The sequence below is a fragment of the Pseudonocardia sp. genome (genome assembly GCF_050250275.1).
In the GTDB taxonomy this organism is placed as follows: Bacteria; Actinomycetota; Actinomycetes; order Mycobacteriales; family Pseudonocardiaceae; genus Pseudonocardia.
Genome location: NZ_JBFWOY010000019.1, coordinates 54,643 through 139,548, shown reverse-complemented (window position 1 = coordinate 139,548; position 84,906 = coordinate 54,643). Strand labels below are relative to the sequence as shown.

The following is an 84,906-nucleotide window of genomic DNA, read 5'->3' as shown; positions in this document are numbered from 1 at the left end:
CAGAACGCGCACGCCGCAAGGCGCTGCCAGCATGGCTGCACCACTACAACCATCACCGGCCTCACACCGCGCTCGGTAACCAGCCCCCGATCACCCGCTGCACCAACGTCACCGAGCAGTACAACTACCTGCTGCCGACGGTCTTCCACTCGGTGCAGTCCGACGAGTCGCGGCACATCTCCAACGGCTACGCCACCCTGCTCATGGCGCTGTCGGACGAGGACAACCGCCAGCTGCTCGAGCGCGACCTGCGCTACGCGTGGTGGAACAACCACCGCGTCGTCGACGCCGCCATCGGTACCTTCATCGAGTACGGCACGAAGGACCGCCGCAAGGACCGCGAGTCCTACGCGGAGATGTGGCGCCGCTGGATCTACGACGACTACTACCGTGCGTACCTGATCCCGCTCGAGAAGTACGGCCTGGTCATCCCGCACGACTTGATCGAAGAGTCGTGGAAGCAGATCTGGGAGAAGGGCTACGTCCACGAGGTCGCGCAGTTCTTCGCCACCGGTTGGCTCGCCAACTACTGGCGTATCGACGGCATGACCGACGAGGACTTCGAGTGGTTCGAGTACAAGTACCCGGGCTGGTACGACAAGTACGGCAAGTGGTGGGAGAACTACAACCGCCTCGCCGTTCCGAACGGGCACAACCCGATCGTCTTCGAGGACGTGGACTACGTCTACCCGGCCCGCTGCTGGACCTGCATGGTCCCGTGTCTGGTCCGTGAGGACATGGTCATGGCCGACGTCGACGGGGTCACCCGTACGTACTGCCACGAGGTCTGCCGCTGGACGGACGTCGAGGCCTTCCGCCCGACGTACCAGGGGCGCGAGACCCCGAACATGGGTCGCCTGGTCGGCCACCGCGAGTGGGAGACCCTGTACCACGGCTGGAACTGGGCCGATGTCGTTTCCGACATGGGCTTCGTTCGGGACGACGGCAAGACGATGACGGCCCAGCCGCATCTGAACCTCGACCCCAGCAAGATGTGGACTCTGGACCACATGCGTCGTTGTCCTCCGCTGGGCAGCCCGAACGTGCTGCTCAACGAGATGGACGACGCCGGTAAGGCGGCGTTCCACGCCGACTACATCCGTCAGGGCCCCGCCGGACGACCGGCACCTGAGAACGCCTGAGCGCGGGTCAGGTGAGGGGGAAGGGCCGGCGGCGCCACCGTCGGCCCTTCCTCTGCCAGGCCGTGTTCAGTACATGTAGCTGGTCGACCGGTAAAGGAAGTCATGGGTAACAAGCACATCGTGCGGTTCGAGCCGGTGGGCATCGAGATCGAGGTCGACGAGGACCAGAACATCCTTCGTGCCGCCGCCGAGCAGGGCGTCCAGCTCATGCACGGCTGCAAGGAAGGTCAGTGCGCCGCCTGCAAGTCCTTCGTGCTCGAGGGCGAGGACATCGACTACGACTCGTACTCGACGTTCGCGCTCCCGGACTACGAGAAGGAGGAGGGCCAGACCCTCCTGTGCCGGGCCCACGCGTACGAGGATCTGGTGATCGAGCTCCTCAACTACGACGAGGAGATCATCCGGAGTGGACTGCCGCTGAAGAAGGGCGTCGCGGAGGTGGTCTCCAACGAGGCCGTCACCCACGACATGCGGCATCTCGTGCTCAAGCTCATCGAGCCCGAGGAGATCAAGTTCTTCCCCGGGCAGTACCTCGACATCATGGTGCCCGGTACCGAGGAGAGCCGCTCGTTCTCCATGGCCAACGTTCCGGGCCGCGAGGGACACTTCGAGTTCGTCATCAAGATCTACCCCGACGGGCTGTTCTCGGAGTTCCTCGCAACAAAGGTCTCGGTCGGCGACCGGCTCGACGTCGAGGGTCCCTTCGGGACCTTCACGTTGCGCGAAAGCCGCTCCTCGCCGCTGATCTTCGTCGGTGGCGGGGCGGGGCTGGCTCCGGTTCTGGGTCTGCTGCGTTCGATGGCGGATCGTGGGGTCGAGCGTGAGGCCGTCTTCTACTACGGGGCTCGTGGGCAGCGGGACCTGTGTTTCGAGAAGGATCTTCGGGAGCTCGAGGACCGACTCCCGAACTTCCGGTACGTCCCAGCCTTGTCGGAGCCGGCGGACGGCGACGACTGGAACGGCGAGGTCGGGCTGATCACCGATGTGGTGAAGCGGCTCGAGTCGAGCCTGTCCGGGCGGGACGCCTATGTCTGTGGACCGCCGCCGATGGTGGACGCGGCGATCCCGGTGCTCGAGGCACTCGGCGTGCCCGAGCAGAACATCTTCTACGACAAGTTCACCACCACCGGTGAACAAGGAGGCGAGGACGGCCAATGACGACCACTCAACGTCCGGAACGCAGTGTTCCGAAGCCTACTTTCACCGACGCCGAGGCCGGCGCTCAGGAATTCCCCGACTCCAGCGCGAGCGCGCGTCGCTACAACTACTACAAGCCTGCGAAGCGCAAGCAGACGCACTACGAGGACGTCACTGTTGACGTCCAGCCGGACCCGCGGCACTACCTCTCCCAGGGGTGGATCTACGGGTTCGCTGACGGCTCCCGCGGCTACCCGCTGACCTGGACGAAGCTGAAGGCCTGGGGCGTCGACGAGCCGGAGCCCGAGCGCGGCCCTGGCTCCGGCGGGCGTCACGTCGCGGACTGGCCGGCCCACGGCTGGCACGAGTTCCGTGACCCCAACGAAGAATGGGAGATGACGTTCTACCGTTACAACGCGAACGTCGTCCGCCAGGTCAACCAGAACATCGAGAACGCCCGGGTCGCCAAGGCGTTCGACCAGTGGACCCCCAACTGGGTCCAGTTCGTCGAGCGCAACGTCGGCGCGTGGATGCACGTCGAGCACATCCTCGGTCTGTACGTGTTCGCTGCGTGCAACCGGTCGGCGCCGACCAACATGCACAACACCGCCATCGCGGTGAACAGCATGCACAAGATCCGGTTCGCCCAGGACCTCGCGCTCTACAACCTGACCCTGAGCGAGGAGGTCGAGGGCTTCGACGGCACCGCGCACCTCGACGCCTGGAACAACGACGAGGCGTGGCAGGGCGTCCGCAAGGTGACCGAGGCGCTCACGGCTGTCGACGACGACTGGGGCGAGATGATGTTCGCCGCGAACGTCGTCTTCGAGCCGCTGCTCGGTGAGCTGTTCCGGTCGAACCTGGTCATGCAGGCTGCGGCCGGCAATGGCGACTTCGTGACCCCGACGGTGATGGGTGCCGCCGAGTACGACTTCGCCCAGCGCGACCTGCGCTGGACCCAGGCCTGCTTCGGTCCGCTCACGCAGGACCGTGAGTTCGCCGACCACAACAAGGCGCTCATGCAGGGCTGGCTGTCGCACTGGGTGCCGCAGGCGCTCGAGGCGGCTCGCACCCTGCAGCCGATCTGGTCGCTGCCCGACGCCAAGCCCCCGCGTTTCGAGGACAGCCTCGACCGCGCCAAGAACCGGTTCGCCGGAATCGTCTCCGACCTCGGACTGGAAGCCCCGAAGGAGCTGAACCTGTGACCAGTTTCAAGACCGCAGAAAGCCCGTTCAAGGCCGACAACACCGCGTCCGGTAAGGCCGGCGTCACCCTGATGAACAACCAGGTCGGGGTCGTCGTCGCGGACGTCATGTCGAAGCAGGAGAACGTCACCGTGACGCAGCTCCCTTCGATGATCCGGGTCGACTGCGTGGGCCGGATGGACTTCGTCTACGACGAGATCTCCGAGGCGCTCGGCGAGGAGCCCGGCTTCTACGACGCCGCCGAGTTCGAAGAGAACATGTCCACGCACTACGGCAAGATGATCCACATGGATGACCGGACCGTCATGTTCGGCAACCTGGAGGAAGCGGCCGAGTTCATCGGCGACATGCTCCCGCCCGAGGTCTCGCGCTAGTCGCGAATCGGGACCTCTCCCCGTCCCCGGGTCGCCGACCGCGCACGCCGGTGCGGCCGGCGACCCGGGCCGCGTCACCCCGCTCTACCCACCCGCGCAGCTGTAGAGATTTTGAGTCCAGGAGGGCCTCGTGGCCAAGGAACTGAAGTTCGGACAGGAAGCTCGCGACCTGCTGAAGGCAGGCGTCGACCAACTCGCCGAGGCCGTGAAGTCCACGTTGGGTCCCAAGGGTCGCAACGTCATTCTGGAGAAGATCACCGGGACGCCCGAGGTCACCAACGACGGTGTGACCATTGCGCGCGAGATCTACCTGCGTGACCCGTTCGAGAACATGGGCGCGCAGATCCTCAAGGAAGCCGCGATCAAGACCAACGACATCGTCGGCGACGGTACGACGACGGCGACGGTCATGGCGCAGGCCATCGTCCGCGAGGGCATGAAGGCTATCACCGCGGGTGGTAACCCCGTGCTGGTCAAGCGCGGCATCGACATGGCCGTCGCGGCGATCGTGGAGCACCTGGCGCGGGTCGCGCACCCGGTCGACAGCCTCGAGCACCTGTCGCGCGTCGCGGCCATCTCCGCCAACGACGACGACTCGATCGGCACGGTCATCGCGAAGACGCTCTACACCGTCGGCGACGACGGCGTGATCTCGGTCGACGACGGCAATGTCCTCGGCCTGGAGGTCAACTTCGTCGAGGACTTCGAGTTCGACAACGGCTACATCTCGCCGTACCTGGTGACCAACCCGGGTGAGATGCTCGCCGTCCTCGACGACCCGTACATCCTGCTGTCGGCGGAGAAGATCACCGACGTCCGCCAGCTGATGCCGATGCTCGAGCGCGTCATGCGCGACCCGAAGCCGCTGGTCATCGTGGCCGAGAAGGTCGAGGGCACGGCCCTCCAGATGCTGGTGCACAACCACGTCAACGGCCACCTCAAGGTCACCGCCATCCAGGCCCCCGGCTTCGGTGAGAAGCGCGTGCACCTGCTGGAGGACATGGCCGCGCTGACCGGCGCGAAGGTCCACTCCAAGGCGTCGTCGTTCTCGCTCGAGCAGATCGGCCTGGAGCACCTCGGCCGTGCCACGCAGGTCCGCGCCGACAACGAGAACACCGCGATCATCGGCGGCCAGGGCGCCAAGGAGTCGGTCGAGCGCCGGCTCTCGCAGCTGCGCGCCGAGCTGTCGCGCGCCACGATCGGCACCGACGAGGACTGGCTGTCCGACCGCATCGCCCGGCTGTCCGGCAAGGCGGCGATCATCTCCGTCGGCGCGCCGACGAACGCCGAGCTCAAGGAGATCCGCCACCGCGTCGACGACTCGCTGCAGGCCACGCGGGCCGCGATGGCCGAGGGCATCGTCGCGGGCGGTGGGTCGGCGCTGCTGCACTCCGAGTCCGTCCTCGACGGCCTGTCGGTGACCGGTGACTACCAGATCGGTGTCGAGATCGTGCGGCGCGCGCTCACCGAGCCGGTGCACCTCATCGCCACGAACGCCGGCTACGAGGGTGCCGACGTCGTCAAGCAGGTCACCGACCTCGGGGTCGACGAGGGCTTCGACGCACTCGAGGGCCGCTACGGCAACATGATCGAGATGGGCATCATCGACCCGCTCCGGGTCGTGCGCTCGGCGCTGCAGAACGGCGCCTCGGTCGCGGGCCTGATCCTCACCACCAACTCCCTGGTGGCCGAGGAGCAGACGCCGTGGAACAAGGCGCTGATGACCGAGTACGGCCCCCTCGACGACGGCATCCCGCAGCCCTCGCCCGACTCCAGCACCCCGCAGTCCCTGGGCCTCGGTCCGTCGATGGGCTGACGCCTGATGCGCTGACCCGCCCCGATCCGCCCCGGTGCCCGGCACCGGGGCGGAAGGGGCGCGAGGTGAGAACCGAGCGGCGGGGAGGAGACCACACGATGTACCGCAGCGCGACCGCCGACTTCATGGTCGTCGACGCCCAGGTGCACGCGTGGGACGGGAGCCCCTCCAACCAGGCGGGTCCCTCCGGGGAGGCCTATGTCGCCGAGCTCTACCGGCGGCACCGGCTCCTCGACCGCCAGCCCAACGCCGTCGATGCCGACGAGTTCGCCCGCGTCACCAGCGACGGCCTGCGTGCCGACGTCATCGGCGGGCACGTCGACCGGGCGGTGCTGCAACCGCTCACGCTCGACGACCTGTTCGTCCTCGGGTTCAGCCCGACGGCCTGGCACGCCGAGCTCGCCGAGGAGTTCCCGGGGCGGTTCGTGCTCGCAGGCGAGGTCGACCCGGCGCTGGGTTCGGCGGGCGCGCGGGGCCTCGCGGCCCGGGTCCGCAACGCCGACCTGCGCGGCCTGCACCTCGCACCCGCCCACCGCCCCGGCGCGCGGATCCCGTTGGGGGAGCCGTGGCTGCGCCGGGTCCTGGCGCGCGCCGAGCAGTCGGGCGCGACCGTCGTCCACCTCGGGGTCGGCCCGTCGACACCGTCCTGGCCGGGGGTGCCCGGCTGGGCCATCCCGCGACGCGCCGACGTCGCCGCCGCGGCCGCCCGCCCGCGCCGCTGGCCCGACTGGGCCCACCCCGTCCGCGCCGGGTCGGCGCTGCCGGTTCGTTCGCCCGACCGGTCGGCGGGCCAGGGCGGGTTCGATCCCACCCAGCTGCGCGACCTGGCCGCCGCACTGCCACGGGTGCAGTTCGTCCTCGGTGCCGCGTGCATGCCGACGGCGAGCCTGTGCCGGCTGGCGCGGCTGCCCAACGTGCACGTCCTGCTCACCGAGCTGCTCGCGGGACTGCGGCTGCACCGGGTGGAGGCCGCCCGCGCGTTCGGTTCGCTGCTGGAGGCGTTCGGGGTGCACCGCATGCTGTTCGGCAGCGGGTATCCGCTGATCCGGCCCGCCCGGCTGGTGCGCGAGCTCGTCGAGTTCCGGTTCCCCGCCGAGCTGTGTGACCGGTACGCCGATCTCGACGACATGGGCCGCCACGCCATCCTCGGTGGCAACGCCGCCCGCCTCTACCGGATCCCGTTGCCCGCGGGTGCCGTGGCGGCCGCGCCGGCCGCGTTGCGCCCCGGCGCCGGTTCCTGACGGACTTCTTCCCGATCGGACGTGTGGGCCGGGGCCGAACGGGGTAGCCCTCCGCGGTGCCGCTCGGCCGAGTGGCGTCCGGCCGTCGAACAGGTCCGGCTCCGTCGCCCCGTGGCGCCCCGGTCTGCTCCCGGTTGCGGGTGACAGTCGCCGTCCGTCGGTGGCTCTCGGGAGGTGGGGCATGACCACGACCGGCGCGCAGCAGACGCAGGACGGTCCCGAACACAGCGAGATACCGGAGGCGACCGTCCGCAAGGCGGTCGGCGCCGCGGCGATGGGCAACCTCGTCGAGTGGTTCGACTACGGCATCTACAGCTATGTGACCGTCTACATCGCGGCGAGCATCCTCGGCGGCGACGACAGCTCCAACGTCGGTCTCGTACTGGCCCTGTTCGCGGTGGCCTACCTGGTCCGCCCGTTCGGCGGGATCGTGCTCGGCCCCCTCGGCGACCGCATCGGGCGCAAGAAGGTCCTGGCGATGACGATCGTCACGATGTCGGGCGCCAGCTTCCTGCTCGGCTGCCTGCCGACGTTCTCCGTCGCCGGGTGGGGCGCGCCCGTCCTGCTGATCCTGATCCGGCTGGTCCAGGGGTTCGCGACAGGCGGTGAGTACGGCGGGGCCGCCGCGTTCATCGCGGAGTACGCCCCCGACAAGAAGCGCGGCTTCTACTGCAGCTTCCTGGAGTTCGGCACCACCGGCGGGTTCGTCCTGGCCGCCGGGATGGTCACGATCCTCGAGGTGACGCTGTCCGACGCCGCGATGCACGCCTGGGGCTGGCGCATCCCGTTCCTGGTGGCCGGCCCGCTCGGCCTGATCGGGCTGTGGCTGCGGTCGAAGCTGGAGGACACCCCGGCGTTCAGGGCGCTGGAGGCGAAGGCCGAGGTCTCGGACTCGCCGCTCAAGGACGTGCTCACCAAGCACTGGCGCCCGATCATGGTGTGCATCGGCCTGGTGCTGTTCTACAACGTCGCCGTCTACACGGTGCTGTTCTACATGCCCACCTACCTGCAGACGACGCTGGAGCTCGAGGCGACGCCCGCCCTGCTCTACGTGCTCGGCATGATGCTGGTGATCATGTTCGTGATCATCCCGGTCGGTGCGCTGTCCGACCGGATCGGCCGGAAGCCGCTGATCGTGACGTCGTGCATCGGGTTCATCCTGCTGTCGTACCCGGCGTTCCTGCTGCTGGACTCGTCGACCGTGTGGGGCACGGTCCTCGGCCTCGTGATCCTCGCGCTGCTGCTGGTGATGCTGCTCGGCACCATGTCGGCCACGCTGCCCGCGCTGTTCGACACCGAGGTGCGCTACGGCGGCTTCTCCATCGGCTACAACATCTCGACGTCGATCTTCGGTGGTACGGCGCCCGCGATCCTCGCCTGGCTCGTGACCGCGACCGGGAACAACGCCTTCCCCGGGGTCTACCTCGCGGTGGCGTCGGTGATCTCGCTGGCGGCGGTGTTCGTCGTCAAGGAGAGCGCGGGCAAGCCGCTGCCCGGTGCGGTCCAGACGTCGGTGTCGTCGACCGTCTGACCCCGCCCACGAGGGATGCGCGCGTCGCCCGTGAGGGTGCGGGCGACCTCCTGGGGGACGTCGGCGCAGCGGACCATCGCGCCGTCGACGAGCAGCGGGCGGCGCGCCGGGGTGTTGCCCACGTAGGCGTGGACCTCGGGTACCAGGGTGCCGTCCTCGGTACGGACCTCGCCCGTGCCGAGCCGGGCCAGCCGGTAGCGGCCGTCGCCGTCGGGGGAGGCGCCCTCGCACACGTCGAGGACCGCGACCTGCGCGCGGGTCGCCAGCCACACCACGTGCTCCTCGACGACGCCCGGTGCGGCGGCCAGCACCGCCGGCCGCGCCCCGTCGCGGGCGCGCAGCCCGTGCGCCCACACCGCGGCCAGCCCGGTCGTGCGTACCCGCAGCACGACGACCGGCTCGGGGCCGAGGCCCAGCGCCGACCGCAGCCAGCTGATCTTCGACGGGTTCCGGTTCGACCCGTAGGCCAGCACCGGTGTCCGTACCGACGACGGCGGCGCACCGCGTGCGACGAGCCAGCTGTCGAGCGGCTCGCCCCGGACCAGGCCCCCGACCAGCCAGAAGCCAGTCCGCTCGACGTGCACGAACGACGTCGGTGGGACGGCCCCGGGGTAGGGGTCGGCGGGAAATCTCTCGTCTGCGAAATCGCCGCCCATCACCGGGAGCCTAGGCTGTTCCGGTGTTGCCCCCCACGATCTCCTGGGCGGACGGCCGGATCGAGATGCTCGACCAGACCGCTCTGCCACGCCTGCGCACCGTCTCGGTGACGACGGTCGACGAGCTGGTCGACGCCATCCGGCGCCTCGTCGTCCGCGGCGCCCCTGCGCTGGGGGTGGCGGGCGCGCTGGGGGTGGCGCTCGCCGCGCGCACCCTCGACGGCGACGCCCTCGCCGACGCCGCGGCCCGCATCGGCGGTGCGCGGCCCACCGCGGTCAACCTGTCGGTCGGCGTCCGCCGCGCGCTCGCCGTCGCCGACCAGGGCCCGGACGCCGTCCTCGCCGAGGCCGTCGCCGTCCGCGACGAGGACATCGCCGCGTGCCACGCCATCGGTGACCGCGGCGCGACGCTGCTGCGCGAACTGTGTGGGGCCGAGCCGCTGCGGCTGCACACCCATTGCAACGCAGGGGCTCTGGCCTGCGTGGAGTGGGGCACCGCCCTCGGTGTGGTCCGGTCGTTGCACGCCGACGGCCGCGTCGCCCACGTCGTCGCCGACGAGACCCGCCCGCTGCTGCAGGGCGCCCGCATCACCGCCGTCGAGCTGTCCTCGATCGGGGTCGCGCACCGGATCGTCGTCGACGGGGCGGGTCCGTCGATCATCGCCCGCGGGCTCGTCGACGCCGTCGTCGTCGGTGCGGACCGCATCGCCGCCAACGGTGACGTCGCCAACAAGATCGGCACGTACCCGCTCGCGCTGGCCGCCGCCCGCGCCGGGATCCCGTTCGTCGTCGCGGCGCCGGAGTCGACCGTCGACGCCGCGACGCCGGACGGTGACGCCATCGAGATCGAGGAGCGCGACCCCGCCGAGGTGCTCGGCACCGGGACCGTCCTGAAGTCGACGCAGGCCTGGAACCCGGCGTTCGACGTCACCCCGCACGACCTCGTCACCGCCGTCGTCACCGAGCAACGAACCTGGCGGCCCGCCCCGTGAGGACGGGACTGCACAGCGTCACGTTCTGGCTGCTGCTCGTCGCGACGGTGCTGGCGTTCGGCGGCTACTCGCTGCTGCTGCCGATCGTCCCGCTGTGGGTGACCGAGGGCGGTTCGGGCCCGTTCGGTGCGGGCGTCACGACCGGTGTGCTCATGGCCGTCACCGTCGCGACCCAGTTCGCCGTCCCGTGGATGCTGCGCCGGATCGGGCACCGCTGGGTGCTGGTCGTCGGCATGGTGTTCATGGGGGCGCCGGCGCCGCTGCTCGCGCTGTCGTCCGAGCTGGCGCCGGTGCTCGCCGTGACGACGTTGCGGGGTGTCGGGTTCGGGATGGTCACCGTGGCGGGCAGTGCCCTCGTCGCCGAGCTCCTCGACCCTGCCGAGCACAGCCGCGGCGCGAGCCGGTTCGGGCTGGCCGTCGGCCTGCCCCTGCTGGTCCTGCTGCCGACGGGGGTCGCGGTCGTCGAGTGGATCGGGTTCACCGCGGTGTTCGTCGGCGGCACGATCCCGCTGTTCGGCGCCGTGCTGATGCTCGTCCTGCGCCTCGACCGGCCGGGGCGGGCCGTCGCGGTGGCCGATCCCGACGTGGCGACCGCCGGCATCGTCGCCACCGGGTCCGCGACGGTGCCCGACTCGCCGGGGTGGCGCGGGGAGCGCGGCCCGCTGCTGGCGATGCTCGCCTGCGCGACCGCCCAGGGCGGGCTCATCACGTTCCTGCCGGTCACCGGTTCCGCGGCGGCCGCGACCGCGGCCCTGTTCGCAACGGCCGCCGGTTCACTCGGCGGACGATTCCTGGCCGGCGAGCTGGTGGTCCGTCACGACGTCGGCGGCCGGTTGCTGGTCCCCGGGGTGCTCATCGCTGCGGCCGGGATGGCGGCCGAGGTCGTCGCGTCGCTGCTGACCGCCGGGGGCGCGGCGGCGCTGGTCGTGGGTGCGCTGCTCGTGGGGTTCGGGTTCGGCATGGTGCAGAACGACTCGCTGGTGCAGCTGTTCGCCCTCGGCGGCCGGGCGCGGTACGGCCGGGCGAGCGCCCTGTGGAACGCCGCGTTCGACTCCGGGTTCGGCGTCGGCGCCGTGGGGCTCGGCGCGATCGCCGGCCCGTTCGGCTTCGCCGCCGCCCATGGCGCCGGTGCCGCGTTCCTCCTGATCGTCGCGCCGTTCACCCGTCGGCTCCGGTCGGGGGTCGCTCGTCAGGGTGGATGACGGGCGACGGAGCCTCGACCTGGGCTTTCGCTTCGTACCGTGATCACGTGACTCCACGTGACCTGGCTTCGGCGCTCGCCGCCCGGCTCGACGACGTCGTCCCCGCCGGGCTGCACGTACGCGCTGACGGTGCGCGGGTCGTGGTGCTGCGCGGCGATGCGGTCATCGGCGGGTCGGCCGCACCGCGGCTGCTCGACGGTGACCCGGGCGACCGGCAGGTCGCCACGGCGGCCTACGCGACGATCACCGTCGTGCAGGAGGTCGTGGCGCACAGCCTGGCGTCGCCGTGGCCGGCCCGCACGGGCGACCGCCCGGTCCCGCAGGCGCGGCTCGACGGCCGCTTGCTGCGCGCCTGGTACGGCCCGACCGAGCGACCGGTCCTGGCCCTCGACCCCGTCCCGGTGCGCTGACGGGCGCGAACCGGTCGGCGGTCACGACGGCGTCGGGATCGTCGCGCGGCCGCGAGAAGAAGGACGTGGGGTCAGGGTCGTGAGTGGCGATGGCCGCGACAGCGACCATCGCCACCCGCCGGGTCAGTGACCCCGGCTGATCCACTCCTCGAGGTGCGGCAGCTCGGCGCCGATCGTCGTCGAGTCGCCGTGCCCGGTGCGCACCACCGTGTCGCCGGGCAGCGTCAGCAGCCGGCCGCGGATCGAGTCGATGATCGTGTCGAACGACGAGAACGACCGTCCCGTCGCCCCCGGGCCGCCGCTGAACAGGGTGTCGCCGGTGAACAGCGTGCCGAGGTCCTCGGCGTAGAGGCACGTCGAGCCGGGGGAGTGGCCCGGCGTCGTGATCGCCCGCAGGCTCACCCCACCCGCCTCGATGACGTCGCCGTCGTGCAGCTCGCGGTCGGGTTTGCGGTCCGGCCACGTCATGTCCCACAACGGCGCCTCGGCCGGGGCCAGCAGGATCGGCGCGTCGAACCGGTCGGCGAGGTGGGGCGCCTGGTTGACGTGGTCGTCGTGGGCGTGCGTGCACACCACGGCGACGACGCGGCGGCCCGCGACCGCCTCCGCGATCTTCTCCAGGTCGTGCGCCGCGTCGACGACGATCACCTCGTTCTCGTCGCCCACCACCCAGACGTTGTTGTCGACCTCCCACGTACCCCCGTCGAGGGAGAACGTGCCGGAGGTGACGACGTGGTCGACCGGGCCCGACGGCGGCATCAGAGGACCACCACCGAGCGGAGGACCTCGCCGCGTTCCATGCGGTGGAAGGCCTCCTCGACGGCGTCGAGGCCGATCTCCTCGGAGACGAACTTGTCCAGCGGGAGCCGGCCCTGCAGGTACAGGTCGATGAGCATGGGGAAGTCGCGGGAGGGCAGGCAGTCGCCGTACCAGGAGGACTTGGTGGCGCCACCGCGGCCGAAGATCTCGATCATCGGGATGTCGAAGGTCATGTCGGGGGTGGGGACGCCGACGAGGACGGCGGTGCCGGCGAGGTCGCGGGCGAAGAACGCCTGCTTCAACGTTTCGGGGCGCCCGACGGCGTCGACGACGACGTCGGCGCCGTTGCCCCCGGTGAGTTCCTTGATGGCCTCGACGGCGTCGACGTCGCGGGAGTTGACGGTGTGGGTGGCGCCGAAGCCCTTGGCCCATTCCAGCTTGGTGGGGTCGACGTCGACGGCGATGATGGTGGTGGCGCCGACGAGGTGGGCGCCGGCGATGGCGGCGTTGCCGACGCCGCCGCAGCCGATGACGGCGATGGAGTCGCCGCGGCCGACGCCGCCGGTGTTGATGGCGGCGCCGATGCCGGCCATGACGCCGCAGCCGAGCAGCCCGGCGGCGGCGGGGCGGGCGGAGGGGTCGACCTTGGTGCACTGGCCGGCGGCGACGAGGGTTTTCTCGGCGAAGGCGCCGATGCCCAGGGCGGGGGAGAGTTCGGTGCCGTCGGCGAGGGTCATCTTCTGGGTGGCGTTGTGGGTGTTGAAGCAGTACTGCGGTTTGCCCTTGCGGCAGGAGCGGCACTGGCCGCAGACGGCGCGCCAGTTGAGGATGACGAAGTCGCCGGGGGCGAGGTCGGTGACGCCGTCGCCGACGGACTCGACGATGCCGGCGGCTTCGTGGCCGAGCAGGAAGGGGAAGTCGTCGTTGATGCCGCCTTCGCGGTAGTGCAGGTCGGTGTGGCAGACCCCGCAGGCCTGGATCGTGACGACGGCTTCGCCGGGGCCGGGGTCGGGGACGGTGATCGTCTCGATGGTGACGGGGGCGCCCTTGCTGTGGGCGACGACCGCGCGGACCTGTTGCGACATGGCTTCTGCTCCCTGGGCTCGGCGTCGAGGGCGGGGCCTACCCGCGATTCGTGCAGAGCCTTTCATGTCCGGCGCGGCACCCGCGGGTTAGGTTCCGGAGGTGATCGAACGAGTCGACGACGACGGGATCGCGATCCTGACCATGGCCCACGGGCCGGTCAACGCGATGGACATCGAACTGTGCGAGGGCATCGCGGAGACCTTCCGCGGGCTCGTGAGCGACCCTGCCCGAGCCGTGGTGCTCACCGCGGGCGGCAGCTCGTTCTCCGCGGGTGTGGACCTCAAGCGGTTCCTCGACGGCGGGGCGGCGTACGTCGAACGTTTCCTGCCCGCCCTCGCCGGCTGCTTCCGCGCCGTGTTCGACCTGCCCAAGCCGGTCGTCGTCGCCGTCAACGGGCACGCCATCGCCGGCGGATGCGTCCTCGCCGCGTGCGCCGACGTCGTCCTCATGGCCGAGGGCAAGGGCCGCATCGGTGTCCCCGAGCTGAAGGTCGGCGTGCCGTTCCCGCGGATCGCGCTGGAGGCCATGCGGATCGCGGTCGGTGAGGTGGGGGCCCGGCGGATGGTGCTGGGCGCAGCCACCTACCGACCCGCCGAGGCCCACGCCCTCGGTCTGGTCGACGAGGTCGTCGAGCCGGATGCGTTGCGCGCCGAGGCGGTCACCGCGGCCCGGGGGCTGGCGGCCGACGTCCCGCCCGACACGTTCGCCGCCACCAAGGCCGCGTTGCGCCGGGAGGCCGCCGACCGCGCCGACCGGTACTCCGCCGACGACGAGGTCGCCGTCCGGCTCTGGAGCCGTCGCGCCACCGACGGCTGGGTCGCCGACTACCTGGAGCGCGTCACCAAGCGCTGACCCGGGGCCGTGCCGCACGCACCCACGCGGACACCCGGGTGTGAATGCAGGCGGCCGCTTCAGCGATCATCGCCCATCCGGTGGGCCCGGGCCGCTAGCGTCTGGAGGCATGGGATCACCGGCGGTCGGGACGGGGCTCGCGCTCGGGGCGGTGGCCGGTACGGGAAGGCCCGGGCCGTCGCGGATCGCCGCGCCCACCCCGGCAGGCCTGCTCGACGTCGGAGCCCTCGCCGCCACCGAGAACGTCGCCTTCGCCGAGACGCTCGGCCACCCCACCCTCGACGCGCTGCTCGCCGCGGGGCGGCCCGTGTGGGTGGACGTCGTCGGCTGGCTGGCGGAGCGGCTGGCCGATCCCGGGCGGATCGCGCCGTACCTGCTGCCGCGGGGCGGCGTCGTGCCGATCCTGCCGTTCACGGTCGCCGACTACGTCGACTTCTACGCCTGCGAACAGCACGCGATCAACGGCGCGCAGATCCTGCGACCCGGCAGCTCGACGACCGCGCCGAACTGGCGGCACCTGCCCGTCGGCTACCACGGGCGGGCCGGGACGGTCGTCGTCAGCGGGACGCCGGTCACGAGGCCGTGGGGGCAGCGCGCGGCAGGCGACTACGGCCCCACCCGGGAGCTCGACGTCGAGGCCGAACTGGGTTTCGTCTGCGGCGGACCGGCGCGGGGCCGGGTGTCCATGGACGACGCGCTCGACCATGTCTTCGGCGTCGTCGTCCTCAACGACTGGTCGGCGCGCGACGTCCAGTCGTTCGAGTCCCGGCCGCTCGGGCCGATGCTGGGCAAGTCGTTCGCCACGGCGGTGTCCGCCTGGGTCACGCCACTGGACGTGCTCGGGGGGGCCTGGGTCGATCCGCCCCCGCGCGACCCCGAGCCGCTGCCCCACCTGCGTGGCGGGGCCGACCGCGGCCTCGACGTCACGCTGGAGATCCGGCTCGGTGACGAGCTCGTGTCGTCGCCGCCCGCCGCCGACCTCTACTGGACGCCCGCGCAGCTCGTCACGCACATGACGTCGAACGGCGCGCCGGTGCGACCCGGCGACCTGCTCGGATCCGGCACGGTGTCGGGGGCCCGGCGGGAGCAGTGGGGCAGCTTCCTGGAACTGTCGTGGGGCGGCGCCGACCCGGTCGCGCTGCCCGGCGGCGAGACCCGGACCTATCTCGAGGACGGCGACGAGGTCGTCATCTCCGCGACGTTCCCGGGCCCCGACGGCACCCGCCTCGCCCTGCCCGAGGTCCGCAACCGGGTGGCCCCGGCGGGCTGAGCGGCGCGCTACAGGGGACGCAGCGGGGTGGGCGGGCCGAGGGCGTCGGCGAGCATCGGCGGGATCGCGCGTTTGCCCGAGCCGTCGGTCCCGATCACGACGTACGTCGTCCGGCCGGCGCAGGTGATCTCCTCGCCGCGACGGACGTCGAAGTCGAGGACGAAGCTGGTGCGCCCCAGGCGTGCCGTCGACACGGCGACGACGACGTCGTCGCCCCACCCGACGCCGGAGCGCCAGTCGATCTCCGAGCGGACGAGCTGCACGTCGTGCCCGGCGTCGAGCATCCGCTTGTACGGCAGGCCGCGGTCGGCGAGGAACGCTGCCATCGCCTCGTCGAACCATGCGAGGTACCAGGCGTTGAAGACGACGTTCTGGGCGTCGACCTCGAGGTAGCGGACCGTGACGGGGAACAGGAACGTGTCAGCCACGCGCGCCCTCCGGCGGCGAGAACACGACGATGATCGACAGGTCCTCGCTGACGTCGACGAACTGATGGGGCTCACCGGCCGGCACGTAGACGACGCTGCCCGGCCCGATCCGGTGCTCGCGGTCCTCGCAGCGCAGCGTCGCCCGGCCGCGCGCGACCACGTAGACCTCGTCCTCGGCGTGCGGGTGCTGACCGTCCTTGCCGCCCACCGGGATGCAGTAGGTGCCGACGGACAGGTCGGGGGACCGGACGTGCTCGCGATACTGGTTTGGTTCGCCGTCGCGGACGGCGAACACGCCGGCAGCTCGAAGGACCTCCACAGGGTGAACGTATCCGACGCCGATTGCGCCGTGCCTACACCGTTCGGGCATTGCCGGGTCGGGGACACGCGTGTGAACATGTGTTCGAGTCGATATCGGGGGAGTGTCGTGGCGACGGAGATCCTGCGGATGCACTGCTGCGGCGTCGAATGGGTGGGCGCCGACCGCGCGCACTGCTGCCGGCGCACGGGTGGCTGCGGGGCGCTGTTCGACGACGCGACGCTGTGGGACGCGCACCGCAGCCGCGGACGGTGCCACGACCCGCGGCAGCTGGGTCTCGTTCAGACGCGCAACGGCATCTGGCTACGCCCTGCAGCCTGACCCCGTGGCGTGCGGCGGGGCCGGGGAGCCGGTTCGGCGCGTCATCCGACGCGGTCACGGATCGTGCGGTTCACGGCGCGGCCGAATGCGGCGACCACGCCCTGGACGGTGATCGGCTTGAGCCGGGCGAGGGTCTCGGCGAGTCGGGCCCGTTGCGCGGCAGGGCGTCCGGCGTCGCGGTAGGGCTGCAGGATCTGCCGTTGGAACAGGGCCATCAGGTCCTCGGCGAGTGCCGACGTGTGCTTGGCGATCAGCTCCTGCGAGTCGCGCAGCAGCTCGGGGGGTAGGCCGGAGTCGAGCATGTCCAGGCCCGGCCCGAGTGCTCCGTGCAGGCGGACGGTCCCGTCGTCGAGGACCTCGACGACGCCGAGGGCCTCCAGGTCGGCGACGGCGGCGTCGTCGAGGGCGCGCCCGGCGCGGCGGTCGAGCTCGGCGCGGTCGACGTCCTCCAGGTGCTCGGGCACCCACGGCGCGAGCAGTGCCCGCTGCAGGGCGAGGTCCTCGGGGCCGGTGTCGTGCGGGACCCGTTCGAGGTGGCGTTCGATGGCGGCCAGGGTGAAGCCGAGTGCGGACATCTCGCCGATGAGGTCGAGGCGGGCGACGTGTGCGGGTCCGTAGAGCCCGGTGCGGCCGCGCAGCCGGGGTGGCCCGACGAGCCCGCGCCCGGCGTAGAACCGGATCGTCCGGACGCTGATCCCGGTGCGTTCGGCGAGCTGGTCGATCGTGAGCTCAGCCTGCTCCTTCGGGGGGACTGCCATGTGAGGAGGCTACGACGACCTTGACCTATGTGACAGTGCTGCTGTAACAAAGATGGTGCCGACAGTGCCGTCCTGCTGACGAGAGGTCCGCATGAGCCAGATTCCCGAGGCCTACATCTACGACGCGATCCGGACACCGCGTGGCCGGGGCAAGGCCTCCGGCTCGCTGCACGAGGTCAAACCGATCTCGCTGGTCGTGGGCCTGATCCACGAGCTCCGCGAGCGATTCCCCGGGCTCGACCCCGCCACGGTCGACGACGTCGTCCTCGGGGTCGTGTCCCCGATCGGCGACCAGGGCGGCGACATCGCCAAGGCCGCCGCCATCGCCGCCGGACTGCCGCACACCGTCGCCGGCGTGCAGCTCAACCGCTTCTGCGCCTCCGGCCTGGAGGCCGTGAACACCGCCGCGCAGAAGGTGCGTTCCGGCATGGAGGAGATGGTCCTCGCCGGTGGCGTCGAGGCCATGTCACGGGTCCCGATGGGCTCCGACGGCGGCGCATGGGCCATGGACCCCGAGACCGCCTACGACACCGGCTTCGTGCCCCAGGGCATCGGTGCCGACCTCATCGCGACGCTGGAGGGCTTCTCGCGCACCGACGTCGACACCTTCGCCGTCGAGTCGCAGACACGTGCGGCCAAGGCGTGGGCGAACGGGTACTTCGCCCGGTCGGTCGTCCCGGTGCGAGACCGCAACGGCCTGCCCGTCCTGGAGCGCGACGAGCACGTCCGCGCCGGCACCACGCTCGACAACCTCGCCGGGCTCAAGCCGTCGTTCGAGATGATGGGCGCCGACGGCGGGTTCGACGCCGTCGCCCTGCAGCGCTACCACTGGGTCGAGAAGATCGACCACGTGCACCACGCCGGCAACTCGTCCGGCATCGTCGACGGCGCCGCCCTGACCCTGATCGGCACGGAGGCCGCCGGGAAGGCCGCGGGCATGACGCCGCGGGCCCGGATCGTCGCCACCGCACTCTCGGGCGCCGACCCGACGATCATGCTCACCGGCCCCGCCCCCGCCAGCCGCAAGGCGCTGGCCAAGGCCGGGCTCACCGTCGACGACATCGACCTCTTCGAGATCAACGAGGCCTTCGCCGCCGTCGCCCTGCGCTTCATGCGCGACATGGGGATCTCCCACGAGATCACCAACGTCAACGGCGGCGCCATCGCCATGGGTCACCCCCTCGGCGCGACCGGCGCGATGATCATCGGAACCCTCGTCGACGAACTGGAACGCCGGGACCTGCGCCGCGGCCTCGCCACGCTCTGCGTCGGCGGCGGCATGGGCATCGCGACGATCGTGGAGCGTGTCTGAGATGACCTCTGTGGAGAACAGCGAGCGGCAGGCCGTCCGCTGGGAGAAGGGCACCGACGGGATCGCCGTCGTCACCCTCGACGACCCCGGCAAGAGCGCCAACACCATGAACGACCGCTACAAGGCCGCCATGGGCACCGTCGTCGACGAGCTCGTCGCGGCGAAGGACGACCTCGTCGGCGTGATCATCACGTCCGCCAAGAAGACGTTCTTCGCCGGTGGCGACCTCGATGCCCTCTCCTCGGCGCAGCCTTCCGACGCGGGCGCCGTGATGGAGAACGTCACCGAGATCAAGGCCCAGCTGCGCAAGCTGGAGACGCTCGGACGACCCGTCGTCGCCGCCATGAACGGCACCGCGCTCGGCGGCGGCCTGGAGATCGGGCTCGCCTGCCACCACCGCATCGGCCTCGACGCACCCGGCGTGATCTACGGGCTGCCCGAGGTGACGCTGGGTCTGCTGCCCGGCGGCGGTGGCGTCACCCGCGTCACCCGCATGCTCGGGATCATGAACGGGTTCATGCAGGTCCTGGCCCAGGGGCAGCGGCACAAGCCCGCCGCGGCCCTGCAGATCGGGATCGTCGACGAGCTCGCGTCCTCGCCCGAGGAGATGCTGGAGAAGGCGAAGGCCTGGATCGCCGCCAACCCCGACGCCGCGCAACCCTGGGACAAGCCCGGCTTCAAGGTCCCCGGCGGCACCCCGGCGCAGCCGAAGCTCGCCGCGATCCTGCCCGCGTTCCCGGCCAACCTGCGCAAGCAGCTCAAGGGTGCCCCCATGCCCGCCCCGCGCAACATCCTCGCCGCGGCCGTCGAGGGCACCCAGGTCGACTTCGACACCGCGCTGCGCATCGAGTCGCGCTACTTCGTCGAGCTCGTCGTCGGCCAGGTCTCGAAGAACATGACCAAGGCATTCTTCTTCGACCTGCAGGCCATCAACGGCGGCCGCTCCCGCCCCGACGGCTTCGAGAAGTGGCGCCCGCGCAAGGTCGCCGTCCTCGGCGCCGGGATGATGGGCGCCGGCATCGCCTACACCTGCGCGCTCTCGGGCTGGGACGTCGTGCTCAAGGACGTCTCCCTGGAGGCCGCCGAGAAGGGGAAGGCCTACTCGGAGGGGCTGGTCGCCAAGGGTGTGAAGCGCGGCAGGACCACGCTGGAGAAGGGCGAGGCGCTGCTGCAGCGCATCACCCCCACCGACGACTACAACGACCTCGCCGGCTGCGACATCGTCATCGAGGCCGTCTTCGAGTCGGTGGCGCTCAAGCAGGAGGTCTTCCGCGAGGCGATGAAGGTGGTCGAGCCGGACGCGCTGCTCTGCTCGAACACCTCGACCCTGCCCATCACCGAGCTCGCCGCCGGCCTCGACCGCCACGGCGACTTCATCGGGCTGCACTTCTTCTCGCCCGTCGACAAGATGCCGCTCGTCGAGATCATCCGCGGCGAGCGGACCTCCGACGAGACCGTCGCCAAGGCCTTCGACGTCACGCTCGGGATGCGCAAGACCCCGATCGTCGTCAACGACAGCCGCGGCTTCTTCACCAGCCGGGTCATCGGGACGTTCATCAACGAGGGCGTCGCGATGCTGGCCGAGGGCATCGACCCGCAGACGGTCGAGCAGGCCTCCTCGCAGGCCGGCTATCCCGCGCCGGTGCTGCAGCTGCTCGACGAGCTGACACTCACCCTCCCGCAGAAGATCCGCAAGGAGTCGCAGGCCGCGGCCGGCGACGCGTGGGTGGCCCACCCCGCCGACGCGATCGTCGACAAGCTGGTGGAGCTCGGCCGCCCCGGGAAGTCCGGCGGCGCCGGGTTCTACGAGTACGTCGACGGCAGGCGGGCCGGGCTGTGGCCGGGGTTGCGCACCGAGTTCGGCGCGACGAACCACGACGTCGACCTGCACGAGCTGTCGGAACGGATGCTGGTCATCGAGGCGTTGGAGACGCAGCGCTGCATCGACGAGGGCGTCCTGACCTCGGATGCCGACGCCAACATTGGCTCGATCTTCGGCATCGGCTTCCCGGCCTGGACCGGCGGCGTCGTGCAGTACGTCGAGGGCTATCCGGGTGGCGTCGCGGGCTTCGTCGCCCGTGCCGACGAGTTCGCGACGAAGTACGGCGAGCGCTTCCGGGTGCCGGACTCGCTGCGCGCCCGCGCCTCGGGCGCTGCGGCGGCGTAGGCGCCGGGGGCTTCCCCGAACGTCAGGAACGGCACTTTCCCGCAGCTGGACTGCGGGAAAGTGCCGTTCCTGCATGTCGGGGGCCTCCATGACTCCCGGCGCGGCGTGCGCCCCCCGTTTTCTCAGGTTTGATTCAGGCAAATCGGGCACGGTGGGTGGGTGGCCGACTGGATTTTCTCGATCGTCGACCGGCTGGGCGCCGTGGGCGTGGGGCTGCTCATCCTGCTGGAGAACCTCGTCCCACCCATCCCGTCCGAGCTGATCCTGCCGCTCGCCGGGTTCCGCGCCCGCGCCGGCGCGATGGACGTCGTGCTCGTCTGGGCCTTCGCGACCACCGGCTCGCTGCTCGGCGCGGTGATCCTCTACGCCGTCGGCGCCGGGCTCGGATACGAACGGCTGCAACGACTCGCGACGAAGCGCTGGTTCGTCCTCGTCAGCGTCGCCGACCTCGAACGCGGCCACCGGCTCTTCGAGCGCTGGGGCGGCTGGATCGTCCTGCTCGGCCGCTTCGTGCCGGTGGTGCGCAGCGTCGTGTCCGTGCCCGCGGGCCTCGCGCGGCAACCGATCGGCCGCTTCATGCTGCTGACGGCGATCGGCAGCGGCATCTGGAACGCCGTCTTCATCGGCGCCGGCTGGATGATGGGCGAGCACTGGGACCAGGTCGAGGGCTGGCTGGGGCCGGCGAGCTACGTCGTCGTCGGGCTGGTGCTGGCCGGGATCGTGTGGCTGGTGATCCGCCGGCGCCGGTCGGCCTACGTGGGCGTCCACCGGCTGCGCAAGTGAGGCGCCGCCATGCGCGCGTCCCGGGCCGTTGCTCCAGATGACGCAGCACGACGCAGGCGACGGCGCTCGACCGTCCGGACACGGGTCCACCAGGAGGAACTCCTCCTCCGCGCCGACCGTGCGTACCGTCACGGGGGGTAACGTGGCTGCGTCCGTTGCCGGGCCGTGGCGGGCGGGGGATATTCGGCACGGGACGACGGGAGGTCAGGGCCGTGGCGACTGAGCAGGACTGGGCGAACGACCGGTACGCCTTCGTCGAGGGCCGCGAAGGCGCCTCCACAGGGCTGCTGGCCGGCCAGTTCGTCAGCCTCGCCGAGCGGTTGCTCGAAGCGACGACGGTCCGCGAGGTACTGCAGCGGGTCGTCGACGCAGGACGAGCCGTCGTCGCCGGCGCCGACCTGGTCAGCGTGACGATGCGGCAGCCCGGCGGCGGTTTCCACACCCCCGTCGAGACCGACGCGCTCGCCACCCACCTCGACGAGCTGCAGTACACCCTCGACGAGGGCCCGTGCGTGGAGGCGACCCGCACACCCGGGCTCGGCCTCGTCGCGAGTGCCGACCTGCGGGCGGGCGCCGAGTTCCCGCGCTGGGGCCCCGCCGCCGCGGCCGCGGGGGCGCGCAGCGTGCTCGCCGTCGGACTCTTCCCGGCGGGACGGGTCCCGCGGCTGGGGGCGCTGAACTTCTACTCGTTCGCCGTCGACGGCTTCGCGGCCGCGGATCCGGACATCGCGCTGGTGCTGGCGGCACACGCGTCGACGGCGCTGGCGGCCACGCGGGGCGCCACCGCCGCCGAGCTGGAGGTGGCCCAGCTGAAGGAGGCCCTGGCCAGCCGGGACGTGATCGGCCAGGCCAAGGGCATCCTCATGGAACGGCGGGGGATCGATGCGGCCGAGGCGTTCGACGTGCTGCGCTCGGCGTCGCAGTCGCTGAACGTCAAGCTCGCGCAGGTCGCGCAGACGATCGCGGCGCGCCGCGCAGAGCTGTGAGCCGGGCCGGAACCGCCCGGGTCGCCAGCAGGTAGCCGGCCGCCACCAGCGCCGACCAGGCCGCGGGCTCCGCGACGACGAGCAGACCCGCGTCGACGTGCGGGGCGAACCCGCGGGCGGCGAGACCGAGCATCCCGGCCGCGGCGAGCACCAGCCCGGCGTACACGGCGACGGGGGAGGCGCTGCGGCGTCCGGCCCTCGTCGAGCGCGTCTCGAGCGACCCGAACACGCGGACCAGCACCACGAGCACCACCAGCAGCCCGCCGATCCACAGCGGTGCGCCGCCCAGCCACAGCGGCCCGAACGGGTCGGGGGTGTGCGAGCCGAAGCCGAGCGTCAGCACCCCGACGCCGGCGACCAGCGCGCTCATGTGCCACAGGAACACCGTCATCGTGCGCGGGGCCAGGACGGCGAGTCCGCGTTCGACGGGCCGCCACGTCGCGAACCGGACCAGCGCCGGCTTGAGCGCGAACAGCGCACCCAGCTGGGCGATCGCCAACGTCACCAGGCAGAGGGTGGGCGGGCTCATGTTGGAGACCGGTGCGCCCGGCATCCCGATCATCGACGCGGGGTAGGGCCCGAGGCCGACGAGCGCGGCCGTCGCGGCCAGCCCGGCCACCCCGACCAGCGCGGCGCCGCGACGCCCCAGGCCGACGAAGCGACCGTCGGCGTAGGCGACTCCGACCTGGTGGACCGCGACCCACACGAGGATCGCGTTGACGTACCCGACGAGCGGGACACCGGCGAACCGCAGCGCGTCGACGGCGGCCGCGCCCAGGACGAGCGGCACGAGCACGGCGAGGCCGAAGCGGCGGTGCAGGGCGACGGTCAGTGGGGTGAGCGCCACCAGGATCAGCTGGACGACGAGGAACCACAGCAGCTGCGGCACCGTGCTCGCCGCGAGGTGCAGCGGCTGGCCCGGGACCCCGAGCGCGAGCAGCGCCACCGGCAGCGGCAACCACACGACCACCAGCGCGGCGACGGGCAGCACCAGCCGGTGCAGCCGCCCGACCAGCCAGCACGCGGCGTCGCCACCCTTCGCCCTCGTCCGCGCCCACGAGATCGCGGCCGCCGCGCCGGAGGCGAAGAACACCAGCGGCATGACCTGCCCGACCCACGTCCATGCCCAGGCGCCGGGCGCGGACAGGGCGTTGCCCGCGACGAGCGCGTCGCCGTCGCGGGTGATCACCGGCATCAGCCAGTGCTGGACGACGACGAGCGCGATCGCGCCGCTGCGGATCAGGTCGAGTACCACGTCACGGCCCCGGGGGACGCGTGCCGCGGCCGGGCCGCGGGGCGGCGTGGCGGTCGGCGTCGTCATGTGTCGAGCGTCTCGCCGGGGGCCCGCGAGGACAGCGGGGCCAGCAGGTGTAGTGGGCGTGGCTGACCCGACGCGGGAGGTGGGGCTGGCCCCACCCCACCGGTGTGGCACCGTGAGCGGCGTGATCCGAAACGTTGTGGTGGGAACCGTCAAGGACGGCGTGACGACCGAGCAGATCGAGGAGGCCCTCGCGGCGATCCGCGCGATGAAGGTCCCCGGTGTCGAGCTGAACGCGGTCACCGGCGTCGACCTGGGGCTGCGGGACGGGAACGCGGACTTCGCGATCACCGTCGACCTGGCCGACGAGGAGGCCTACAAGGTCTACGACGCCGACGACGAGCACAACCGCATCCGGCGCGAGCTGTTCGCCCCGATCAGCGCGTCGATCCAGCGGATCCAGTTCCGTCTCTGACAGCTCCGGCGCCTTTGGGCGCAGCCCAGCGGTCCGCCCGGCGCAGCGAGGGGCGTCGACCCCGGCGGGCGGGGGCACGATGACCGCGTGATGCGTCTCGAGGGGGTGCGCAAGCGGTACGGCCGGCGATCGTCGGATGTCCTCGCGGGCATCGACCTCGACCTGGAACCCGGCCGTCCCGTGGTGCTCCGGGGCGGCAACGGCTCCGGGAAGTCGACGTTGCTGCGCATCGCCGCGGGCGCGTCGTCCCCGTCGGCCGGCCGGGTCGTGGGGCGCCCGCGCGTCGTCGGCTACGTGCCCGACCGGTTCCCGGCGCAGCTGCGCATGCCCGTCGGCGTCTACCTGCGCCACCTCGCCGCCGTCCACGGGGCCGGGCCCGCGGCGGTGCGGGAGGCCACCGACCTGCTCGCCGAGATGTCGTTCTCCGCAGGGGCCGGCACCCCGATGCTGCAGCTGTCCAAGGGCAACGCGCAGAAGGTCGGCCTGGCCCAGGCGCTGACCTGCGGCGCCGGCCTGGTCGTACTCGACGAGCCCTGGTCGGGTCTCGACGCCGAGTCCTCCCCGGTGCTGTCCGCCCGCCTCGACGCGGTGGCCGTCGCGGGCGCGCTCGTCCTCGTCGCCGACCACACCGCGCACGGCCCACGGCTCGCCGCCGCGACCGTCCTGCGGGTGGAGGCGGGCACGCTGCGGCCCGAGGCGGCGCCGGCCCGGGTCGACGAGGTGACCGTCATCGAGCTGGCCGGTGACGGCGACCCCCGCCGGGCGGTGCAGTCGCTGCCGCCGGGGTCGGAGTCGCGGGTCGTGCCCGGTCCGGGGCCTGCGTCGTGGCGGCTGCGGCTGCGGGTGCCGGCCGCCGACGGTGACGCCGTGCTGGCCGCGGCGATCGGTCGCGGCGCCACGGTGCTGTCGGTGCGCCGCGAGGCCGCGGGCGTCCCGGTGCCGCCGCGGCGGCGCGTGGAGGCCCGGCCGTGAGCACGATCGCCGTCTCCCGCTTCCTGCTGTCCGACGTGTACCGCTCGCAGCGGGCCGTCGTCCCCGTCATCGTCCAGGCCGCGATCCTCGCGATCCTCTTCGGCGGCGACCCCGGGCCGCTGCCCGCGCCCTGGGCGGCGTCGGCGCTCGCGCTGTACCCGATCGCGGCGTGGCTGGGCATCGTCGTCGCCAACACCGAGGACCCGGTCCAGCGGCACGTCACCGTCGTCGCCGCGGGCGGTGTCGGGCGGGTCGTCGGCGGGGTCGTGGCGCTCGCCGTGGCCGGCGACGTTCTGCTGTCGCTGCTCTCGGTGGTATGGCCGATGGTCGCCACGCACTACCCGCACCCGCTGCCGGTCGTCGCACTCGGCTTCGGCGGGCACCTGGTCTGCGCCCTCACCGGCACGGCGGTGGGCCTGCTCTGTGCGCGGCCCGTCATCGGCAAGGTCGGGTGGTCGCTGCTGGCCGCGGGCACGGTCGTCGTCGTGACGGGGACGCAGTCGCACGTGCCGCCCGTCGGGCCGGTCGTGCGGGCGCTGACCTCGGGTGGGCCGCCGGGGTCGGGCACGGTCGTCGGCACCGGGCTCGTCGTGGCCGCCGGGCTCGTCGTCGCGGCGGCGTTCGTCTCGGCCCGGGTCGCGCTGCGGACGGACTGAACCTCAGTACTCGTAGGGGTCGTCCGGGGCCGGGACCACCGTCAGGTCGGTGACGTCGAGGGCCGGTGACCAGCGGTTGTCCTTCGCCGCCTGCGCCACCACGGTGCCACGCACCCGCACCCAGGTGTCGACGGGCAGCTCCGCCACCCCCGGCCCGCTCACCCGCACCGTGTAGGGGCGGGCGTCGGCCGCACAGCACGCGATCGTCATCCGCGCGACCACCACCTCGCCGGCGCGGTGGGCGAGGAACCCCGTCACCGTGAGGTCCCGGCCGTCGCCCAGCGAACCGTCGATCGACCGCGCCACCGCCTCGGCGACGCCCAGCTCGGCCGGCCCGGGCGGCAGCCGCGCGACGTCGGCCACCACGGCCGCGGGGGCCGGGGTGTGCCGCGCGATCGCGTCGGCCCCCAGCGCCGGCGGCGCGACCAGCGCGATCACCATCACCGGCAGCACCAGCAGCCACGGCGACGACCCCGTCCGGTGGTCGTGACCGTCGGAGGACGGGACGGCCCGGCCGCGCAGGTCCCGGACCGTCGCCACCACCGCGAGCACGACCATGACCACGCCCGCGCCGATCAACCACCACCGCTGCGCGGGACGGACGTAGCGCAGGAACGTGTCGTCGACGGCGATCCGCACCAGCGCGGCGCCGAGCAGGAACAGCACGGCGTGCTGGGTCTCGCGGCGCATCAGCGCACCCCCAGGACCAGGACGCCCGCGGCGAGGCCGCACAGGATCGCCACGACGAACGTCGCCGGGGCGAAGCGCGCCGCGAACGCCCGGCCGAACGTGCCCGCCTGCAGGGCGACGAGCTTGACGTCGACCGCCGGGCCGACCACCAGGAACACCAGCCGCGGCACCAGCGGCATCGCCGACAGCGACGCGGCCACGAACGCGTCGGCCTCGCTGCACAGCGCCAGCACCACCGCCAGCACCGCCATGACCAGCACCGCGAGCAACCACCGGTCGGCCAGCCCCGCGGTCCACGAGGCCGGGACCAGCACCGACAGACACGACGCGACCAGCGCGCCGACGACGAGCAGCCCGCCCGCCGACACCAGGTCGTGCCGGGCGGACTCCGCGAACACCCCCCACCGGTTGCCGCCCTGCTGCGCGGGCCTGCGCACCCGCGCCGCGATCCACTCCGCGCGGCCCGCCTTCTGCCACAGCCAGCCCATCACGCACGCCGTCGCCAACGACCCGGCCGCCCGCGCCACCACCATGCCCGGCTCCCCGGGGAACGCGACCGCCGTCGCCACCAGCACGACCGGGTTCACGGCCGGCGCCGCCAACAGGAACGCCAACGCCGCCGCCTCCGGCACGCCCTGCCCGATCAGCCTGCGCGCCACCGGGACCGACGCACACTCGCACCCCGGCAACGCCAGCCCGGCGAGACCCGCCACCGGCACCGCCGCACCCGTCCGGCTCGGCAGCACCCGGCGCAGCGCCGCGGGCGACACGAACGCCGCGATCGCCCCCGACACCAGGACCCCCAGCACCAGGAACGGCAACGCCTGCACGCAGATCGCGACGAACACCGTCGCCACCGTGCGCACCACCGGCGCGCCCAGCGCCTCGACGATCCACGGCCGCGCGGCGAGGGCCACCACCAGCAGCGCCGCGAACACGTAGAGCGAGTTCACCCGCGCCGGGCGCTCGGTCGTCGTCACGACCCGGATCGTGCCCCACCCGGGCGCGGACCCGGCGCGGAACCGCCGCAACCCGTCGCACGTGTCACCCCTCAGCGGTTCACGATCACGAGGTCCGCACGCTCGCGCGTGCGCTCGCGGGCGTGCCAGGCGTCCTCCTGCGCGGCCCAGCGTGCGCGGAACGGCGCGTAGCCCGGCCAGTCCGGCCGCGCCCGCAGCCGACGGTCCCTCGTCGCCGGGTCGCACTCGACCCAGACCGCGATGTCGGTGTACGGGCGCAACGCCGTCGCCCCCGCCCCACAGCCCTCCAGCAGGACCACCGGCGTCGGCGCCAGCTCCCGGGCCCCGGTCCGCGCGTTCCGCGTCCAGTCCCACGGCCACCACCGCGCCGGCCGGCCCTCGGCGAGCGGCCGCGCGATCCAGTCGACGGCCGGCGGCACCGCCGCGGCCAGCCCGTCCCACCCCGGGTAGAGCTCCTCCAGGGTGAGCACCGGCGCGACCAGCGCGAGCCCCACCGCGTCGGCGATACGCGACTTACCCGACCCGGAGAACCCGTCGACCGTGACGAGCCGGGTCCCCTGCCGGGCACTGGCGCGCACGGCGTCGATGACCAGCGCGACCTGTTCCTCCAGCTGTGCCTCCGCCACGGCTCCATCCTCCCTGGGGGCGGTTCCTGCTGCGGGGGGCCTCCACCGGAGCCGCCCGGGGCGCTCGGGCAGGGTGAACCGGTCGGCGTCGCGATCCGTCTGAGGGAGGTGACCGCGTTGCGCCGTCCGCCCGACCCGGCGGAGGAGTACCTCCGGGCGCTCTACGAGCAGCTCGGCGGTCCCCTGCACGGCTACGCGCTCAAGCTCACCGGCGACCCCGGGCGGGCGGAGGAGGTCGTGCAGGAGACCCTGGTGCGCGCCTGGCGCCGCGCCGACCTCCTCGACACCGACCCCGCCGCGTTGCGCGCCTGGATGTTCACCGTCGCCCGCAACCTCGTCACCGACCAGTGGCGCGCCGCCCGCGCCCGCCCCCGCACCGTGTCCGACGACGCCGCCCTCGACGCCACCGTCGCCCCCGGCGACGACGCTCTCGACCAGGCCGTCCAGCGCTGGACCGTCGCCGCGGCCCTCGATCGGCTGTCCCCCGAGCACCGGTCCGTCCTCGTCGAGACCTACTACGAGGGTCGCTCGGTCGCCGAGGCCGCCGCGCGGCTCGGCATCCCGCAGGGCACCGTCAAGTCGCGGACCTACTACGCGCTGCGGGCGCTGCGACTGGCACTGGAAGAACTGGGGGCGGCACGGTGACCGGGGACGATCCGATGCGGCTCGAGCTGGGGGCCTACCTGCTGGGCAGCCTCGCGCCCGCGGAACGCGCAGCGGTCGACAGCCACCTGTCGACGTGCGCGGACTGCCGCGCCGAGCTGGCGTCGCTCGCACCTCTGCCCGGGCTGTTGGGGCGGCTCGCCCCGGACGAGGCCCGGGACGGGCTCGTCGCGCCCGCCGCGGACCTGCTGCCGCGCACGTTGAGCGTCGTGGGCGCCGAGCGGCGCCGGGAGCGGCGGACCGTGCAACGGTGGCGGGTGCTGACGGCCGCATCGGCCGTCGCCGCGCTCGCCGGGCTGGGGGTCGCCGTCGTCCCGATGATGACGCCCGGCCCGGCCTCGACGCCGATGGCCGCGGTGGCGGGGGTGGCGGCCTCGGGGTCGGGAACGCTGGAGGCGCGGACCTGGGGCACGGCGCTGCAGCTCACCCTCGCCGGGCTTCCCCCCGCGGGCAGCTACCAGGCTTTGGCGACGGCACGCGACGGCCGTACGGAGGTCGTCGCGTCCTGGGGGCCGACGCCGAGCGGTCGCGCCACGGTGCAGGGGGCCACCGCCATCCAGCGCGCCGACCTCGCCGAGGTCCAGGTGCGCACCGCCGACGGCCGCCCGCTGATGACCCTGCCCTGCTGAGAACCACTCGCAGGGGCCGGACCGGGCTCAGTGCTCGTGGACGATCACGCCGCGGATGAGCTCGCCCGCGAGCATGTGCTCGTAGCCCTCGTTGATCTGGTCGAGGGTGTAGGTGCGGGTGAGCAGCTCGTCGAGCTTGAGCTGCCCGTCGCGGTAGAGCTCGAGCAGGCGGGGGATGTCGGTGGTGGGGTTGCAGTCCCCGAACAGGCTGCCGCGGATCGTCTTGCGCCACAGCACCGCCTCGGTGCCCGACAGCGTGATCGTCTTGTCGGCGAACGGGGCGAGCGCGGTGATCACGACGGTGCCGGACTTGCTGACGACCTCGAACGCCGCGTCGACGACGTTCGCGGTCACGTTGCCGACGGTGATGATCGCGGAAGCGGCACCGACACCCCGGGTGAGCTGCTTCGACAGCGCGAGGGCTTCCTCGGCGGTGGCGACGGCGTGGGTGGCGCCGAGGCTCATGGCGGTGTCGCGTTTGAGGGTCGTGGGATCGACGGCGATGACGTGGCGGGCCCCGGCCAGGTGGGCGCCCTGGACGGCGTTGATGCCGATCCCGCCGATGCCGTAGATGACGACGGTGTCGCCGGGCCGCACGTCGGCGGAGTTGACGGCCGACCCCCAGCCGGTGGGGACGCCGCACCCGACGAGGGCCGCGACCTGCAGCGGGAACTCGGGCTCGATGCGGACGGCGGAGCTCTCGTGGATGACGCCGTAGGTGGAGAAGGCGCCGACCATGCACATGGCGCCGTAGCGGCCCGCCTTGCCGGAGAGCGGCCAGTTGCCCGACGGTAGGTGCCCGCGCATCGTGTAGGCACCCATGTCGCAGAGGTTCTGCCTGCCGATGGAGCACCAGTGACAGGTGCCGCAGGTCGGGATGAAGGAGGCGACGAAGTGGTCGCCGGGCTTCACCCGGGTGACGCCGGGGCCGACCTCCTCGACGACGCCGGCGCCCTCGTGGCCGAGCACGATCGGCAGCCATGCGCCCATGTCGCCCTGCTGGATGTGCAGGTCGGAGTGGCAGAGACCGGTGTGTGTCCAGCGGACCAGGACTTCGTGGTCGCCGGGCGCGGCGAGGTCCAGCTCCTCGATCTCGAGCGGTTTGCCGACCTCGTACAGCACCGCAGCAGTTGTCTTCACGGTCGTTGACCTCCTCGTCGCGACGCGTCGATCCTGCCCCGATCATCGGCGCCTGTCCCGCGTTGCGGGTGGCCCGGTGGACGTGGGCATCGTCACCACGGCGGGCGTCGGCGTCGTAGAGTCGGGACGCCTCCGACCCCGGGAGTCGCCGTGATCCGTGTCCGTACGCCCGTCCGACGGACCGCTGCGTGAACCCGCGGACGCCGGGCCGGGGCACGCGGATCGCGGCGGGGATCGTCGTGCTGCTGGTCCTCGCCGCCGCGGTCGCGGGCGCGCTGCTGCTGCGCGGCGGCGGACCGACGACGGCGGTCGTGGGTGAGGCGCGTCCGCAGGCGGGCGGGGCGGCGGGAACCGGCGGGACCATGCCGCCTGCCGCGGGTGGGCTGCGGGCGTCGGCGACGTGCACGTCGGCCCCGAGCCGCTCCTCCGACGGGGCGCCGACGACGTTCGAGCCGGGCAATGCCGTCGACGGCCGGCCCGACACCGCGTGGCGCTGCGACGGCGACGGCACCGGGCGCCGGCTCGTCGTGCACCTGCCGGGGCGGCAGCGTGTCTCGGAGCTGACGATCGTCCCCGGCTACGCGAAGATCGACCCGGCCGACGGCTCGGACCGTTACACGCAGAACCGGCGGATCACGTCGATGACGATCGACACCGGGTCCGGCCCGGCAACGTCGGTGTCGCTGGACCCGTCGCCGACGCGCCGCGATCCGCAGACGGTGCGGTTCCCCGCGGCGGAGACGTCGACGGTGACGCTGACGATCCTGACCACGGATCCGGGACGCCCGGTGGGGACGCAGCCGGCGTCGGACCGCGTCGCGATCTCGGAGATCACGTTCCCCGGGCTGCGCTGACCCGGGTGGCTGCCGGCCGGGCCACGCAGGACCGGATCGGCGCGAGCCAGATCTTGAGCGGCCGAGCGTGACGGCCTGACCAGCCTGTGTGGACGATCCTCCGAACATCGCACACCCTGGGCGGCGATCGCGTTCCTGGCGGTCGTCGTCGTGCTCGCCGTCTCGCCGACGTGCTCGCACCGCAGTCCCCGTACGAGGGCGACCTCAGCCAACGCCTCCTGCCCCCGCTGGCTGGATGACGACGGCGCGGCCGACGCCCCCCTGCTCGGCACCGATCCGTACGGTCGCGACCTGCTCAGCAGGCTGATTCACGGCGCGCAGGTGTCGTTGATCGTGGCGGCACTGACGCGCCTCGGCAACGTCGTGCTGCTGATCTCGTTGCTGCTGTGGCCGAGGTTCGCCAGGGTCGTCCGCGGCGAGACGCTCAGCCTGCGCGAACGCGACTACGTCAAGCTCGCCCGCGTGGCCGGGTGCAGCCACCTGCGCATCGTCGTCCGGCACCTCCTGCCCAACCTCGTCCCCACCATTCTCGTGCTCACGACGTTCCAGGTCGGCTACGTCGTGGTGCTGGAGGCCACGCTGAGCTTCCTGGGGTCGGGGTGCCGCCGCCGCGTCCCTCCTGGGGCCACCGTCGACGCGGAGACCGGCATCACCGCGGGTCGGCGCCTCGGTGCGGAGCCCGGTGCGGCCCGCGGTGCCGGTTGCGCGGTGTGCTGACCGGGCCGGGGCCTCAGGTCGTCGCGCGCAGCTGCTGGACGAGCCCGGCCAGCACGATGTCGAGGCCCTCCTCGAGCTCGGCGTGGCCGTCGAAGGCGGCCAGCTCGTGGGCGAGCGCGCGGATCCTGGGGAACTCCTTGGCGGGCAGGCGGTGCAGGCCGAGGCGGAGCAGGTCGTCGGTCTCGTCGGGGTCGGCCACCTGCTCCTGGACCTCGTTGAGGACGTGCCCCTGCAGGAAGCCCATGAACAGCCGGTAGCCGTGCAGCGCACCCTTGGGGTCGAACCCGGCGCCGATCAGGAGGTCGACGATGGCCTCCAGGGGCCGCAGTGTGCCCTGCGGCCGCAATCCCAGCGGGGTGCTCAGTGGCCGTGTGACCAGCAGCGGTACCGCGTGCGGATGGGCCAGCGCCAGCTCGCGGAAGCTGTGCGCGCAGCGACGCAGCACGGCCTCCCAGTCCGACGTCGGCGCCGGCGGCGGCACCTCCAGCTCCGACAGGACCAGCTCGACGATGTCGTCGAGCAGCTCGTCCTTGCTGGCGGCGAACCGGTACAGCCGCATCGGGTCGCGGCCCAGGGCCCGCCCCAGCCGGCGCATCGACAGCGACTCGACGCCGTGCTCGTCGATCATCCGCAGCGCCTCGGTGAGGACGGTCCGCCGGTCGAGCGCTGCCCGTCGGCTGCTGCGGGTCGTGCTCGTCGCCGTCCTCTCGGCTGGCATCGGTCCCCCTCCACTCACCGTGTCGCGCCCACCGCGTCACGCGATCCGGCCTGTCTCCCCCTGGACTTGACAGCCGGACGCTACGGCGTAGCGTCTACACCGTAGCGCTACACCTGCCGACGATCGAGCCGCGCAGGCGTCCGGGGCCCCCGGACGGCTTCCGCGCACAACCGGCAGGAGGTCGGCATGGTCGACGGCACCGTCACCTGGTTCGACCCGCAACGGGGTATCGGCGTGATCGCACTGGAGGACGGCACCGAGGTCGCCGTCTCCGGATCGCAGATCGACGGCGGTGGCAACCAGGTCCTGCGCCCGCACGACAAGGTGGCGTTCGTCCTGGAGGACGGTCCTGTCGGGCCTCACGCCGTCGGCGTCTGGACCCCGTGACCGCTTCCGAATCCGAGGAGAACCCTTCACCGTGACGACTGCGACCGCGCCGGCTCCGCCCGGCAGCGGCCCCAAACCCCTGTTCGACGGACGCCGCCCTCATGGTCAGGTCGCGCTCGTGTACGTCGCCGTCCTCGTCCCGATGCTCGCCGTGGTCGTCGCCGTCCCGCTCGCCTGGGGATGGGGCCTGACCTGGACCGACATCGGACTGGCCGCGGGGTTCTACCTCGTCTCGGCGCTGGGCGTGACCGTCGGCTTCCACCGGCTGTTCACCCACCGCTCGTTCAACGCGAGCCGCCCGCTGCGGATCGCGCTCGCGGTCGCCGGCAGCCTCTCGCTCCAGGGTGACGTCCTCACCTGGGTGGCCGACCACCGCCGTCATCACGCGTTCTCCGACAAGGAGGGCGACCCGCACTCCCCGTGGCGCTTCGGAACCTCCCCCGCGGCCCTGGTCAAGGGGCTGTGGTGGTCGCACGTCGGCTGGCTGTTCGAACCGGCACGCACCAACGCCGACCGGTTCGCCCCCGACCTCGTCGCCGACCCCGACATCACCGCGATCAGTCGCCGCTTCGGGCTGCTGACCCTCGCGAGCCTCCTGGCGCCCGCGCTGCTCGGTGGCCTGATCAGCATGTCCTGGTGGGGCGCGGCCACCGCGTTCGTCTGGGCCGGGCTCGTCCGGGTTGCCGTCCTGCACCATGTGACGTGGTCGATCAACTCGATCTGCCACGTCCTGGGCGACCGTCCGTTCGTCAGTCGCGACCGTTCAGCCAATGTGTGGCCGCTCGCGATCCTGTCGATGGGCGAGTCCTGGCACAATCTGCATCACGCCGACCCTACGTGCGCCAGACACGGTGTACGCAGGGGCCAGATCGACATCTCGGCGCGCGTCATCTGGGTGTTCGAAAAACTCCGATGGGCCGACTCGGTCCGTTGGCCCACCCCGGTACGCCTGGAGCGGCTGGCACGCTCCACCGCATGACCCCGGCCCTCCCCGGAGGGCCGGAGCACGACCCGCTCGAAGTTCAGAGTTCAGGAGAAGGCAAATGGCACAGGGCACCGTGAAGTGGTTCAACGGCGAGAAGGGCTTCGGCTTCATCGCCCAGGACGGAGGCGGCGCCGACGTGTTCGTGCACTACTCCGAGATCGAGGGCAGCGGCTTCCGCAACCTCGAAGAGGGTCAGCGCGTCGAGTTCGAGATCGGCCAGGGCCAGAAGGGCCCGCAGGCCCAGGGCGTTCGCGCCCTCTGACGCTCCCTCCGCCACACCCAGGAGACCCGGCCCCGATGGGGCCGGGTCTCCTGTCGTTCAGGGGCGGTCGTCAGGTCACAGGCGCAGGCGCGAGCGGCGGCGGCCGTAGAGGCCCGACACGAGCGCGACACCCAGGGCGGCGACGAGGACCTGGACGAGCAGTTCCAGCCAGTCGATCCCTGACGTCTCCGTCGGGATGCCGAGCGCGCGGGCCAGCGCGGTGCCGACGAGCGCGGCCACGATGCCGACGAGGATCGTCAGCCAGATCGGGATGCGCTGCTTGCCGGGCAGCACCAGACGGCCGAGCGCACCGAGATCAGACCGATCACGATGGCCGTCAGGATTCCGGTGATGGTCATGCCGTCCTCCAGGGTCAGTGGCCACCGCGCTCGGGTGACCGGCGCCACGGACTACCCGAAAGGTGAGGGTGTCAACCGGGGACGGGTTCGTCGCTGCGGCGCCGGGCGAGTGAGTCGCGGCGCCGGGAGAGATGTGCCCGCTCGATCGTGTTGCCGGTGCGGGCGATCGCGGCGTCGTACGCGGCGGTCGCCTCCGCGGTCCGGCCGAGGCGCCCCAGCAGGTCGGCCCGGACCGCGTGCAGGACGTGGTGCGCGTCGAGGCCCTCGATGGCCTCGACCTCGGCGAGCGCGGCGCCCGGCCCGTCGACCTCGGCGACGGCCACGGCCCGGTTCAGGGCCACGACGGGGCTCGCCACGATCGTCGACAACTGGTCGTAGAGGGCGACGATCTGCGGCCAGTCCGTTGCGGCCGCCGACGCCGCGTCGGAGTGGACGGCGTTGATCGCCGCCTGCAGCTGGTACGGCCCGGGCGCATTGCGGCGCAGGCAGCGCCGCACCAGTTCCTGGCCCTCCGCGACCAGCGCGCCGTCCCATCGTGCGCGGTCCTGCTCGGGCAGTGGGACCAGCTCACCCGCCGGGCCGGTACGCGCCGGGCGTCGCGACCCGACGAGCAACATCAACGCCAGCAGGCCTGTGACCTCGGGCTCGTCGGGCATCAGCTCGGCCAGGACGCGGCCCAGCCGGACGGCCTCGGCGCACAGGTCGTCGCGCACCAGCGCGTCGCCCGACGTCGCCGTGTGCCCCTCGGTGAAGACGAGGTAGACGACTGCGAGCACCGCGCGCAGCCGGTCGGGGAGCTCCGCCTCGCTCGGGACTCGGTACGGGATGTGCGCGTCGCGGATCTTCGCCTTGGCGCGCACCAGCCGTTGCGCCATCGTCGGCTCCGGGACGAGGAAGGCGCGCGCGATCTCCGCGGTGGTGAGCCCGCCGAGCAGCCGCAGGGTGAGCGCCACCTGCGCGGCCCGGTTCAGCGCGGGATGGCAGCACGTGAAGATCAGCCGTAGCCGGTCGTCGCCCACGGGTTCCTCCTCGGTCTCACCGGTCCCTCCCGGCGCCGCCGCCGCGTCCGGGCCGGCAGGGTCCAGCCGCGCGGCGGCCGCGTCGCGGGCCTCCCGCGCGCTGTCGCGGCGGTACCTGTCGACGGCGCGCCGTCGCGCCGTCGTGATGATCCAGCCCGCCGGGGCGGGCGGCAGACCGTCGGCGGGCCAGCGGCGGACGGCCTCGGCGAAGGCGTCCTGGACCGCGTCCTCGGCGAGGTCGATGTCGCCGAGGACGCGGATGAGGACGGACACCGCCCGGCCGTACTCGCGGGCGAAGACGGCCGCGACGTCGGCCGGGGCCGTCATGCCCGGCTACCCGCCACGGGGCGCACCTCGACCGGCAGTGTCAGCACCCGCGCGGCACGCCCCGCCCAGTGCAGCGCGACGTCGAGATCCGGTGCGTCGATCACCCAGAAACCGCCGACATGCTCCTTGCCCTCGACGTACGGGCCGTCGGTGACCAGCACCTCGTCGCCCTTCGCGGCGACGACGGTCGCCGACGAGGGAGGGGTGAGACCGGCCGTGAAGACCCACACCCCTGCAGTGCGCATGTCGTCGTTGACCTGCGCCAACGCGGCCATGATCGGGTCGAGGACCTCCGGCGGCGGCGGTGGGCCGTCGGGCTGCTGGATCGAGAGCAGGTACTGGGCCATCGTCGGCTCCTTCGTCTCGCGTGGTGCGCTGTCACCGTTCACACGCGGCACCCCGGCCCGGATCGACACCGTCAGCGACGATTCTCCCGGGAACCTCCGTGCCCGTCGGCGACGGCGGGCAGCTCGGCCGCCGGCCGGGCCCGGGTGAGGACCACACCGGCCAGGATCAGCGCTCCGCCCGCGAGCTGCCACGGCCCCGGCAGCTCGCCCAGCAGCAGCCACGTCATCAGCGCGGAGGCGACGACCTCGAGCAGCGCGACCAGCGACCCGCGGGTGGCGCCGATCCGCGACACGGCGCCGACGCCCGCCCCGTAGGCCAGCAGCGCGCAGACCAGCGCGAGCACCGCGGCCGGCAGGACCCAGCCGACGTCGGCGCCCGCGAGCACGACGGGTGCGTCCGGCGGGACGGCGACGACGACGGGGAGGAGCCCGACGAGGCCGCACAGGGCCACGACGAGGGTCCCGATCACCATGCCCACGCCGACCAGCACCAGCGGCGGCGTCCGCGCCCCGGCCCGGTCGACGACCAGGAAGTACGACGCCCAGCACACCGCGCCGAACAGGCCCCACGCGACGCCGCGCCAGTCGAGCGCGCCCGCCGACCACACCTGCAGCACCATCAGCAGCCCGGCGACGGCCAGGGCCGCGCCGACCACCGTCATGCGGCTCGGCGGCCGCCGGCGCACCAGCCACACCCAGACGATCACCAGGACCGGCCCGAGGTACTCCAGCAGCAGCGCGACGGCGACCGGCACGTACTGCATCGCCGAGAAGTACCCGACCTGCACGCCCGCGACGGCCAGCGCTCCGTAGAGCAGCAGCGCCGGACCGTCGGCGCGCAGCGCCGCGAGCACGCCGGGCCGGGCGACCGCGAGCACGACCAGCAGCACGACGGCCGCGCCGCCGATGCGCACCAGCACCGCGCCGCCCGCCGACCAGCCCGCGTCGATCAGGGCCTTCGCGACGGGGCCCGCCACCCCGAACGACGCCGCCGAGACGACCCCAAGGGCGAGGCCCGTCGTCGTCCGGCTGCGCCCCGGGCTCCCCACGCGGCGCAGCGAGCTCATCCGGGGGTCCGCTCGTCGCGCGGGGCGGGGTCGAGCATCGGTGGCGGGCCCGCCGGCGCGGTCGCGGTCGGGCCCGACCTGGTCAGCATGATGCCGAGCAGGATCAGCAGCCCGCCGGCGAGCTGCGACGGACCGGGCAGCTGGTCCAGCAGCAGCCACGACGCGACCGTCGACACCACGACCTCGAGCAGCGCCACCAGTGATCCGCGTGCCGCGCCGATCCGCTCGATGGCGGCGACCCCGGTGAGGTAGGCGACGACCGTCGACACCAGGACGAGCAACGCCGCCGCGACCGGCCACCCGACCTCGGCGCCCGCCAGCAGCACCGGTGCCTCCGGCGGTGCGGTCACGACGATCGGCAGCACACCGGCCAGCCCGAGCACGACGACGACGGCCGTCCCGATCGTCATCCCGACACCCGCGAGCACCATCGGCGGCGTCTCGGTCGCCCGGTCGGCCAGCAGGAAGTACGAGGCCTGGCACGCCGCCGCGGCCAGCCCCCACGCGATCCCCGCCGGGTCGAGCGCACCGCCCGACCACACCTGCACGACCAGCAGCAGCCCGATGATCGCGACGAGCCCACCCAGGACCGTGCGGCGCCCCGGCGGCTGCCGGCGAACCAGCCACACCCAGGCGACCACGAGGACCGGACCCAGGTACTCCAGCAACAGGGCCACGCTCACCGGCAGGTAGCGGATGGCGTTGAAGAACGCGACCTGCACACCCGCGACCGCCAGCGCGCCGTAGACGACCAGTGCCGGCCCGTCGGCGCGCAGCGCCCGGAGCACCCCGGGCCGGGTCACCGCGAGCAGCACCAGCAGCACCGCGGCGGCGCCACCGATGCGCACCAGCACCGCGCCCGCCGACGACCAGCCCGCGTCGATCAGCGACTTGGCGAACGGCCCGGACAGCCCGAACGCGATGGCGGACGCCACGGCGAGGCCCAGCCCGGCGGAGGTGCGGGTGTTCACGTGCGGGACACGGCAGGAGACGTCATGACCCGACGAGCCTGCCATCCAGGACCGACGGATGTCCGCCGGACAGGTCCGACGTCTCAGCGCTCCCCGGCCAGGACGGGTTTGACGTCGAGGACCGGGGTCCCGTCGACGGCTTCGAGGTCGCGGACGCGGATGCGGCCGGGTTCGACGGCGGTGATCGTGACGCGGTGCACGCCGATGGGGTTGGGCCGGTCCGCGGAGCGGGTGGCGAAGACGCCGCGCAGGGGCGCGGCGGGGTCGTCGCGGGGGTGGACGACGAGGGTGTCGCGGTCGGCGCGGTGCAGCCAGGTCAGCAGCAGCACCTCGGCGCCGGTCGTCAGGTCCCGGGCGGCGGCCCGGTAGGTGTCCCCGAACGTGATCCAGGCGTCGGCGCCGCCCTCGTCGCCCTGCTTCGGAGCGGCGCCCGGGTCGGTGAGCGGCGACGAGACGTGCCCCACGGGAACGACGTACGGGCCTGCGGTCATCGGCCGACCCTAGGCGAGCGCGCCACGAACGGATGGGTGTCGCGACACGCCACACGATCGAGGGGCCTGCGGTGACGCGCACCACGCCGACCTCGTTGGACCGTCATGGGGAATCCGGAGGACATGCGGGGGACCGTCGCCGGTGGCGCGCACATCCCGATCAGCTCGAGGCCTGGAACGGGTGAGGCGGTCGATCTGGGCTGCCGCTGCCCGGTACTCGTGAACGGACCGGCGACGCCGTCGGCGGACCTGCTGGTCGCGCCCGACTGCAGGATGCACGCGGCGGTCTGACCCGAGAGGGTGGCCGACGGGCGCCGGGGCCGGTCGCGCGGACCCCCCGGCCGTCCGCCGGCCCCGGCGTGAGCAGATCCTCCCGACGACGTCGTGGCCGCGCGACCAGGGTCGATGGACGGTTGGGTGGCCGGTGGGCGAACGGCGGGTGACGTCGCTGCGGCCGGCGCCCACCCCGTCCGGTCAGGCCCGCGACTGCGCACGGACCGCCGGCGGTGCGGCCGGCTCCGGCGCGGCGCCGCGCCGCGTCGCGCGCAGGACCCGCACGACGAAACCCGGCCGCAGCAGCGTCTGCGGTGGGTCGACCAGCCCCGTCACCTGGAAGAACGTGCGGGCGACGTGCGGGTCGACCCCCGCGGCCCGCTGGACCCGCGCGACCCAGCGTCCGACGAGCACGGCGGCGCGTCCGCGGTCCACCTCGACGCGGGGGTCGGTGGAGTCGGCGCCGATGGCGTTGTCCCAGCCGACCGCCGTCGCCCGCAGCAGCCTGCGGTGGGTGCGACGCGGCTGCGGGTCGGTGTCGCGGGCGAGGACACGACGCAGCTCCTCCGCCTGCAGCGCGGCCATCGTCATGCCCTGGCCGTAGACGGGGTTCACCGAGCACAGCGCGTCGCCCAGGAGCAGCAGCCCCGGGGGCCCGTCGACCGTGTCGGGGCGGCGTCGCCGGTTCTCGGTGAACCGCATCGTCCGCAAGGGCTCGCGGGGCTCGGCGCCGGCGAGGGCGTCGGCGATGTCGGGGAAGGGCAGCGTGGCGGCGAAGCGGTGGAAGCCGTCCAGCTCGGTGGGGGCGTGGTCGCCGAAGGTCCCGCCGAGCGAGACGAGGTGGTCGCCGCCCTCGACGGGGAACACGGCGCCGCTGCGGCTGTTGCCCGGCACCCCGGACACGAGGACGACCTCGTCACCGTCCAAGCCGTCGTCGCGGAGCCGGAACCTCCCGCACGTGTAGGCGACCTCCACGCGCACCGAGTCCTGCGGGGGCACCGCGAACCCGAGCTCCCGCAGCCAGACGTCGGCCCGCGAGGTGCGACCGGAGGCGTCGACCACGAGGTCGGCGGCGACCGCCGGCCCGGGGTCGGTGCGGACACCGGTGACGCGTCCGTGCTCGGCGAGCAGGCCGAGCACCGTGCAACGGTCGACGATCGTCACCGTGGGCAGCGTCCGGACCGCGGCGCGGACGTGCGTCTCCAGCAGGGGCCGGCTGCACAGCAACGACCCGCCCTCGGAGAAGCGGGCGAACCGGATCCCGGCGAGCAGGAACCGGAAGCGCTCGACCGGCCCCTCGATCGCGCCGTCGCGCAGCAGGCCGTCGACGAGGTCGGGGAAGAGGTCGTCGAGGATCCGGCGGCCGCGGGGGAGCAGCGCATGCGGGAACGGGCCCTGCGGCACGCCGCGCCGGGGTTCGGCGCTCGCGCGGAGCGTGTCCCGGTCCAGGACGGTGACGTGGTCGAACGTCTCGGACAGGACGCGGGCGGCGAGCAGCCCGGCCATCCCGGCTCCGAGGACGACGGCGTGTGCGGGCACGGGGACCTCCGGTGTCGTGGGTGGCCGGACGGTCCCGCGGTGGGGTGCTCACCCACCAGGCCGGACGCTGCTCAGTTCCTGCCCACGGTGGCGAGCAGTTCGGCGACGCGGGCGGTGGCGGCGGCGAGGTGTCGTCGGTAGGTGGAGAACGGCAGGCCGAGCAGTTCGGCGGCCTTCTCCTGCGTCCCGGCGGGGCGGACGAAGGTGCGGTCGAGGACGCGGTGCAGCCGGGCGTCGCGGGGGTCGGTGCGCAGGGTGTCGATCGCGGCGAGGAGCGCGGCGCGGACCTCGTCGCCGGTCGTGCCGGCGGCCACGGCCAGCGGGGACACGGCGAGCCGGTCGGGCCGGTGCAGGTCGCGCAGGGCGGCCCGGACCGTGTCGGGGTCGACCACGGCCGTCCCCGGGGCGGGGCCGCCGACGATGTCGCTGAAGGAGTTGCTCGGCCGGGTCCGCACGTCGAGCGCGTACGTCGCGGTGTCCCGGGTGCCCTGGACGGTGTCGAGCTCCGGCACCCGGTCCAGGCCCAGGGTCAGCAGCAGGGGGCCGTTGAACGCCGGGTCGGCGGTGATGTGGATGTCGAACGCCAGGTTCGGGCGGGTGATCGTCTCGCGGATCGTCCGGACGGCGACGACGTCGTGCATCGGGGAGCGGCGCTCGCCGTGGACCCGGTGGGCGAGGAAGCGGACGGCGGTCACCTCGTGGTCGGCGCGCAGCCCCTGGGCCGTGGCCCACTCCCGGGCCCGGGCGGCGATCGGGTCGGCGGCCAGCACGCGGGGGCTCGCGTCGTGCAGCGAGACCGATACGAGCACGCCGTCGACACGTCCGTGGTCGCCGATGACGACGACGCCCTCGGGCTGTTCGTGGACCCACGCCAGCACCGCGTCGGCGTCGCGCTCCCCGACGTGCCCGACGACGAGCTCGCGCAGCGCGTCCAGCTCGTCCGGCGCGACGGGCCGGGCCCTGACCAGGCCGAACGTCGACCAGTCGTACCAGGTCGCCATGTGCGGGACGTGCCGGAACTCGAAGACGAGGTCGAGCATCGCCTGCTCCCGGCGCGCACCGCCGGCGGCTCGCGCGCGGCGGACGGTGTGCTCCCGGAGCGCGTGCCGCAGGGTCGCCGCGGCCTCGGGGTCGCGCCGGCGCAGGTCGGCGACCAGCACGTCGCGGACGAGGTCGTGCGGCACGAGGCCACGCTCGCCGTTCTCGACCCAGGCGCGGGTGCGCAGCCAGTCGAACAGCTCGGCGGGGCCCGGCCCGTCGCCGTCGCCCGGGACGAGCTCGCGCAGCAGTGCCTCGGTGGTGGTGCGGGCGCACGAGCACACCCGCAGCGCGTCCCGGTGCCGCGGTGTCGGGGCGGTGTCGACCAGGCGCGGGACGAGCGTCTCCAGCAGGGCGGGGCCGACGGCCCGGTCCTGGTCACCAGGGCGGGTGGCCAGCTCGGCGGCGACCGTGAGGGCCAGCGGATGGCCCCGGGCGAGCGTGAGCACCTCGGTGTGGACCTCGGTGGGGAGCTCGGCTGCGGCGAGCAGGTCGGCGGCCTCGGCGGCGTCGAGCGTTCCGAGGCCGACGACCCGCGACAGCGCGCGCCAGGCGGGGTCGTCGAGCCAGCCGCGTGACGGCGGCTCCCGGCCGGCGAGGACGGTCAGCGCGTCGCCGGGCAGGGCGGGGACGAGCTCCTCACGCACCCAGCCGTCGAGGGGGCCGAGCAGCTCGTAGGCGTCGACGAGCAGGACCAGCCGGCCGTCGGCGGGGGTGAGGGCGGCGTCGCGGATGGCGTGCGGATCGGGGGTGTCACGGCCGTCGACGCGCACGACGGTCGCCCCGGCAGCGCGGGCGAGATCGCCGTACATGCGCAGCAGGGCGCTCTTGCCGATCCCGCCGGGCCCGTGGACGTGCAGCACCGCGAACGGTGGTTCGGCGCCCGCGGGCAGTTCCACGGCGTGCCGGAACAGCTCCAGCTCCCGCTTCCTGCCGACGAATGCGCCCCGGCGCGCGGCGGCCACCCGCCCGGCGACCGTCGCCCGGCCCGCGGTGGCACGCCGTTCCGGCACCGCAGCGACGCTAGCCGCGCACGGCGGCGACGAACAGGGCATTACGGGTGGGGCTCGCCCCCGCGGAGAAGGGGGGTGCGCTCCGCGGGGTGGGGGGGTCGGCACGGTCGTTGCGACCCGGCCGAACGGGCAAAGTTCATCTCACCGGAGCAACAGCTCGGACGACGGGAAAGACTCGATACGGAGAACGGGGCCCGAAATGTTCAAGAGCCAGTGTCACAGCAACAGCAAGTGGGACCGCGACGACAGCGACTGGGGCGGCTACGGCGGCGGCTACAAGGACAAGAACTGCTGGGAGCCCCGTGAGAAGTACGAGGAGTGCTACGACAAGAAGAACGACTGCGACGACTACGACAAATGGGACTGCGACGACAAGTACTCGAAGAGCGACGACGACAAGTACGGCTGCGACGACAGCTACGACTACTCGAACAGCTGATCGCGGCCCCACGGGGACCAGGAGCGCGTACTGGCGGTGATGCGCCGGTACGCGCTCCCGTGTGTCCGGTGTCCGTATTTGCGCACGCGTGACCCGATCGGGTTATGGTTCGCACCGATGGCCACGGGATCGGATGGTGGCGCGTCACTGCAGGTGGCGCCGCCTCTGCAGCCGACCCGGAGCTTCGACACGGCGTGTACACGAGTGATCGACTATCTGTGCTCGGCCATCCCGATGGGGGCGTGGGCGGTCACGCGGGTCGTCGACGGTCGTCAGCTGATCCTCACTCTGCGTGGCGACGCGTACGAGGTCGGCGACGGGACCTCACTGCCGTTCAGCGACTCCCTGTGCCGCGTCATGATCGCCGGTGAGGGCCCGCGGATCGCTCCGGACGTCTCCGACGTCCCCGCCTACGCGCGCATCGCGAGCGCGCTCCCCTACGACGTCAACGCCTACGTCGGCACGCCGATCGTCTGGCCCGACGGGACGGTGTTCGGCACGGTCTGCGGCTTCGACCCCTCGACCAAACCCGACGGCCTGCGGGCCCACCTGCCCCTGCTCGACCTGCTGTCGAGCCTGCTGTCGTCGGTCCTGGAGGCCGACCTGGGAGCGACGTCGGCGGCGAGGGCGGCGGAGATCGCCAGGCGCGAGGCCGACGTCGACCCGCTCACCGGCCTGCTCAACCGGCGTGGCTGGAACCGCTTCCTCACCCAGGAGGAGGACCGGTTCCGCCGGTTCGGCGACTCCGCCAGCGTCGTCGTCATCGATCTCGACAACCTCAAGGCCGTCAACGACACCTGGGGTCACGGGGCGGGCGACGAGTACATCCTGCGGGCCGCCCGCGCGCTGGCGTCCACGGTCCGGTCCGGCGACGTCCTGGCCCGCCTCGGCGGCGACGAGTTCGGTGTGATCGCGGTCGGCTGCACGCCCGAGCAGGGAGCCGAGCTGGTGGTGCGGGCGTCGCGCGCGCTGTCGGACGCGGGGGTGTCCGGCTCGTTCGGGCACGCGCCGTACACCATCGTCGCCGGTTTCCCGGGAACGTGGCGGGCTGCCGACGAGGCCATGTACGAGCAGAAACGTCTCCGCCGCGGCGGGCCGCCCCGCCCGCACCGGCGCGTCTGAGCGGTGACGTGAAGGGGCAGGTTCCCGCGGCCTTCGCCGCGGCTGCCCGAACGCGACCGGCACCCGGCAGGAACGTGTGGGTCGACGCGTGATCAGCTCCCCGGCGGCGGCGGGACGTTCTCGGCGTCCTCGAAGATCAGAAAGGTGCGGGTGGCGAGGACCCCGGGGATGGCCTGGAGCTGCTCGAGCACCACGCGGCGCAGCGCATCGTTGTCCGCAGCCCGCACGAGCAGCATGACGTCGAACTCGCCGCCCAGCAGGGCCATGTGCCGGACCTCGGGGATGGCGCGCAACCGTTCCTGCAGGTCCCGCCAGTTGCTCTGGCGGACCGTCATCGTGACGTACGCAGAGGTCGTGAGACCGAGCTTGAGCGGATCCACGCGGGCGCCGAAGCCGGTGATCACACCGTCGGCCAGCAGTCGTTCGAGCCGGGCGTAGGCGTTCGCCCGGGAGACCAGCACGCGCTCGGCCAGCGCCCGACCGGACAGGCGGGCGTCCGCCTCCAGCTCGGCGACGATCCGGCGGTCGACGGCGTCCAGCCGGGTGTCCATTCGTCTCCCACCTCCGGGTGCAGGCCGCGACACGCGAGCCGACCGCATGGCCGTTCGGTCCCGTCAGGACCAGACGTCTCATGTTCTGGCGCAACACTAGCCGAATGGCCGTCCGGAAAGACAGGCTGGCGCCAGACGTCTTGCCGATGGAGGTGCAGATGAGTGCCGACCAGCTGGCGCAGGCCATCACCGTGGCCCGAGCGCTGGAGGAGACCGGTCGTCTCGTGCGGGGCGTGGCCACACCCGACCCGGACGTGCTGGTCGAGGGCTATCGGCGGCTGGTGTTCGCCCGCCAGGCTCAACGAACAGGCGAGTGCCCTCGTGCGGCAGGGCCGGCTGGCGGTCTACCCGTCCTCGCACGGGCAGGAGGCGTGCCAGGTCGCGTGCGCGTCGGTCCTCACGGACGGCGACTGGCTGTTCCCGACCTACCGCGACACCGCCGCGATCGCCGCACGAGGCGTCGACCCGGTGGAGGTGCTGAGCATGCTCCGCGGGGACTGGCACTGCGGCTACGACCCGAGGGTCCACAAGGTGGCCCCGCAGGCGACGCCGCTGGCGACCCAGCTGCTCCACGCCGTCGGGGTCGGGCACGCCGCCCGGCTCAGGGGCGAGGACACCGTCGTCATGGCACTGTGCGGCGACGGTGCCACCAGCGAGGGCGACTTCCACGAGGCGCTGAACTTCGCCGCCGTGTTCGCCGCGCCGGTGGTGTTCCTCGTGCAGAACAACAAGTACGCGATCTCGGTTCCGCTGGCCCGTCAATCGGTCGCGCCGTCCCTGGCGGCCAAGGCGATCGGCTACGGCATGCCCGGGATCCGGGTCGACGGCAACGACCTCGTCGTCCTCGAGCACGTTCTCCACGACGCCGTGAGCCGGGCGCGCGGGGGTGGGGGACCGACCCTGGTCGAGGCGGACACCTACCGCATGGACTCCCACACCAATGCCGACGACGCCACCCGCTACCGCACCGACGACGAGGTCGCGGAGTGGGCCGGGCGGGACCCGCTGGTGCGGGTACGGACCTACCTGACGGCGGCGGGTGCGCTCGACGAGGCATGCGAACACGAGATCACGGCCGCGGCGGAGGAGATGGCCGCCGCGGTCCGGGCGGGACTGGGCGCGCAGACGCCCGTCGACCCGGAGGAGCTCTTCGCCCACGTCTACGCCACCCCCACCCCCCAGCTGGTCGAGCAGCGCGCCGCGTTGCGCACCGAGCTCGAGTACGAGGAGGCCTGATGCCCGCGCCCACGATGACCATGGCCCAGGCCGTCAACACCGCACTGCGGGACGCCATGACCGCCGACGGTTCCGTCGTCGTCTTCGGCGAGGACGTCGGTGCCCTGGGCGGGGTGTTCCGGGTGACCGACGGCCTGCACCGGGACTTCGGCGAGCACCGATGCTTCGACACCCCGCTGGCCGAGTCCGGGATCGTCGGCCTGGCCGTCGGGATGGCCGTCAACGGGATGCGTCCGGTCGTGGAGATGCAGTTCGACGCCTTCGCCTACCCCGCCTTCGAGCAGATCACCAGCCACGTCGCCAAGCTGGGCAACCGCACCCGGGGCAGCCTGCGGCTCCCGATGGTCATCCGGATCCCGTACGCGGGGGGCATCGGTGGTGTCGAGCACCACTGCGACTCCTCGGAGAGCTACTACGCGCACACGCCGGGACTGCCGTCGTCGCGCCGGCCACCAACGCGGACGCCTACGGTCTGCTGCGGGCGGCGATCGACCATCCGGACCCGGTGATCTTCCTGGAGCCGAAGAAGCACTACTTCGCCAAGGAGGACGTCGACCTCGCGGCCCCTGTCCCCCCGATCGGTCGCGCCGTGGTGCGGCGGCCCGGTCGGGACGCGACGCTGATCGCGTACGGGCCGTCCGTGCCGGTGGCGCTGTCGGCCGCCGAGCACGCCGCCACCGAGGGGCGTGACCTCGGCGTGGTGGACCTGCGAACGATCGTGCCGTTCGACGACGAGACCGTCTGCGCCGAGGTCCGCCGGACCGGCCGCGCCGTCGTGATCGCCGAGGCGCCGGGATTCGCCTCCGTGGCCTCGGAGGTCGCCGCCCGGGTCGGGGAGCGATGCTTCCACCACCTCGAGGCCCCGGTGCGCCGGGTGACCGGCTTCGACGTGCCCTACCCGGCCCCCAAGCTGGAGCACCACCTCCTGCCCGGGGTCGACCGCATCCTCGATGCCGTCGACACCCTGCTGTGGGACGACAGCCGGGGGGTCCCGGCGTGAGCGCGCAGATCTTCACCCTCCCCGACCTGGGGGAGGGGCTCACCGAGGCCCAGCTGGTCCGGTGGCTCGTCGAGGTCGGCGACACGGTCGCCGTCGACGCACCCGTCGCCGAGGTCGAGACCGCGAAGGCGACGGTCGAAGTGCCCTCGCCGTTCGGTGGGGTGATCGCGGAGCTGCACGGTGAGGAGGGCGCCACGCTGGCCGTCGGCGCGCCGCTGATCTCCGTGACCACGCAGGACGGGTCGACTGCCGCGCAGACCTACACGGAGGAGGAGCAGGCCGGGTCGGGCAACGTCCTGATCGGTTACGGCACCGCCGGAGCGGCCACCTCGCGGCGCCGCCGCCGGGGCGCGGCGGCCCCCGCTCCCGCCGCCCCGGCCCGGTCCGGGATCCGCACCGCGGGCGAGCGGCCCGCAGCGTCATCACCGATCGTGCGTCAACTCGCCCGGCGCGCGGGCGTGGACCTCACCACGCTGGCCGGGACGGGTCCTGACGGCCTGGTCGTGCGTCGCGACGTGGAGGCCGCCATCGCGGCTCGCACGAGCGCGCCGCCGATCGGACGACCCGCCGCGCAACCGCAGCCGTCACCGGTCGCCGAGGACGACGTGGACCGCCGCACCGGCCTGCCGATCCGCACCCGGGTGCCACTCACGGGCATGCGCAAGGCCGTCACCGAGACACTCTCGCGCAGCCGCTCGGAGATCCCCGAGGCCACCACGTGGGTGGACGTGGACGCGACCCGGCTGCTGGAACTGCGCGCCCGGCTCACCGCCGGCGGTGCGGCGCCAGGTGTCCTGGCGATGGTCGCGCGGTTCGTGGTCGCCGGCCTGGCCCGGTTCCCCGAGCTCAACTCGCGGGTGGACACCAGGCGTGGCGAGATCACCCACCTCGACGGCGTCAACCTGGGTCTGGCCGCCCAGACCGACCGTGGCCTCGTGGTGCCGGCGGTCCCGGGCGCGCACCGCCTCACGATGCGCGGCCTCGACGCCGAGATCCGCAGGCTCACCACGGCGGCCCGCGAGGGCACCGCGACCGCGGCCGAGCTGAGCTCCGGCTCGTTCACGCTGAACAACTACGGCGTGCTCGGCGTCGACGGCAGCGCCGCGATCATCAACCATCCCGAGGTCGCCATCCTCGGTATCGGCCGGATCGTCCCGCGACCCTGGGTGGTCGACGGTGAGATCGTCGTCCGACAGGTCGTGCAGCTGTCGCTCGTGTTCGACCACCGGGTGTGCGACGGCGGCACGGCCGGCGGGTTCCTGCGCTTCGTCGCCGACGCCGTGGAGTCCCCGGCCCTTGCGGTGGCCGACCTGTGAGCACCGCGCCGGCGGTCGACCGCGTCCTCGCCGGCGGATGAGCCGGGTGGGCGGGAGCCCCCGCCCGTCGGTCGCAGGGATCGAGGCCTGTCCGTCGTACCGATCGAGGAGGCCGCCCCGGGCGGTCAGACCTCGTGCGCGACGCCCTCCGAGAGATGCAGGTGCACGACCTTCCAGCCCGCGTCGTCGACGAGCACGGCACTGATCCGCATCGCGAGCGGCGGCCCCTCCGGCAGCCGGACCTGCGCGGTCCCGAACACCCACGCCACGTCACCACGGCACCGGCCGTCGACCTCGACCGCCTCCATCGGCACCGGCGGATAGGTCCGCAGGTGGGCGACCAGCTCGGCGAGCGACAGGTTCGTGTCCGGGCCGGAGGCGAAGGTGTGCACCCCGCCGAGGTCCGAGGCGTGCGCGAGAACGTGGTCGACGTCGCGGGCCTGGGCGGCGAGGAGCCACGCGCGGGTGGTCTCGAGGGCGGCGGCAGGGGCACGGTCCATGCTCGGTCACGGTAGGGCAGGGCGCCCGCGAGTCCGGTTGGACGTTCCGGCCAACGCCACCGCCCTCCGTTGTGACTCCCGCCCATCCCCGGTCCGGGGCACGGGCTCATAGCGTGCCGTCATTCCGGACCCGAGGAGCTTCGATGGCGGCTACCGCGAACGACGACTACGCCCTGACCCGCGTCCCGCCGGGCGCCCGACGATCGTGGGTCGGGCTGGCCGTCCAGCGCTTCGGCCAGCTATCCGCGCTGATCCAGTTCCTGGTCGGGGCCACGCTCGGCTTCGGCATGGACTTCTGGACCGCGTTCTGGGCGCTGACGCTCGGCTCGGTCATCCTCGAGATCGTCGCCGTCGCGATCGGCGTGATCGGGATGCGTGAGGGGCTCTCCACGACGCTGGTGGCGCGCTGGACGGGCTTCGGCCAGGCCGGTGGCGCCCTGCTGGGACTCCTCGTCGGGCTGAGCGTGACGATCGCGTTCGGCATCCAGTCCGGGGTCTCCGCCGAGGGGCTCGTGGCGATCTTCGGGTCGCTGCCGAGCTGGGCGTGGTCCCTGGTGTTCGGCCTGGTCGTGACGGCCATCGTGGTCGTCGGCATCCGGTCCATGGCGTGGACGGCATACCTGACGGTCCCGATCTTCCTGGTGCTCGTGGGCTGGTCGGTGGTCAGTGCGCTGTCCGCACACCCGGTCGGCGAGCTGCTCTCCTCGCCGCCACCCGGGCCGGCGCTGACCCTGGTGCAGGGGACCACGATCGTCGCGGGAAGCTTCATCGTCGGCGCGGTGATCACCCCTGACATGACCCGCTTCAACCGCAGCGTCGGCGATGTCGTGAAGCAGACCGTCGTCGGGATCACGCTGGGCGAGTACGTGATCGGGCTGGCCGGGGTGCTGCTGGCGCACGCGAGCCGGTCCAGCGACGTCATCGCGATCGTCGTGTCGTCGGTCGGCTGGGTCGGCGTGCTGATCATCGTCGCGGCCACGCTGAAGATCAACGACTGGAACCTCTACAGCGCCGGGCTGGGCACGGTGGCCTTCCTGGAGTCGATCACCGGACGCAAGCCGTCGCGTGCCGTGGTGACGGGCGTGCTCGGGGTCGTGGGCAGTCTCGCCGCCGCACTCGGTGTGCTGAACCAGTTCTCCACCGTGCTCGGGGTCCTGGGGTACGTGTTCCCCCCGGTCGCCGGGGTGATGCTCGCCGAGTACTTCGTGGTGAAGCGCTGGCGCGGCGACCTCGACGCGAGCCGCGCGGGCGGCGCCCCTCCCGAGACCGCGCCACGCTGGGTGCCGGCGACGCTGGTCGTGTGGGTGGTGTCGGCGCTGATCGGGGCGTTCGTGCCGGTCGGCTTCCCGAGTATCAACGCGCTGCTGGCGGCATTCGTGCTGTACACCGTCGCGGGCAAGGCGGGCCTGGTGCGCGGGATCGGGGTCGCCCGGTCGGAGCCGGCCGCGGTCGCGGCGCCGGTCGGCGGGGCCGTCGCAGATGCATGATCTCCTGCTGCGCGGCGGCAGCGTCCACGACGGGACCGGAGCGCCGGCCGTCACCGCGGACGTCGCCGTCGCCGGGGACCGGATCGTCGCGGTCGGGCGGGACCTCGGTCCCGCCCGCCGGGTCGTCGACGTCGACGGCCTGGCCGTCGCACCAGGGTTCGTCGACGCGCACACCCACTCCGACCTCGTCGCGCTCACCGGTCGGCCCGAGGGGGCGAAGCTGCGGCAGGGCGTGACCACCGAGGTCGTCGGCAACTGCGGGGTGTCCTTCGCCCCGCTCGACGAGGCCGCCGCCGGGCACCTCACCGGGATCTACGGCGACCTGACGTGCGGACTTCCGATCGGGCCACGCACCTTCGCCGGCTACCTCGCCGAGGTGGAGGCGGCCCGGCCGACCACGAACGTCGTCGCGCTGGTCGGGCACGCGGCCCTGCGCACCACCGCGAACGGTATGGCCGAGGCTCTCGCCCCCGGTGCCCTGGACCGGATGTGTGCGCTGCTCGCGGAGTCGCTCGACGCCGGAGCGGCCGGGCTCTCGTCCGGGCTCGTCTACCCGCCCGGCAGCCACGCCGCCCCCGAGGAGATGACCGCACTCGCCGCCGTCGCCCAGCGGTACGGACGGATCTACGCGACCCACCTGCGTGACGAGGGTGACCGGTTGCCGGAGGCCCTCGACGAGGCGATCGCCGTGGCCGAGGCGAGCGGGGTGCGGTTGCAGGTCTCGCACTGCAAGGTCACCGGCCGGCGCAACCACGGCCGCGCCCCGGACCTGCTCGCGCGACTGCACGCCGCCCGTCGGGCCGGGATCGACGTCGCCGGCGACGCCTACCCCTACACGAGTGGGGCGACGGTCATGGTCGCGCTGCTGCCGCCGTCGGCGACGGCCGGAGGCGCCGACCGGCTGGTACAGCTGCTCGGTGATCCGCGTGAGCGGGAGCGGCTCCGCGCTGCTGCCGACCACGGGCAGGGGCTGTGGCGGGCGGCCGATCCCGGAGGCGTCCGGCTGATGCGGCACAAGGATCCCGGCGTGTGCGGGCGCACGCTCGCCGAGGTCGGTGCCGATCCCTGGACCACCCTGTGCGAGCTGGTCGCGGCGGACCCGGGGGCGACGGTGCTGCTGGAGGCGATGGACCTGACCGACGTCCTGACGATCCTCGCCGATCCGCTGATCGGGATCGGCTCGGACGGCACGCCCTCGGCCGGTGCGGGGCACCCCCGCAACCGCGGCTGCTTCCCCGAGTTGTTCGCGACGGTCGTCCGTACGCACGGTGCGCTGGACCTTCCCACCGCCGTCCACAAGGCGACGGCGGCGAACGCCGACCGCTTCGGCCTCGCCGGGCGCGGGCGGCTCGGCGCGGGGGCGGTCGCGGACGTCTGCGTGTTCGACCCGGCACGGGTGGCGCACCCCGATCCGCTCGGTGAGCCGGCCGGATTCCTGCACGTGCTGGTCGCCGGCGTGCCCGCGGTCGAGGACGGCCGGGTGACCGGAGCGCGTGCCGGCAGGGTGCTGCGGGCCTAACCGTCCGGGTCCGGGTGGTCGGGCAGGATCGCGCGGGTCGCGAGGTGGGCGGCCAACCTGTCGTCAGGGTCCGCGAGGTCGACGCCGAGCGCGGCCCGGATCCGGCTGAGCCGGTGCACGACGGTGTTGCGGTGGACGCCGAGCACCGCCGCCGTCGTGACCAGTGAGGACTCGTGGTCGAGGTAGCAGGCCAGGGTGCGGCCGAGCTGGTCGGTCGGGTCGGCCTCGCGCAACGGCGCCAGGACCTCGGTGGCCAGCTCCTTCACCGGCTCGTGGGCGTACCAGGCGTGCAGTAGCCGGCGCAGGCCGACGGGGTCGGTGAGCTCGACCGCGCCGTCGGCCTCGCGGGCCCGCGCCACCATGGCCGCCCGGCGGGACTCCTCCGCGGACTCGGCGATGCCCTCGGTCCCGGTGTGCGCCAGGCCGACGCCGGCGCAGACCCGGCCCAGGGAGTCCCGGACCGCCGGATCGAGAAGCGCGCTGCGTACCGCCTTGACCAGTGCCGCGATGCCGGCGCGGTCGGGCGGGGCGTCCTCGGTGCGCCAGAACATCCAGCCGTCCGGGCGGTCCACGATCGCGACCGGCAGGCCGGCGCGCCCCAGCGCACCCTCGAGCACGGCGAGGGCACCCGCGGGCCGGCGGTCCACGCGGGCCCCGGTGATTGCGAGGTGCACCGCGGTGTGCCAGCCCGACAGCCGCCAGCCCAGCACGGCGGCGCGTTCCACCGTCTCGCGGTCGGGGAAGGGCGAGGTCTCGAGGATCTCGGTGAGCAGCAGGGCCCGTTCGCGTCCTTCGTGGACCCGGGCGAACGAGCGGCCCGCGAGGTGCGCGGTGAACGCGAGCGCCGCCACCGCGAGGCAGTCCCGCACCTGCTCTCCCGGGAGTGCGTCCGAGGCCGCCGCGAGGGCGGCGAACCACATCCCGGCCCGTCGCCCGGGTGGCAGCACGACCGGGAGCAGCACGATCTCGGCACCGTCCGGGGCGTCGAGGATCCGGGCGACGGGGATGTCTGCGCCGAGTTCGGCGCCCGCCGCGCCCAGCAGGGCGGCCCAGTGCGTGGCCCGGTCGCCCTCGACGGGATTGCCGTTGGCGTCGAGCAGCGCGACCGGGGCACGCAGCTCGGCGTGCAGCAGACGCAGCAGCTCGCCCGGCTCGGTGTGCGGGCCGACGGCGCGCAGCAGCGTCCGCAACCGGCGGGTGGCCGCGATCTCGGGTGCCTGGGTCTCGGCCTCCAGCTCCGCGACGAGTGCCTCGACGTCGTCGCCGGGCACCAGGACCAGCGGGAGATCGTGGCGGTCGGCCAGCCGGACCGTCGACAGCATGGCCTCCCCGGCCGCCCCGCAGAGCAGGAGCCCGGCGATCCGTGCGCCCACACCGAACCGGATCGCGAGGTCCGCCTCGGGACCGTCGACCCGCAGCTGCCCGCGGCCGAGGACCACGAGGCTCCCGGCCGGGGCCTCGCGCACACCGCCGGCGGAGCTCCCGCGCACCACGTGGTGCACGACCGAGGCCAGCCCTCCCCGGCCCGCGGCGATCCGGTGCCCACGCAGCGCGTCGGAGGACAGGAGGCGCTGGAGCCTGATCGACACGACGTCCCCTCCTGCCCTCCCGGGAGCGCGAGCCTACCGCCGGGCGAGCAGCGGCCCGGCCGCCTTGGCCTGCACCCGCACGCTGTTACCCGGCATGTAGCTCATCGGCACCTCGTTGATCATCGTGATCCGCACCCGCGCCGGGTCGGCGCCCGCGCGCACCGCCTGCTCGACGGCGAGCCGGCGGGCCTCGTCCAGGCAGGCCTCGCGGCCGCCGTCGGCGTAGGCGAAGGTCCGGTCGACGGCGCCGGACGCCTCGGCGATCGCCGCGCCGATGGCGTTCGCGACACCGGCGTGCTCGTGCCGGTGCACCGCGCTGATGCCCTCGATCCGCTCCGGGATCAGGTGCGCCCCACCCCCGACGGCGATCAACGGCTGCGTTCCCCGAGAGGCCTTGATGCGATCGGCGAGGGCGGCGATCTGGCGGTCCACCGAGGCCAGGACCCTGTGCACCGCAGCGGGTTCGATGCGCGCGAGACCCGGATCGCCGATGGCGCTGCGCCCACCCGCCGTGCTCACGTCGCTCAGCGTCAGCACCGCGCCGCCGAAGACGAGGGCGTCGCTGGTCAGCCGGTGGGCGACGCTGCGCGGTCCGATCACCGGCGCCCCACGGCCGGACACGTCGACGACCGTGCCGCCGCCGAGCCCGACGGCGATCAGGTCCGGCATCCGGTAGTTCGTCCGCACCCCCCCGATCTCGACGGCCAGCGCGGACTCCCGCGGGAAACCACCGACCAGCAGCCCGACGTCGGTGGAGGTGCCGCCGACGTCCATCACCACGGCGTCGGTCAGGCCGGAGAGGTACGCGGCGCCGCGCATCGAGTTCGTGGGGCCGGAGCCGATCGTCAGGACGGGGCGACGCAGGGCCTCCTCGACGGTGAGCAGCGTGCCGTCGTTCTGGGTCAGGAAGAGGTCCGGCGACAGGCCGCGCTCACCGAGCGCGGTGATCAGACCCTGCGCGACCGTCCGGCCGATACCGACCAACGCGCTGTTGAGGATCGCCGAGTTCTCCCGCTCCAGCAGACCGATCCCGCCGACCTCCCGGCTCTCGGTGACCGGCACGTCGCCCGCCAGGACGTCGGCGACGATCTCCGCGGCCCGGCGTTCGTGCTCGGCGTTGACCGGGCTGCTCATGGCGGTCACCGCGATCGCGTCGACCGTCCCGGCGCAGTCCTTCGCGAACAGCCGCACCGCGTCCTCGTCGAGGGGGGCGGCGGGGGTGCCGTCGTAGCCGTGGCCGCCGCCCACGATCGCGACCGGGCCGCGGACCTGCGCGGTCAGGTCGTCGGGCCAGCCCGCGAACGGGGGCACGGACGTCGTTGCGGGGGCGGCGACGCGCAGCACCCCGACCCGCCCGAGCCCGGTCCGGCCGATGATCGCGTTGACGGGGTGGGTGGTCCCGAGCATCACCTGCCCGACGGCGTCGGGGTCGACCTGGCCGAGCACGGCGTCGAGGGCGGCGCGGATGCCCTCGAAGACCGCCGTGGTCGTCGGCAGCTTCTCCGCCGCCAGGATGGCGCCGTGCTCGTCGACGACGACCGCGTCGGTGTTCGTGCCGCCGACGTCGATCCCGATCCGCAGGTCAGTCATCCTGTCCTCCGAACGGCACGTAGTCGAGGTCGTAGCCGAACGCCCGCGGACCGGCCAGTTCGATGCCGTCGGGTTCGTGCCAGCGAGGGTGGGCCGGCAGCGCGAGCACGGTGAGCCGCTGCCCGTAGCCGAGGGTCTCGGTGGTCATGGGGGTCCCGGTCTCCACGTCGAGCAGGCTGATGAGGTCCGGCGTGGTCACGAGCGGGACGCCGTCCTCACTGGCCACGAGGTTCTCGTTCTGGAAGTCGATGCGCAGGGTGCGGTCGGCACCGTCCAGGTCGTCGAGGGTGACGGTGCCCCGTGCCCAGCCGTCCTCGGTGCGCCGGTCGAGATCGATGATCTTGCCGGTGAACACGATCCGGCCGCCGGTGGTGGCGAGCAACCCCGGGTAGCCGTCCGGGGCGCCCTCCTGGATCGCGCGGACGTGGCGGCCGATCTCGGCGCAGTAGGTCAGCGAGCCGTGGATGGCGTGTGCGTCGGCCTGGGCGGCGGTGACGGGGTAGAGCGCACCGACGGCGATCATGCCCATCGCCGTGACGGCCGCGCGGGCGAGCCGTTCCGCCGTCGGGTTGTCCGTGGCCTCGATGATCGCGCGGTTCCCCGCGGTGTCGACGAGCACGATCGGCGAGGCGGGGATGCCGGCGAGGTGGAAGTGCGTGAGCTCGCCGCGCGGGAAGGCCCGGCGCATGGTGTCGGCGTCGACGACCGGCAGCCCCAGCTCGGCCGCGGCGGCGATCGGCAGCAGCGTGCTGCCGCCGCCGACCTCGATCGGCAGCACGCCGACGCCCTTGCGGCCGAGGTGGCGTTCCAGCGCGGTGAGTGCGGCCTGTGGCTCGCTGCCGTTGAAGAACCGCTCGGCGAACGCGGTCGGCGCGCCGACCACCGCCAGGGGCAGCAGCAGCCCGTCCGCGTCCAGGTCGCCTGGTTGCACCAGTGGCACCGGGCCGTGCCGGCGCAGCGCCTCCTCGACCATCAGCCTGGGCACGAACGGCTCGCCACCACCCCCGGTGGCGAGCACGCCCGCACCGAGCGTGAGCGCGGGGATGTCATCGATCGTGATTTCGTCCAACTCGGCTCCTGACCTCCGGGTTCCCAGCGAATCAGGTCTCGCATGCTGTCTTCATCGGGCGGTCTGCACAGCGGCTGACTCGGTGATGTACGGAGTGCACATGTGCCACGGGCTCCGCGCGGGCGGGTCGGCGCGCAGCCCGGACCCGCCACCGGCGGCACGCGCCGGGCGCGGCGCCACGGAGGCGGCGGGCGTCAGCGGCCGGTGACGCCGTCGATCCGTTCGCGCAGCATGTCGGCATGGCCGAGGTGGCGGGCGTACTCGGTGTTCATGTGCACCAGCACCGCGCGTACCGACATCGGCCGCCCGCGGAAGTCGACCTCGTGATCGAGCGGGACACCGGCCAGGGCGGCGTCGGCGAGCGTCAGCTCCGCGAGGTACGCCTCGACGTCGCGTTCGGCGTGGGCGGCGTAGGCGTCGTCGAAGTCGCTGTCGTCGCCCACACCGCCGTGGAGCGGGGCGACGGTGTCGCCGCCGGCGCGCTGCCGCAGCCAGATCCGTTCGACCTTCGTGAGGTGGCGGACGAGGCCGAGCAGCGACAGCGTCGAGGGCGCCGGCGCGCGTTCGGCGAGCTGCGCAGGGGTCAGCCCGGCACACACGTTGAGCAGGCACGACCGTTGCCGGGCGAGCATCCCGAGCAGGATCGCGCGTTCGTCGCCGGTGAGCGGGCCGTCGGTGATCAGGAGGGTGGGCGGCTCGGCGGGAAACGGCGACGTCCAGGTCATGTCTGCATCCTGACCCAACCGACTTCGACACGAGGACGGGGTCGCTCGCGCCCGCCGTCGGAGGCCGATGCGTCGCCCCTCGTCGTCGACGTCCCGATCGCCCCGGCGACCCGCACACCAGCGCTCGGGTGTCACGCACCGGAACCGGATCGCCGCGGTCCGTCACCGGCCTTCCGCCGGGCGGTCGTTGACGAGATCGTGGGAGCGGGATCGGAGACGGCGGTGCGAGCGTCCTGTGCGGGCACCGCGATCACAGGAGCACCGCACCGCGAGGAAGGACTGCGATGACCGCACCCGCCCCCGGCTCGTTCGCCAGGCGGCACGGCTGGATCGCCGTGCTCGTCGTCGGCGCGGTCCTGTTCGTCGTGGTCGAACGGACCCTCGTCGGTACCCAGAACCCCAACTTCGTCCCGTCGGCGATCCTGCTGGGTGCAACGATCGTGCCCGCGGCGTTCATCGCGTTCGTGTACGGACGACGGCTGCCCTACGACGTCGGCGGCACCGCGATCGGGCTGTCCGCGCTGCTCGGCGGGATCATCGGCACCGTCGTCGCCGGCACGCTCGAGTACGACGTCCAGCTCGACCTCGGTGTCCTGCCCATGCTCGGCGTCGGGCTGATCGAGGAGGCGAGCAAGCTGCTCGTCCCGCTGGCCATGCTGCTGTGCGTGTCCCGTTTCCGCACCCGTGCCGACGGGCTGCTCCTCGGGGTGGCCGCCGGAGCCGGGTTCGCCGCGCTGGAGACCATGGGTTACGCCTTCACGACGCTGATCCGGTCGAAGGGCAGCATCACCGACACGATCGACGTGCTCCTGCTGCGCGGGATCATGAGCCCCGCCGCCCACATGGCGTGGACGGGCATCACCGCAGCCGCACTGTTCGCCGCCGCCGGGTCGGGCTGGGCGGGGCGCCGGGTCGGGATGTTCGTGGGCGCGTTCGTCGTGGCCGTCGGGCTGCACACCGCGTGGGACAGCTCGCCGAACCTGTTCTGGACCGGGGCGGTCGCCGTCGTGAGCCTCGGGCTGCTGGGCTGGATCGTGCACCGCACGGCCGTCGACACCCGCGCCCGGGTCCACCCGCACGCCGCACACGCCCGGGTTTCCTGAGACGGCACCCGACATCGGTCGGCGCGGGGGTGGCCGCCGCTCCACCGAGCCGCGCGCGGTCGTGACTGTCGACACGGTGCCACCCGAATGGCCGGTGACGGCCCCCGCTCCGCTCGCCATAGTGGGCCCACTGGTCAGACCAGTAGCCGAGGTGGACGTCGAGCGAGCCGGAGAGCGACCCGTGGACGACGCTGGGACCACGCACACCACGAAGGAGCGGCCGCCACCGCGGACCGAGGCCGCGGCCGGGTCCGCCGGAGCACGCGCCGCGCGCGAGATCGCGACCCGCTACGGCCTCGTCGCGGTCTGGGTCGTCATGATCGTCGCGTTCACGATCCTCGCCCCTGGCCGGTTCCTCGTGGCGCAGAACATCGGCAACATCTTCGGTTCGCAGGCGGTCCTGCTGATCCTCGCGCTCGGTCTGATGTTCCCGGTCATCGCCGGCGAGTGGGACCTCTCGGTCGGGGCGATGCTCGGGCTGTCGCTGACCACCGTCGGCTACTTCAACGCGGTGCTCGACCTGCCGATCTGGGTCGCGATCCTGGTCGCGCTAGCCATGGGGCTGGCCGTCGGCCTGCTCAACGCGTTCTTCATCGTCGTCGCCGGGGTGCCCTCGCTGATCGCGACACTGGGCATGGCCACCCTGCTCGGCGGGGTCACCTACGCCATCTCCAACTCGACGATCTCCGGGCTCGACCAGGGGTTCGTCGACCTCGGCCAGCACTCGGTCCTGGCGATCCCCACGCCGTTCTACGTCGCGATCGTGATGGCGCTGATCGCCTGGTACGTGCTGCGGTGGACGCCGGGCGGTCGGTACCTGTTCTTCGTCGGGTCCAACCGCGACGTCGCCCGGCTCTCGGGCATCCGGGTGGGTCGCGTCCGGGTCACGGCGCTCGTGGTCTCCGGCGTCGTCAGCGCGTTCGCGGGTGTCGTGCTCGCCGCGTCGCTCGGCGCGTCGGGCCCGACGATCGGGGCGCCCTACCTGCTGCCGGCGTTCGCGGCGATCTTCCTCGGCGCCACCGCCGTCACGCCCGGCCGGCTCAACGTGTGGGGCACCGTGATCGCCGTCTACTTCCTGATCACCGGCGTCACCGGGATGCAGCTGCTCGGCGCGCCGTCGTGGGTCCAGGACGTCTTCTACGGCGCGATCCTGCTCGCCGCCGTCGCACTGAGCCTGCTCGCCCGGCGGCGCCGGTGAGCACCCCGGACCCCGGCCCCGGCGCTGCGCCGGCCCGCCGGAGCACGTCCCCGCAGTCTCCGTCCCTACCCGGTGAGGAGCAGTCATGAGAGATCGGCAGAGGAGCCGCACGGCGGTCAGGGCGGTCGGGGCACTCGCCACCGCCGCCGCGCTCGCCGTGCTCGGCGCGTGCGGCGGCCAGGACGCCGGGTCCGGCGGCGCGGCCGCCGCGGCCGACCCGGCGATGGTGCAGAAGGCCACCGACTCCACGACCGCGCTCGGCGAGCCGCCGACGTTCGCGCTCACCGACGCCGACAAGATCGATCCGGCGGGTGCCGCGGGCAAGAAGCTGTGGATCATCGACATCGCGTCGTCGATCCCGCTCGTCCAGGTCAGCGACGCGGCCACGGCCCAGGCCCTCGGACTCGTCGGCGCGACCGTCAAGACCTACGACGGGAAGGGCTCGGTCACCGAGTACACCCGAGGCATCCAGGCGGCCATCGCCGACAAGGCCGACGTGATCGCCCTCTACGCGATCGACCCCAACCTCGTCGCCGGTCCGATCCAGGCCGCGGCCGACGCCGGGATCAAGGTCATCGTCGTCCAGTACGACGACCCGGGCGCGCCGCTGCCGAAGAACGTCACCGCACAGGTGACCTACCCCTACACGCAGGCGGGCGCGGCGATGGCGAACTTCATCGTCGCGGACTCCAAGGGTGCCGCCGTGGGCGTCGAGTTCATCTCGGCCTCCGACGTCAGCAACTCGAAGGCGATCGTCGGCGGCTTCCAGGACACGCTGAAGGCGGCCTGCCCGAACTGCTCGGTGACCGTCGACGACGTTCCCGTCGCCGACTGGCAGACCAAGATCACCACACAGGTCAACTCGACGCTCAACAGCCACCCGGACATCAAGTACGTCGTCCCGGTCTACGACGGCATGGCCACCTTCGCGATCCCGGCGATCAAGACGTCGGGCAAGAAGGACGTCAAGCTCGTGAGCTTCAACGCGACGAAGTCGATCATGCAGAACCTCAAGGACGGCGACACGGTCGTCGCCGACGTGGGCTCCCCGCAGGCCTGGGAGGGCTGGGCGCTCGCCGACCAGTTCATCCGCGTCGTCACGAACGCGGCGCCGCTCGTCGACACGAAGGTCGGGCTGCGCATGTTCACCGGCCAGAACATCGGCCGGATCGACCTCGCCGCGCCGGAGTCGACCTGGTACGGCGTCGACTACGAGAGCGGATACAAGAAGCTGTGGGGCGTCAGCCAGTAGTCACCCCGGACGGACAGGAACGCACGCATGAGCGACCCGGGCCCCTTCAGCCAGGTCAAGCCGGTCAGAGCGTACGAGGCGATCGTCGCGCAGTTCGACGAGGCGATCCGCTCCGGCACGATCCGCCCGGGCGACCGGCTGCCGTCGGAACGTGAGCTGATGCGGCAGTTCGGGGTCGGCCGCTCCACGGTGCGCGAGGCGCTGCGCGTCCTGCAGAGCAACGGGATGGTCCGGTCCCGGCCCGGTGACCGGCGCGGCCCGGAGGTGGTGGCGTTCTCCACCGAGCTGCTGCACCGGCCGATGGAGGCCCTGCTCAACGTCGGGCAGGTCACGCTCTACGAGCTGATCTTCTTCCGGATGGTGACCGAGGGCAGCCTCGCCGGGCTGGCCGCGACGCGGTCCGGGGTCGACCCGGACGGCGTCGCGCAGCTCTGGTCGCTCGTGCAGGACCTGAAGGACGGGGCGGCCCGCGGGATGCAGCACTTCCTCAAGGCCGACTCCGCGTTCCACGAGGGGGTGTCACGGGTGGCGGGCAGCAGCTTCCTGGCCGTGCAGAACGACGTCGTCCGCAACGCCGCGCGCAACTACCTCGCGACCAACATGGACACTCCGGTGCGCCGGTCGGACTACATGACGCGCGCGATCGAGAGCCACGAGCTGCTCGTCCGGCACATCGAGGCGGGTGAGCAGCACGCGGCCACCCTGATGAACCACCACACGATCCTGGCGCACTACTCGGTGTTCTTCACCGACGACGAGGTGGCCCGGCTGCGGTCGTTCTTCGTCGACCCACCCGGGGGTGACGGATGAACGACGTCCTGCAGGTCGCCGACCTCACCGTGCGCTTCGGGCCCACCACCGCGCTCGACGGCGTCTCGCTGACGCTGCGCGGGGGAGAGGTGCACGGGCTGCTGGGGCACAACGGTTCCGGCAAGTCGACGCTGATCAAGACCCTCGCCGGGGTGAACATCCCGGAGGCGGGGACTGTCACGTCGAACGGCACGGAGCTCGCGCTCCCGGTGAGCCCGACGGCGGCGCGGTCGAGCGGGCTGGCGTTCGTCCACCAGGGCCTCGGGCTGGCCGAGGACCTCAGCGTCCTGGAGAACATCGCCGTCGTCGGGTTCGACGTCGGCACCCTGGGCCGGATCCGGTGGGGCGACGAGGCCCGCGCCGCCCGGGCCGAGCTGGCGCGCTTCGGCGTGACCGTCCGGCTCGACACCCTCGTGCGCGACCTGCCGCCCGTGGAGAAGGCGATCGTCGCGATCGTGCGGGCCCTCGCATCGGTCGAGGGTCCGCCCGGCGGGCGGCTGCTCGTGCTCGACGAGCCGACCGTCTACCTGCCGCGCGACCAGGTGCAGCGGCTCTTCGACGCGGTCCGGGAGTTCGTCGCGGGCGGCGACGCGGTGCTGTTCGTCTCCCACCGCATCGACGAGGTCCTCTCGCTCACCGACACCATCTCGGTGCTGCGCAGCGGCCGGCTCGTCGCGACGGAACCGACCCACGCGCTCGACGAGCGCCGCATCGTCGCGCTGATCGTCGGCCGTGAGCTCGCCGCGGCCGCCCCCGACACCCACCACGCCACCGGCGAGGTCGCCGCCACGTTCGGCGACGTCACCGGCGCGGTCCTGCACGGGATCTCGTTCACCGTGGCCCGCGGCGAGATCCTCGGTGTCACGGGGCTCGCCGGCTCGGGCTTCGACGAGCTGCCCTATGTCCTCGCGGGCGCCCGGCCCGGCTCGGGGACCGTCGTGGTCGGCGGGCGGACCGTCGACGTCGCCGGTCTCGACCCGCGCGCGGCCATCGCCGCCGGGATCGTGCTCATCCCCGCCGACCGCGCTCGCCTCGGCGTGATCGGCGAGGTCAGCATCCGGGAGAACGTCGCGCTGCCGCGGATGCGGCGCTTCTTCCGGGGCGGCCTGCTGCGCGAGGGCGAGGAACGCGACTGGGTGCGCCGGCTCGTCGACGGCTCCGGCGTCCTGCACGGCGGCGTCGACCGCGAGATGAACACCCTCAGCGGCGGCAACCAGCAGAAGACGGTCCTGGCGAAATGGCTCGCCGGCGACCCGGACCTGATCCTGCTGCACGAACCGACCCAGGGCGTCGACGTCGGCGGCCGCCTCGACATCCACCGCCGGCTGCGCGAGGCCGCCGACCGCGGTGCCGCCGTCGTCGCCGCCGGCGAGTCGCCCGAGGAGCTCGCCGAGCTCTGCGACCGGGTGCTGATCGTCAAGGACGGCGTGCTGTTCGGCGAGCTCCGCGGGGCGCGCGTGGACAAGCACACGATCGTCGACGCGACCCTGTCCGAGACCCCACTGCCCCTGTGAGCGGCGACGGCCGCCACGTCGACCCCGCCACCCACGACCGACTCGACCCGGAACGAGCCTCGACCCCGTACGAGAAGGAGTGACCATGCTCGACCTCGCGATCACCGGCGGCCTCGTCGTCGGCCCGACCGAGACCTCCGCGCTCGACGTCGGCATCGCCGACGGCCGCATCTCGATGCTGACCTCGCCCGGCGGCCTCCCCGAGGCCCGCGAGACCGTCGACGTCCCTGGGCTGACGCTCGTCCCCGGCGGCATCGACCCGCACGTGCACTGCGACCTCGCGATCGAGCACGAGGGCCACGAGCCGGCCGTGTCGTTCGGCCCGGACGTCGTCGGCTCCGCCGCGCTCATCGGCGGCACGACGACGTTGATCGACTTCGTCTGGCTGAACCCCGGCGAGGCCATCCCGGACGGCATCGAGCGCTTCTCACGGCGCTGGGAGGAGGTCAGCCCGATCGACTTCTCGTTCCACGTCGTGCTGCGCGGCGGGGTCGGGCGCGAGCTGCTGGCCCAGATGCCGGGCGCGATCGAGGCCGGCTTCCCCAGCTTCAAGGTGTTCACCACGAACGTCTTCCCGAGCGCCCCGATCGGCGGCATCCCGCTGATGGTCGACTTCGGGTCGCTGCAGGAGATCCTCGGGACCACCGCCGAGCACGGCGGCATCACGATGATCCACTCCGAGGACGACGACATCGTCCAGCACATGTACCGCAAGCTCCTCGCCGAGGACCGCATGGAGTACACGAACCTGCACGAGGTCCACAACTCGCTGTCGGAGGACCTGTCGTTCCGCCGCGCGATCCGGTTGGCGCACAAGGTCGGTGACGCGCCGATCTACTTCGCCCACGTCAGCGCGAAGACGGGCGTCGACGCCATGGCCGAGGCGCGCGCCGAGGGCCGCCCGGTGTTCGGCGAGACCCTGCACCAGTACGCGCTGCACACCTACCACGACTACCGCGAGCCCGACGGGATGAAGTACCACACCTACCCGTCGCTCAAGGACCACGAGGACACCGAGCGGCTCTGGTCGGGCATCGGGCAGGGCGTGCTGTCGTGCTTCGCCACCGACGCCCAGGCCACCACCTACGCGGTGAAGACACAGGGCCGCCGGGTCGACGACGTCGTCGGCGGCAACACCGGCCTCGAACCGCGGATGGCTCTGCTCTACACCGAGATGGTCAGCAAGCGCGGCATGACGTTGCAGCGCTACGTCGAGGCCACGTCGGCCAACGCGGCGAAGATCCACGGGCTCTACCCGCGCAAGGGGCTGCTCGCCGTCGGGTCCGACGCCGACATCCTCGGCCTGCAGACCGGCGTCGAGCGGACGATCACCCACACCGACCTGCACGAGTCGGACTACACCCCGTGGGAGGGCTGGGAGGTCACCGCGTGGCCGCAGCTGACCCTGTTGCGCGGCAAGGTCGTCGCCCGCGACGGGCAGTTCGTCGGCGACCCGGCGGGTGGCCGGGTGGTACCTCGCAAGATCGCCGACGCGATCACGACCGGCCCCCGGTACGCGTGATGTCGCTGCCCCGCATCGGGATCGCCGCCTGTGGCGGGACCATCGCGGCCACCGCTTCCGGGGACGGCACGGCGACGCCCCGGCTCGGCGCCGCCGACCTGCTCGACGCCGCGCCCTGGCTGCGCGACATCGCCGACCCGCAGGCGCGCACCGTCATGACCAAGGCGTCACCCGACATCACGCTCGACGACGCCCTCCGGCTGCACGACGAGCTCGTCGCGTTCGTCCGCGACGGGCGCCTCGACGGCGTCGTCGTCACGAGCGGTACCGACACCCTGGAGGAGGTCGCGTTCACCCTCGACCTGCTGTGGGAGGCCGACGTTCCCGTCGTGGTGACGGGGGCGATCCGCAACGCGAGCAAACCGGGTGCCGACGGACCGGCGAACCTGACCGCGGCGGTCGCCACCGCGGCCTCCCCGGGCGCTCGCGGGCTGGGCGCGCTGCTCGTCATGAACGACCAGATCCACGCCGCGCGCTACGCCCGCAAGGGCAACTCCGGCAACGTGGCCGCGTTCGTCTCGCCGACGATCGGGCCGGTCGGCTACCTCGCCGAGGGGGTACCGGTGATCCCGATGCGCGTCACACGGACACCGGTGCTCGACCCGCGCCCCGCCGCCCCGGCCGGCGCGCGGGTCGCCCTGCTGACCACCTCGATGGGCGACGACGGCGCACTGCTGCCCGCGGTCGTCGCGGGCGGGTTCGCGGGGCTCGTCGTCGCCGGGTTCGGGGGCGGCCACCTGCCGGCGGCGGTCGCCGAGCACCCCGCGTTCGCCGAGCTGCTCGACACCGTGCCCGTCGTGCTCGCCTCGCGCGCCGGCGCCGGGGAACCGTTGCGCGCCACCTACAGCGGGTTCGCCGGGTCGGAGACCGAGCTGGCGCGCCGCGGCGTCATCAGCGCCGGCTGCCTCGATGCGCCCAAGGCGAAGGTGTTGCTGAGCCTGCTCACCTCGGCGGGCGAGCCCGTCGAGCGGGTCCGGGCCGCGTTCCGTCGCTTCTCGGCACTCCCGTAGCCCCCGGTCCCAGGAGGACACCCGCATGCGCACACACAGTGTCGCCGTCATCGGCGGCGACGGCATCGGCCCCGATGTCACCGCCGCCGCCCTCGCCGCGATGCGCGCGGCGGCCGACCGGTTCGGCTTCACCCTGTCCACCACCGACTTCGACCTCGGTGCGGCGCGCTACCACCGCACCGGGGTGGCGCTCGACGACGGGACCGTCGCCGCACTGCGGCGCCACGACGCGATCCTGCTGGGGGCGATCGGCGATCCCAGCGTGACACCCGGGATCCTGGAACGCGGTGTCGTGCTCGCCCTGCGGGTGGCGCTGGCGCAGTCGGTCAACGTCCGGCCGGTCCGGCTCTACCCCGGCGTGCAGAGCCCGATCCGCGACCTGACGCCCGGGCGCTGCGACATGGTGATCCTGCGCGAGAACACCGAGGGTCTCTACGCGGGCGGCGGCGCGCTCGTCCATCAGGGGTCCGCGAACGCCGTCGCGCTCCAGCAGTCGGTGACGACGGCGGCCGCCACACGGGAGATCGTCGACGTCGCGTTCCGGCTCGCGGCCGCCCGCAGGGGCCGGCTGGCGTTGTGCCACAAGTCCAACGTCCTCACCTACGCGGGGCGGCTGTGGGACGAGGTCGTCGAGGAGGTCGGCGCGCGGTACCCGGGGGTGCAGCGCGACTACGTCCACGTCGACGCGATGTGCCAGCACCTGCCGCTGAGCCCGGAGCGGTTCGACGTCGTCGTCACCGACAACCTGTTCGGCGACATCATCAGCGACCTGGGCGCGACGGTGCAGGGCGGGCTGGGACTCGCCGCGAGCGCCAACCTCAACCCGACCGGGTCGGCGCCGAGCATGTTCGAGCCGGTGCACGGGTCCGCGCCCGACATCGCGGGCAGGGGCTGGGCGAACCCGGTCGCGGCGGTCCTGTCGGGAGCGCTGTGCCTCGCGGCGCTGGGGGAGCGCGACGCGGCGCTGGCCTGCGAGGCGGCGGCCGCGACCGTCGTCGCGGAGCTGCCGGCGCTCTCCGGTGCGGCGATGGGGGCGTCGACGGCCGAGGTGGGGGAGCGGATCGCCGCCCGCGTCGCGACGGCCGACCCCACCACGATCGGCGACCCGGCGACGTCGCTGATGAGCGCGATGGCGGCGATCACCCCCACCGCGGCCTGAGGCGGGGTCGCCGGGTCCGGGCTTGTCAGCAGGGCCTCCCGGGCGGGAGCCTGCGCGGGTGGACGGCGTCGCGGTCCTGCTGCTCGGGCCGGTCGCGGCGCAGGTCGACGGCCGGCCCGTCGATGTGGGGCCGCCGCGGCGCCGCGCGGTGCTCGCGGCGCTCGCGGTGCACGACGGGCCGCTGAGCGTGGAGCGGCTCGTCGCCCTGCTGTGGGGCGACGCGCCGCCGCCGACGGCCGCGACGATGGTCCACGGCGCGGTGGCCGGGCTGCGGCGCACCCTGGGGGCGGGCAGCGTGGTGACCCGCGACGGCGGCTACGCGCTGCCGGGAGTCGGCACCGACGTCGGGCGGGTCGAGGGGCTCCTCGCGGGAGCCGCGGTGCCGGACGTCGACGCCTGGGCCGAGGCGTTGGGCGAGTGGCGGGGCCCGGAGCTCGACGGGCTCGACCACGCGTTCGCGCGGGCCGCGGCCGACCGGTTCGCCGCGCTGCGCCTCGACTGCACGCAGCGCTGGGCGCAGGCGGCGCTGGCGGCGGGGCACCACCGCGAGGTGCCGGCCCGGCTGGCTCCGGTCGTTGCGGCGCACCCGCTGTGCGAACAGCTCGTGGCGCTGCTGATGGCGGCGCTGCACCGTGGCGGGCGCCGGTCCGAGGCGCTGGCGGTGGGCCGCCGGCTGCGCGTGGCGCTCGCCGACGAGCTGGGGGTAGGCCCGGGCCCGGAGGTGCGGCGGGCCGAGGAGGCGATCCTGCGCCGGGCACCGGCCGGGTCGGGACTGCCCGCGCGGACCGACCCGTTCGTCGGGCGGCGGCGCGAGCGGGGCGAGGTCGCGGCGCTCGTCGACGCGCACCGGCTGGTGACGCTCACCGGGCCGGGCGGCACGGGCAAGACGCGGCTCGCGCTGGAGGTGGCGGCCCGTTCGCCGTACGAGGCGGTGTTCGTCGATCTCGTCGCCTCGACGACAACGGGTGCCGACGTGGAGGACGCCGTCGCCGGGGCACTCGGTGTGCGGCCCGAACCCGGTGCGGCGCAGGGGGACGCGATCGTGGCGGCGCTGTCCGGGCGCGACGTCCTGCTCGTCGTCGACAACTGCGAGCACGTCGTCGACGCCTGCGCCGCGGCGTTCGGCGCGCTGCTCGCCACCACGCCGGTCCGGGTCCTCGCGACCGGCCGCGAGGCGCTGGCCCTGCCGGGCGAGCACGTGTACCCGGTGGCGCCCTTGGCCTGCGCCCGGCCGGGCGCGCCGGCCGAGGAGATCCGGCGCTGCGAAGCCGTCGTCCTGTTCCTCGCCCGCGCCGCGGCGGCCCGCCCGGGGTTCCGCGCCGACGGCCGTGTGGACGACCGCGCCGACGGTCCGGTGGACGACCGCGCCGACGACCCCGCGGACGGTCCGCTCGACGACCTCGCCGCCGTCCTCGACGTCTGCCGCCGTCTCGACGGGCTGCCGCTCGCGATCGAGCTCGCCGCCGCCCGCGTCGCGACGATGACCGTGGCCGACCTCGCGACGCGTCTCGACGAACGCTTCCGGCTCCTCGACGGCACCGTGCGCGGCATGGCCGCCCGGCACCGGACGCTGGCCGCGACCGTCGCCTGGAGCACCGACCTGCTGAGCCCGGCCGAGCGGGCGCTGTTCGGCCGGCTCGGGGTGTTCCCCGCGGGGTTCGACCTCGCCGCGGCGGAGGCCGTCGGTGCCGGGCCCGACCTGCCTGCGGGCGAGGTCGCCGCGGCACTCGCGCGGCTGGTCGCGGGCAACGTCGTGCAGCTCGGCGGCGACGGCCGCTACCGGATGCTTGCGACGACCCGCGCCTTCGCCCGGGCACGCACCGGCACGACGGCCGACGAGACCGCCGCCCGGCACGTCACGGCCCTCGCCGCCGGGCTCGCCCCGCGGTTGCAGGGACCGGGGTCCGGGCCACTGCTGCGCCGCCTCGACGCCGAGACCCCGAACCTGCGCGCCGCCCTGACCTGGGCGTTCGGCCCGGACGGCGATAGCGGGGTCGGCGTCGCGCTCGCCGGAGCGCTGTGGCACCACTGGGACCTGCGCGGCGCGCGCGCCGAAGGGCTGCGCTGGACCGCGGCCGCGCTCGCCGTCGTCGACGACCCGGCGGGCCGGCTGCCACTGCTGTCCGCCGCGGCGCTGCTGCACGTCGGCCGCGCCGAGTTCGACGCCACCGACGCCGCCGCCCGCGAGCAGCTCACGCTCGCCCGCCGCCTCGGCGACCGCGCCTCGGAGGGCGACGCGCTCGGCATGGTCGCGACGACCGCGTGGGCCCGCGGCGCGTTCGACCGGGCGCGGCAGCTCTACGAGGACGCGATCGCGGCGTCGCTCGACGGCGGTGACCGCTGGCGCGCGGCGATGGAGGAGGCACAGCTCGCCCGGCTGCACCGCGACCGCGGAGAGCCCGACGCCGCCCACGCGGCGGCCCGCCGCGCGGCCGGCCACGCCGGTCACGTCGGTGAGGACCTCGCCCGCGGCCTCGCGCTCGACGTGCAGGCGTCGCTGGAGGCGCGCTGGGGCGACCCGCGGTCAGCGGCCGACCTCACCGCCCGCGCCCGCGAGCACTACCGCGCCGTCGGCTACCGGGAGGGCGAGGCGTCGGCACTGCAGCAGGCGGGGCGGCTCGCCGCCGCGTCCGGCGACGACGCCGCGGCGCGCCGGGCGTTCGGCCAGGCCCTGCGGCTCTACCGGCGGATCGGGCACCGCGCCGGGGTCGCCGCCGCGCACGAAGGGCTGGCCGACACCGTGCGGGACCCGGTCGCCGGGGCCGGACACCGGGCTGCCGCGGCCGGACTGCGCGCCGAGATCGGGATTAGCCGCTGATCAGCCGCGTCGGGCAGGCTGACGGGGCCGACCCCGAGGGAGGGCCCGATGTCCGTGCCGACCGTCGACCTGACCGGGGACGTCCTGCGCCCCGGCGACCCGACCTACGACGACGCCCGTGCGGTCTTCAACGCGATGATCGACCGCAGGCCGTCGGCGATCCTGCGCTGCCACGACACCGACGACGTCGCCCGTGGCATCGCGTTCGCCCGCGCGCACGATCTCGCGCTGGCGGTGCGCGGCGGCGGGCACAACGTCGCGGGCAACGCGATGTGCGACGGCGGCATCGTGCTGGACCTGTCCCCGATGCGGGAGCTGACCGTCGACCCCGCCGAGCGGACGGCGTGGGCCGGCCCCGGCCTGCTGCTCGGCGACCTCGACGCCGCCACCGCCGCGCACGGGCTCGCCACCCCGCTCGGGGTCATGTCCGGCACCGGCATCGCCGGCCTCACCCTCGGCGGCGGCCTCGGCTGGCTCGCGGCCCGGCACGGCCTGGCCTGCGACAACCTCGTCGAGGCGCAGGTCGTCACCGCTGCCGGCACCGTCGTCCGCGCCGCCGACGACGAGAACCCCGACCTGTTGTGGGGGCTGCGCGGCGGCGGCGGGAACCTCGGCGTCGTCACGCGGTTCCGCTACCGGCTGCACCCCGTCGCGACGGTCGTCGCCGGCGCCTTCGGCTTCGCCTGGTCGCAGGCCCGCGACGTCATGCGTCGCTACCAGGAGCTGTTCGACTCCGCCCCCGACGAGCTCGGCTCGGTCGCGTCGTTCGGCCTCGGACCCGACGGCGGACCCGCGGTGACGATCCTGGTGTGCTGGTCGGGCGACCCCGCGGCCGCCGACGCCGCGTTCGCGCCGATCCGGGCCGCCGGACCAGCCGCGGTCGAGGTCGGGGAGATGCCGTTCGTCGACTGGCAGCAGGCACCCGACCCCGGCTACCCGCTCGGGCAGCGGCACTACTGGAAGTCCGGGTACCTGCCACGGCTCACCGACGGCGCCGTCGACACCCTTCTCGACCTCGTCCCGGGCCTGCCGACGCCCACGAGCGGTATCGGCCTGCAGGCGCTGCGCGGCGCCGCGGCCCGCGTGGCCCCGGACGCCACCGCGTTCCCGCACCGCTCACCGCGCCACGACCTGCTCGTCCTCGCGCAGTGGCCCGACCCGGCCGACGACGAGCGCGTCGTCGCGTGGGCGCGATCCGCCCACGACGCGCTGCGCCCGCACCTCGACGACGGCGTCTACGTCAACAACCTGGGTGTGGAGGGCCCGGCCCGGGTGCGGGCGGCATTCGGCGCCAACCACGACCGGCTGGTCGCGCTCAAACGCCGGTTCGACCCGGACAACGTGTTCCGGCTCAACCAGAACGTCGCTCCCTGACCAGCGCTCAGCGGTCCTCGAGGATCGCCACGCAGAGTCCGGGTTCGACGAACGGCTGCAGGTCGGCGGCCCGCAGCGGGGCCCCGCAGTCGTCGAGCAGGCCCCGCAGCAGGCCCAGGTGCAACCCGCACACGACGTCGGGGTGCGCGACCGCCACCTCCCGGTACGGGCACCGGTGCAGCCGGATGCGGCGGGCGCCCGCGTCGACGTCCGGCTCGAAACCGAGCTCGGTGAACAATGCGACGATCCGGGCGAGCGCCTCGGCACCCGTCGCGGGCGGGGTGCCGGGGGCGGGCGCGTGCGCGGCGGCCATCGCGCGGCCGGCCCGCTCGGCCCGGGCCCGGCGACCGGCCGGGGTGGGGGCCAGGGTGCCGGCGAGTGCCGCGGCGAGCGCGGTGTACGGGTCGGGCCCACCGCCGTGCGTCGCGGTGTAGACGGCGCGGGGCCGCCCGGGGCGGGTGGCGTGCGCGACGTCCTTACGGGCGAACCCGGCGTCGCACAGCACGCCGAGGTGGAACCGGACCGTCGTCACGTGCAGGCCGGAGGCCCCCGCCAGCTCGCGGACGTCGAGGGGGCCGGGGGCGGCGCGCAGCAGGTCGAGCAGGAGGACGCGGCTGGGCACCGCGAGCGCCCCGTGCCCGCGCACGCGCGCGGCGGCACCGTGCACGGACCGCTGCGCAGGATTGCTCATTGTGGCCCTGTCCGGATTTAGAGGATCGCCATAGTCTCGAACGCGTGGGCGGGTGAGTGTGGATCGGAGCGGGCCGGTCCGCTACTCGGCCGCGGGGAGGCGTCATGGGCCGAGCCGGGACGATCGACGTCCGCGCCACGCGTGCCGCCTGGGAGCGGTTCGCCGAGGGGGACGACGACGTGCGCGGCGTCGACCCCACGATCCTCGCGTCCTGGTACCGCTGCCGCGATGTGCACAACGTCGACCCACGCCACCACCGGCCCGCCGACGACGCCCCCCGCACCCCGGCCGGCGTCGACGCCGGGGTGTTCGCGCGGCTCGGGTGCATCGCCGCCACCGTGGCCGACCGCGACGACCGCCTGCTCGCCACCGTCACCGACGGTGCCGGGCACATCGTCGCCTGGTGGGGCAGCACCGCCGCGCGTCGCCGCGGGGAGCGCGCCCAGCTCGCGCCGTCGTTCGGGTGGGCCGAGCACGCGTCGGGCACCAACGGGATGGGCACGGCGCTCGTGGAGGCCGAGCCCGTCTCGGTGCAGGGGCCCGAGCACTGGTGCGAGGCGCTGCACGCGTGGAGCTGCGCGGGTGTCGCCGTGCGCGACGAGGTCAGCCGGGCCGCCGTCGCCACCCTGAACGTGGCGGCGTGGTGCGGCGGGGTCCCGGTCCTGCCCGCTGCGGCGCGCGCGGAGCTCGCCGCGATCCGCGCCGAGCTGCGCGAGCGCGCGATGCGCGACGGCGCCGTGCTGGCCGGGGCGCTCGTCGACGGGACCGGCCCGGGCACCCCGCTGCTCGCCGTCGACACCGCAGGCGGCGTCGTCGCCGCGACCCCGGCGGCGCGGCGGCGGTTCCCGGACGTCCCGGTCGGGGTGGCGGTCGACCCCGCCGAACGCTGGCGCCCGGCCGGTGACACGCTGCGGCCCGCGGTGACGGCCGTGGCGGTGGCCGCGCGCGCCGACGCCCACTGGACCGGCACCGCCGAGCTCGGCTCCCGCCTGGGCGGGGTGCCGGAGCTGCTGCGGCTGACCCCGGTCGACGCCGGCGGCCGGATGGTGGGGCTGCTCGTCGCCCCGGCCGGCGACGAGGTCGACGAGGTGTCGGTCGTGGCCGGGCAGCCGCCGGGGCCGCCCGTGCCCGACCGGGTCGCCGCGGTCCGCGACGGCCGGATGCTGCTGCTCGCGCCCGCCGAGATCCGGTTCGCCGAGGCCGATGGCCATGCCGTCTGGCTGGCCACCGACATCGGCAGGGTGCGGGCGGTGACCCGCGGCATCGACCGCGTCGCCGCCCAGCTCGCGCCGTTCGGGTTCGCCCGCATCCATCGCAGCTACCTCGTCAACGTCGCCCGCATCCGGGAGGTCAACGACAGCGGCCGTGGTGCGCTGACCGTCAGCACGCAGCTCACCCGCAACGAGCGGATCCCGGTCTCCCGGCGCAACGCCCTGGTGCTCCGGGAGACCTTCGGACTCTGAGGACGGTCAGGCCACCGGCGCGGCGACCGTGTCGATGGTCTCCATGTCCTTGCCGAACGGCACGAACTCGTCGTCCATCAGGGCGCGCGGGTTGAACGACGGGTGCGCCATGATCCCGTGCACGCGGCGGCGCTGCATGCCGAAGTTGCCGCCGTCGTAGACCGGCAGGATCGCCGCCTCCCGCAGGTGCTTCTCGAACTCGTGCTTGCGGTCGACGCTGTTGACGCCCACGACCTGCAGGCACTTGTAGACGGCGTCGAAGAGCAGCTCGGTGCAGAACGTCTTGTTCATCGCGCCGATGAGCTCGCCGTGGTAGTCGTGCTGGTCGATGTAGTGCGCGGCCTTCCAGCAGAAGTACCGGCAGGCCTCGATCTTCGCGGCGACGTCGCCGAGCACGTAGCCGACGTACTGGTGGTGGATGATCGGGTGCGGGCCGCCCGCGGTGAACGTCTTGGCCCACGACAGCGCCGCCTCGTACGCCGCGCGCGCGACACCGACGGCCGCGATCCCGGCGACCGGCCCGGACCAGGCGAAGTTGCGGTTGATCAGCAGGTCGCCGTTGCCCTTCGTGCCCTCGACGATGTTCTCGACGGGGACCCGCGCGTTGTCGAAGATGATCTCGGAGTTGGGCGTGAGCCGGTGGCCGACGGTGTCGATCGTCGAGAACGTGACGCCGGGGGTGCCCCGGTCGACCATGATCGCGGAGAGGCCCTCGGTGCCGCCCTTCTCCGGGGCGGTGCGGACGACGTAGAGGCTGGTGTTGGCGCCCTTGCCGTCCCAGCCGCCGACGTTGCAGGGCCAGTACTTGCGGCCGTTGATGACGTAGGCGTCACCGTCGAGGCGGGCGGTGACGCCCATGCCGGCGGGCTGGGGGAGCGGGGTGTCGAAGTTCGCGGTGCCGCCGGGGCTGCCGGGCGGCTCGCTCGCGCCGTAGCCGACGATCCACTCGCCCGTGGGATCCGACGTCGCCGCGCCGAGCACCTCGGACTTCTGCTTCTGGGTGCCCCAGTACCAGATGGGCAGGAGCCCGAGACCGTTGACGAGGACGGTGCAGGCGAAGCCGGGGTCGACCGCGCAGATCTCCTCCGCGGCGATGATCAGGTCGACGTTGGACAGCCCGCCGCCGCCGTACTCCTTGGGGATCATGCAGAACGCGATGCCCGCCTTGTACGCCTCTACGTAGGCGGGTTTGGTGCGCTGGAAGGCCTTCAACGGGTCGGGCTCGCGGTCGGCCTCCCGCACGATCGGGGAGAGCACGCCCTCGGCGAAGTCGCGGGCGTCGTGCTGGAGCTGCTTCTGGTCGCTGGTCAGGGTGAAGTCGATCGCCATGCCGGCCTCCTCGGGTGTCCGCCCGGGCAGTCTCGGGCCGCTCCGACGCCCCCGGAAGCGGTCGTGCACGAGCGGTGCCGCGCCGCGCACGACCGGTCACCGCCGGGGCACGAGCCGTCGGACGGACGGGTCCGCGGCTAGACGGTGCTGCCGGGCGCCGCGACCAGCGGGCCGCGGCGCCCGACCGCCCACACCGTCAGCGCGAACGCGCTCGCCACCGCTCCCGCGACCGAGATCGCCGTCCAGCCACCCACCGACCACAGCAGCGTCGCCGCCGCCGACCCGATCGCCCCACCGACGAACGTGCCCGCCACCAGCGCGGTGTTGATCCGGCTCCGCGCCTCGTGGGAGATCGCGAACACCCGCGTCTGGTTGAGGATGTTCTGCGCCTGGATCGCGACGTCCACCAGCACGACGACGACCAGCACCAGCACCAGCGAGTGGCCGGTGAACGCCGAGGCCACGAACGTGGCCAGCGCCAGTGCCCACGCGACGCCGCTGGCGGGCAGCGACCAGCCGCGGTCGTGCAGCCGCCCCGCACGCTGCGCCGCCAACGCTCCCGCCAGCCCCGCGAGGCCGACGAGCCCGATCACCGTCACCGGCAGGCGGAACGGGGGGCCGCTGAGCAGGAACGTCAGTGCCGTCCAGAACATCGAGAACACACCGAACCCCGTCGCGGCGATGACGAGGGTCCAGCGCAGCACCCGCTCGTGCAGGACCGCGCGACCCACCGAGGCGATCAACGCCGGGTACGCCAGCCGCGTCTTCGGCTCCAGCCGCGGGATCGCCCGGAACAGCAGCACCGCCAGCACGGCGGTCAGCACCGCCGCCGCGGCGAAGATCGCCCGCCAGCCCGCCACTCCCGCCACCAGGCCGCTGACGGTGCGCGACACCAGGATTCCCGTCAGCATCCCGGAGACCACGGTCCCGACGACGCGCCCGCGCTCTTCCGGACCCGACAGGTCGCCGGCCAACGGCGCCAGGATCTGGCCCGCGACCGTCGTGACCCCGAGCAGCGCGATCGCGGCCAGCAGGAACCCCATCGACGGGGCCGCCGCGCACGCCACCAGCGTGGCTGTCGCGCACAGCATCATCAACGGCACCAGCCGTCGCCGGTCCAGGACGTCGCCCAGCGGGACGATCAGCAGGATGCCCGCCGCGTAGCCGATCTGGGTCGCCGTCACCAACCAGCCCGCGAGCGCCGTCGGGGAGTGCAGGTCGTCGGCGATGAAGCCCAGCAACGGCTGTACCCAGTACAGGTTGCCGACCGCCACCCCGCCCGCCACCGCGAACAGGAACGTCAGCCCCCGCGACATCACTGCCGGCCCGTCGGGACGGGGGTGCCGCTCACGCGGCGGTGCACGACGACGTCACCCGACGATCCTGCGCCGACCACCGTCGGAACGCCTCGTGGGCTGCGGCACACGCTCCGGAGCCGGCCGGCGGCCGGGCCTGGACCAGGCGGGTCGTCCCTGCGGAGATCCGCGCGGACGTCTTCCCGCCCGGGGCACCGGGACCTACGCTCGCCCCGGGGCCGGGGAGTCCCCTCGGGAGGCACGTCATGCCGGCTCGTCACCGTCTGGCCCGTTCGCTCGTCGCGCTGCTCGCCGCCCCGCTCGTCGTCGCGGCGTGCTCCGGGGCGCCCGCGGTCTCCCCGTCCGCCCCGCCGTCCGCCCCGCCGTCGGTTCCCGCGGGTGGGATCGACCCGTCGACCGCGTTCACCCCGGTGTCCGCGACGACGCTGACCACCCCTGCGCCCGTCACCGGCACCGACGGCAGGACCCACCTGGCCTACGAGCTGCTGCTCACCAACGCGAGCCCGGCGCCGCTGCGGCTGGACAAGATCGACGTCCTCGACGCCGGCAACCGGAGTGTGCTGCTCTCGATGAGCGGCGCGACGCTCGCCGCGTCCAGCAACCTGATCAGCGGCGACGCCGGGGACGAGGGCACCGCCGAACCCACTGCCAGCGGCACCCCGATCCCCGCCTCGGCCACCGCGATGGTGTGGCTCGACGTCGCCGTCGACGGCGCCCCGCCCGCCGCGCTCACCCACCACGTCGACGCCACCATGACCACGCCCGCCGGCGACCGGGCGTCGGAGTCCACGGTCGGCCGGATCGACGTCAGCACGGCCACCGCTCCCGTGCTCGGCCCGGTCATGGCCGGCGGGCCGTGGTACGCCAGCGACGGCTGCTGCGTCGACGACACCCACCACCGCCGCGGCCTCGCCCCCATCAACGGCACGCTGCTGGTCCCGCAGCGTTTCGCGATCGACTGGTACCTGCTCGACGACCAGCACCGCGCATGGGTGGGCGACCCCAGCAAGCTGACCAGCTACTACGCCTACGACAAGCCGGCTCTTGCCGCGGCCGACGGTGTCGTCGTCGACGCGACCGACGGCTTCGCCGAGACCACCTCGGCCCCCAACCCGCCGCCGCTGCCGCCGATCAAGGAGACCGTCGGCAACCACGTGACCGTCATGATCGCGCCGGGTGTCCATCTGCTCTACGCGCATTTCAAGACCGGCACCGTCGCGGTGAAGACCGGGCAGCCGGTCAAGCGCGGCGACGTCCTCGGCCACATCGGCAGCTCGGGCAACTCCACGGCACCACATCTGCACTTCCAGGTGATGACCGAACCGACGTTCTTCCCGACCGACAGCACCCCCTTCGCGTTCGAGTGCTTCACCGTCGACGGGCAGGTCACCGAACGGATCTGGGACGACGTCCTGGGCCTGCAGCCCGACCCCGTCCTGCCCTACACGGCATCGGCCGACAGCAGCCGGCGCCAGGGGCAGATGCCGTTGGACCGCAACGTCATCACTTTCTGCTAGCACCGCCTCGGTACGGTGGGGGCGTGGAAGACGACATTGCGCCGCGGCACCTGCGCGTCTCCCACGCCGAACGCGAACACATCGCCGGCCTGCTCGCCGCGCACGTCGAGGCCGGCCGGCTGAGCCCCGACGAGTACGAGACCCGCAGCGGCGCCGCCGCCGTCGCCGTCACCCGGGCCGACCTCAACCGGCTCCTGCTCGACCTGCCCGGCGCCGAGGCCGTCCGCTCGCGGGAGATCCTCGTGTGGACCGACAAGCGCGGCGACCTCAAACGCGGCGGCGACTGGCTGGTCCCGGCGCGGATCGTCGTGCGGTCGCACTTCGGCGACGTCAAGCTCGACCTGCGCGAGGCCCGCTTCATGACACCGCTCGTCACGCTCGAGGTGGACATCTGGATCGGCGACGTCGACCTGCGGCTGCCGCCCGGTGGCAGCGTCGACGTGGACGAGGTCCGTACCCACGTCGGGCACGTGACGAACAAGATCACTCCGGCAGCGCACCGGGGTGACCCGCACGTGGTCGTGCGCGGCCGTCTCCACGTCGGGGACATCAGGACCCGTTACTGATCAACGGTCGGCGGGGAACGTGCCGGTGAACGACGGGGCCGGCGGGAACCCGGCCTCGTCCAGCGGGCGGCGCCCCGTCCGGTGGTCGTGCAGCGAGCTGTCGAGCAGCAACAGGACCGCGGCCGACAGGAGCAGGCCGACCGCCACGGCGAGGTGGACGGTCGCGGCGCACACGATCGCGACGCCCGCGCCGACGAGCAGCGCCGCCAGCCGGAGACCGGGGTGCCGGCGCGCCGGCTCCGGCGGCCCGCCCTGGGTGCCGGTGGTGACGGGGGGCGTGACGGTGGCGTTCACGATGCGATCTCCTCGCTGGTCCGGGGGTCTTTCCCGATGGCTCCACGGTCGCGCCGATCCGGGTTCGGCGGCGTCCGCCCGCCGGTGGGTGCGGGGGATGACGTCGGTGTCCGTCGATCGGAGGACAGGGGCGGACATGCCTCGGGCCCGGCACGAGGCCGGGCCCGGAGAGGCGGTGCGGTGCGGGGGTGTCAGTGGCAGAGCGGGAGGTGCCCGGCCATCGGGGCCGACGGGCGGAACTGCTCCATCCGCAGCGGGCGCGGCCCCGAGCGGTGACCCTGCACGAGGGCGCCGAGGGCGAGGAGGAGCGCGGCGAGCATCAGGAACGAGACGGCGGCGGCGGTGTGCACGCTCGTCCCGAGCGCGATGGCGAGGCCGGCGCCGACCAGGAGTGCGACGGCCCGCGCGGCGTGCTGGCCCGCGGTCCGGGACGAGGACCCGCTGCGGTTGATGGGGGCGAAGGGGTTGGTGGGGGTGAAGGGCGCGTCCATGATCCGGTCTCCGATCGGTGTGACCCGGGGCTGCTTCCCCGATGTCCCAAGGGTCGTCCCGATGGCGCGCCGGCACTGTCGGGCCGGCGGGCGATGCGCCGGAGGATGCCGTCGTCCACCGATCGGTGGAGGTCTGGGCGGGGGCGTCCCCGATGCCGGGGTCAGGGTCGTTCCCGGATGTGGCGGTGCGCCGGCGTTCGTAGCGTTCATGTCATGACGGACGAGATCGCACCCCAGGACCTGCGTGTCTCCCACGAGGAGCGCGAGCACGTGACGAAGCTGCTGGCGGCCCACTTCTCGGAGGGCCGGCTGACCGTGGACGAGTACGGGGAGCGGACCGGCGCCGCCGCGGAGGCGGTGACCCGGGCCGACCTGAACCGGCTCCTGATCGACCTTCCCGGCGCCGAGGGCGCCCGGGCCCGCGAGGTGCTGGAGCTGTCCAACACCGCGGGCGACCTGACGCGCGGCGGGGAGTGGACGGTGCCGCCGAAGATCGTGGTGCGCAGCAGGTTCGGCAACGCGAACCTCGACTTCCGGGCCGCCCGGTTCACCACTCCGGTCGTCACGGTGGAGACGGACATCCTCGTCGGCAACGTGGAGCTCCGGCTCCCGGAGGGGGCCACCGTGGACCTCGACGACGTGCAGGTCACGGTGGGCAGCGTGGTCGACCGGATCGGGCCGACGGCGGAGCGGGGGATGCCGCACGTGGTGGTGCGTGGCGGGACGTGGATGGGCAACGTCCGGGTGCGCTGACCGGGGTCAGCCGGCGGTCGCGTCGCCGAGCCGCCGGTGGAGCTCGTCGGCGAGGTGGTCGAGCGCGGCGGCGGCGCGGCGGGACAGGTGCCGGCCCGCGGGGTACATGGCGACGACGTCGGCGCTCGGGGTGGGGACCTCGTGCAGGACGCGGACGAGGACGCCGTCGCGCAGCAGGGGGCCGACGTGCCAGAGCGAGCGCATGAGCAGCCCGTGCCCGTCGACGCACCAGCGGGTGGCGACGTCGCCGTCGTTGGTGATCATCGTGCCGGGGACGCGGAGGGTGGTCTCGGCGTCGTCGTCGCCGAACCGCCACACGGTGTGGTCGGTGTCGATCTCGCGGATGACGATGCAGTGGTGGTCGGCGATGTCGGTGAGGCGGTGGGGGGCGCCGTGCTCGGCGACGTAGCGCGGCGAGGCGCAGACGACGCGGCGGTTGGGGAGCAGTGTCCGGGTCCGCAGGGACGAGTCGTCGCGGTGACCGACGCGGACGGCGACGTCGAACGGGCTGCCGGCGACGTGCAGCGGCAGGTGTGAGAGTTCGAGCTCGACGGAGACGCCGGGGTGGGCGGCGGCGAAGGCGCCGAGGGCGGGGGCGACGTGGGCGCGGCCGAGTCCCATGGTGGCGTGGACGGCGACACGGCCGCGCAGGGCTCCGCGGCGGCGGCCGACGTCCTCCTCGAGGTCGCTGATGAGGGGGAGCAGCCGGGCGGCGCCGGCGGCGTAGCGGTCGCCTTCCTCGGTGAGGCTGAGCCGTCGGGTGCTGCGCCGCACGAGCTGGGCGCCGAGGCGTCGTTCGAGGTGGGCGAGGCGCTTGCTGACGGCCGAGGTCGAGACGCCCCAGCGGCGCGCGGCCTCGGTGAGGGTCCCGGCGGTGGCGATCCCGTCGAAGAACTCCAGATCGTCGAGGTCGGGGAGGTCCACCTCGGCCCACCCTTCTTTCGTTCAGCGCAACGGTCTTGGCGTGAATCGCGCCTGGAACGGCGACTTTGTGCCGCCTAGGCTACAGACGGCAGGGTTGCTGATCCAAGAAGGGGACGTTCGTGACGAAGCACCGCATCGCTGTGATCCCGGGTGACGGCATCGGCAAGGAGGTCGTGCCGGAGGGCGCCCGGGTCCTGCGGGCCGCGGCCGCGAAGTTCGGCTTCGACGTCGAGCTGGCCGACTTCGACTTCGCGTCCGCCGACTACTACTCCCAGCACGGCACGATGCTTCCCGACGACTGGTTCGAGACCCTGCGCGGCTTCGACGCGATCTTCTTCGGCGCCGTCGGCTGGCCGGACGTCGTCCCGGACCACGTGTCGCTGTGGGGCAGCCTGCTGCAGTTCCGGCGCCGCTTCGACCAGTACGTCAACCTGCGTCCGGTCAAGCTGCTGGCGGGCGTGCGCAGCCCGCTGGCCGACCGCGAGCCGGGCGAGGTCGACTTCCTCGTCGTCCGCGAGAACACCGAGGGCGAGTACTCCAGCGTCGGCGGCAAGATGTTCGAGGGCACCGACCGCGAGACCGTGCTGCAGGAGACCGTGATGACGCGCGTCGGCGTCGACCGGATCCTGAAGTACGCCTTCGACCTCGCGCAGGCCCGCCCGGCCCGGCACCTCACCTCGGCCACGAAGAGCAACGGCATCTCGATCACCATGCCGTACTGGGACGAGCGCGTCGTCGAGGCGGCCGCCGGCTACCCCGACGTGCGGGTGGACAAGTACCACATCGACATCCTGACGGCGCAGTTCGTGATGAACCCCGACCGTTTCGACGTCGTCGTGGCCAGCAACCTGTTCGGCGACATCCTGTCCGACCTCGGACCGGCCTGCACCGGCACCATCGGGATCGCACCCAGCGGCAACATCAACCCGGAACGCACCTACCCGAGCCTGTTCGAGCCCGTGCACGGCTCGGCGCCCGACATCGCGGGCAAGGGGATCGCCAACCCCGTCGGCCAGATCTGGTGCGTCTCGATGATGCTCGAGCACCTGGGCGAGACCGCGGCGGCCGCGGCGGTGATGGGCGCGATCGAGACGGTCCTGGGCCGCGGCGGCGACATCCTCACCCCGGACATGGGCGGCACCGGGACGACCTCCGCGTTGGGTGAGGCGGTGGCCGCGGAGCTCACCTGACGACGACCCGGCACCGTCCGGGCCGACCCGGGCGCGGCGTCATGCCGGGTCCTCGGCGTCGTCGACGGTGCGGGCCGGGTGCGCCAGCTCCGCGCCCAGCACCGCCGACACGACGAGCAGCAACCCGAGCACGACCAGCCACGACAGCAGCACGGTCGCCACACCGAGCAGCCCGAGGCGTTCCGCGGCCCGGGACGCCGCCGCCGGCACGACGAACCCGGACGCCGTCACGAGCAGTGCCTGACCGATCCCGGTGACGACCGCCCCCGGCAGCAGCGCCCGCCAGCCGACCCGCCCCCGCAGCAGCACGAACTGGATGGGCCACCACAGGATCAGCGCGGTCACGGCGTAGACCACCAGCGCCAGGACGGGGCTGCCCACCAGCCAGGCCAGCAGTGGCGCGAGCAGTACCAGCACCGCCAGCTCGAGGACGAGCGCCGCCGACGCCGCCACGCTGCGCCCGTAGCCGCGGATACCGGTCGGCGGGAGGTCCCACGCGGCGGTGTAGGCCCGCTGCAACGAGCGCACGAACCCGAGGACCGAGACCACGAGCAGCGCCCAGCCCAGCGCCGTCAGGGAGCGGTCGCCGGAGGCCTGGTCGACGAGGTCGCCGACGGTGCCGGCGGCCGAGCGGGAGAAGCCCAGGCTGCTCGCCAGTTCCGCCAGCCCGCCCGGTCCGCCGAGCCCCTCGGAGAGCACCAGCACCGCCGGGACGAGCGCCACGAACGCCTGCGACGCCAGCGCGAGCGCCCGGTCGTAGCCGTCGACGGCGAGCATGCGGCGCCACACCCGGACCACCAGCCGGTCGCCGACGAGTGCGGTGAGACGCTCGACGATCCGGTCAACCGGGTGCGACGTCATCCCGCGGACCCTCGACGGCCTGCGGCGGGGCGTCGACCGCTGCGGGCGCCGGGTTCTTCGGTGGGCTGCCGCCGGTGAGCAGCCCCGACATCCACCGCGTCCCCGGGTCGGCGTCGACGAGCAACGCCTTGGCGAGCAACGTCAACGGGATCGCGAGCACCGCGCCGATCGGTCCGATGACGAAGGACCAGAACACCACCGACAGGAACGTCAACGTCAGCGACAGGTTCACCGAGTTGCTGACGTAGCGCGGCTGGATCACCGAGGCGAAGACGAAGTTGAGCACGCAGTACCCGATGATCACGAGGAGCATCAGCTCGGGCCCGCCCGCCAGCAGCCCGAGCAGCGCCGGCGGGACCAGCCCGATGATGAAGCCGATGTTCGGGATGTAGTTCGTGACGAACGCGAGCAGCGCCCACAGCAGGGGCAGCGGGACGCCGAGCAGCATGAGCAGAGCCCCGTCGAGAACCGCGATGATCAGGCCGAACACCGTCGACACGACGAGGTAGCTGCGGGTCCCACGGACGAACCCGTGGATCGCCAGCGCCATGTCCGACCGCGACTCCCCGGCCTCGTCCACCCGCCGGGAGAACGTCGCCGCGTCGATCCCCATGAAGACGACGACGAACACGATGAAGACCAGGTCGGTCAGGACGCCGACGAGGCCCGTCAGCAGACCGGTCACCAACCCGGCGAGCCGCCCGAAGTCGAACTGCGACAACACCGACTGCAGCTGCGCCTGGCCGACACCGAGCGTGCCGAGCCACCCGCGCAGGTCGTCGAGCAGGGCCGCGAACTGCCCCTGGTACGTCGGCAGGACGGTGGCGAGCTGCGCCACCGCGAGAGCCAGCGACAACGCCAGCCCGACGACGATCGCGAACGCCACGATCATCGTGATCAGGACCGCGAGCCATTGCGGCACACCGCGTCTGTGCAGGGCACCGGTGAGCGGGTGCACCCCGATCACGAGCACGAGCGCCAGGAGCACCGGCGCGACGACCCCCGAGAGCTCCTTGAGCGCCAGGACCGACACCAACAGCCCGGCCGTGCCCAGCACGACGACGAGCCCCCGCGGCAGCGCGGTCAGGGCGGCGACGCGGGGCGGTGAGTCGCCAGGTCCGGTGTCCGCCATCGCGTCCCCTCCGTGGGCGTGCAGGGCCGGCGGCGGCTGCCCCGGATGATCAGCGGCAGCGTGTCATCGACCGCCGCGGATGTCACGCCTCACCCGCCGTCAGGCGCGGGCCTCCGGGCCCACCGCGGCGACGTCGTCGTAGTCCGCGGCACCCGGTGCCGACGACGGCGCGTACCGCAGCCGCACGACGCCCGTCGGGAGGACCTCCGACGACAGCAGCCGCAGGTGCCTGCGCTCGTCGCCCTCGTCGAAGAGCCGCTTCCCCGCCCGTGCGGCGACCGGGTGCACCAGCAGTCGCAGCTCGTCGAGCAGCCCGGCGGCGAGGAGCTGGCGGACGACCGAGATCGAGCCGGCGACCAGTACCCGGCCCAGGGTGTCGTCGGCGCGCAGGGCCGCGACGGCGTCGAGCAGATCGCCGTCGACGAGCTCGGAGTTGCGCCACGTGAACTCCAGCGGCTGCCGGGACACGACGATCTTGCGCCGGTCCCCGAGCGATGCGGCGAACCCGGCGTCGGCACCGCCCGCGGCCTCTCGCTCGGGCCAGGCCCCGGCGAAGCTGTCGTAGGTCACCCGGCCCAGCAGCAGGGTGTCGGCGCCCTCGTAGTCCTCGGACACGGCGCGGCCCATGTTCTCGTCGAAGTAGGGGAAATGCCAGTCCGCGCCGATCTCGGCGACGCCGTCGAGGCTGATGAACAGGGTGGAGACGATCGTGGCCATGGTGGTTCCTCCGGGGTCGCAGCTGATGTCACCGATCCGACTGTCCCGATACGACCCCGACGACACCGGGAACTCATCGGCAGGCTCAGGCCGCGCTCGCCAGGCCGGGTGCGTCGAACCCCGCGACCGTGGCGAGATCGGCCCGCCGCACGAGGTCCTCGGCGCGCAGCAGACCCGGCAGCTCCTCGAGGGTCCAGTCGTATCCGGCGATCTTCTCGGCGACGTCGAGCAACGGGTACGCGAGGGCGTCGCGCCGGGCGGCGTAGGCGTCGAGGTCGTCCGCGACGACGGCGCGCACGAGCAGCTCGGCGTCGCGCAGCGCATCGGTGATGCCGTGCGCGGTGAGCGGGTCCTTGACGTTGGCGGCGTCGCCGACCAGCGCCCAGCCGGGGCCCGTCGCGCGGCGCAGGCACGCCACCATCCCGGGGAACCCACGCAGCGGCCCCGTCCGGGGGGCGGCGAACAGCGCAGCGGTGGTCGGCGCGACCCGGGCCACGGTGCGGGCGAACAGCCGGTCGAGCCCGACGTCGCGCTGTGCCCGGAACCGGCCGGCGGG

At 73.4% G+C, this 84,906-nt stretch carries 81 protein-coding genes and 4 pseudogenes (1 of these 85 only partly in view); 49 read left to right on the top strand and 36 right to left on the bottom strand.

Annotation, left to right across the window (positions count from 1 at the left end; all coding sequences use genetic code 11):
• The 7 genes and pseudogenes from AB7F12_RS18505 to AB7F12_RS18475 form a co-directional block, all read left to right on the top strand.
• Window positions 1–122 (top strand): annotated as a pseudogene (locus tag AB7F12_RS18505) (integrase core domain-containing protein); the annotation flags it as partial.
• Between the two features lie 1,122 nt (window positions 123–1,244).
• Window positions 1,245–2,300, top strand: a complete 1,056-nt coding sequence (locus AB7F12_RS18500) for an FAD-binding oxidoreductase (protein WP_428516927.1) — start codon at window positions 1,245–1,247, stop codon at window positions 2,298–2,300.
• The gene (locus tag AB7F12_RS18495; protein WP_428502672.1) at window positions 2,297–3,484 is read left to right on the top strand and encodes an aromatic/alkene monooxygenase hydroxylase subunit beta; all 1,188 of its coding nucleotides are present in this window, start codon (window positions 2,297–2,299) and stop codon (window positions 3,482–3,484) included. The genes AB7F12_RS18500 and AB7F12_RS18495 overlap by 4 nt, the downstream gene beginning before the upstream one ends.
• Window positions 3,481–3,858, top strand: a complete 378-nt coding sequence (mimD, locus tag AB7F12_RS18490) for a propane 2-monooxygenase effector subunit MimD (RefSeq protein WP_428502673.1) — start codon at window positions 3,481–3,483, stop codon at window positions 3,856–3,858. Before AB7F12_RS18495 ends, mimD begins: the two co-directional genes overlap by 4 nt.
• A 130-nt stretch (window positions 3,859–3,988) precedes the next feature.
• Window positions 3,989–5,674 (top strand): chaperonin GroEL, encoded by a 1,686-nt coding sequence (gene groL / locus AB7F12_RS18485; protein ID WP_428502674.1) that lies wholly within the window; start codon window positions 3,989–3,991, stop codon window positions 5,672–5,674.
• 98 nt (window positions 5,675–5,772) lie between these two features.
• The gene (locus tag AB7F12_RS18480; protein ID WP_428502675.1) at window positions 5,773–6,915 is read left to right on the top strand and encodes an amidohydrolase family protein; all 1,143 of its coding nucleotides are present in this window, start codon (window positions 5,773–5,775) and stop codon (window positions 6,913–6,915) included.
• 181 nt (window positions 6,916–7,096) lie between these two features.
• Window positions 7,097–8,446: an MFS transporter gene (locus AB7F12_RS18475; RefSeq protein ID WP_428516925.1), complete on the top strand. Its 1,350-nt coding sequence runs from the start codon at window positions 7,097–7,099 to the stop codon at window positions 8,444–8,446.
• Here AB7F12_RS18475 and AB7F12_RS18470 read toward each other — a convergent pair.
• Window positions 8,335–9,102, bottom strand: a complete 768-nt coding sequence (locus AB7F12_RS18470) for a gamma-glutamylcyclotransferase (RefSeq protein ID WP_428502653.1) — start codon at window positions 9,100–9,102, stop codon at window positions 8,335–8,337. The two genes, AB7F12_RS18475 and AB7F12_RS18470, sit on opposite strands and share 112 nt — an antisense overlap.
• A 26-nt stretch (window positions 9,103–9,128) precedes the next feature.
• Here AB7F12_RS18470 and mtnA point away from each other — a divergent pair, with 26 nt between their 5' ends.
• The 3 genes from mtnA to AB7F12_RS18455 are packed head-to-tail and all read left to right on the top strand — an operon-like array spanning window position 9,129 to window position 11,706.
• The gene (mtnA, locus tag AB7F12_RS18465) at window positions 9,129–10,094 is read left to right on the top strand and encodes an S-methyl-5-thioribose-1-phosphate isomerase (protein ID WP_428502660.1); all 966 of its coding nucleotides are present in this window, start codon (window positions 9,129–9,131) and stop codon (window positions 10,092–10,094) included.
• Window positions 10,091–11,296, top strand: a complete 1,206-nt coding sequence (locus tag AB7F12_RS18460) for an MFS transporter (RefSeq protein WP_428502654.1) — start codon at window positions 10,091–10,093, stop codon at window positions 11,294–11,296. The genes mtnA and AB7F12_RS18460 overlap by 4 nt, the downstream gene beginning before the upstream one ends.
• A gap of 47 nt (window positions 11,297–11,343) precedes the next feature.
• A complete protein-coding gene (locus AB7F12_RS18455; protein ID WP_428502656.1) occupies window positions 11,344–11,706 on the top strand; it encodes a hypothetical protein in 363 nt (120 codons plus the stop codon).
• A gap of 123 nt (window positions 11,707–11,829) precedes the next feature.
• On the opposite strand, the gene AB7F12_RS18450 is transcribed toward AB7F12_RS18455, so the two are convergent.
• Together AB7F12_RS18450 and AB7F12_RS18445 are read right to left on the bottom strand one after the other, a co-directional pair.
• A complete protein-coding gene (locus AB7F12_RS18450) occupies window positions 11,830–12,465 on the bottom strand; it encodes an MBL fold metallo-hydrolase (protein WP_428502657.1) in 636 nt (211 codons plus the stop codon).
• The gene (locus AB7F12_RS18445; protein WP_428502661.1) at window positions 12,465–13,550 is read right to left on the bottom strand and encodes an S-(hydroxymethyl)mycothiol dehydrogenase; all 1,086 of its coding nucleotides are present in this window, start codon (window positions 13,548–13,550) and stop codon (window positions 12,465–12,467) included. Before AB7F12_RS18445 ends, AB7F12_RS18450 begins: the two co-directional genes overlap by 1 nt.
• 100 nt (window positions 13,551–13,650) lie before the next feature.
• Here AB7F12_RS18445 and AB7F12_RS18440 point away from each other — a divergent pair, with 100 nt between their 5' ends.
• Together AB7F12_RS18440 and AB7F12_RS18435 are read left to right on the top strand one after the other, a co-directional pair.
• On the top strand, window positions 13,651–14,403 hold the full coding sequence (locus AB7F12_RS18440; RefSeq protein ID WP_428501516.1) for an enoyl-CoA hydratase/isomerase family protein: 753 nt from the start codon (window positions 13,651–13,653) through the stop codon (window positions 14,401–14,403).
• 109 nt (window positions 14,404–14,512) lie between these two features.
• Window positions 14,513–15,673: a fumarylacetoacetate hydrolase family protein gene (locus AB7F12_RS18435; RefSeq protein WP_428501515.1), complete on the top strand. Its 1,161-nt coding sequence runs from the start codon at window positions 14,513–14,515 to the stop codon at window positions 15,671–15,673.
• An 8-nt stretch (window positions 15,674–15,681) separates the two neighbouring features.
• On the opposite strand, the gene AB7F12_RS18430 is transcribed toward AB7F12_RS18435, so the two are convergent.
• Both AB7F12_RS18430 and AB7F12_RS18425 read right to left on the bottom strand, forming a co-directional pair.
• A complete protein-coding gene (locus AB7F12_RS18430; RefSeq protein ID WP_428501514.1) occupies window positions 15,682–16,101 on the bottom strand; it encodes an acyl-CoA thioesterase in 420 nt (139 codons plus the stop codon).
• Entirely contained in the window at window positions 16,094–16,420 is a 327-nt protein-coding gene (locus AB7F12_RS18425) for a cupin domain-containing protein (protein WP_428501513.1), read from the bottom strand. The genes AB7F12_RS18430 and AB7F12_RS18425 overlap by 8 nt, the downstream gene beginning before the upstream one ends.
• Window positions 16,421–16,528: 108 nt before the next feature.
• Here AB7F12_RS18425 and AB7F12_RS18420 point away from each other — a divergent pair, with 108 nt between their 5' ends.
• Entirely contained in the window at window positions 16,529–16,741 is a 213-nt protein-coding gene (locus tag AB7F12_RS18420) for a hypothetical protein (RefSeq protein ID WP_428501512.1), read from the top strand.
• Between the two features lie 41 nt (window positions 16,742–16,782).
• On the opposite strand, the gene AB7F12_RS18415 is transcribed toward AB7F12_RS18420, so the two are convergent.
• Window positions 16,783–17,499, bottom strand: coding sequence for a MerR family transcriptional regulator (locus AB7F12_RS18415; RefSeq protein WP_428501511.1), 717 nt, complete (start codon window positions 17,497–17,499; stop codon window positions 16,783–16,785).
• A 91-nt stretch (window positions 17,500–17,590) separates the two neighbouring features.
• Here AB7F12_RS18415 and AB7F12_RS18410 point away from each other — a divergent pair, with 91 nt between their 5' ends.
• The 4 genes from AB7F12_RS18410 (at window position 17,591) to AB7F12_RS18395 (ending at window position 22,747) form a co-directional block, all read left to right on the top strand.
• A complete protein-coding gene (locus AB7F12_RS18410; RefSeq protein ID WP_428501510.1) occupies window positions 17,591–18,811 on the top strand; it encodes an acetyl-CoA C-acetyltransferase in 1,221 nt (406 codons plus the stop codon).
• Window position 18,812: 1 nt separating this feature from the next.
• Window positions 18,813–20,978 carry a 3-hydroxyacyl-CoA dehydrogenase NAD-binding domain-containing protein gene (locus AB7F12_RS18405; protein ID WP_428501509.1) on the top strand — a complete coding sequence of 722 codons (2,166 nt, stop codon included), beginning with the start codon at window positions 18,813–18,815 and terminating at the stop codon, window positions 20,976–20,978.
• 159 nt (window positions 20,979–21,137) lie between these two features.
• Window positions 21,138–21,761 carry a DedA family protein gene (locus tag AB7F12_RS18400; protein WP_428501508.1) on the top strand — a complete coding sequence of 208 codons (624 nt, stop codon included), beginning with the start codon at window positions 21,138–21,140 and terminating at the stop codon, window positions 21,759–21,761.
• 212 nt (window positions 21,762–21,973) lie between these two features.
• The gene (locus AB7F12_RS18395; RefSeq protein WP_428501507.1) at window positions 21,974–22,747 is read left to right on the top strand and encodes an ANTAR domain-containing protein; all 774 of its coding nucleotides are present in this window, start codon (window positions 21,974–21,976) and stop codon (window positions 22,745–22,747) included.
• Here the strand turns inward: AB7F12_RS18395 and AB7F12_RS18390 are convergent.
• On the bottom strand, window positions 22,695–24,068 hold the full coding sequence (locus tag AB7F12_RS18390; RefSeq protein ID WP_428501506.1) for an acyltransferase family protein: 1,374 nt from the start codon (window positions 24,066–24,068) through the stop codon (window positions 22,695–22,697). The two genes, AB7F12_RS18395 and AB7F12_RS18390, sit on opposite strands and share 53 nt — an antisense overlap.
• A gap of 121 nt (window positions 24,069–24,189) precedes the next feature.
• On the opposite strand from AB7F12_RS18390, the gene AB7F12_RS18385 reads away from it, so the two are divergent.
• From AB7F12_RS18385 to AB7F12_RS18375, 3 genes are all read left to right on the top strand, one after another.
• Entirely contained in the window at window positions 24,190–24,480 is a 291-nt protein-coding gene (locus AB7F12_RS18385) for a Dabb family protein (RefSeq protein WP_428501505.1), read from the top strand.
• Between the two features lie 90 nt (window positions 24,481–24,570).
• Entirely contained in the window at window positions 24,571–25,452 is an 882-nt protein-coding gene (locus AB7F12_RS18380) for an ABC transporter ATP-binding protein (protein ID WP_428501518.1), read from the top strand.
• A complete protein-coding gene (locus AB7F12_RS18375) occupies window positions 25,449–26,108 on the top strand; it encodes a hypothetical protein (RefSeq protein WP_428501504.1) in 660 nt (219 codons plus the stop codon). The genes AB7F12_RS18380 and AB7F12_RS18375 overlap by 4 nt, the downstream gene beginning before the upstream one ends.
• Window positions 26,109–26,111: 3 nt before the next feature.
• Here the strand turns inward: AB7F12_RS18375 and AB7F12_RS18370 are convergent, their stop codons facing one another.
• From AB7F12_RS18370 to AB7F12_RS18360, 3 genes are all read right to left on the bottom strand, one after another.
• Window positions 26,112–26,798, bottom strand: coding sequence for a TIGR03943 family putative permease subunit (locus AB7F12_RS18370; protein ID WP_428501503.1), 687 nt, complete (start codon window positions 26,796–26,798; stop codon window positions 26,112–26,114).
• Window positions 26,798–27,778, bottom strand: coding sequence for a permease (locus tag AB7F12_RS18365; protein WP_428501502.1), 981 nt, complete (start codon window positions 27,776–27,778; stop codon window positions 26,798–26,800). Before AB7F12_RS18365 ends, AB7F12_RS18370 begins: the two co-directional genes overlap by 1 nt.
• A gap of 71 nt (window positions 27,779–27,849) precedes the next feature.
• On the bottom strand, window positions 27,850–28,404 hold the full coding sequence (locus AB7F12_RS18360; RefSeq protein WP_428501501.1) for a uridine kinase family protein: 555 nt from the start codon (window positions 28,402–28,404) through the stop codon (window positions 27,850–27,852).
• Between the two features lie 117 nt (window positions 28,405–28,521).
• Between AB7F12_RS18360 and AB7F12_RS18355 the strand changes: the two genes are divergently transcribed.
• Both AB7F12_RS18355 and AB7F12_RS18350 read left to right on the top strand, forming a co-directional pair.
• The gene (locus AB7F12_RS18355) at window positions 28,522–29,049 is read left to right on the top strand and encodes a sigma-70 family RNA polymerase sigma factor (protein WP_428516921.1); all 528 of its coding nucleotides are present in this window, start codon (window positions 28,522–28,524) and stop codon (window positions 29,047–29,049) included.
• Between the two features lie 14 nt (window positions 29,050–29,063).
• Entirely contained in the window at window positions 29,064–29,696 is a 633-nt protein-coding gene (locus tag AB7F12_RS18350; protein WP_428501499.1) for an anti-sigma factor family protein, read from the top strand.
• Window positions 29,697–29,723: 27 nt separating this feature from the next.
• Here the strand turns inward: AB7F12_RS18350 and AB7F12_RS18345 are convergent, their stop codons facing one another.
• Window positions 29,724–30,836, bottom strand: a complete 1,113-nt coding sequence (locus AB7F12_RS18345) for an NDMA-dependent alcohol dehydrogenase (protein ID WP_428501498.1) — start codon at window positions 30,834–30,836, stop codon at window positions 29,724–29,726.
• 188 nt (window positions 30,837–31,024) lie between these two features.
• Here AB7F12_RS18345 and AB7F12_RS18340 point away from each other — a divergent pair, with 188 nt between their 5' ends.
• The gene (locus AB7F12_RS18340) at window positions 31,025–31,690 is read left to right on the top strand and encodes an NADase-type glycan-binding domain-containing protein (protein ID WP_428501497.1); all 666 of its coding nucleotides are present in this window, start codon (window positions 31,025–31,027) and stop codon (window positions 31,688–31,690) included.
• A 75-nt stretch (window positions 31,691–31,765) separates the two neighbouring features.
• Window positions 31,766–32,407: an ABC transporter permease gene (locus AB7F12_RS18335; protein ID WP_428501517.1), complete on the top strand. Its 642-nt coding sequence runs from the start codon at window positions 31,766–31,768 to the stop codon at window positions 32,405–32,407.
• Window positions 32,408–32,420: 13 nt separating this feature from the next.
• Here the strand turns inward: AB7F12_RS18335 and AB7F12_RS18330 are convergent, their stop codons facing one another.
• Window positions 32,421–33,125 (bottom strand): TetR/AcrR family transcriptional regulator C-terminal domain-containing protein, encoded by a 705-nt coding sequence (locus AB7F12_RS18330; RefSeq protein ID WP_428501496.1) that lies wholly within the window; start codon window positions 33,123–33,125, stop codon window positions 32,421–32,423.
• A gap of 186 nt (window positions 33,126–33,311) precedes the next feature.
• On the opposite strand from AB7F12_RS18330, the gene AB7F12_RS18325 reads away from it, so the two are divergent.
• The 3 genes from AB7F12_RS18325 to AB7F12_RS18315 all read left to right on the top strand — a co-directional run bounded on the left by AB7F12_RS18325 (window position 33,312) and on the right by AB7F12_RS18315 (window position 34,759).
• A complete protein-coding gene (locus AB7F12_RS18325; protein ID WP_428516919.1) occupies window positions 33,312–33,512 on the top strand; it encodes a cold-shock protein in 201 nt (66 codons plus the stop codon).
• 31 nt (window positions 33,513–33,543) lie between these two features.
• Window positions 33,544–34,491, top strand: a complete 948-nt coding sequence (locus AB7F12_RS18320; RefSeq protein WP_428516917.1) for an acyl-CoA desaturase — start codon at window positions 33,544–33,546, stop codon at window positions 34,489–34,491.
• A gap of 64 nt (window positions 34,492–34,555) precedes the next feature.
• Window positions 34,556–34,759, top strand: coding sequence for a cold-shock protein (locus tag AB7F12_RS18315; protein ID WP_147110287.1), 204 nt, complete (start codon window positions 34,556–34,558; stop codon window positions 34,757–34,759).
• A gap of 75 nt (window positions 34,760–34,834) precedes the next feature.
• On the opposite strand, the pseudogene AB7F12_RS18310 reads toward AB7F12_RS18315, so the two are convergent.
• From AB7F12_RS18310 to AB7F12_RS18275, 8 genes and pseudogenes are all read right to left on the bottom strand, one after another.
• Window positions 34,835–35,118, bottom strand: a pseudogene (locus AB7F12_RS18310) (GlsB/YeaQ/YmgE family stress response membrane protein).
• 71 nt (window positions 35,119–35,189) lie between these two features.
• The gene (locus tag AB7F12_RS18305) at window positions 35,190–36,464 is read right to left on the bottom strand and encodes an RNA polymerase sigma factor (RefSeq protein ID WP_428502862.1); all 1,275 of its coding nucleotides are present in this window, start codon (window positions 36,462–36,464) and stop codon (window positions 35,190–35,192) included.
• Window positions 36,461–36,811 (bottom strand): YciI family protein, encoded by a 351-nt coding sequence (locus tag AB7F12_RS18300; protein ID WP_428502863.1) that lies wholly within the window; start codon window positions 36,809–36,811, stop codon window positions 36,461–36,463. Before AB7F12_RS18300 ends, AB7F12_RS18305 begins: the two co-directional genes overlap by 4 nt.
• Window positions 36,812–36,882: 71 nt before the next feature.
• Window positions 36,883–37,878, bottom strand: a complete 996-nt coding sequence (locus AB7F12_RS18295; RefSeq protein ID WP_428502861.1) for an EamA family transporter — start codon at window positions 37,876–37,878, stop codon at window positions 36,883–36,885.
• The gene (locus AB7F12_RS18290) at window positions 37,875–38,849 is read right to left on the bottom strand and encodes an EamA family transporter (protein WP_428502713.1); all 975 of its coding nucleotides are present in this window, start codon (window positions 38,847–38,849) and stop codon (window positions 37,875–37,877) included. The genes AB7F12_RS18295 and AB7F12_RS18290 overlap by 4 nt, the downstream gene beginning before the upstream one ends.
• Before the next feature lie 83 nt (window positions 38,850–38,932).
• The gene (tsaA, locus tag AB7F12_RS18285) at window positions 38,933–39,340 is read right to left on the bottom strand and encodes a tRNA (N6-threonylcarbamoyladenosine(37)-N6)-methyltransferase TrmO (protein WP_428502714.1); all 408 of its coding nucleotides are present in this window, start codon (window positions 39,338–39,340) and stop codon (window positions 38,933–38,935) included.
• A gap of 474 nt (window positions 39,341–39,814) precedes the next feature.
• Window positions 39,815–41,152, bottom strand: coding sequence for an NAD(P)/FAD-dependent oxidoreductase (locus AB7F12_RS18280; RefSeq protein WP_428502715.1), 1,338 nt, complete (start codon window positions 41,150–41,152; stop codon window positions 39,815–39,817).
• Window positions 41,153–41,223: 71 nt separating this feature from the next.
• Window positions 41,224–43,203: an ATP-binding protein gene (locus AB7F12_RS18275; RefSeq protein ID WP_428502716.1), complete on the bottom strand. Its 1,980-nt coding sequence runs from the start codon at window positions 43,201–43,203 to the stop codon at window positions 41,224–41,226.
• Between the two features lie 199 nt (window positions 43,204–43,402).
• On the opposite strand from AB7F12_RS18275, the gene AB7F12_RS18270 reads away from it, so the two are divergent.
• Window positions 43,403–43,642, top strand: a complete 240-nt coding sequence (locus AB7F12_RS18270; RefSeq protein WP_428516914.1) for a hypothetical protein — start codon at window positions 43,403–43,405, stop codon at window positions 43,640–43,642.
• A 204-nt stretch (window positions 43,643–43,846) separates the two neighbouring features.
• Window positions 43,847–44,764 carry a GGDEF domain-containing protein gene (locus AB7F12_RS18265; protein WP_428497464.1) on the top strand — a complete coding sequence of 306 codons (918 nt, stop codon included), beginning with the start codon at window positions 43,847–43,849 and terminating at the stop codon, window positions 44,762–44,764.
• A gap of 92 nt (window positions 44,765–44,856) precedes the next feature.
• Here the strand turns inward: AB7F12_RS18265 and AB7F12_RS18260 are convergent, their stop codons facing one another.
• Entirely contained in the window at window positions 44,857–45,315 is a 459-nt protein-coding gene (locus AB7F12_RS18260) for an Lrp/AsnC family transcriptional regulator (RefSeq protein ID WP_428497465.1), read from the bottom strand.
• A 158-nt stretch (window positions 45,316–45,473) separates the two neighbouring features.
• Here AB7F12_RS18260 and pdhA point away from each other — a divergent pair.
• The 3 genes and pseudogenes from pdhA to AB7F12_RS18245 all read left to right on the top strand — a co-directional run bounded on the left by pdhA (window position 45,474) and on the right by AB7F12_RS18245 (window position 48,867).
• Window positions 45,474–46,551: pseudogene (gene pdhA, locus AB7F12_RS18255) on the top strand (pyruvate dehydrogenase (acetyl-transferring) E1 component subunit alpha).
• A pseudogene (locus tag AB7F12_RS18250) lies at window positions 46,551–47,551 on the top strand (alpha-ketoacid dehydrogenase subunit beta). The pseudogenes pdhA and AB7F12_RS18250 overlap by 1 nt, the downstream one beginning before the upstream one ends.
• Window positions 47,548–48,867 (top strand): dihydrolipoamide acetyltransferase family protein, encoded by a 1,320-nt coding sequence (locus AB7F12_RS18245; protein WP_428497466.1) that lies wholly within the window; start codon window positions 47,548–47,550, stop codon window positions 48,865–48,867. Before AB7F12_RS18250 ends, AB7F12_RS18245 begins: the two are co-directional and overlap by 4 nt.
• A gap of 125 nt (window positions 48,868–48,992) precedes the next feature.
• Here the strand turns inward: AB7F12_RS18245 and AB7F12_RS18240 are convergent, their stop codons facing one another.
• Window positions 48,993–49,367 (bottom strand): nuclear transport factor 2 family protein, encoded by a 375-nt coding sequence (locus AB7F12_RS18240; RefSeq protein ID WP_428497467.1) that lies wholly within the window; start codon window positions 49,365–49,367, stop codon window positions 48,993–48,995.
• 143 nt (window positions 49,368–49,510) lie between these two features.
• Between AB7F12_RS18240 and AB7F12_RS18235 the strand changes: the two genes are divergently transcribed.
• A complete protein-coding gene (locus AB7F12_RS18235) occupies window positions 49,511–50,854 on the top strand; it encodes a purine-cytosine permease family protein (RefSeq protein WP_428497468.1) in 1,344 nt (447 codons plus the stop codon).
• The gene (locus tag AB7F12_RS18230; protein ID WP_428497469.1) at window positions 50,847–52,373 is read left to right on the top strand and encodes an N-acyl-D-amino-acid deacylase family protein; all 1,527 of its coding nucleotides are present in this window, start codon (window positions 50,847–50,849) and stop codon (window positions 52,371–52,373) included. The genes AB7F12_RS18235 and AB7F12_RS18230 overlap by 8 nt, the downstream gene beginning before the upstream one ends.
• Here the strand turns inward: AB7F12_RS18230 and AB7F12_RS18225 are convergent.
• The 4 genes from AB7F12_RS18225 to AB7F12_RS18210 form a co-directional block, all read right to left on the bottom strand.
• Window positions 52,370–53,962 (bottom strand): PucR family transcriptional regulator, encoded by a 1,593-nt coding sequence (locus AB7F12_RS18225; RefSeq protein WP_428497470.1) that lies wholly within the window; start codon window positions 53,960–53,962, stop codon window positions 52,370–52,372. The two genes, AB7F12_RS18230 and AB7F12_RS18225, sit on opposite strands and share 4 nt — an antisense overlap.
• Window positions 53,963–53,995: 33 nt before the next feature.
• Entirely contained in the window at window positions 53,996–55,552 is a 1,557-nt protein-coding gene (locus AB7F12_RS18220) for a hydantoinase/oxoprolinase N-terminal domain-containing protein (RefSeq protein WP_428497471.1), read from the bottom strand.
• On the bottom strand, window positions 55,545–56,621 hold the full coding sequence (locus AB7F12_RS18215; RefSeq protein WP_428497472.1) for a DUF917 domain-containing protein: 1,077 nt from the start codon (window positions 56,619–56,621) through the stop codon (window positions 55,545–55,547). Before AB7F12_RS18215 ends, AB7F12_RS18220 begins: the two co-directional genes overlap by 8 nt.
• Before the next feature lie 194 nt (window positions 56,622–56,815).
• The gene (locus AB7F12_RS18210; protein WP_428497473.1) at window positions 56,816–57,346 is read right to left on the bottom strand and encodes a DinB family protein; all 531 of its coding nucleotides are present in this window, start codon (window positions 57,344–57,346) and stop codon (window positions 56,816–56,818) included.
• Between the two features lie 284 nt (window positions 57,347–57,630).
• On the opposite strand from AB7F12_RS18210, the gene AB7F12_RS18205 reads away from it, so the two are divergent.
• The 10 genes from AB7F12_RS18205 to AB7F12_RS18160 all read left to right on the top strand — a co-directional run bounded on the left by AB7F12_RS18205 (window position 57,631) and on the right by AB7F12_RS18160 (window position 71,106).
• Window positions 57,631–58,449 carry a PrsW family intramembrane metalloprotease gene (locus tag AB7F12_RS18205; protein ID WP_428497474.1) on the top strand — a complete coding sequence of 273 codons (819 nt, stop codon included), beginning with the start codon at window positions 57,631–57,633 and terminating at the stop codon, window positions 58,447–58,449.
• Between the two features lie 181 nt (window positions 58,450–58,630).
• On the top strand, window positions 58,631–59,647 hold the full coding sequence (locus AB7F12_RS18200) for an ABC transporter permease (protein WP_428497475.1): 1,017 nt from the start codon (window positions 58,631–58,633) through the stop codon (window positions 59,645–59,647).
• Between the two features lie 85 nt (window positions 59,648–59,732).
• Window positions 59,733–60,899 (top strand): sugar ABC transporter substrate-binding protein, encoded by a 1,167-nt coding sequence (locus tag AB7F12_RS18195; RefSeq protein ID WP_428497476.1) that lies wholly within the window; start codon window positions 59,733–59,735, stop codon window positions 60,897–60,899.
• 27 nt (window positions 60,900–60,926) lie between these two features.
• Window positions 60,927–61,709: a FadR/GntR family transcriptional regulator gene (locus AB7F12_RS18190; RefSeq protein ID WP_428497477.1), complete on the top strand. Its 783-nt coding sequence runs from the start codon at window positions 60,927–60,929 to the stop codon at window positions 61,707–61,709.
• A complete protein-coding gene (locus AB7F12_RS18185; protein WP_428497478.1) occupies window positions 61,706–63,223 on the top strand; it encodes a sugar ABC transporter ATP-binding protein in 1,518 nt (505 codons plus the stop codon). The genes AB7F12_RS18190 and AB7F12_RS18185 overlap by 4 nt, the downstream gene beginning before the upstream one ends.
• A gap of 85 nt (window positions 63,224–63,308) precedes the next feature.
• Complete coding sequence (locus AB7F12_RS18180) at window positions 63,309–64,745, top strand: amidohydrolase family protein (protein WP_428497479.1); 1,437 nt, start codon at window positions 63,309–63,311, stop codon at window positions 64,743–64,745.
• Window positions 64,745–65,755, top strand: coding sequence for an asparaginase (locus AB7F12_RS18175; RefSeq protein ID WP_428497480.1), 1,011 nt, complete (start codon window positions 64,745–64,747; stop codon window positions 65,753–65,755). The genes AB7F12_RS18180 and AB7F12_RS18175 overlap by 1 nt, the downstream gene beginning before the upstream one ends.
• A gap of 25 nt (window positions 65,756–65,780) precedes the next feature.
• Complete coding sequence (locus AB7F12_RS18170) at window positions 65,781–66,914, top strand: 3-isopropylmalate dehydrogenase (RefSeq protein WP_428497481.1); 1,134 nt, start codon at window positions 65,781–65,783, stop codon at window positions 66,912–66,914.
• 58 nt (window positions 66,915–66,972) lie between these two features.
• Window positions 66,973–69,732, top strand: a complete 2,760-nt coding sequence (locus tag AB7F12_RS18165; RefSeq protein ID WP_428497482.1) for a BTAD domain-containing putative transcriptional regulator — start codon at window positions 66,973–66,975, stop codon at window positions 69,730–69,732.
• Between the two features lie 48 nt (window positions 69,733–69,780).
• A complete protein-coding gene (locus AB7F12_RS18160) occupies window positions 69,781–71,106 on the top strand; it encodes an FAD-binding oxidoreductase (protein ID WP_428497483.1) in 1,326 nt (441 codons plus the stop codon).
• Window positions 71,107–71,113: 7 nt separating this feature from the next.
• Here AB7F12_RS18160 and AB7F12_RS18155 read toward each other — a convergent pair whose 3' ends face one another.
• The gene (locus AB7F12_RS18155) at window positions 71,114–71,797 is read right to left on the bottom strand and encodes a helix-turn-helix domain-containing protein (RefSeq protein WP_428497484.1); all 684 of its coding nucleotides are present in this window, start codon (window positions 71,795–71,797) and stop codon (window positions 71,114–71,116) included.
• Window positions 71,798–71,901: 104 nt separating this feature from the next.
• On the opposite strand from AB7F12_RS18155, the gene AB7F12_RS18150 reads away from it, so the two are divergent.
• Complete coding sequence (locus AB7F12_RS18150; RefSeq protein ID WP_428497485.1) at window positions 71,902–73,260, top strand: LytTR family transcriptional regulator DNA-binding domain-containing protein; 1,359 nt, start codon at window positions 71,902–71,904, stop codon at window positions 73,258–73,260.
• A gap of 6 nt (window positions 73,261–73,266) precedes the next feature.
• Here the strand turns inward: AB7F12_RS18150 and AB7F12_RS18145 are convergent, their stop codons facing one another.
• Entirely contained in the window at window positions 73,267–74,589 is a 1,323-nt protein-coding gene (locus AB7F12_RS18145) for an acyl-CoA dehydrogenase family protein (protein WP_428497486.1), read from the bottom strand.
• Between the two features lie 137 nt (window positions 74,590–74,726).
• Window positions 74,727–75,905: an MFS transporter gene (locus AB7F12_RS18140; protein WP_428497487.1), complete on the bottom strand. Its 1,179-nt coding sequence runs from the start codon at window positions 75,903–75,905 to the stop codon at window positions 74,727–74,729.
• A 245-nt stretch (window positions 75,906–76,150) separates the two neighbouring features.
• Between AB7F12_RS18140 and AB7F12_RS18135 the strand changes: the two genes are divergently transcribed.
• The gene (locus AB7F12_RS18135; RefSeq protein ID WP_428497488.1) at window positions 76,151–77,422 is read left to right on the top strand and encodes a M23 family metallopeptidase; all 1,272 of its coding nucleotides are present in this window, start codon (window positions 76,151–76,153) and stop codon (window positions 77,420–77,422) included.
• 23 nt (window positions 77,423–77,445) lie between these two features.
• Window positions 77,446–77,988 (top strand): DUF1707 SHOCT-like domain-containing protein, encoded by a 543-nt coding sequence (locus AB7F12_RS18130; RefSeq protein ID WP_428497489.1) that lies wholly within the window; start codon window positions 77,446–77,448, stop codon window positions 77,986–77,988.
• On the opposite strand, the gene AB7F12_RS18125 is transcribed toward AB7F12_RS18130, so the two are convergent.
• Window positions 77,989–78,282: a hypothetical protein gene (locus AB7F12_RS18125; RefSeq protein WP_428497490.1), complete on the bottom strand. Its 294-nt coding sequence runs from the start codon at window positions 78,280–78,282 to the stop codon at window positions 77,989–77,991.
• A gap of 191 nt (window positions 78,283–78,473) precedes the next feature.
• Window positions 78,474–78,773 carry a hypothetical protein gene (locus AB7F12_RS18120; protein WP_428497491.1) on the bottom strand — a complete coding sequence of 100 codons (300 nt, stop codon included), beginning with the start codon at window positions 78,771–78,773 and terminating at the stop codon, window positions 78,474–78,476.
• 213 nt (window positions 78,774–78,986) lie between these two features.
• Between AB7F12_RS18120 and AB7F12_RS18115 the strand changes: the two genes are divergently transcribed.
• Entirely contained in the window at window positions 78,987–79,526 is a 540-nt protein-coding gene (locus tag AB7F12_RS18115; protein WP_428497492.1) for a DUF1707 SHOCT-like domain-containing protein, read from the top strand.
• 6 nt (window positions 79,527–79,532) lie between these two features.
• Here AB7F12_RS18115 and AB7F12_RS18110 read toward each other — a convergent pair whose 3' ends face one another.
• Window positions 79,533–80,450: a LysR family transcriptional regulator gene (locus tag AB7F12_RS18110; protein ID WP_428497493.1), complete on the bottom strand. Its 918-nt coding sequence runs from the start codon at window positions 80,448–80,450 to the stop codon at window positions 79,533–79,535.
• A gap of 119 nt (window positions 80,451–80,569) precedes the next feature.
• Between AB7F12_RS18110 and AB7F12_RS18105 the strand changes: the two genes are divergently transcribed.
• A complete protein-coding gene (locus AB7F12_RS18105; RefSeq protein ID WP_428497494.1) occupies window positions 80,570–81,640 on the top strand; it encodes a tartrate dehydrogenase in 1,071 nt (356 codons plus the stop codon).
• A 39-nt stretch (window positions 81,641–81,679) separates the two neighbouring features.
• On the opposite strand, the gene AB7F12_RS18100 is transcribed toward AB7F12_RS18105, so the two are convergent.
• The 4 genes from AB7F12_RS18100 to AB7F12_RS18085 all read right to left on the bottom strand — a co-directional run.
• On the bottom strand, window positions 81,680–82,501 hold the full coding sequence (locus tag AB7F12_RS18100) for a YhjD/YihY/BrkB family envelope integrity protein (protein ID WP_428497495.1): 822 nt from the start codon (window positions 82,499–82,501) through the stop codon (window positions 81,680–81,682).
• Window positions 82,482–83,633, bottom strand: a complete 1,152-nt coding sequence (locus AB7F12_RS18095) for an AI-2E family transporter (RefSeq protein ID WP_428497496.1) — start codon at window positions 83,631–83,633, stop codon at window positions 82,482–82,484. The genes AB7F12_RS18100 and AB7F12_RS18095 overlap by 20 nt, the downstream gene beginning before the upstream one ends.
• Before the next feature lie 99 nt (window positions 83,634–83,732).
• Window positions 83,733–84,350: a dihydrofolate reductase family protein gene (locus AB7F12_RS18090; RefSeq protein ID WP_428497497.1), complete on the bottom strand. Its 618-nt coding sequence runs from the start codon at window positions 84,348–84,350 to the stop codon at window positions 83,733–83,735.
• Window positions 84,351–84,435: 85 nt separating this feature from the next.
• A protein-coding gene (locus tag AB7F12_RS18085) for an NAD(P)/FAD-dependent oxidoreductase (RefSeq protein ID WP_428497498.1) crosses the window boundary here: on the bottom strand, window positions 84,436–84,906 show its 3' portion. Its footprint extends 648 nt past the window's final position; only the last 471 of its 1,119 coding nucleotides appear in the window; the start codon falls outside the window, past its right edge — the gene reads right to left on this strand; the stop codon is at window positions 84,436–84,438.

What these genes read in the sequence shown, in the direction of transcription:
- AB7F12_RS18500 (WP_428516927.1), top strand. Translation starts at nt 1,245, where the DNA reads ATGGGTAACAAGCACATCGTGCGGTTCGAGCCGGTGGGCATCGAGATC.
- AB7F12_RS18495 (WP_428502672.1), top strand. Translation starts at nt 2,297, where the DNA reads ATGACGACCACTCAACGTCCGGAACGCAGTGTTCCGAAGCCTACTTTC.
- AB7F12_RS18480 (WP_428502675.1), top strand. Translation starts at nt 5,773, where the DNA reads ATGTACCGCAGCGCGACCGCCGACTTCATGGTCGTCGACGCCCAGGTG.
- AB7F12_RS18475 (WP_428516925.1), top strand. Translation starts at nt 7,097, where the DNA reads ATGACCACGACCGGCGCGCAGCAGACGCAGGACGGTCCCGAACACAGC.
- AB7F12_RS18470 (WP_428502653.1), bottom strand. Translation starts at nt 9,102, where the DNA reads ATGGGCGGCGATTTCGCAGACGAGAGATTTCCCGCCGACCCCTACCCC.
- AB7F12_RS18450 (WP_428502657.1), bottom strand. Translation starts at nt 12,465, where the DNA reads ATGCCGCCGTCGGGCCCGGTCGACCACGTCGTCACCTCCGGCACGTTC.
- AB7F12_RS18445 (WP_428502661.1), bottom strand. Translation starts at nt 13,550, where the DNA reads ATGTCGCAACAGGTCCGCGCGGTCGTCGCCCACAGCAAGGGCGCCCCC.
- AB7F12_RS18435 (WP_428501515.1), top strand. Translation starts at nt 14,513, where the DNA reads ATGGGATCACCGGCGGTCGGGACGGGGCTCGCGCTCGGGGCGGTGGCC.
- AB7F12_RS18415 (WP_428501511.1), bottom strand. Translation starts at nt 17,499, where the DNA reads ATGGCAGTCCCCCCGAAGGAGCAGGCTGAGCTCACGATCGACCAGCTC.
- AB7F12_RS18410 (WP_428501510.1), top strand. Translation starts at nt 17,591, where the DNA reads ATGAGCCAGATTCCCGAGGCCTACATCTACGACGCGATCCGGACACCG.
- AB7F12_RS18405 (WP_428501509.1), top strand. Translation starts at nt 18,813, where the DNA reads ATGACCTCTGTGGAGAACAGCGAGCGGCAGGCCGTCCGCTGGGAGAAG.
- AB7F12_RS18390 (WP_428501506.1), bottom strand. Translation starts at nt 24,068, where the DNA reads ATGACGACGCCGACCGCCACGCCGCCCCGCGGCCCGGCCGCGGCACGC.
- AB7F12_RS18380 (WP_428501518.1), top strand. Translation starts at nt 24,571, where the DNA reads ATGCGTCTCGAGGGGGTGCGCAAGCGGTACGGCCGGCGATCGTCGGAT.
- AB7F12_RS18370 (WP_428501503.1), bottom strand. Translation starts at nt 26,798, where the DNA reads ATGCGCCGCGAGACCCAGCACGCCGTGCTGTTCCTGCTCGGCGCCGCG.
- AB7F12_RS18350 (WP_428501499.1), top strand. Translation starts at nt 29,064, where the DNA reads ATGCGGCTCGAGCTGGGGGCCTACCTGCTGGGCAGCCTCGCGCCCGCG.
- AB7F12_RS18330 (WP_428501496.1), bottom strand. Translation starts at nt 33,125, where the DNA reads ATGCCAGCCGAGAGGACGGCGACGAGCACGACCCGCAGCAGCCGACGG.
- AB7F12_RS18325 (WP_428516919.1), top strand. Translation starts at nt 33,312, where the DNA reads ATGGTCGACGGCACCGTCACCTGGTTCGACCCGCAACGGGGTATCGGC.
- AB7F12_RS18315 (WP_147110287.1), top strand. Translation starts at nt 34,556, where the DNA reads ATGGCACAGGGCACCGTGAAGTGGTTCAACGGCGAGAAGGGCTTCGGC.
- AB7F12_RS18305 (WP_428502862.1), bottom strand. Translation starts at nt 36,464, where the DNA reads ATGACGGCCCCGGCCGACGTCGCGGCCGTCTTCGCCCGCGAGTACGGC.
- AB7F12_RS18300 (WP_428502863.1), bottom strand. Translation starts at nt 36,811, where the DNA reads ATGGCCCAGTACCTGCTCTCGATCCAGCAGCCCGACGGCCCACCGCCG.
- AB7F12_RS18295 (WP_428502861.1), bottom strand. Translation starts at nt 37,878, where the DNA reads ATGAGCTCGCTGCGCCGCGTGGGGAGCCCGGGGCGCAGCCGGACGACG.
- tsaA (WP_428502714.1), bottom strand. Translation starts at nt 39,340, where the DNA reads ATGACCGCAGGCCCGTACGTCGTTCCCGTGGGGCACGTCTCGTCGCCG.
- AB7F12_RS18270 (WP_428516914.1), top strand. Translation starts at nt 43,403, where the DNA reads ATGTTCAAGAGCCAGTGTCACAGCAACAGCAAGTGGGACCGCGACGAC.
- AB7F12_RS18260 (WP_428497465.1), bottom strand. Translation starts at nt 45,315, where the DNA reads ATGGACACCCGGCTGGACGCCGTCGACCGCCGGATCGTCGCCGAGCTG.
- AB7F12_RS18240 (WP_428497467.1), bottom strand. Translation starts at nt 49,367, where the DNA reads ATGGACCGTGCCCCTGCCGCCGCCCTCGAGACCACCCGCGCGTGGCTC.
- AB7F12_RS18235 (WP_428497468.1), top strand. Translation starts at nt 49,511, where the DNA reads ATGGCGGCTACCGCGAACGACGACTACGCCCTGACCCGCGTCCCGCCG.
- AB7F12_RS18230 (WP_428497469.1), top strand. Translation starts at nt 50,847, where the DNA reads ATGCATGATCTCCTGCTGCGCGGCGGCAGCGTCCACGACGGGACCGGA.
- AB7F12_RS18220 (WP_428497471.1), bottom strand. Translation starts at nt 55,552, where the DNA reads ATGACTGACCTGCGGATCGGGATCGACGTCGGCGGCACGAACACCGAC.
- AB7F12_RS18210 (WP_428497473.1), bottom strand. Translation starts at nt 57,346, where the DNA reads ATGACCTGGACGTCGCCGTTTCCCGCCGAGCCGCCCACCCTCCTGATC.
- AB7F12_RS18205 (WP_428497474.1), top strand. Translation starts at nt 57,631, where the DNA reads ATGACCGCACCCGCCCCCGGCTCGTTCGCCAGGCGGCACGGCTGGATC.
- AB7F12_RS18195 (WP_428497476.1), top strand. Translation starts at nt 59,733, where the DNA reads ATGAGAGATCGGCAGAGGAGCCGCACGGCGGTCAGGGCGGTCGGGGCA.
- AB7F12_RS18190 (WP_428497477.1), top strand. Translation starts at nt 60,927, where the DNA reads ATGAGCGACCCGGGCCCCTTCAGCCAGGTCAAGCCGGTCAGAGCGTAC.
- AB7F12_RS18185 (WP_428497478.1), top strand. Translation starts at nt 61,706, where the DNA reads ATGAACGACGTCCTGCAGGTCGCCGACCTCACCGTGCGCTTCGGGCCC.
- AB7F12_RS18180 (WP_428497479.1), top strand. Translation starts at nt 63,309, where the DNA reads ATGCTCGACCTCGCGATCACCGGCGGCCTCGTCGTCGGCCCGACCGAG.
- AB7F12_RS18175 (WP_428497480.1), top strand. Translation starts at nt 64,745, where the DNA reads ATGTCGCTGCCCCGCATCGGGATCGCCGCCTGTGGCGGGACCATCGCG.
- AB7F12_RS18170 (WP_428497481.1), top strand. Translation starts at nt 65,781, where the DNA reads ATGCGCACACACAGTGTCGCCGTCATCGGCGGCGACGGCATCGGCCCC.
- AB7F12_RS18160 (WP_428497483.1), top strand. Translation starts at nt 69,781, where the DNA reads ATGTCCGTGCCGACCGTCGACCTGACCGGGGACGTCCTGCGCCCCGGC.
- AB7F12_RS18155 (WP_428497484.1), bottom strand. Translation starts at nt 71,797, where the DNA reads ATGAGCAATCCTGCGCAGCGGTCCGTGCACGGTGCCGCCGCGCGCGTG.
- AB7F12_RS18150 (WP_428497485.1), top strand. Translation starts at nt 71,902, where the DNA reads ATGGGCCGAGCCGGGACGATCGACGTCCGCGCCACGCGTGCCGCCTGG.
- AB7F12_RS18145 (WP_428497486.1), bottom strand. Translation starts at nt 74,589, where the DNA reads ATGGCGATCGACTTCACCCTGACCAGCGACCAGAAGCAGCTCCAGCAC.
- AB7F12_RS18140 (WP_428497487.1), bottom strand. Translation starts at nt 75,905, where the DNA reads ATGTCGCGGGGGCTGACGTTCCTGTTCGCGGTGGCGGGCGGGGTGGCG.
- AB7F12_RS18135 (WP_428497488.1), top strand. Translation starts at nt 76,151, where the DNA reads ATGCCGGCTCGTCACCGTCTGGCCCGTTCGCTCGTCGCGCTGCTCGCC.
- AB7F12_RS18120 (WP_428497491.1), bottom strand. Translation starts at nt 78,773, where the DNA reads ATGGACGCGCCCTTCACCCCCACCAACCCCTTCGCCCCCATCAACCGC.
- AB7F12_RS18115 (WP_428497492.1), top strand. Translation starts at nt 78,987, where the DNA reads ATGACGGACGAGATCGCACCCCAGGACCTGCGTGTCTCCCACGAGGAG.
- AB7F12_RS18100 (WP_428497495.1), bottom strand. Translation starts at nt 82,501, where the DNA reads ATGACGTCGCACCCGGTTGACCGGATCGTCGAGCGTCTCACCGCACTC.
- AB7F12_RS18095 (WP_428497496.1), bottom strand. Translation starts at nt 83,633, where the DNA reads ATGGCGGACACCGGACCTGGCGACTCACCGCCCCGCGTCGCCGCCCTG.
- AB7F12_RS18090 (WP_428497497.1), bottom strand. Translation starts at nt 84,350, where the DNA reads ATGGCCACGATCGTCTCCACCCTGTTCATCAGCCTCGACGGCGTCGCC.